The sequence below is a fragment of the Sphingobacterium daejeonense genome, assembly GCF_901472535.1.
GTDB lineage: Bacteria > Bacteroidota > Bacteroidia > Sphingobacteriales > Sphingobacteriaceae > Sphingobacterium > Sphingobacterium daejeonense.
Window position 1 is genome coordinate 920,803 of record NZ_LR590470.1, and the last position, 115,343, is coordinate 1,036,145.

At 39.4% G+C, this 115,343-nt stretch carries 117 protein-coding genes and 6 pseudogenes (2 of these 123 only partly in view); 57 read left to right on the top strand and 66 right to left on the bottom strand.

Annotation, left to right across the window (positions count from 1 at the left end; translation table 11 throughout):
• The 8 genes from FGL31_RS04415 to FGL31_RS04455 form a co-directional block, all read left to right on the top strand.
• Positions 1–200: the final stretch of a TIGR01777 family oxidoreductase gene (locus FGL31_RS04415; protein WP_138089829.1), read on the top strand. 700 nt of this gene lie to the left of the window's left edge; the window shows 200 of its 900 coding nt (coding positions 701–900); its start codon lies off the left edge, out of view; its stop codon occupies positions 198–200.
• Between the two features lie 12 nt (positions 201–212).
• Positions 213–491 carry a DUF3817 domain-containing protein gene (locus FGL31_RS29600; protein ID WP_138089830.1) on the top strand — a complete coding sequence of 93 codons (279 nt, stop codon included), beginning with the start codon at positions 213–215 and terminating at the stop codon, positions 489–491.
• 15 nt (positions 492–506) lie between these two features.
• Positions 507–893 (top strand): DoxX family protein, encoded by a 387-nt coding sequence (locus FGL31_RS04425; RefSeq protein WP_232046264.1) that lies wholly within the window; start codon positions 507–509, stop codon positions 891–893.
• 90 nt (positions 894–983) lie between these two features.
• Positions 984–1,334, top strand: coding sequence for a pirin family protein (locus FGL31_RS04435; RefSeq protein WP_138089832.1), 351 nt, complete (start codon positions 984–986; stop codon positions 1,332–1,334).
• A gap of 136 nt (positions 1,335–1,470) precedes the next feature.
• On the top strand, positions 1,471–1,815 hold the full coding sequence (locus tag FGL31_RS04440) for a pirin-like C-terminal cupin domain-containing protein (RefSeq protein ID WP_138089833.1): 345 nt from the start codon (positions 1,471–1,473) through the stop codon (positions 1,813–1,815).
• Between the two features lie 33 nt (positions 1,816–1,848).
• A complete protein-coding gene (locus tag FGL31_RS04445; RefSeq protein ID WP_138089834.1) occupies positions 1,849–2,856 on the top strand; it encodes an NAD(P)/FAD-dependent oxidoreductase in 1,008 nt (335 codons plus the stop codon).
• Between the two features lie 22 nt (positions 2,857–2,878).
• A complete protein-coding gene (locus tag FGL31_RS04450) occupies positions 2,879–3,199 on the top strand; it encodes a 2Fe-2S iron-sulfur cluster-binding protein (RefSeq protein ID WP_138089835.1) in 321 nt (106 codons plus the stop codon).
• A gap of 28 nt (positions 3,200–3,227) precedes the next feature.
• On the top strand, positions 3,228–3,578 hold the full coding sequence (locus tag FGL31_RS04455) for a 4Fe-4S dicluster domain-containing protein (RefSeq protein WP_138089836.1): 351 nt from the start codon (positions 3,228–3,230) through the stop codon (positions 3,576–3,578).
• Between the two features lie 26 nt (positions 3,579–3,604).
• On the opposite strand, the gene FGL31_RS04460 is transcribed toward FGL31_RS04455, so the two are convergent.
• The 15 genes and pseudogenes from FGL31_RS04460 to FGL31_RS04525 form a co-directional block, all read right to left on the bottom strand.
• On the bottom strand, positions 3,605–4,486 hold the full coding sequence (locus FGL31_RS04460) for an ORF6N domain-containing protein (protein ID WP_138094660.1): 882 nt from the start codon (positions 4,484–4,486) through the stop codon (positions 3,605–3,607).
• Positions 4,476–6,570: pseudogene (locus FGL31_RS28770) on the bottom strand (type IA DNA topoisomerase). The gene FGL31_RS04460 and the pseudogene FGL31_RS28770 overlap by 11 nt, the downstream one beginning before the upstream one ends.
• 6 nt (positions 6,571–6,576) lie before the next feature.
• Positions 6,577–8,055 (bottom strand): DUF3945 domain-containing protein, encoded by a 1,479-nt coding sequence (locus tag FGL31_RS04470; RefSeq protein ID WP_138089837.1) that lies wholly within the window; start codon positions 8,053–8,055, stop codon positions 6,577–6,579.
• Between the two features lie 85 nt (positions 8,056–8,140).
• A complete protein-coding gene (locus tag FGL31_RS04475) occupies positions 8,141–8,449 on the bottom strand; it encodes a helix-turn-helix domain-containing protein (RefSeq protein ID WP_138089838.1) in 309 nt (102 codons plus the stop codon).
• Positions 8,450–8,476: 27 nt separating this feature from the next.
• On the bottom strand, positions 8,477–8,830 hold the full coding sequence (locus FGL31_RS04480) for a helix-turn-helix domain-containing protein (RefSeq protein ID WP_138089839.1): 354 nt from the start codon (positions 8,828–8,830) through the stop codon (positions 8,477–8,479).
• A 251-nt stretch (positions 8,831–9,081) separates the two neighbouring features.
• Positions 9,082–9,327, bottom strand: a complete 246-nt coding sequence (locus FGL31_RS30245; RefSeq protein ID WP_446677061.1) for an RteC domain-containing protein — start codon at positions 9,325–9,327, stop codon at positions 9,082–9,084.
• Between the two features lie 20 nt (positions 9,328–9,347).
• Positions 9,348–9,929 (bottom strand): RteC domain-containing protein, encoded by a 582-nt coding sequence (locus tag FGL31_RS04485; protein ID WP_446677062.1) that lies wholly within the window; start codon positions 9,927–9,929, stop codon positions 9,348–9,350.
• Positions 9,930–10,254: 325 nt separating this feature from the next.
• The gene (locus FGL31_RS04490) at positions 10,255–11,202 is read right to left on the bottom strand and encodes a helix-turn-helix transcriptional regulator (protein ID WP_138089840.1); all 948 of its coding nucleotides are present in this window, start codon (positions 11,200–11,202) and stop codon (positions 10,255–10,257) included.
• Positions 11,203–11,207: 5 nt separating this feature from the next.
• Positions 11,208–12,140, bottom strand: coding sequence for a hypothetical protein (locus FGL31_RS04495; protein ID WP_138089842.1), 933 nt, complete (start codon positions 12,138–12,140; stop codon positions 11,208–11,210).
• Between the two features lie 53 nt (positions 12,141–12,193).
• A complete protein-coding gene (locus tag FGL31_RS04500) occupies positions 12,194–12,379 on the bottom strand; it encodes a hypothetical protein (RefSeq protein WP_138089844.1) in 186 nt (61 codons plus the stop codon).
• A 132-nt stretch (positions 12,380–12,511) separates the two neighbouring features.
• Entirely contained in the window at positions 12,512–13,420 is a 909-nt protein-coding gene (locus FGL31_RS04505; RefSeq protein WP_138089845.1) for a hypothetical protein, read from the bottom strand.
• Positions 13,421–13,516: 96 nt separating this feature from the next.
• Positions 13,517–14,245: a YggS family pyridoxal phosphate-dependent enzyme gene (locus FGL31_RS04510; protein ID WP_138089846.1), complete on the bottom strand. Its 729-nt coding sequence runs from the start codon at positions 14,243–14,245 to the stop codon at positions 13,517–13,519.
• 21 nt (positions 14,246–14,266) lie between these two features.
• On the bottom strand, positions 14,267–14,722 hold the full coding sequence (locus tag FGL31_RS04515; RefSeq protein ID WP_171017546.1) for a GNAT family N-acetyltransferase: 456 nt from the start codon (positions 14,720–14,722) through the stop codon (positions 14,267–14,269).
• Between the two features lie 58 nt (positions 14,723–14,780).
• On the bottom strand, positions 14,781–15,326 hold the full coding sequence (locus tag FGL31_RS04520) for a GNAT family N-acetyltransferase (protein ID WP_138089848.1): 546 nt from the start codon (positions 15,324–15,326) through the stop codon (positions 14,781–14,783).
• Between the two features lie 55 nt (positions 15,327–15,381).
• Complete coding sequence (locus tag FGL31_RS04525) at positions 15,382–15,828, bottom strand: GNAT family N-acetyltransferase (RefSeq protein ID WP_138089849.1); 447 nt, start codon at positions 15,826–15,828, stop codon at positions 15,382–15,384.
• 89 nt (positions 15,829–15,917) lie between these two features.
• Here FGL31_RS04525 and FGL31_RS24530 point away from each other — a divergent pair, with 89 nt between their 5' ends.
• Genes FGL31_RS24530 through FGL31_RS27515 form a run of 3 tightly spaced genes read left to right on the top strand, consistent with a single transcriptional unit; the run spans position 15,918 to position 17,370 of the window.
• Positions 15,918–16,214 carry a GntR family transcriptional regulator gene (locus FGL31_RS24530; protein WP_232046265.1) on the top strand — a complete coding sequence of 99 codons (297 nt, stop codon included), beginning with the start codon at positions 15,918–15,920 and terminating at the stop codon, positions 16,212–16,214.
• Positions 16,193–16,750 (top strand): aminotransferase class I/II-fold pyridoxal phosphate-dependent enzyme, encoded by a 558-nt coding sequence (locus tag FGL31_RS27510; RefSeq protein ID WP_262709040.1) that lies wholly within the window; start codon positions 16,193–16,195, stop codon positions 16,748–16,750. The genes FGL31_RS24530 and FGL31_RS27510 overlap by 22 nt, the downstream gene beginning before the upstream one ends.
• Positions 16,747–17,370: an aminotransferase-like domain-containing protein gene (locus tag FGL31_RS27515; RefSeq protein ID WP_262709041.1), complete on the top strand. Its 624-nt coding sequence runs from the start codon at positions 16,747–16,749 to the stop codon at positions 17,368–17,370. The genes FGL31_RS27510 and FGL31_RS27515 overlap by 4 nt, the downstream gene beginning before the upstream one ends.
• Before the next feature lie 334 nt (positions 17,371–17,704).
• Here the strand turns inward: FGL31_RS27515 and FGL31_RS04535 are convergent, their stop codons facing one another.
• From FGL31_RS04535 to FGL31_RS04610, 20 genes are all read right to left on the bottom strand, one after another.
• Entirely contained in the window at positions 17,705–18,040 is a 336-nt protein-coding gene (locus FGL31_RS04535; protein ID WP_138089851.1) for an antibiotic biosynthesis monooxygenase family protein, read from the bottom strand.
• A 14-nt stretch (positions 18,041–18,054) separates the two neighbouring features.
• Positions 18,055–18,666 (bottom strand): GNAT family N-acetyltransferase, encoded by a 612-nt coding sequence (locus FGL31_RS04540; protein ID WP_197734090.1) that lies wholly within the window; start codon positions 18,664–18,666, stop codon positions 18,055–18,057.
• A 764-nt stretch (positions 18,667–19,430) separates the two neighbouring features.
• On the bottom strand, positions 19,431–19,745 hold the full coding sequence (locus tag FGL31_RS04545) for a hypothetical protein (protein WP_138089852.1): 315 nt from the start codon (positions 19,743–19,745) through the stop codon (positions 19,431–19,433).
• A gap of 55 nt (positions 19,746–19,800) precedes the next feature.
• Positions 19,801–20,022 carry a hypothetical protein gene (locus FGL31_RS04550; RefSeq protein ID WP_138089853.1) on the bottom strand — a complete coding sequence of 74 codons (222 nt, stop codon included), beginning with the start codon at positions 20,020–20,022 and terminating at the stop codon, positions 19,801–19,803.
• Complete coding sequence (locus FGL31_RS29605) at positions 20,000–20,188, bottom strand: hypothetical protein (protein WP_394366177.1); 189 nt, start codon at positions 20,186–20,188, stop codon at positions 20,000–20,002. Before FGL31_RS29605 ends, FGL31_RS04550 begins: the two co-directional genes overlap by 23 nt.
• Positions 20,189–20,440: 252 nt before the next feature.
• Positions 20,441–20,914, bottom strand: coding sequence for a TolC family protein (locus FGL31_RS23100; RefSeq protein ID WP_197734091.1), 474 nt, complete (start codon positions 20,912–20,914; stop codon positions 20,441–20,443).
• A gap of 389 nt (positions 20,915–21,303) precedes the next feature.
• Complete coding sequence (locus FGL31_RS23110; RefSeq protein ID WP_197734092.1) at positions 21,304–21,873, bottom strand: outer membrane factor lipoprotein domain-containing protein; 570 nt, start codon at positions 21,871–21,873, stop codon at positions 21,304–21,306.
• Positions 21,874–21,891: 18 nt separating this feature from the next.
• Positions 21,892–22,110 (bottom strand): efflux RND transporter permease subunit, encoded by a 219-nt coding sequence (locus FGL31_RS28775; RefSeq protein ID WP_317130960.1) that lies wholly within the window; start codon positions 22,108–22,110, stop codon positions 21,892–21,894.
• 91 nt (positions 22,111–22,201) lie between these two features.
• Positions 22,202–23,239, bottom strand: a complete 1,038-nt coding sequence (locus FGL31_RS28780) for an efflux RND transporter permease subunit (protein ID WP_394366122.1) — start codon at positions 23,237–23,239, stop codon at positions 22,202–22,204.
• Positions 23,240–23,267: 28 nt separating this feature from the next.
• Complete coding sequence (locus FGL31_RS28785; RefSeq protein ID WP_232046266.1) at positions 23,268–25,040, bottom strand: efflux RND transporter permease subunit; 1,773 nt, start codon at positions 25,038–25,040, stop codon at positions 23,268–23,270.
• Between the two features lie 18 nt (positions 25,041–25,058).
• Entirely contained in the window at positions 25,059–26,204 is a 1,146-nt protein-coding gene (locus FGL31_RS04570; protein WP_138089855.1) for an efflux RND transporter periplasmic adaptor subunit, read from the bottom strand.
• 199 nt (positions 26,205–26,403) lie between these two features.
• The gene (locus FGL31_RS04575; RefSeq protein ID WP_138089856.1) at positions 26,404–26,889 is read right to left on the bottom strand and encodes a biliverdin-producing heme oxygenase; all 486 of its coding nucleotides are present in this window, start codon (positions 26,887–26,889) and stop codon (positions 26,404–26,406) included.
• Between the two features lie 138 nt (positions 26,890–27,027).
• Complete coding sequence (locus FGL31_RS04580) at positions 27,028–27,378, bottom strand: 4Fe-4S dicluster domain-containing protein (RefSeq protein ID WP_138089857.1); 351 nt, start codon at positions 27,376–27,378, stop codon at positions 27,028–27,030.
• Positions 27,379–27,419: 41 nt separating this feature from the next.
• Entirely contained in the window at positions 27,420–28,241 is an 822-nt protein-coding gene (locus FGL31_RS04585; RefSeq protein ID WP_138089858.1) for a universal stress protein, read from the bottom strand.
• Between the two features lie 156 nt (positions 28,242–28,397).
• Positions 28,398–28,727 (bottom strand): 2Fe-2S iron-sulfur cluster-binding protein, encoded by a 330-nt coding sequence (locus tag FGL31_RS04590; protein ID WP_138089859.1) that lies wholly within the window; start codon positions 28,725–28,727, stop codon positions 28,398–28,400.
• 3 nt (positions 28,728–28,730) lie between these two features.
• Positions 28,731–29,354, bottom strand: coding sequence for an NAD(P)/FAD-dependent oxidoreductase (locus FGL31_RS24545; protein ID WP_232046267.1), 624 nt, complete (start codon positions 29,352–29,354; stop codon positions 28,731–28,733).
• Positions 29,355–29,362: 8 nt separating this feature from the next.
• Positions 29,363–29,779, bottom strand: a complete 417-nt coding sequence (locus FGL31_RS24550; protein WP_232046268.1) for an NAD(P)/FAD-dependent oxidoreductase — start codon at positions 29,777–29,779, stop codon at positions 29,363–29,365.
• The gene (locus tag FGL31_RS04600) at positions 29,776–30,351 is read right to left on the bottom strand and encodes an NADPH-dependent FMN reductase (protein WP_138089860.1); all 576 of its coding nucleotides are present in this window, start codon (positions 30,349–30,351) and stop codon (positions 29,776–29,778) included. The genes FGL31_RS24550 and FGL31_RS04600 overlap by 4 nt, the downstream gene beginning before the upstream one ends.
• 12 nt (positions 30,352–30,363) lie before the next feature.
• Positions 30,364–30,861 carry a DUF2480 family protein gene (locus FGL31_RS04605; RefSeq protein WP_138089861.1) on the bottom strand — a complete coding sequence of 166 codons (498 nt, stop codon included), beginning with the start codon at positions 30,859–30,861 and terminating at the stop codon, positions 30,364–30,366.
• A gap of 52 nt (positions 30,862–30,913) precedes the next feature.
• Positions 30,914–31,537, bottom strand: coding sequence for a superoxide dismutase (locus FGL31_RS04610; protein ID WP_232046269.1), 624 nt, complete (start codon positions 31,535–31,537; stop codon positions 30,914–30,916).
• Positions 31,538–31,763: 226 nt separating this feature from the next.
• Between FGL31_RS04610 and FGL31_RS04615 the strand changes: the two genes are divergently transcribed.
• The 6 genes from FGL31_RS04615 (at position 31,764) to FGL31_RS04640 (ending at position 36,299) form a co-directional block, all read left to right on the top strand.
• A complete protein-coding gene (locus tag FGL31_RS04615) occupies positions 31,764–32,390 on the top strand; it encodes a helix-turn-helix transcriptional regulator (protein ID WP_138089863.1) in 627 nt (208 codons plus the stop codon).
• Between the two features lie 12 nt (positions 32,391–32,402).
• Positions 32,403–33,287: a helix-turn-helix domain-containing protein gene (locus FGL31_RS04620; RefSeq protein ID WP_138089864.1), complete on the top strand. Its 885-nt coding sequence runs from the start codon at positions 32,403–32,405 to the stop codon at positions 33,285–33,287.
• A gap of 71 nt (positions 33,288–33,358) precedes the next feature.
• Entirely contained in the window at positions 33,359–34,015 is a 657-nt protein-coding gene (locus tag FGL31_RS04625; RefSeq protein WP_138089865.1) for a hypothetical protein, read from the top strand.
• Positions 34,016–34,051: 36 nt separating this feature from the next.
• A complete protein-coding gene (locus FGL31_RS04630) occupies positions 34,052–34,573 on the top strand; it encodes an azurin (RefSeq protein ID WP_232046270.1) in 522 nt (173 codons plus the stop codon).
• A gap of 97 nt (positions 34,574–34,670) precedes the next feature.
• Entirely contained in the window at positions 34,671–35,150 is a 480-nt protein-coding gene (locus FGL31_RS04635) for a hypothetical protein (RefSeq protein ID WP_138089866.1), read from the top strand.
• Positions 35,151–35,651: 501 nt separating this feature from the next.
• Entirely contained in the window at positions 35,652–36,299 is a 648-nt protein-coding gene (locus FGL31_RS04640) for a hypothetical protein (protein ID WP_138089867.1), read from the top strand.
• Positions 36,300–37,204: 905 nt separating this feature from the next.
• On the opposite strand, the gene FGL31_RS04650 is transcribed toward FGL31_RS04640, so the two are convergent.
• From FGL31_RS04650 to FGL31_RS04660, 3 genes are all read right to left on the bottom strand, one after another.
• Positions 37,205–37,807 carry a hypothetical protein gene (locus FGL31_RS04650; RefSeq protein WP_138089868.1) on the bottom strand — a complete coding sequence of 201 codons (603 nt, stop codon included), beginning with the start codon at positions 37,805–37,807 and terminating at the stop codon, positions 37,205–37,207.
• A gap of 5 nt (positions 37,808–37,812) precedes the next feature.
• Positions 37,813–40,104 carry an N-6 DNA methylase gene (locus FGL31_RS04655; RefSeq protein WP_232046271.1) on the bottom strand — a complete coding sequence of 764 codons (2,292 nt, stop codon included), beginning with the start codon at positions 40,102–40,104 and terminating at the stop codon, positions 37,813–37,815.
• A 1,093-nt stretch (positions 40,105–41,197) separates the two neighbouring features.
• The gene (locus FGL31_RS04660) at positions 41,198–42,187 is read right to left on the bottom strand and encodes a DUF6602 domain-containing protein (protein ID WP_138089870.1); all 990 of its coding nucleotides are present in this window, start codon (positions 42,185–42,187) and stop codon (positions 41,198–41,200) included.
• Positions 42,188–42,448: 261 nt separating this feature from the next.
• Between FGL31_RS04660 and FGL31_RS04665 the strand changes: the two genes are divergently transcribed.
• From FGL31_RS04665 to FGL31_RS04725, 13 genes are all read left to right on the top strand, one after another.
• The gene (locus FGL31_RS04665; RefSeq protein ID WP_138089871.1) at positions 42,449–42,853 is read left to right on the top strand and encodes a hypothetical protein; all 405 of its coding nucleotides are present in this window, start codon (positions 42,449–42,451) and stop codon (positions 42,851–42,853) included.
• A gap of 122 nt (positions 42,854–42,975) precedes the next feature.
• Positions 42,976–43,416, top strand: a complete 441-nt coding sequence (locus FGL31_RS04670; protein ID WP_138089872.1) for a HEPN domain-containing protein — start codon at positions 42,976–42,978, stop codon at positions 43,414–43,416.
• Positions 43,417–43,605: 189 nt separating this feature from the next.
• Positions 43,606–44,346: a hypothetical protein gene (locus FGL31_RS04675; protein WP_138089873.1), complete on the top strand. Its 741-nt coding sequence runs from the start codon at positions 43,606–43,608 to the stop codon at positions 44,344–44,346.
• A 14-nt stretch (positions 44,347–44,360) separates the two neighbouring features.
• Positions 44,361–44,558 (top strand): hypothetical protein, encoded by a 198-nt coding sequence (locus FGL31_RS04680; protein ID WP_138089874.1) that lies wholly within the window; start codon positions 44,361–44,363, stop codon positions 44,556–44,558.
• Between the two features lie 19 nt (positions 44,559–44,577).
• Positions 44,578–44,811 carry an AAA family ATPase gene (locus tag FGL31_RS29610; RefSeq protein ID WP_394366178.1) on the top strand — a complete coding sequence of 78 codons (234 nt, stop codon included), beginning with the start codon at positions 44,578–44,580 and terminating at the stop codon, positions 44,809–44,811.
• Positions 44,771–45,538, top strand: coding sequence for a hypothetical protein (locus FGL31_RS04690; RefSeq protein ID WP_138089875.1), 768 nt, complete (start codon positions 44,771–44,773; stop codon positions 45,536–45,538). The genes FGL31_RS29610 and FGL31_RS04690 overlap by 41 nt, the downstream gene beginning before the upstream one ends.
• A gap of 92 nt (positions 45,539–45,630) precedes the next feature.
• On the top strand, positions 45,631–45,888 hold the full coding sequence (locus FGL31_RS04695) for a hypothetical protein (RefSeq protein WP_138089876.1): 258 nt from the start codon (positions 45,631–45,633) through the stop codon (positions 45,886–45,888).
• 17 nt (positions 45,889–45,905) lie between these two features.
• Positions 45,906–46,409 carry an AAA family ATPase gene (locus FGL31_RS04700; protein WP_138089877.1) on the top strand — a complete coding sequence of 168 codons (504 nt, stop codon included), beginning with the start codon at positions 45,906–45,908 and terminating at the stop codon, positions 46,407–46,409.
• The gene (locus FGL31_RS04705) at positions 46,375–46,572 is read left to right on the top strand and encodes a hypothetical protein (RefSeq protein ID WP_138089878.1); all 198 of its coding nucleotides are present in this window, start codon (positions 46,375–46,377) and stop codon (positions 46,570–46,572) included. Before FGL31_RS04700 ends, FGL31_RS04705 begins: the two co-directional genes overlap by 35 nt.
• A 479-nt stretch (positions 46,573–47,051) precedes the next feature.
• Positions 47,052–47,732, top strand: a complete 681-nt coding sequence (locus FGL31_RS04710; RefSeq protein WP_138089879.1) for a hypothetical protein — start codon at positions 47,052–47,054, stop codon at positions 47,730–47,732.
• 253 nt (positions 47,733–47,985) lie between these two features.
• Positions 47,986–51,831, top strand: coding sequence for a hypothetical protein (locus FGL31_RS04715; RefSeq protein WP_138089880.1), 3,846 nt, complete (start codon positions 47,986–47,988; stop codon positions 51,829–51,831).
• Positions 51,832–52,728: 897 nt separating this feature from the next.
• On the top strand, positions 52,729–53,082 hold the full coding sequence (locus FGL31_RS04720) for a lipocalin-like domain-containing protein (protein WP_138089881.1): 354 nt from the start codon (positions 52,729–52,731) through the stop codon (positions 53,080–53,082).
• Between the two features lie 896 nt (positions 53,083–53,978).
• Positions 53,979–54,200, top strand: coding sequence for a hypothetical protein (locus tag FGL31_RS04725; protein ID WP_138089882.1), 222 nt, complete (start codon positions 53,979–53,981; stop codon positions 54,198–54,200).
• Between the two features lie 945 nt (positions 54,201–55,145).
• Here the strand turns inward: FGL31_RS04725 and FGL31_RS04730 are convergent.
• The gene (locus tag FGL31_RS04730) at positions 55,146–55,664 is read right to left on the bottom strand and encodes a CbrC family protein (RefSeq protein WP_138089883.1); all 519 of its coding nucleotides are present in this window, start codon (positions 55,662–55,664) and stop codon (positions 55,146–55,148) included.
• 505 nt (positions 55,665–56,169) lie between these two features.
• On the opposite strand from FGL31_RS04730, the gene FGL31_RS04735 reads away from it, so the two are divergent.
• The 15 genes from FGL31_RS04735 to FGL31_RS04800 all read left to right on the top strand — a co-directional run bounded on the left by FGL31_RS04735 (position 56,170) and on the right by FGL31_RS04800 (position 70,739).
• Entirely contained in the window at positions 56,170–56,343 is a 174-nt protein-coding gene (locus FGL31_RS04735; RefSeq protein WP_232046272.1) for a hypothetical protein, read from the top strand.
• Positions 56,344–56,347: 4 nt separating this feature from the next.
• Positions 56,348–57,004: a flavodoxin gene (locus tag FGL31_RS04740; protein ID WP_138089884.1), complete on the top strand. Its 657-nt coding sequence runs from the start codon at positions 56,348–56,350 to the stop codon at positions 57,002–57,004.
• Positions 57,005–57,024: 20 nt separating this feature from the next.
• The gene (locus FGL31_RS04745; RefSeq protein WP_138089885.1) at positions 57,025–57,471 is read left to right on the top strand and encodes a nuclear transport factor 2 family protein; all 447 of its coding nucleotides are present in this window, start codon (positions 57,025–57,027) and stop codon (positions 57,469–57,471) included.
• Positions 57,472–57,579: 108 nt separating this feature from the next.
• Complete coding sequence (locus tag FGL31_RS04750; RefSeq protein WP_099369631.1) at positions 57,580–57,870, top strand: GNAT family N-acetyltransferase; 291 nt, start codon at positions 57,580–57,582, stop codon at positions 57,868–57,870.
• A gap of 12 nt (positions 57,871–57,882) precedes the next feature.
• Positions 57,883–58,434 carry a GNAT family N-acetyltransferase gene (locus FGL31_RS04755; protein ID WP_138089886.1) on the top strand — a complete coding sequence of 184 codons (552 nt, stop codon included), beginning with the start codon at positions 57,883–57,885 and terminating at the stop codon, positions 58,432–58,434.
• A 285-nt stretch (positions 58,435–58,719) separates the two neighbouring features.
• Positions 58,720–59,979: a family 16 glycosylhydrolase gene (locus FGL31_RS04760; protein ID WP_138089887.1), complete on the top strand. Its 1,260-nt coding sequence runs from the start codon at positions 58,720–58,722 to the stop codon at positions 59,977–59,979.
• 114 nt (positions 59,980–60,093) lie between these two features.
• Positions 60,094–60,957: a hypothetical protein gene (locus FGL31_RS04765; protein WP_138089888.1), complete on the top strand. Its 864-nt coding sequence runs from the start codon at positions 60,094–60,096 to the stop codon at positions 60,955–60,957.
• A gap of 95 nt (positions 60,958–61,052) precedes the next feature.
• Entirely contained in the window at positions 61,053–61,619 is a 567-nt protein-coding gene (locus FGL31_RS04770) for a hypothetical protein (RefSeq protein WP_138089889.1), read from the top strand.
• Positions 61,588–62,181: a two-component regulator propeller domain-containing protein gene (locus FGL31_RS04775; RefSeq protein ID WP_138089890.1), complete on the top strand. Its 594-nt coding sequence runs from the start codon at positions 61,588–61,590 to the stop codon at positions 62,179–62,181. Before FGL31_RS04770 ends, FGL31_RS04775 begins: the two co-directional genes overlap by 32 nt.
• A complete protein-coding gene (locus FGL31_RS04780) occupies positions 62,162–63,964 on the top strand; it encodes a triple tyrosine motif-containing protein (protein WP_171017549.1) in 1,803 nt (600 codons plus the stop codon). Before FGL31_RS04775 ends, FGL31_RS04780 begins: the two co-directional genes overlap by 20 nt.
• Positions 63,965–64,248: 284 nt before the next feature.
• Entirely contained in the window at positions 64,249–64,629 is a 381-nt protein-coding gene (locus FGL31_RS23115) for a carboxypeptidase-like regulatory domain-containing protein (protein WP_197734093.1), read from the top strand.
• Positions 64,607–67,369, top strand: a complete 2,763-nt coding sequence (locus FGL31_RS04785; protein ID WP_197734094.1) for a SusC/RagA family TonB-linked outer membrane protein — start codon at positions 64,607–64,609, stop codon at positions 67,367–67,369. Before FGL31_RS23115 ends, FGL31_RS04785 begins: the two co-directional genes overlap by 23 nt.
• 12 nt (positions 67,370–67,381) lie before the next feature.
• Positions 67,382–68,902: a RagB/SusD family nutrient uptake outer membrane protein gene (locus FGL31_RS04790; protein WP_138089892.1), complete on the top strand. Its 1,521-nt coding sequence runs from the start codon at positions 67,382–67,384 to the stop codon at positions 68,900–68,902.
• 11 nt (positions 68,903–68,913) lie between these two features.
• Positions 68,914–69,840: a hypothetical protein gene (locus FGL31_RS04795; protein ID WP_138089893.1), complete on the top strand. Its 927-nt coding sequence runs from the start codon at positions 68,914–68,916 to the stop codon at positions 69,838–69,840.
• Between the two features lie 47 nt (positions 69,841–69,887).
• On the top strand, positions 69,888–70,739 hold the full coding sequence (locus FGL31_RS04800; RefSeq protein WP_099369638.1) for a glycoside hydrolase family 16 protein: 852 nt from the start codon (positions 69,888–69,890) through the stop codon (positions 70,737–70,739).
• An 81-nt stretch (positions 70,740–70,820) separates the two neighbouring features.
• On the opposite strand, the gene FGL31_RS04805 is transcribed toward FGL31_RS04800, so the two are convergent.
• Complete coding sequence (locus tag FGL31_RS04805; protein ID WP_138089894.1) at positions 70,821–71,354, bottom strand: YcxB family protein; 534 nt, start codon at positions 71,352–71,354, stop codon at positions 70,821–70,823.
• A gap of 378 nt (positions 71,355–71,732) precedes the next feature.
• On the opposite strand from FGL31_RS04805, the gene FGL31_RS04810 reads away from it, so the two are divergent.
• Complete coding sequence (locus FGL31_RS04810) at positions 71,733–74,900, top strand: TonB-dependent receptor (RefSeq protein ID WP_138089895.1); 3,168 nt, start codon at positions 71,733–71,735, stop codon at positions 74,898–74,900.
• Between the two features lie 84 nt (positions 74,901–74,984).
• On the opposite strand, the gene FGL31_RS04815 is transcribed toward FGL31_RS04810, so the two are convergent.
• From FGL31_RS04815 to rplM, 10 genes and pseudogenes are all read right to left on the bottom strand, one after another.
• The gene (locus FGL31_RS04815; protein ID WP_138089896.1) at positions 74,985–75,503 is read right to left on the bottom strand and encodes a hypothetical protein; all 519 of its coding nucleotides are present in this window, start codon (positions 75,501–75,503) and stop codon (positions 74,985–74,987) included.
• 1,309 nt (positions 75,504–76,812) lie between these two features.
• Positions 76,813–78,402: an ABC-F family ATP-binding cassette domain-containing protein gene (locus tag FGL31_RS04820; RefSeq protein WP_138089897.1), complete on the bottom strand. Its 1,590-nt coding sequence runs from the start codon at positions 78,400–78,402 to the stop codon at positions 76,813–76,815.
• Positions 78,403–78,555: 153 nt separating this feature from the next.
• A complete protein-coding gene (locus tag FGL31_RS04825) occupies positions 78,556–79,158 on the bottom strand; it encodes an alpha-ketoglutarate-dependent dioxygenase AlkB family protein (protein ID WP_138089898.1) in 603 nt (200 codons plus the stop codon).
• On the bottom strand, positions 79,145–80,011 hold the full coding sequence (locus tag FGL31_RS04830; RefSeq protein WP_138089899.1) for a bifunctional transcriptional activator/DNA repair enzyme AdaA: 867 nt from the start codon (positions 80,009–80,011) through the stop codon (positions 79,145–79,147). The genes FGL31_RS04825 and FGL31_RS04830 overlap by 14 nt, the downstream gene beginning before the upstream one ends.
• Before the next feature lie 123 nt (positions 80,012–80,134).
• Complete coding sequence (locus FGL31_RS04835) at positions 80,135–80,878, bottom strand: SDR family NAD(P)-dependent oxidoreductase (RefSeq protein ID WP_138089900.1); 744 nt, start codon at positions 80,876–80,878, stop codon at positions 80,135–80,137.
• Positions 80,879–81,012: 134 nt separating this feature from the next.
• Positions 81,013–82,077: an AI-2E family transporter gene (locus tag FGL31_RS04840; RefSeq protein WP_138089901.1), complete on the bottom strand. Its 1,065-nt coding sequence runs from the start codon at positions 82,075–82,077 to the stop codon at positions 81,013–81,015.
• Between the two features lie 176 nt (positions 82,078–82,253).
• Positions 82,254–83,091: pseudogene (tsf, locus tag FGL31_RS04845) on the bottom strand (translation elongation factor Ts).
• Positions 83,092–83,282: 191 nt separating this feature from the next.
• Positions 83,283–84,089, bottom strand: coding sequence for a 30S ribosomal protein S2 (rpsB, locus tag FGL31_RS04850; RefSeq protein ID WP_099369648.1), 807 nt, complete (start codon positions 84,087–84,089; stop codon positions 83,283–83,285).
• 18 nt (positions 84,090–84,107) lie between these two features.
• On the bottom strand, positions 84,108–84,494 hold the full coding sequence (gene rpsI / locus FGL31_RS04855) for a 30S ribosomal protein S9 (protein WP_093098740.1): 387 nt from the start codon (positions 84,492–84,494) through the stop codon (positions 84,108–84,110).
• A gap of 11 nt (positions 84,495–84,505) precedes the next feature.
• Positions 84,506–84,949: a 50S ribosomal protein L13 gene (gene rplM / locus FGL31_RS04860; RefSeq protein WP_093098741.1), complete on the bottom strand. Its 444-nt coding sequence runs from the start codon at positions 84,947–84,949 to the stop codon at positions 84,506–84,508.
• Positions 84,950–85,331: 382 nt separating this feature from the next.
• Here rplM and FGL31_RS04865 point away from each other — a divergent pair, with 382 nt between their 5' ends.
• The 5 genes and pseudogenes from FGL31_RS04865 to FGL31_RS04885 all read left to right on the top strand — a co-directional run bounded on the left by FGL31_RS04865 (position 85,332) and on the right by FGL31_RS04885 (position 90,940).
• On the top strand, positions 85,332–87,038 hold the full coding sequence (locus tag FGL31_RS04865) for a tetratricopeptide repeat protein (protein WP_232046273.1): 1,707 nt from the start codon (positions 85,332–85,334) through the stop codon (positions 87,036–87,038).
• Complete coding sequence (gene lolB1 / locus FGL31_RS04870) at positions 87,016–87,801, top strand: lipoprotein insertase outer membrane protein LolB1 (RefSeq protein WP_232046274.1); 786 nt, start codon at positions 87,016–87,018, stop codon at positions 87,799–87,801. Before FGL31_RS04865 ends, lolB1 begins: the two co-directional genes overlap by 23 nt.
• Positions 87,802–87,905: 104 nt before the next feature.
• Positions 87,906–89,138, top strand: a complete 1,233-nt coding sequence (locus FGL31_RS04875; RefSeq protein ID WP_232046275.1) for a murein hydrolase activator EnvC family protein — start codon at positions 87,906–87,908, stop codon at positions 89,136–89,138.
• Positions 89,139–89,260: 122 nt separating this feature from the next.
• Positions 89,261–89,475 (top strand): annotated as a pseudogene (locus FGL31_RS04880) (Sec-independent protein translocase subunit TatA/TatB).
• A gap of 280 nt (positions 89,476–89,755) precedes the next feature.
• Positions 89,756–90,940 (top strand): lytic transglycosylase domain-containing protein, encoded by a 1,185-nt coding sequence (locus FGL31_RS04885; protein ID WP_138089902.1) that lies wholly within the window; start codon positions 89,756–89,758, stop codon positions 90,938–90,940.
• Between the two features lie 42 nt (positions 90,941–90,982).
• Here FGL31_RS04885 and FGL31_RS28790 read toward each other — a convergent pair whose 3' ends face one another.
• From FGL31_RS28790 to FGL31_RS04895, 3 genes are all read right to left on the bottom strand, one after another.
• Positions 90,983–91,222, bottom strand: a complete 240-nt coding sequence (locus FGL31_RS28790) for a phosphoribosyltransferase family protein (RefSeq protein ID WP_317130962.1) — start codon at positions 91,220–91,222, stop codon at positions 90,983–90,985.
• Between the two features lie 52 nt (positions 91,223–91,274).
• On the bottom strand, positions 91,275–91,499 hold the full coding sequence (locus tag FGL31_RS28795) for a phosphoribosyltransferase family protein (protein WP_317130963.1): 225 nt from the start codon (positions 91,497–91,499) through the stop codon (positions 91,275–91,277).
• A 102-nt stretch (positions 91,500–91,601) separates the two neighbouring features.
• Positions 91,602–92,054, bottom strand: coding sequence for a C40 family peptidase (locus FGL31_RS04895; protein WP_317130964.1), 453 nt, complete (start codon positions 92,052–92,054; stop codon positions 91,602–91,604).
• 607 nt (positions 92,055–92,661) lie between these two features.
• Here FGL31_RS04895 and thrA point away from each other — a divergent pair.
• The 4 genes and pseudogenes from thrA (at position 92,662) to FGL31_RS28800 (ending at position 98,742) form a co-directional block, all read left to right on the top strand.
• On the top strand, positions 92,662–95,109 hold the full coding sequence (gene thrA, locus FGL31_RS04900; RefSeq protein WP_138089903.1) for a bifunctional aspartate kinase/homoserine dehydrogenase I: 2,448 nt from the start codon (positions 92,662–92,664) through the stop codon (positions 95,107–95,109).
• A gap of 22 nt (positions 95,110–95,131) precedes the next feature.
• Positions 95,132–96,124 carry a homoserine kinase gene (locus tag FGL31_RS04905; protein ID WP_099369655.1) on the top strand — a complete coding sequence of 331 codons (993 nt, stop codon included), beginning with the start codon at positions 95,132–95,134 and terminating at the stop codon, positions 96,122–96,124.
• A gap of 15 nt (positions 96,125–96,139) precedes the next feature.
• Positions 96,140–97,447, top strand: coding sequence for a threonine synthase (gene thrC, locus FGL31_RS04910; protein ID WP_138089904.1), 1,308 nt, complete (start codon positions 96,140–96,142; stop codon positions 97,445–97,447).
• A 109-nt stretch (positions 97,448–97,556) separates the two neighbouring features.
• Positions 97,557–98,742 (top strand): annotated as a pseudogene (locus FGL31_RS28800) (class I SAM-dependent rRNA methyltransferase).
• A 108-nt stretch (positions 98,743–98,850) separates the two neighbouring features.
• Here FGL31_RS28800 and FGL31_RS04920 read toward each other — a convergent pair.
• The 10 genes and pseudogenes from FGL31_RS04920 to FGL31_RS04965 all read right to left on the bottom strand — a co-directional run bounded on the left by FGL31_RS04920 (position 98,851) and on the right by FGL31_RS04965 (position 107,559).
• The gene (locus FGL31_RS04920) at positions 98,851–99,606 is read right to left on the bottom strand and encodes an SGNH/GDSL hydrolase family protein (RefSeq protein ID WP_138089905.1); all 756 of its coding nucleotides are present in this window, start codon (positions 99,604–99,606) and stop codon (positions 98,851–98,853) included.
• Positions 99,607–99,649: 43 nt separating this feature from the next.
• Entirely contained in the window at positions 99,650–100,837 is a 1,188-nt protein-coding gene (locus tag FGL31_RS04925; protein ID WP_138089906.1) for an aspartate aminotransferase family protein, read from the bottom strand.
• 55 nt (positions 100,838–100,892) lie between these two features.
• A complete protein-coding gene (locus tag FGL31_RS04930) occupies positions 100,893–101,327 on the bottom strand; it encodes a hypothetical protein (protein ID WP_232046278.1) in 435 nt (144 codons plus the stop codon).
• Positions 101,327–102,313 (bottom strand): hypothetical protein, encoded by a 987-nt coding sequence (locus tag FGL31_RS04935; RefSeq protein WP_232046279.1) that lies wholly within the window; start codon positions 102,311–102,313, stop codon positions 101,327–101,329. The genes FGL31_RS04930 and FGL31_RS04935 overlap by 1 nt, the downstream gene beginning before the upstream one ends.
• Positions 102,297–102,842 carry an RNA polymerase sigma factor gene (locus tag FGL31_RS04940; RefSeq protein ID WP_138089908.1) on the bottom strand — a complete coding sequence of 182 codons (546 nt, stop codon included), beginning with the start codon at positions 102,840–102,842 and terminating at the stop codon, positions 102,297–102,299. The genes FGL31_RS04935 and FGL31_RS04940 overlap by 17 nt, the downstream gene beginning before the upstream one ends.
• Positions 102,843–102,855: 13 nt before the next feature.
• Positions 102,856–103,809, bottom strand: coding sequence for a transketolase family protein (locus FGL31_RS04945; protein ID WP_138089909.1), 954 nt, complete (start codon positions 103,807–103,809; stop codon positions 102,856–102,858).
• 25 nt (positions 103,810–103,834) lie between these two features.
• A complete protein-coding gene (locus FGL31_RS04950; protein WP_099369664.1) occupies positions 103,835–104,683 on the bottom strand; it encodes a transketolase in 849 nt (282 codons plus the stop codon).
• A gap of 309 nt (positions 104,684–104,992) precedes the next feature.
• Positions 104,993–105,547 (bottom strand): NifU family protein, encoded by a 555-nt coding sequence (locus FGL31_RS04955; RefSeq protein WP_099369665.1) that lies wholly within the window; start codon positions 105,545–105,547, stop codon positions 104,993–104,995.
• Positions 105,548–105,622: 75 nt separating this feature from the next.
• A pseudogene (gene purB / locus FGL31_RS04960) lies at positions 105,623–106,973 on the bottom strand (adenylosuccinate lyase).
• A 367-nt stretch (positions 106,974–107,340) separates the two neighbouring features.
• A complete protein-coding gene (locus FGL31_RS04965; protein ID WP_138089910.1) occupies positions 107,341–107,559 on the bottom strand; it encodes a hypothetical protein in 219 nt (72 codons plus the stop codon).
• 226 nt (positions 107,560–107,785) lie between these two features.
• Between FGL31_RS04965 and FGL31_RS04970 the strand changes: the two genes are divergently transcribed.
• A complete protein-coding gene (locus tag FGL31_RS04970; protein WP_138089911.1) occupies positions 107,786–109,135 on the top strand; it encodes an acyl-CoA dehydrogenase family protein in 1,350 nt (449 codons plus the stop codon).
• Positions 109,136–109,500: 365 nt separating this feature from the next.
• On the opposite strand, the pseudogene FGL31_RS04975 reads toward FGL31_RS04970, so the two are convergent.
• The 3 genes and pseudogenes from FGL31_RS04975 to pyrG form a co-directional block, all read right to left on the bottom strand.
• Positions 109,501–111,021: pseudogene (locus FGL31_RS04975) on the bottom strand (IS1182 family transposase); the annotation flags it as partial.
• Positions 111,022–111,146: 125 nt separating this feature from the next.
• Entirely contained in the window at positions 111,147–112,970 is a 1,824-nt protein-coding gene (gene yidC, locus FGL31_RS04980) for a membrane protein insertase YidC (RefSeq protein ID WP_138089912.1), read from the bottom strand.
• A gap of 36 nt (positions 112,971–113,006) precedes the next feature.
• Positions 113,007–114,617, bottom strand: coding sequence for a CTP synthase (gene pyrG / locus FGL31_RS04985; RefSeq protein ID WP_099369670.1), 1,611 nt, complete (start codon positions 114,615–114,617; stop codon positions 113,007–113,009).
• A 260-nt stretch (positions 114,618–114,877) separates the two neighbouring features.
• On the opposite strand from pyrG, the gene FGL31_RS04990 reads away from it, so the two are divergent.
• Positions 114,878–115,343: the start of a potassium channel beta subunit family protein gene (locus FGL31_RS04990; protein WP_138089913.1), read on the top strand. 524 nt of this gene lie beyond the right edge of the window; only the first 466 of its 990 coding nucleotides appear in the window; its start codon is at positions 114,878–114,880; its stop codon lies off the right edge, out of view.

Genomic DNA, 115,343 nt, shown 5'->3' on the forward strand with positions numbered 1-115,343 from the left:
TTTCGGAAGTCATAGGTGTACCTGTTTCGACACCTGCGCCTCCTGAATCTGTTTTGAAAGAAGCATTGGGTGAAATGAGCACTCTGGTGTTAAACGGTTCTCGTGTTTCTTCCGAAAAAATTCGCCAGGCAGGATTTGTGTTTCAATTCCCAAATTTGAAAGAGGCATTGGAAAATCTTGTAAAATCTGAAATAATCTAAGCTAAAGATGAAATGAATTTATTGCAAACATTGCGATATACCGCCATTGCAGAGGGTATTTCATATTTGACTTTTGCTCTTACAATGCCACTAAAATACGTTTGGGAAATCAGGTTGCCTAATTATATAGTAGGACAAATACACGGTGTTTTATTTCTTGTGTTTTGTTCGCTTGTTATTCTTGCTGCATTCAGATTCAAATGGAAGGCAGGAAAAACTCTTATTCTGCTGTTATCATCAATAATTCCTTTCGGAACATTTTGGTCAGAGCGGAAATATCTGCGTGTATAACAAAATTTAATTTTTATGAAAAGAAGAATGAAAAAGAACAAAATCATTTATTGGACGGCAACCGTTTTAATGTTGCTTACCGGAGTTTCAACAGCCCCAATGTATTTTACTAACCCAATGTTTGCCGAAGCATTTCGCCATTTGGGTTATCCTGACTATTTCAGAATAGAGTTAGGCATATTCAAAATAATTGGTGCAATTGTTTTGGTGTTACCAATGATACCGACAAAATTCAAAGAATGGGCTTATGTAGGTTTTGGTATCATATTTATTTCTGCATTTATAGCACATTTAACAGTGGACAAAAACGCAGGAGCAATTTTCCCTCTCGTACCATTGACATTTTTGGTAGTGTCTTACGTCTATTTTCATAAGAACAGCAAAATAGATTATGCAAAATAATTCACGAAGAAGTTTTTTAGGTATGCTGTCATTGACTGCAATATCAGCATTGGGCTTACCTAAATTCAGTTTCGCAAACATTTACTTTCAATGAACAAAAAAGTTGTCAAAAAAACGGACGCAACATTTAATCCAATTGCAAAAGGACTTAAAGGCACAGGCTTCTTTGCAAGGGATTTTCCTATTGAACCTTTTTTACTCTTTTCGGAATTTCGTATGTCGCAACAGGTTTTTGGGCCTCACCCACACGCAGGCGTTTCGGTAATGACCTATATGCGACCTGACAGTAAGGAAAGTTTTATAAATAGAGATAATTTAAGTGGTATGAGTTTTATTGAACCCGGTGGCTTACAAATTATGCAGGCAGGAAGCGGAATGCACCACGATGAGTTTCCCAAAATTGAACACGTAGAAACAAGCGGTTTTTCAAATTTGGTTTAATCATTCTGACAAAAATCGTTTTATAACACCCAAATCCATTCACGTAGATGCGAAAGACGTTCCAGAAATTGAAACTGAAAATGCGTTGGTAAGAATAGTACACGGGACTTATGGCGGCAAAAGCACCGCATATAAAATGGTAACAGACATTAACCTTTTACATATTTTCCTAAAACCACACAAAAGCATTACGATACCTACTAAACCAATGGCTTTTGTATATGGTATGGAAGGTAGTGGAACGACAGAAAACGAAAAAATATTGCCAAAAACAATGGTTAATTATTCATTAGAAGGCGATAATATTACTGTAAAAGCAAGTGAAGAAGGATTTCAATTTATGCTTGGAAGTGGCAACCCTCACAATGAACCAATAGTTTATGGTGGGCCATTCGTAGCGACCACATTTGAACAAATGCAAGAAATACAGCGTAGATATTCACAAGGCGAAATGGGGACATTAGAACCTTATTCTTATTAACTTAACTCCCACAAACTATAAAAACAAAACAGAATGATAAGTACAGATATATGTATCATCGGTGCGGGACCGGTTGGGCTTTTTGCCGTTTTTGAAGCTGGGCTACTGAAAATGCGATGCCATCTTATAGATGCATTGCCACAGATAGGCGGGCAGTTGTCCGAAATATACCCGCAAAAACCGATTTACGATATTCCGGGAAGTCCGGGAATAAAAGCACAAGAACTGATAGACAATCTGCTGGTGCAGATAGAGCCGTTTAAGCCAACGTTTACACTTGGTGAACGTGTTGAAGCCATAGACAAATTGGAAGACGGCAGCTTTATATTAACCACCAATGAGCAAACACAGGTAGCGGCAAAAGTAATCGTTATCGCTGGCGGTTTAGGTTCTTTTGAACCCCGAAAACCGAAAGTGGAAAATCTGGAAGCGTTTGAGAATGGAAAAGGTGTGGCTTATATGGTCAAAAATCCTGAACTGTACCGGGATAAGAAACTGATAATTGCAGGTGGTGGGGACAGTGCATTGGACTGGACTATTTTTTTAGCGGATATTGCCCAATCGGTAACGCTTGTACACAGAAGCGAAACATTCAGGGGTGTACCCGACAGCGTTGAAAAGGTATTCCATTTGTCACAGGAACGAAAAATCAACCTCATATTAAAATCCAATGTTGTGAAAATAAACGGGAACGGTCATTTAGATGAAGTTGTGATTGCTGACCACGACCAAACCGAAACTGTACACAAAGCCGACTATCTTATTCCGTTGTTCGGGCTTAGCCCCAAACTTGGCGTAATTGCAGAATGGGGCTTGGATATTCACAGGTCATCACTCGATGTAAACACGGTTGATTACTCCACCAACATACAGGGCATTTTTGCCATAGGCGATATCAACACTTATGAGGGTAAATTAAAACTTATTCTTTGCGGTTTTCACGAAGCAGCTTTAATGGCACAGAGCGCATTCAGGTATGTATATCCCGACAAGAAAGTGCCTTTTAATTATACTACGGTTAATGGTATTCAAACCTTTTAATAATTATTGAGAACGTGATGCTATGGTCAATTTTACGATAGAGGACAGGACAGGCGAACGACAGGAACTTACCGTTCCTGTTGATATGGGGTTAAGTTTAATGGAAGTGCTGAAAGGTAGTGAGTATGATATACTTGCCACTTGTGGTGGTATGGCACTATGCGCCACCTGTCACGTTGAGGTATTGGCAGGCGGGAAAGAACTGCCCCCTATATCTGATGCGGAAATTGATATGCTTGATACGCTGCCAAATGCTACCGATAGAAGCCGTCTTGCCTGTCAGCTACGCATAGCAAAGGAAATGGAGGGTACAATATTCAAAATACCTGAAGAAGTAGAATAATCTTCCAATAAATCTAATTAATAAAAAAATGGCGATTAAGATAACAGATGAGTGTATAAACTGTGGTGCTTGTGAGCCTGAATGCCCGAATAATGCAATTTACGAAGGTTCAGACGATTGGCGTTTTGCTGACGGAACTCGACTGTCGGGCAAAGTCATTTTGCCTGATGGAACTGAAATAGATGCTAACGAAGCGCAAGAGCCTCTTTCTGATGATATTTACTTCATAGTTCCTAATAAATGTACCGAATGTCAAGGCTTTCACGATGAGCCTCAATGCCAGGCGGTATGTCCTGTTGACTGTTGTGTGGATGACCCAGACCACCGAGAAAGTGAGGATGTTTTGCTTATTAGGCAGGCTTTTTTGCATAATGAATAAAACCTCTGAATGTTCAGAGGTTCTTGCTATGGATGGTTCAGGATTTGGAGCATCCTGCCCACCTCAATATCCATCCGTGAAAAGGCAAACCATTTTTTGCCCACGTCTTTGAGTGATGCCCCGATATGGTAAAGTTCTGAACTATCGATAATCAAAAATCGGTCGTGGGCATCGGAGAAAGTTTGAATATCAATAGTTGGGTATTGGCTGTTGTACCGTTGTACATCCAACCGTAGCTGATTGCTGATGTTTTTGGTGTAGATGGTTGCGGTTACAATTGGATTTCGTTTGCCCAATAAAGTTAGTACGGTATCGTCCACATAATTATCGAGCAGGATAATCGAGCTTTTGGCACTTCTGATAATATCAGAAACAAAGGCATAGGCATCAAAAATCTGTCCATTGTAAAAGATGCCTTTTTCGCTGTGGAGCTTATCGCTTTCCAGCGCCTTAAAAAGTTCTTCAAACTTTTGGTCGGCTTCCAGTTGTTTCAGTTCAATTTTATCCAAACGATGAAACAAAGAGGCATTGCTGATAAGCATACGCCGCATTTCTACAAAGGCTTCCATAATTTCAACACTTACTTTTACGGCAATATCCGAACGGAGTATCGCAGAAGCCATTGCAATCCCCTGTTCGGTAAAAGCATAGGGCAAATAACGCCTGCCGCCGTAGCTTAAACTTGAGGTTCCAAATTGGAACCTCAAGTTTTCAACTTCTGCTTCGGTCAGTTGAAAGCAGAACGAAGCAGGGAACCTTTCGATATTTCTTTTTACGGCTTTGTTTAGGTTCTTTGTTTCTACCTGATGTAAAGCGGCAAGGTCGCTATCCAGCATCACTTGTTTATCCCGAATGGTATAAATCAGGTTTTTAATTTCAATTGGATTAATGGCAGGTTTATTTTCCATTACGCTTGCTACTTTTATTTTTATCAAACTCAAAAGAGGTTGTACCATCGTCTTTCAATACGATGTACGCATCGAATTTTTTGCCTGCCTTGCTTTTCATCCCTTTGATAAGCGAGGTCTTCCTTTTATTGACCAGGCTTTCAATATCGGCAATGCCGATTTGTACGCCACACACGTTGCGGAACTGTACCCAATTGCAAGCCTCATCAGGGCATTTCACAATCTTATCACGGATAATCAACTGATGGCTTTTGCATTTGGGGCAAGCCAGCTTAGGCAGGTTGTTTTGGGCAATGGACGTTTGCAGAAGTTCATTGGTAATGGAAGAAGCATACGCTTCCATTTCTGTTTGGAATGCTCCGACATCCGCTTCGTTGTTTTCGATTTTCTGCAATGCCAATTCCCATTCGGCGGTCATTGCCACGTCCGCAATTTTCCTTTCTTTCACCAGCCCGTACACCTGCAATCCCTTTTCGGTAGGGATTAAGGATTTCTTTTCCCTTTGGATATAATTGCGGGTAAACAGCGTTTCGATAATGGCGGCTCTGGTAGCCGGAGTGCCGATGCCGATATTTTGCAGGGCTTTCCGTTCTTCTTCGTTTTCGATTTCCTTTCCTGCGGTTTCCATTGCCGACAATAGCCCTGCTTCGGTATAAAGAACAGGCGGTTTGGTCTTTTTCTCCAAAACGGCGGCTTCCTTTATTTTCAGTTCGTCGCCCTTTTTCAGTTCGGGCAAATCCTGTACAGGCTCGGTATCATCATCGGAAAAACTGCCTTTGACGGAACGCCAACCCGGTTCTAAAATCTTACAGCCTTTCGTGATAAAATCGTAGTGCAATACCTGTATTCCCACATCGGTCAGCTCTTTGACACAGGCTTGTGAAATGGCTTCCAGCAATCGAAAGGCAATCATATCATACACTTCATTTTCCTTTGCGTTCAGGGCTGACGGTATTTTATCCGTAATCAGTAATCCGTGGTGGTCGGTAACACGCAGGTCGTTTACAATACGCTTGTTGAAACGCCCCCCATTTTATTTTGCTTACGGCTTGCTTGCAGGTTTCCCTGTCCTGCAATGCCCTTACGAGGTTGGGTATTTCAGCCCACATATCTTCGGGTATGTATTTGCTTCCGGTGCGTGGATATGTGATAAACTTTTTTTCATACAGGCTTTGGGCAATGTTGAGCGTTTCTTCAGCAGAAAGGTTCAGCTTTTTGTTGGCTTCCTTTTGCAGTCCTGTCAGGTCGAACAATAAAGGCGGCTGTTCCGTAACGCTTTTGGTTTCTACCGATGTAACCATTCCCGTATCGCTTCGCTGGATGGCTTTCAGCGCATCATCGGCAAGCTGCTTTTCATCCCATTTGGTTTTGGAAAGGCTTTTAAAGTCTATGCCCTCTTTGTGGTGCGATAACTGTATCTGCCAGTAGCTTTTTACCGTGAAATTTTTGTTCTCCAGGTAGCGTTTGCAAATCAGGGCGAGTGTAGGTGTCTGCACCCTGCCGAGCGAATAGATGCCATTGCCTGCGGCAATGGAGAGAGCCTGTGTAGCGTTGATGCCCACAAGCCAATCGGCACGGCTTCTGCCTTGTGCCGCCTTGTATAAGCCGTCAAATGCTGCCCCGTCTTTCAGGTTATCGAAACCCTGCTTAATGGCTTTTTCCGTCAGCGAGCTAATCCAAAGCCTTTCAAATGGCTTGTTGCATTTGAGGTATTCGTAGATATAGCGAAATATCAGTTCGCCCTCACGCCCGGCATCGGTAGCAACAATGATGCTGTTGCTTTTCGTAAAAAGCTGCTCAATGACTTTCAGTTGCTTTAATGCGCCAGTATTGGCGGTATAGCCTTTGTCTTTTTTGACTTTGCGAACGGTCAGCAAAAAGGGCTTGGGCAATATCGGCAAGGCGGCTTTGTCAAATCCCGAAATGCCGTAGTCTTCGGGCATTCCCAATCCTATCAGATGTCCGAATGCCCACGTAACAAAATAGCCGTTACCTGTAAGGTAGCCGTCCTTTTTGTCGGATGCTCCCACAAGTGCGGCTATTTCTCTTGCTACGCTTGGTTTTTCTGCAATAATTGTTTTCATACTTGATTATCTTTTTACGCCTTTGGACTTTGCAGGAGCTTTGGGTTTTTCCTGCTGTTCCTGCTGCTGTTTGTTTTTCGGAGTTTGCTGACCGGACTTCAAAGGCTCGTTGATGTTTTTGGTCGCTTCGTTGGTCTTGCCCTCCGAATTGACGGCAGTTTGCGTTTTGTGGGCTTCGGTAGGTTTTGCCTGCGCCTTAACCTGGCTTGGGAACTGGAAGTTCGTTTTTCCGGTTTCCGCATTGAAAGTGATGTAGCCCTGGTACGGCTGTCCTTTCTTATCCTTTAGACCGTCAATGTAAACGGTTTGCCCGGCTTTGAAATCCTTATACTGCTCATCGGACAGTTCTTTGCCACGGAATGTTTTTGGAGCTTCCTGCGGCTGGCTTTGCTGATTGCTTTGTCCGTTGCTTTGCTGGTTGTTTTGCCCGTTGCTTTGCGTTTGCCTGTTGGCGTTGTTGCGGTCAAACAGGAACTCTACATAACGCTTGTCCGCATTAAACTGTACCGTAGCCGAGAACTCGGTTCCTTTGGTGGAAATCATACCGTCTAACTTTAGGGATTTACCCTCCATTAATGCCTGCTTTTGAGCATCGTCGAGTTTTACACCCTTAATTTCATCGGGGATTTTTATAAATTCGGTTCGCAGGGCAACCAATTCATTGGTAAGCCTGTCCACACTGATAATGGACGGCATCATTTCGCCTGTTTTAGAATTTTTTAAATCCACTACACGCCCCATATTGCCTGTTTCGAGCAGGTTTTTCTTATCCTCGTCGGTAAACTTGTGTCCGAAAAACTCAAAGTTGAGGTTCGGTTCCTTACGGATGCCGTGCAGCGCAGGGACTACCAATCCATCTACCAACTGTAACGATATTCGGGCATCTGTACGAAGACTGGCTGTACCGAGGTTAAGGCTGATAGGTACAAGCTCATTGGTTTTGTAACCTTTCAATAAAGGTTCAAGGAGGTTCATTTTTTCAAGGCGTTCCTTGCCTAATCCGAGATTGTTCATTGTGTCCCAATCAATCTGCTCCGGCTTGTAACGGTATTCGCTTACGTCCGGCGTTGCTTGCGTTGTTTCCATATTTTTTTGATTTTCTTGTTTTTTATCCGGTTGAGGTTCGATTTTCACCTCGTGTTCTTTCATCACTTTTTCGCCTTCAGGAGTTGGCTTATCTACCTGCTTTTGGAACTCCTGTGCTTTTTCAACAGCATTGGCGGCAGGTACTTTGAAGAATGCGAAATTGGTCGGGTTCTTTAGTTGGCTGAAAAAATTGGAAAAGAAGTTGGAAAAGAAATCGCCGCTTTTGTCCACACGCATAAACTGATTTTGGTTTTTCTTTGTGGGGTCAACAGTTTCCATTTTTCCGTTTTCGTCAATGCTCTTTACTGCTTGGATTTTCATTTTTTCTTTATCCAGCACGAGCAATATGTCCGATAGCTGTTCGGGCATTTCCTGCTTATTGGTTGTTTCTTCGCTCATATTCTGAAAATTTTAAAAGTTCACTGCCGAATGTAAAGGAAGCGTTCACTGCATTGCCCTAAGTGGCACTCAAAGGCAGTGTTTGTCACTGATTGGCGTTCAGTTTGGTAGTAGGCGGGTTAAAACTTTCCCTGATGAATTGATGTACATCAGACAGCTTGTAATACAGCTTACCGCTTATGGTGTAGTAAGGCAGCTTGCCGATAGAGCGATACCGTTGCAGTGAACGGTTGCTTATTTTGAGCATCTGAAGCAAGTCCTGGTTATCCAGTAGTTCCTCACCGTCTATACTGTTACGTTTCCTTTGTAATTCGTCTATATTGTCGCCCAGCATATCGAGGCGGCTCATCAGGCGTTCCATCCACGCCAAAAATTCCATTCTGTCAATATTCATAGGAACATACTTTTTGAGGGTTCATACCTATTTTTTAGCAGCATTAAGTTTCCTGCCTTTTTCAATGTAGCTTTTGCCTTTTGCCATAAGCTCCTGTACAAATTCATCGCTGCTTTGTACGGCATTGGCGTTGAGCATATCCTTGATTGCCCCAATGGTGTAGAAATACTGACCATACAATTTTGAGTAGGCTATTTCGCCTTTGGTACGCATACGCCACAGAGTTTTCTCACTGATGTGCAGGTATTGGCATACCTCGTGGTTGTTGAGCCACAGCTCATCATAGCTTTTATCTTCCTGTCTTTTCAGGTAATCGGCAATGGCATTGATACGGCTGTTCAACTGTTGCCACGCTTCTTCTTCAATGGTTATAATTTTCATTGCACAGCTTTTAAATATTCACTATGCAAAATTGTTAAAGGTGGCAGTGTTTGTCTGCCAAGCCTTGCCAATTGGTTTGGCGTTTTTTTGAAAATTTTTACAATTAGCGAAAACCCTTATTTAATAGGGATTTTGAGGGATTGAGAATATTTTGCAGCAGGATTTACCCCCATTTGCCAATTGGCAGATATGGGCAAAGAAAAAAGCAGTACGTTTTGGGTACTGCTTTTAAATCTCGGTGCTGCAATCTGCTAAAGGTCTTTATCCATATACTCTTCGAGGGATATTTTGAGTTGGTCTAAAAATACCGTTCGGGAACCCGTTCTTGTTTTCATTCTGTGGAAAGCGTGATGTAAGTCATTTAATGGTATTCTGAATATCACTTGAAAAATCAAAGCTAATTTTCGGATACTGATTTTTCCGTATGCAACAGAAGCCGAAGCGTATAAAGCATATATCAATTCAATAAGTGCATTTTGAGTATTTGTCCATAACATATCTTTGGAAGCATCCCCCATTAATAAAAAATGGTATCAGGGTTTTCTTCGGGATTTATTTTGGTAAGTAAATAAGTATAAAGTAATTCATTGGCAACAATGTGAGCTATTTTGTTATCGTAGTAAGTAGAGAAACTTAGGTCAATTTCAAATACGCCACTCTTTAAACCATCGTGATAATTAATTTGTCCGAGCCGGAAGTAGGTTTGGTCACGGTCTGTTCTTTGAGCACGGTAGTATCTGTAAAAATCCTCGTTACAAAGGCTTTCTCTGTATTCTGATTTGAGAACTTTTAAATGGTTTTCGTAATAGCTTTGATGTATTCTGCCTGTGCTAACAGGGCAGGTAGTTTCAATACGGAATACTTTATTATAGTAAATGAGCTTCCCTAAAATTTGAGGTTTGATATTCTTGAAAAAATCAATCTCTTGCCGGTCGTCCTTAAATCCGGATTGTACGACTTCGGCTTTAATGTCAAAAAGCATTTCCTTTAAGAATAAGGTCATTTCGTAAGCCTCATCCGCAGTTCTCATCATCTTGGCAGATAACTTATCTTCCTGATGCTTGATTTTCGATAAAATTTTGTTCAACACGATTTCCATAGCATAGTCTTTTAAAAGTTGTTACTATTATTTGGAGCTACAACTGTTGTTGATATGCCAAAATTTGGGAATAATATTGAAAACAATATCACAGATTAACCCCTATGGGGGAATTTTTTTATAGATAGTTTACAAAAAAAGGGCAAAGTATATCGCACTTCGCCCAGTTATTTAGTAAATTTGTACCAATGATTTACAAGGTAATCAGATGAAAGCAAGTGCAGTAAGCACCATTACTAAATCGTTACCGCTTATGTTTTCCATTCTTGTAAACTACTCTTTATTAACCGTTTTGGGTTAAATTAATCTTTTATGAGAAAAACTGTTATTTGTTGCGTTTTCTATAACGTTCTAACGCATAGCGGAAGGTTCTTTCGTCTGTATATCCCACCTCCATATAAATATCTTTAATGGTGACACCTTCTTGATCCAATAAACTACTAGCCTTCTCCATCCGCAAGTCAGTATAATATTGTTGAATACTGACGTGATATTGCTTTTTGAATATATTTAATAAGGTTCGTCCTGTCATATGAAAGTGATCCGCCAAATACTTAACATTCAATCTAACATCACAATAATTCCCGTCTAAAAAAGTCTTGACCTTAAAAGCGATGTCGCTCTCTTGGTCTTCCAACATGCTGTCGTAATATTCCAACAGAAGGCTGACGTATTTGCGAAGATTGCCATCCAATGCACCCTTGTTATCCTGAGAATAGCTGTAGATCTGAAACAGCCAGCGTTGGACTTTTCTATCCATTCGGCACTGATTCATTGTTTCGTATGGTCGTTTGCCACTGATAAACCGATTCAGAATACGTTGGATATTACGGTACTCCTGATGAATACTTCCGATCCATTCGGGGTCTATGCTTAGCACGAGTGCAATATGCTCGCCTTCTTCTGCATAGGCAAAATATTCGCTCTTATCGTAATAAGACATTAGGAACGTATTCGGGTAAGTTTTGATAATGGGCTTTTTCGCTGCATTCATATAAAGCAAACTTCCCTTTAACATAAAGTACATATAAATCTGTTTGTCGTGGATGGTAAACGGAATATATGTAGAAGCATCGACGTCAATCTCAACAAGATCAATAAAAAAAGGATTATAACTTGATTGCTGGCTTACCAGTTCCACCTCCCGAAGTTTGTAGTGGTATCTTTTCTGGGCGAAGGGTAATGGGTACCGGCACTGCTTCGCCAGATTTTCGGGATATGTGTTAGGTTTTACGCCCTCTTGATTTGTGTACAACGTATAGGGTGCCTTCATAGGATTTAATTTTGCCCAGGTTGGGTATTGCAGTTTTCATTCAGCCAGTTTACCATACCGATTAAATGTCCCTTTAATTTGTGTGCCGTCGCATATTCTATATTAGTGGATTTCTTCTGCAAGCTTTCAGCTGAAATAAACGGTGTTTTGGGCGTGCGAAAATGCTGGGCGTAATAGGCAAAGGTTTTGCCTACATCTTCTTTGGGTATAATCCCTTTTTCCATGAACAATCTTATGAAAAGTCCCAACTGGGTCACGGGGAGATTTACCAGCTGGCGGTCGACTTCCTCCAAAAGCTTTTGATCTTCGACTTCTGTCCTTCGTAATTCGATCCGTTGCTGGAGATATCCTTTCTTCTCTTTAAGGAATGTTCGCAATTGTTCCCGGATGGATTCATCTTTGCTAATCCATCTGGCTTTGGTTCTCGGAGGCAAGCCATTCATCCGATCTTCCAAACCGATCAGTATTTCAAATTGTGCGTGTAAACTCGGCGTATCGATCAGTAAGTTATCACATCCTTTTGCACAATAATTGAAAAATTCAGGAGTATTAAAGTCATATTGATATAGGACGTTCTCAACCTCAAAAGTTGAAAAACAGGATAGTTTTCCCAATTTGTCAATAATCAAATTTGCATATTCCGCCTCCGATTTTTTTAGCTCCTGTCTTGTGATCAGCTGCTTTAGACCACTCAATATCAAGTCTCCCAATTGCACCTCTATCTCGGATTTCAAGATTTTATCCCTTAGTGCGTTTAACTTGTATCTTAGTTGTATACGAGTATCTGAAATAGAATAAGTGGTCAGAGGCAAGGTCGATGCCACAAGGTCATCGAATTTTCCGCAGAATTCGAGCAAAATTTCGAGCTGCACCAATGTTTGGCAGTAAAGCTGACGCATCTGGCTGGAAAAAAGGTGTTCATTCCATGAGCCGTTCATTCCTACCAAGTAATGATGGATAGCATTGCTAACGTTTATTAATTGTATCAGTATTATTTTGGCTTCGTGGCTGGAGCGACCGACAAGATTGACAAAATAGGGCGGAATGTTTGTGTGTGATTTTTAAGATTGATGGAATAGTCAGAAGATTCCGAAAATTGTTTTACATTTGCAGTCAATACATTTGGATGTAAATCATCTTCCAATACATAAAGCCAGTTTACCGAATTATTGCTCATAAAGCGCTGATTTTTGATGAATATTTACACGGAAATCAACTTCAGCATCAGTCGATACCATGCCTTTTCGTGCAAAAATCGCGAATCACAAAAAGTCAGAAAGTCCTGAAATGGTCTTTAAGGACAATATTTTTAGTTTTTATTATCTATATCAATTTTTTTATGGTCTTTTGGTCGTTTATCCGTTTTAGAGGGAGTAAGAACGGTTTTTACGGTATCGAGGCTTAAGTCTCTACCGTCTTTATCTACAAAGGAGTTTACAATGACCGCTGCTAAATCATTGATACTACCTTCTATGGTAGGTCTACCATTGGTCTGCATTTCCCTACTCAATCGGTAATATATATCCACCAGTTGGTTGATATTACAATTTATTTTCAATTTGTTAAAGGGCAGAGCGGCACTTCTTGTCTGTACCTGTTCACCGGAAAATTCGTTGGTCAGGTAATTTAGATGTTGTATGTGGTCGATTTCCTTTTGACATTGCAGAGCAAAATCAGGTAATTTGGGACTGATAAAATCAATAGTTGCTTGCTCGTAATCGTATTTTTCTTTTGTCAGAAAAATAATTTTATCGGTGTAATTTGATAGCTCACTTACTTTACTCTTGGTTTCTCTGAAAGAGAAACACCTTGTTTCACATCCGGCGTTGATATATTGCAATGATAGTTTAGCACTCTTATGTTTGCTGGCGTAGTATTCAATCTCCTTGCGTTTGCTCTCAATAATGGTATAACATTTTATCATTCGACCTCTGTTCGCAGTATTCATAAACAGGTCTTCATTTTCGGCGATTAGCTTTTCGAATTTATTGAGCCACTTTAAGGGGTTTAAAGCGATCTGGCAATGATGTGAAAAAAAGTCGGGTAACTTTGCATAGGATACGGAGAGCAACTTGTTCATTAACAACTGACAGTATTCTGCATTGTTTGTAATATCTTCTTTTAGGATATCAAATTCAGGTGCATTGCTTTGCTCTTTTGGAACCGCTGTTTGTTCGGGGAATTGAACAGTATTTCTTATTTGATATTTCAATGGCATATACATTTTTTTTTAAATAGGTGCACTCGTATTCATCTATAAGTTAGCAAGAAACTGAACAGTTTATTGTTCATTTCTGTATATCGTTTTGAGTTTTTATTTTTCGTTCCAATAATAGCTGTCGGGATAAATCCTTTGTCCGAAAATAGCCGTACCCACTCTTACAATAGTTGCTCCCTCTGCAATAGCTGTTTCCATATCGCCACTCATTCCCATTGATAACTCCTGCATTTCTACATTAGGAATGTTTAAAGTAATAATTTGCTGTTGAATATCTTTGAGCAATCGGAAGCATTTACGCACTTTCTTCGTTTCAGCACTAAATAGTGCAATGGTCATCAAGCCTTTTATTTTCAAGGTTTCCAATTGTGCAACCTGTTTTACCAATTCAACGGCAGTATTCGGGCTTACACCAAATTTGCTTTCCTCAAAGGAAGTGTTTACCTGTATCAATATTTCCATGTTCTTGTTTTCAAACTTTAGCCGTTGATGTAACTTTTCTGCCAAATCCAAGCGGTCAAGCGACTGGATGCAAGACACACCGTATTTTAAAAGGTCTTTGATTTTGTTGGTCTGCAAATGCCCTATAAAATGGTTGGCATGCGGAATTTCTTTCAACGCTTCGTATTTTTCTTTTAGTTCCTGTACTTTGTTTTCGGCTATCAATGTATGCCCCGCCTGCAACGCAATTTTGATACGTTCGGCAGGTACGGTTTTGGTTGCTAACAATAATTTTACTTCATTGGGATTTCTGCCGCTTTCTTTGCAGGCATTGTTTATCCGCTCTTGTATGAGGGTAATGTTCCTTAAAATTTCTTCGTTCATACTTTCAATAATTAAATGCTATTAGTCTGCCAATACAACCATTTTTTCTGGTGTAATTGTCCAACGTATCCATTTATCATCGGGCTTTGCTCCCAAGCTGCTATAAAATTTTTGGGCATCAATGTTATTGCCAAGTACAAACCAATTGAATTTTTTATATCCATTGGTTAAGGCATATTGTGCAAGACCTTTCAGCAGTCTTCTACCAATGTTTTTCCCTCTTTGGTCGGCATCAACATACAGCCATTTGAGCATGAGCGAGGGCGTTAGATTGTGCATAAAAGGAATGATGTAGTGAACGGCTATCCCTACAAGTTTGTTACTGCCTGCATCTGCAACGATAGCACCAAATTGGGGATTTTCCCCAAACCCCCTCCTTAACAGATCGCTTTCCGAAAGACTAAAATCCGTATCGCCCTCAAACAGAACAATCGCTTCCATTAACCGCAAGAGCTCGGGAATATCCTGCTCTTTCATTTCTCTGATTATTATATCGTTTTCCATCCGTCATTTTCAATAAGATCAAATACATCCATTATTGTTCGGTCTTTTTACACTGTTCTTTACTGATTTCGTACTCAAAATTCAACCTGGGAACCGGATCACCAAAATAGGCGACTTCCAGCTCAGCAATTTTGTTTGCACCCAATCGCTCTATTGCAATTTGGGAACGGATGTTATCTGACCCGACATGGAATTTGACTTTTGAGACAAAGCGAAACAGATAATCCAACATGGTTTTCTTTGCGGCCAGATTGAAACCCTTTCCCCAACTTGACACCCCGTAGAAAGTATACCCAATGAAGATACAGTCTTCTGCATCATTGTAGTCGTATATTCTTGTGCTACCTATCACTTTACCACTTTCTTTGTCAACAACCTTGAAAGCGCCCTTGCTTTTCAGTGCCCCTTCGAAGAAGACCGTGAATACCTCTTTTTTCCACCTATCCCTATTGGGATGCTGTTCCCATACCTTTGGATCGGAGGCGACGGAATACAGATCGTCAAAGTCGTTCTCGCGTAATGGGTACATGACAACCTTTTCGTTCTGTAAAATAGGTTGCATATTAAATCCATTCATTATATCATCGAATTAAAACGGAATGACGGACTTTACCCGTCACCCCTAATATTTCTTATTTCCACCAATAATAATAATTGTGGTTACCATCGTACTCAAACGCACAGCGCGGATAGAGCTTATTGCCTATGTCGTTCGTCTTTTCGGTTTCAAGCATCAACCCGCAAGCTCCTGTTTCCTCGCACCACTGTTTGGCTCTGTCTATCAATGCTACCGAAAGTCCTTTGCCCCTGTAATCGGGATGGACAAACAGATCGCTCAGCAGCCATTGCTTTTGGAGTTTGATGTAGTGATACAGTTTGTACAGCTGTACAAAGCCAACCGCTCTCTCGCCTACATATACAAGGAAGATATGGGACTCCTCATTGTCCAGCCGTCCCTGTATAAATTTTTTACACTTTTCATAGTCGTCTGCCTGACGGTAAAATACCCTGTACATATTAAACAGTTCCACCGCAGTGTCCAGATCTCGTAGATCCACTTTCTTGATTCTGTAATCCATTTTTCTGAAAATTTTACAATTATAATCACAAAATTACCTGTTATAAGGACTATATTTGTACTCCAGTTTTGACATAAAAGGTAGTCCAGATGTTCCCGTACAAAAATGTCATCAACATAGACAAGGACAGTAAAATGGCCGTCTACATACAGATTGCAAATGCCATAGTCAATGGCATCAGAAACGGCACCCTGAAAGCAGGCACCCACCTGCCGGGCAGCCGTGAGCTCGCCAGAATTTTAAGTGTACATCGTAAAACTGTGATCGCGGCATATGACGAGCTCGATGCACAGGGTTGGATCAATATCTTCCCAAGGAGATATGTCGCAGTTTCCGAGCGCATCCCATCGCTCAATCCGCGCAAATGGAATCCGCAAACAGCGTAAGCTATGGCAGCGACCTTGCTCTCCCTTTCAATATTATTGATAAAGAGGCTACCGGCCACCCTACCATTTCCCCGACGATCACCATCGATGACGGATGTCCCGATGTGCGGCTATGTCCGATAGATACCCTGCTGAAAACATACCGTTCTCTTACGTCAAGGAACTATGGTATTACAAATGCAAATACAAGTACCGGACAGGGAACCATCAAATTCAGGGAAGAACTGGCCAATTACCTCTCGCTGACGAGGGGTCTGAACATTTCCGCCGAGAACCTGCTTGTCACACATGGTGCACAGATGAGCATCTACCTTTCTGCTCAATTGCTTCTTGGTCTTTCCAAAAAGGTCATCGTCGGTAAACCAAATTATCCGATTGCAAACAAGACCTTTGGGCAGACAGGCGCTGAGATCATCGAAGTAAATGTAGACCAGAACGGCATAGATACAGACGCTATCGAGCGGATATGCAAAAATAGCAAAGTAGATGCGGTATATGTTATACCCATCACCATTATCCGACCACTGTTACATTGAGTATAGAAAGGAGGATGCAGTTATTAGAACTTTCGAAGCGGTATTCCTTCGTTATAATCGAAGATGATTATGATTACGATTTCCATTATCTGTCCTCGCCTTATCTACCATTGGCAAGTGCAGACCATGCCGGGAATGTGATATATATCGGTTCCTTTTCTAAAATATTAGACCCTTCGCTGCGGGTCGGGTTTATGGTCGCACCAATGAATTTTATCAGGCAGGCGGTAGCATTGAGAAAACTTATAGATGTTGCAGGGGACGGATATATGCAAAATGCAATAGCTGCCCTGATCAACGGGGGAGAGCTAAAAAGACACCTAAAAAAAGCCAAGAAAACCTACCATCAGCGTATGAATTTTCTGGATAAGCTATTCAAAGAGCGTTTGGCCAGTTATGTCTCCTATACGCTGCCTACAGGTGGGATGGCAATTTGGGTCAAGCTTAGGGAGGATCTGTCAGTCACCGAACTTTTCCGAAAAAAAGGGCTCGTCCATATAAGCAGGTACTATGAAGGACAGAACGCTTTTAGGTTTGGCTTTGCCTCGATGGATGAAAGCGAACTCGACCATGCGGTATCAGTCCTTCACGGTGAATTGCGGAAAATTGAAAAACTGTAATCCCATATCATTATAAAGTCTTATGGCCATGTCTGTTCTAAAATTAATCCGTTTACTATTCAAACCGGTAATAAGACTTGATCCGAAATCGGACATTGTTTTGGTACTGTTCTCTCAACAGGAAGACATAAACTATGACACATATTAAAAAAGTTGGATGCATAAACACAATAATAAGGACGTCACGAATCCATCTGGCAGTTAATTTGCGACAGACTTAAATATAAAAGTAGCTGATACCTCTTGGCTTTATGAGGACAAATCCGACTTAGAATAGGACTATTCATGCTAATGCTATTCTTATCGATAAAAACGAGCATGTTGCTATTCGATATTAAAAAGGTGTATCCTCTGGTGCCTGCTCCCGTTCATCCATACCGTAGTCGCGGAGTACCGAGGCAACACGTAACCTGTAGTCCTTAAAGACCGTTTCCCGCCCTGCTTTCTGCGCCCCGCGGTGCATGACCTGGTTTCTCCATTTCATTACGCTTTTTTCATCCTTCCAGAACGAGAGGGATAATATTTTATCCGGATTGATAAGGCTTTGAAAACGCTCTATCGATATAAATCCTTCTATATGATCCAGCTCCGGCCTCAGCATCTTTGCGATATCCAGGTACTCGTCCAGCTTTCCATCATTTGGATACACTTCAAATATTACGGCTATCATATCTCCTGTTAAACTTATTTTATATCAGTGTCCTTTTCTGTGCTTTGGGCAAACCGGCTGAATATACCCTTTTTCAATCCTTCCCACTCTCGCTTGAGAATACTGTAACAAACAGTGTTCCGTCTAAAGCCATCATGCATCAGGGTATGGCTCCTTAATATTCCCTCAAGTTGCCCGCCTATTTTTTCAATTGCCGTTCTGGAAGCCTGATTTCGCTCATCCGTCCTGAACTCGACCCTCTCCGCACCCAACGTATCAAAAGCATATTCCAATAAAAGGTACTTGCAGTTTCTGTTTAGTCCCGTCTGTTGAAATTGTTTACCGTACCACGTGCCACCGATTTCCAGCCTATCATCCAAATTCGAAATATTCAACAGGCTTGTACAACCTGCATAGGCGCATTTGGTCTTATCGAAGACAGAGAACGTATAACGGATGCCGGAGGATCTATTTTCCATTGCTTTCTTCACATATTTTTCCAGTAGTTCCCTGTTATAGATAGGGCTTGGCGAATACTGAAGAAGGTCTACATCTGCTGTTGCAACCTGCAATAGATGGTCTATGTCCTGTTCTGCAAGTGGGCCGTAAGTGCACAGCATTGTTTTCGAGTATGATGTCGTTGTCAAATAAAAAGTTCATATCTACAGCATGGTTGATATAATCAATACATTGCCTCACGGCAAAGTAAGATCTGCTTGCTAACAAATTTAATGAAAATGTGCTTAAATACCGTCGGCCGAAACCACGTATTGAATTGCCCTGATAAATTTTACCGTGAACCCAAGTGATAAGAGTATATCCAGGATTGTATTTTCCGTTCTCTCCCGCGTTTTTAGCACCATCGTAAACGATCGGTCATCCAAATTAAAGGCTACATGTTGCAGACCTGCTATTTTTTTGTTCAAGAAGGCGGATTACCTCACTTCTCTCTGCAATTAGCTTCTTACATACAGAGAATAATAAAATAAAATGATCTGTATCCATCATTATAAAATAGATAAAAATTCTTAAAGAATTACCATCAATAGTCCGGTACACCAGCGATTATTGGTAAAACAATTCATAAAACTATCGACCTGGGCCTATAAAGAATTATCTGTAGGGGCGGACAGGATTTCCCTGACAATAGACCTGCACCTGGAAGTAGATATTTTTTTTTCAGACAGTGTATCGATTAAACCGAAAGGATTTCAGTTTCTATTTTTTCTACGGCTATCAGAAGAGAACAAATCTCGATGTAAAGTAGCGACTGTCATTAAAATAAAGAGTCAGTACATTATTCGCGGAGATCGTCCTCTGCCTGAGCTGGACAACTTTCTCCTTGATATCAACACTATCAACACATTGTGGCCATACCATTGCCTCTTGATATATAGCATTGTAACAAAGGCTAAACTCGTGGTGCAGAAGGATTTTCGTAAAATCCCATTACATTACCAAAATAATTAAAGAATTTGGATTTCGAAAATCCGGTACAGGTCAGGATATTTCTTAACTTTAAGCCTTTAAATCCCTTTTCCAATAAAACAGGCCTAACTTTGTCCAGGGCCTTACGTATAAAATTAGGCCCGTGTTCATTATCCTTCCCGGAAAAGCCCATCCGCCCACTTTCAATGAAATGAGAGTTAACTGGTGTTGGTTCCACTTTCGGGATTGTTGGCGAGCTATCAGAAGAGCCGGCAACCGATATTTTCTTCATGTTCATGTCCTCAGTTTTAGGAATAGTAACGCTCAAAGCACTACGTTGGATTATTTGTGGGTTATACATCCTGATGATAGATTATACCGACTCCCGGTAGGGGAGTCTTTACATCGGACAGGTTATATTCTCTGTCTTCAGCGGCTTCCAAGAAAGAATCACTGAAAAAGATAAAGGACGAACGCCTAGCAAGCCCACTTTCCAGCATTTGATGTATTTCTACGACGGCCTTTCCGTCGGGCTTTTTAATTTTATTGACGTTATGGACAGAAAAAGTCTCCATAATGGACAATGAACCTCAATGACATTTCGATATTGATTCCCATACATTCGTTCAGCTCCGACAATTTTTCGGCAAACGCCTCTTGCATCTGTACAATAATCTCTGTCGTCTCCCTATAACGGGGGTACTTTCTATATTTGTAAAACAGTAGGACTTCGCCTTCCATTTCCGATATGCGGAAATATCCGCCGTTTGCTTTAATGAGGACAGCTAACAGTTCCCTGATGATGTATTCCCCCCATGTAGATTTTCGTATTGAAAACAAACTCAGGCACCCCACTGAAATCCGTTATTAAAATGACCCCCTGTCTGATATTAGTCCGTATCATGACCGATGTCTTTTAGTGTAGATGTCCGGAAAATGCTGACAGATCCCTAAGCCAATAAGATTCTCCGGACATCACAGTTCATATTTCGTTTATTGCCAACCGCCCCCAAGCGATCGGTATAGGGCGGTAATTGCCCCGAGCTTCTGCGTCTTCAGCGATGCAAGTTCAAGTTCTGCCTGAAGCTTATTGGACTGTGCAAGGATAACTTCGATATAGGTCGCTCCGTCATACCGGTATAGCGTCAGCGAATTCTCGACAGCTTTTGTTGCCGTGGCAACAAGCCCTTCTGCTACTTCCTGCTGCTCGTCGAGTTTTTCAATCTGCACCAGTGCATTTGAAACTTCACCGACGGCACCAAGTATGGCCTGCCTAAAATTTATTTCAGCCTCCTCGGATGCCACCTGTGCCTGTCTGTAACGGGTCTTCAGTTGCTTTCCGTTCAGTATCGGCTGGGCAATAGTTCCTCCGATTATTCCGAAGAGGGAACCCGGTACATTGAACCAGTTGGATTCCTTAAAGGCATTCAGTCCGCCCTGCGCCGTAATATTGATCGCTGGGTACATGGCTCACTTTGGCCACATGGATAGAGGCTATACTTTTTTCGCAGGTTCAGTTCGCTGCTCTTCACATCGGGACGGGTAGGCCAGCATTTCTGCTGGAACTCCCGTCGAGATACCCTGAGGTGTCTGGATGTCGTCCAGTCCTTCTCTTCTCTCAATCCTGTTAGGGAGATTTCCCGTAAGCACGCTGAGTGCATTTTCCTGTACGGATATGGCACTCTCGATAGCGGGGATACTCTTTGATATCTGGTCCCGTGTCATTTCCTGCTGCTGTACGGCAAGCTGTGTTATCATCCCGAGTTCCTGCTGTTTCTTTAGGATAACAAGCGTACTGTCGGCAAACGAGAGGTTTTTCCCGCGTAATCTCCAGCTGCTTGTCCAGCATCAGCAGATTATAATATCCTGAAACGATTTCGGACACCACCCTGGTCTGCACCGCTTTGGCAGCTTCCTGTGTCCGCAGCAGATCCGTCAGCGCTTCTTCCTTTGCGCCCCTTATCTTTCCCCCAGATGTCCGCTTCCCAGCCGATATTTACCGAGGTGGTGAAGTCGCCAATGTGCTTCTGGCCTACAAAATAGCCCAGTGACTGGCCATTCAGGCTATTGTCCGAAGGACGGGTCAACGTTGCCCCGGCAATGGTCGCACTGACGGTGGGCACATTGGCCCATTTGGACTGCGTGTACCCAAGGGAGGCATATTCTATCTGTTTGAGGGCTACCTTCAGGTCGTTGTTGTTGCGGACACCGCTGTCGATCAGGGCAACCAGTACGGGATCCCTGAAGAACTCCCTGTAGCCGATACTGGCGATGTTTACCGTATCGGCAGACTGTTCCGAGTTCCGGTAGGCCTGCGGAAGTTCCACCTCCGGCCGGCTGTACTTCTGTACCGAACAGGAGGCAAGGAACGCCGAAAACAGGATACCGCCAATTACGGCAGGTCTTATATCTTTTATGGTTTTCATTTTATCAGATCTTATAGGTTAATATTCCCAGTCTTCGTCCGTTACCGTCCTGCCACTGATCCTTTCATGGAGATACTGGAACACCACAAAGAGCACTGGCGTAATGAATATCCCCAGAATGGTCCCGAAGAGCATCCCGAAAATGGCAGCATACCCGATGGAGTGGTTACCCAGTGCCGATGGGCCGACAACGAACAATAGCGGGATAAGCCCCGTTATGAACGCAAGGGAGGTCATCAGGATCGGGCGCAGCCTGGCTTTTGCACCCTCAACGGCGAGGCGATGAGGCTCTTTCCGGCGCGGCGCCGCTGTATGGCAAATTCCACGATCAAAAATCCCGTTCTTGGGCCAGCAGCCCGATGAGCATCACCATGGCGATCTGCACATAGATGTTGTTTGCAATATGTACAGCCGAAATCCCAACGAATACACCAGAGAGGCCGATAGGGATCGCGATGAGCACCGCGAGCGGCAGCACATAGCTCTCATACTGAGCCGAGAGAAGGAAAAATACGAAGACGATACAGAGGGCAAAGATAACAGTCGACTGTGAGCTTGATGTACTTTCCTCACGGCTCATGCCCTTGTAGTCATAGGTATATCCCGGCGGCAGCACCTGTTTGCTGACTTCCTGGATGGCAGCCATAGCCTGGCCCGTACTGTATCCCGGTGCGGGAATGACCGTAAGATTGGCGGCATTGAACAGGTTGAATCTGTCCACGACCTCCGGACCTGTTACGGGCTTCAGGGTCACCAGCGTATTGATCGGTACCATCCCACCGGTACTGTTCTTGACGAACACCCCGTTGAGCGATTGGTTGTCCCTACGCGTCTCTGGGGTCGCCTGCACGAGTACGCGATAATATTTTCCGAAGCGGTTGAAATTTGAAGCTTCGATGCTTCCGAAATATCCCTGCATCACACCCATTACATTTGAAACATCTACACCGAGCTGCGCGGCTTTTGCATCGTCCACCAGTACCTCATACTGGGGAAACCTGGCATCGAAGGTGGTATAGGCCACAGCGACCTCCGGGCGTCCCATCAGTGCGCCCATCATCCCGTAGGAAACATTGCCCAGCTGCTGGAGCTCACCATTGTTTCGGTCCTGGAGCACCATCTCCATACCGTTGGTATTGCCGAAGCCTTCAACGGTCGGCATGCTCAGTACAAGGAAATTTGCCCGCTTGTCCTTAGAAAGTTCTGCGGTAAGGTTGCCGATGACCTCCTCGAGTTTTTTTACCGCTCCTCTTTCCTTTATAGGTTTCAGCTTCACGAACAGCGAGGCAGAAGAGGATGACATGGCACTGGTAAACAGGTTGAGCCCGTCGACGGACATGGTCTTGTACACTGCCGGATTTTTCATAAGAATCTCTTCCACACCGGCTACCACTTCACCTGTACGCTCTTTGGAGGCACCGGGGGAAAAGGTCTACCTTGACAAGGATAAAGCTCTGGTCTTCATCGGGTATAAAGCCGGTCGGGGTGGTCATGGAAAGCCAGATAAAAAGTCCCCCGAAAACCGCCATCAGCGAAAAGGCGATCCATTTTCTCTTCAATAATGTAAGTATCGACCTGCCGTAGCGGAAAGTAAGTTTGTTGAAGGCGGCATTAAACCCCGCAAAGAAACGTTGTTTGAATGTTGATTTTGTGTGTCCGCTGCCACCATGGTGCAGCTGTTTGAGGAACAGGGCACAGAGTGCCGGGCTCAGCGTCAGGGCATTTACAGCGGATATGACAATGGCAATGGCAAGGGTCAGGGCGAACTGTTGGTAGAACAGTCCCGTGGAACCTTCCATGAAGGCAACCGGTATGAAAACCGCCGACATGACCAGCGTAATGGAAACGATGGCTCCCGATATCTCGCTCATCGCCGACATCGTGGCCGCCCGCGGATTGAGCCCGCGGTGCTCCATCTTGGCATGGACCGCCTCGACCACCACGATGGCATCATCCACGACGATACCGATGGCCAGCACCAGCGCAAAAAGGGTCAGGATATTGATCGAGAACCCGAAAAGGCTCATAAAAAAGAACGTGCCCACAATGGATACCGGAACCGCAATGGCAGGTATCAGCGTCGAGCGCAGGTCCTGGAGGAAGATGAACACCACGATGAACACGAGTATGAACGCTTCGATCAGGGTCATGATCACCTGGCTGATGGACTGGTCAAGAGCTTCCTTCGTAGTGAAGGGTATCTCGTATTCCATTTTGTCCGGGAAAGACTTGGAAAGTTCCTTCATGCGTTCCTGCAGGGTGATCAGGACTTCATTGGCGTTGGAACCCGACATCTGGAAAACGGCCATGGTAACTGACGGACGTTTGTCGGACTTTGAGGAAATGCTGTAGCTGTAGGCACCGAATTCGACCTTGGAAACATCCTTCAGACGAAGGACGGAGCCGTCATTGAGCGCCTTGATGACGATATTCTCGTATTGGGCCGCTTCGGTGAATTTTCCCCTGTACCGCATGACATATTCCTTGGCCTCTGATGTCCTTTCCCCGAGTTTTCCGGGAGCGGCTTCCAGGTTCTGTGACTGGATGGCACGTGATACCTCGGCGGGGGTCAGGTTATAGGCGTTCAGCTTTGCAGGATCAAGCCAAACCCGCATGGAATAGTCCTTGTTACCATAGGCCATCGCATCGCCCACACCCTTGATCCTCTTGATCTCGGGCAGTACGTTGATCTTGGCATAGTTTTCCAGGAACAGGTCGTCCATGGAGCCGTCCTTGCTCGTCACGGTGATCAGTGCCATCATACTGTTCTGGCGTTTGAGTGTCGTGATGCCCGCCTGTATAACCTCAGCCGGCAACTGGTTGGTGACCTGCGCCACGCGGTTCTGTACGTTGATAGCCGCCTGGTCGGGATCTGTTCCCAATTTGAATATCACGGTGATGACAAGAGAACCGTCATTGCTGGATACCGAACTGATGTAGTCCATGTTCTCCACCCCGTTGATGGCATTTTCCAGCGGCGGGGCGACCGAACGGGCAATGGTCTCCGAGTTTGCACCGGGATAGATGGCCGTAACGGTGACCGTTGGCGGGGCTATATCGGGAAATTTGGTGATGGGAAGGCTGAGCATCCCCACCACGCCCAGTATGACCAGTATCACGGAGATTACCGTGGCAAGTACCGGTCGTTTTATGATCTGTTTTAACATAATGGTCTGTGCATTTGTTTACTGTTGTTTGTTTTCGGGTTCTGTTTTCTGCGCTGTGACAGGTGTGCCGGCCTGGAGCCTGTCAAAACCCGAAACAATATACCTGTCGCCGGATTTGATACCGTCTGAAACGATGTAGTTGTTACCGGCCTTTCCGCTCACCTCGATAGGTAGCTGGACGGCCTTGTCTTCCTTATCAAGTGAAAAAACAAACACTTTGTCCTGTATGGTAATGGTTGAGGCGACAGGGAACAGTACCGCATCGGCATAATGCTGTTCCAGCACGACCTTTCCGGTATTTCCGCTGCGCAGTACCGATTTTGGATTGTCGAAGCGTGCACGCAGGGTGATGGAACCCGTTGCTTTGTTGAACTGTCCATCGATGGCATCGATTTTTCCCGGTACTTCATAGGGCTGTCCGTCTGAAAGCAGCAGGGTGACCGGGGGAATGCCCGCCAGTTTCCCGTCGTTCGCATTTCCTCCATAGAGTTTCTGGAAGGCGACAAAATCATTTTCGCTGAGACTGAAATATACATTGACCCTGTTGATGTCGGAAAGAAAGGTCAGGGGCTCGCCGTTTGCGGGAGCGACCAGGCTTCCCAACCGATAGGGTATCCTGCTGATATAGCCGCTCACCGGCGCTTTGATGGTACAGAATTCAAGGTTGATTTTGGCGGAATTAACCATAGAGGAGGCCTGTTCAACTGCTGCCCTAGCGCCATTGTAGGTCGCCTCCGCTTCCTGTAGCTGGAGTTCCGATACGATTCTGCTCTTGACCAGTTCTTTTTTACGCTCAAGGTCGATCTTTGCGGTCGTCACGGCCGACTGGGCCGTAAGAAGTGATGCCTTGGCCGAATTCAGTTGCTCGGCATAAGGTCTGTCCTCAATCCTGAAAAGGGTCTGACCTGCCTTGACATAATCGCCCTCGTCCACCAGTATCCTGCTGAGGTAACCGGAGACCTGTGGCCTGATCTCAACATTTGTTACACCCTCTATGCTCGCCGAATATTCCCTGGGAACCGTTGCTTTACCCTGTTCTACAATGGCAATGGGAAGTTCCGCGGGGCCCTGGTTCCAGCCCTGTTGCTGGCTGCCCTGACGGCAGCCTACCAGAATGATCAGGAGAAGTAAAAGTCCCGATCCGGTAATTGATTTATGGTTCATTATTATCTGTTTTAATTATTCTTTTTATATGCCGGTTTCTGATAGAGGTGCTGACTCCCCGTCGTTAGCATCAGGGCCGACGCATAACGTCAAAATGACCGATTCGGGATATTTTGGTAAACCGTTATATAAGTTGTATCCGGAAACCTACGGTAATAAGGTAAATTCGATTCTCCATGTTACCTGGCCATTGATCTAATTATATATCCGGCTGCTGTTTTTCCAAGGTCGGGACGTCAAACACCTGTCCGAAGTTTCTGAATGTCGATAACGCGGTTTCAAAAGCGCTCATTTTGTCCATTTTGCCTTCGCCAAAGCGATCCAGGTGATAAAGAAAGGTCTCCCACTTTAGCTGTGCGCTCTCACCATAGCCCGAAAAAAATGAAAATCCCTTTTCTATACCGCCTTTTTTTAGCATCTGCACGATATATGGCCCGCCGACAGTTGAACCTTCCAGAACATATAGTGCCGACATCGCCTGTAGGCTGTTGGTAATAATCGGTGGGACAGCGGCCGGTAGCGACCCAATCGTTCCTCCAAGCTGACCGATATCGGATAGGATGTGGGATGCATTCCTTCTCTCGTTATAATCCGGTAAGACATCTGGGGTTATGTAAGGAGTTGCCTCCTTTTCGACGGCTGAAAAATAGGCGTAAAAATATTTCAGCAACCGGACGTAATCCATATCGGTTTTTATGGCTTTGATATTCAGAACGACTTTTTTTTTCGACTTCCTGATGTATTTTTCTCGTAGATTCTTTTAATAGTTCACTTAGTTTCATTCTTTTTTAGATTAATGTTTACATGCCCTGCTGGACGGTAATTACTCGTTATGGAGCCAGGCCTTTTTGGCAAGCAGTTCTTCTTTGCTTTCCCTAACGTCCTCGTCATCCACACAGCAATCGACGGGACATACTGCCTGGCACTGCGGTTCATCGTGGAAGCCGGTACATTCCGTACATTTATCGGGCACGATATAGTAGACTTCGTCGGAGAGGGCTTCATGTTGCTCATCGGCATTTACCACCTGGCCATTTCCAAAATCTATCAGACCGCTCAGAGCAGTCCCATCTGAAAAGCGCCATTCGTAAGCAGCGTCGTAGATGGCATTATTTGGACATTCAGGCTCACAGGCTCCACAGTTGATACATTCATCGGTAATCTTAATTGCCATCTGTTTTAAAAAATTCGGTTTGTTATGCGCATTTATTATACTTATAAGGGGATGGAAAGCAACGGAATATTATTGCCCGATGCCATTATCCTGGTCTTGCTCCTGTGCACCAGCGAGCCCCAGAAACCGTACCTATAGGGAACCATAATCAGCAGGTCAGCCCCATATTCTTTGATTTCCCTGTTAATGGATCCGATTATTTCATCCGATTCGACGTTCTTGTAATAATATTGGATACCGTTCAATGCATTGTCCACTTCTTGGGCATGCTTTGATACCTTATCATTGGTTGTTAAAGTATTGATAACACTATTAACATGGAAAACTTCAACCTCTGAATTGAGATTGGATGCCAGTTCCTTTACCTGTTCAAGAACTTTGCTATGCACACCCCTGGCAAGGTCACATGCGAATAATACTTTCTTGATTCCATGGTATTTTACGGTTGCCGGAATGGCGATAACAGGAAACTTCAAATGGTGTATCGCAGCAGTTGTAGTATTTCCCATTAGATCCTGTTCAAGGGACTTTTCACGCATACCCATAACGATCAGTTCACCATGATGGATTTCGTAACATTTTTGCAGTTCTGCAATCATTTCCCCGGTCGCGATGTATGTGCTTACCTCGATTCCATAAGCCGATGCCAACTGAGACGCTGTCCGAGCCAGCTTATCTTTTTCATCCCTGTACATTTCATAAAAAGATGCTGCCGGAACCCGCGCGTTCAACGCGTGGATGGATACATGGTAAAGGTTGAACAGGACCAGGTCGAAATTCTGCTCAGCCGCCGCCGCAGCAGCATAGTTCATTGCATTCTTGGCTTCTATGGAATAATCCATAGCAACTATTATTGTCTTCATATTGTGTCTGCTTATAAATATTTTCAGCAAATCTGTGTGTAGCCTACCCGTTTAAGCTCAGCTTCTTATGGCATGCAAGCAGATTCCTATGCTATCACTCCGATAATAGCATACCCCCTTTCCGTTACGGCAAAGAATTTTATTAAACCTCATTGCTTATGGCGCTATTTCTATATGCATCCCATCCATGAATGCAGAGAGGGGCATCTGGCAGGCGAGCCTGCTATTGCTTTTTTCATTGAAGACCTCCGAAAGCAGCGCATATTCCACATCCGATTTTTCGGGTAGTGCCGATGTATCGCTGAGTATGTAGCAATGGCAGGTGGCGCACATGGCCATTCCCCCGCACATCGCTTCCATGGGCAGTTCGTAAGCCTTGCATATATCTTTCAGCGTAAGCCCCATATCCAGCGGGCATTCCAGTATGTGGACCTGGCCGCTCTGGTCGGTCACATTGATCGTTATGTCATTTTTAACCTCACCCATTATTCAATAGCTGTTACAACCTGTTTTTTCCGCCTCTTTCCTTGACCCGTCGAACCCGTCCACACCACTTACCGTAGTGTATTTCAGCACGAATTTTTTGTGGGGGTTCAATCGCTGGTAAATGCTCTGGCAGACTATAGCTGCTTCGTGGAAACCGCACAGGATAAGCTTCATCTTATACGGATAGGTGTTTACATCTCCAACAGCATAAACCCCGGGGATATTGGTACTGTAGTCCAGGGCATTGTTGACCTTAATGGCATTCTTCTCAAGTTCCAGTCCCCAGCCTGCAATCGGGCCAAGTTTTGGAACCAGACCGAACAGCGGTATGAAATAATCCGTTTCAATGGTCTCTGTCACACCTTCCTTCTCAATGGTGATGGCGACTAACTTCCCATTTCCCTGCAAATCGGTCACCTCGGCAGGTGTAATCAGGTGTATCCTCCCTTCGTGTTTTAGTTTCCTGACTTTCTCCACGGAATCCAGCGCTCCGCGGAACTCGTTCCGCCGATGGATCAGTGTCAGCGATGAGGTCAGTTCTGCCAGGTGGATTGTCCAGTCCAGTGCGGAGTCGCCTCCACCGGCGATGATCACCCGTTTCCCGGCGTAATCTTCCGGCCGCTTCACAAAATAGTTTACACCCTGTCCTCAAACCGCGCAAGGTTTTCCAAAGGAGGCTTTTTGGGTTCGAAGCTCCCCAGACCGCCGGCGATGACCACAGCTTTTGCCCGGTGGACCGTTCCTTTGTCCGTGATGACTTCAAAAAGATTTTCATCCAGTTTCTTTAAAGAAACAGCCTGTTCATTGAGCGTGAAGCCGGGTTGGAACTGCCTGATCTGCTCATAAAGATTATCGACGAGTTCGTCTGCCTGCACACTTGGAAATCCGGGAATATCGAAGATCGGCTTTTTGGGATACAGCTCGGAAAGCTGTCCGCCGATCTGCGGCAGCGCATCGATCAGGTGGCATTTCAACTTGAGCAGGCCCGCTTCAAATACCGTGAACAGACCTGTCGGACCAGATCCGATTATTAATATATCCGTTTCTATCATAGCTGTAATTTCGATGTCGGAACTGCTGCAATTATTCTGGTTGTTGCTATTTGGATGAGCAGGTCCAGTTTGTTTTTATATGTGTCCGAAATTTCCATTGGCCGTTCTCTGTCAAAGAGCTCGCTCTTCAAGACAGGTACACTGAACGGCAATGGCCATGCCCTGAGCGATTTAGCAATGGCGTCCATGGCATTGATGCCCTGCATGGCCTGCGCACCATCAGCCCAGCATATCAGTCCCACAGTCTTGTCGGTGAGGTAAGGTCTAATGTTCTTTGCGCTTATTTCGAGCCAGTCCAGACAATTTTTCATCACGCCCGGAATGCTCCCATGGTACAAGGGTGCAAGCCAGAAATGCACATCGGCTTCCAAAAAAAGATTGTTCATCATTTCCACACCTTTCGGGGTTTTGGTAAGGGTGGTATCAAACAGCGGGATACCACTATCTGCAAGGTTGAAAACCTTGCTTTCGACCCCTGCCTGCTCCAGTTTTTCCGTCAGGTATCCGGAAAGCAGTCCTGAGGTGGAAGATGTCCGTCTCTCCAGGGCTCCGTTAAATATTATTGCTTTCATTTATTGATGTTGTTATTTGAATATTACTTTGGGCATCCCGATCTCACCGTACATCAAGGCTTTCACAATGGGTTTGAGAAGATCTGTTGCCAGCATATAAAGTGTGGGCGGGAGTTCCGGCCTTGCTCTCACGACCACTTTCTTATCCCGGAATGGGGAGAGATCCACGGCCTTCACCCGGGATTTCCAGAGGTCAAGTTCGAGCGAAGGGATGTCCTTAAAATCAAAATAAGCGGCATTGCCATGCAATCTGTCGGCCAGCACCATATAGACCCATGATGGCAGGATGGCATCTACCGAACAATGTACGGCTACCGCTTTGCCTTTGAAGGCAGCAAAGTCGATCTCTCGGACTGCGGAACGGAACTCTTTCTCCTTGACGATCATCTCCATAAATAACAGTTGCTTGATGTCAAAATCTACGATCTCGATCGTAGGGCGAAAATCGATCAGGTCAAAGGCAACGATACCGGATGCTTCCACTTTGTTCACGAATGTTTCTGTAACCATGGATAAAATTTAGTCGGATAACATTGACGGCAAAACAATGCCGCATAGATGATTATTTGATTTTTGAAAGCGCCTCCGTATAGTTTTTCTCAACAGCAGCCCAGTCAAGTACTGACCAGAACGCATCAAGGTAATCCGCTCTTTTGTTCTGGTATTTAAGGTAGTAGGCATGTTCCCATACGTCTACGCCCAAAATCGGATATCCCTGGCTTACCAGATTGGTGTCCATGAGCGGGTTGTCCTGGTTGGCGGTTGCCGATACGGCAAGCGTACCGTTGTGTTTGACCAGTAGCCATGCCCAACCTGAACCGAACTGTCCCAGACCTGCGTTTTTGATCTCTACTTTCAGGTTATCAAGGCTACCGAACACCTTGTTGATCTCATCGGCAAGTTCGTTTTCAGGTGCCAGTTTGGCCGCCGGGGAAAGGGTCTTCCAGAACAGGTCGTGGTTATAGTGACCGCCACCGTTGTTCCTTACGGCAGGAGTGTACTTACTGATCTCACGGAGAATTTCTTCAATACTTTTGGTCTCGCCTATAGTGCCGGCAACCGCCTTGTTCAGGTTGTCCACATAGGCCTGGTGGTGGCGGCTATGGTGGATGGTCATCGTCTCTTTGTCAAAGTGTGGCTCCAATGCATCATATGCATAAGGAAGTTCCGGTAATGTGTAACTCATGATATTTATTTTTAATATTTAAACCTTATGCAAAGGTAGGGAAGAAAATTAATAAAACAACAAAAACTTGTTTTATTAATCATTATTTATCGAGACAGAAAATGCTAAATTGACATAATTTATACATTTTCCGCAGTTATATCATCTGATTAATAAAATTCAAGGATTAGGATAAGAGTGTCATATTCACTACCTTTGCAGAAATAAAACAACTTTATTTTGCAAAATGAAAAAATCACTGATTGACAGGACATTGAGGTTTATCAAGCTGAACGGCGAAATTACCGCTGCAATGTTAGCCGGTGAACTGGGCATTACAAAGGAAGGCGCCAGGCTTAAATTATTAAAGCTTGCAGATGACGGACTGATAAAGAGCTTTTTCAGAAGCGAGCGTGTTGGAAGGCCCATAACCTATTATAAACTTGCGGACAGAGGATTTGCAAGGCTTCCAGATGCCCATGCTCAGGTCACCGTAGAACTTTTGCGTTCCGTCAGGGAACTCTTGGGGGAAAATGCCATTGACCTGCTTATCGGTGAGCGGGAAAAGAAAACCTATACCCGTTACGAAGAGATGCTGAAAAATGCAGACACCCTGGAAGAGCGTCTTGAAATCCTTGCCCGTATCCGTACGGAGGAAGGCTATATGGCGGAATGGAAAAAACAGGACGGTGAATACTTCCTGATAGAAAATCATTGCCCGATCTGCGCCGCGGCCACGGAATGTCAGGGATTCTGCCGTGCGGAACTGAAAAATTTTAAGTCATTACTCGGCAAAGAACATAAAGTTGAGCGAGTATCCCATATCCTTTCCGAGGGACAGCGCTGTACCTACAGGATAAAGGAACAGACCTAAAAAGCAACAGATATGGAATTGAACGAACTGGTAACCACCTCAGGCTTTATCAAGAGGTTCCTCTCAGCTGCCCCGAAAAACCACAAATGGCAAACTACCCCCTTACAGGTTTATCCCCTAAACTTCGTGGCGAAGTATCTGGAAACACCGCTACCGGCGCTGCGTGCCAATAACAATACTTTTATCCATCTTACAAAGGGAAAGATAGATGTCCTTATCGGCAGGGATTCCTATGAGATCAGTGCCCCGGCACTGCTATCTGTTTTTAGTGGAACAGTCCACTCGCTGCGCAGTATTTCCGGATGTGCCGAAGGATATCTTGTTCTCCTGGAACAGCTGACCATGTCCGTGATGTTACGGCACCATGCACTGTTAAAGCTATTCATCATTTCTCCGGTACTGAACCTTTGTCATGAGCAGAGTGGCTGGCTTGGCAACATCAATAACCTGCTGCTTCATGAAATCGAGAAGGCACATCCGAACAGGAATATCGTACACGGTCTCTTACAGGCCAAACTCTATCATGTGCTTGACCTGTCATCTGCCCGAAAACCGGTCTGCCGTAGCCAGGCCATTGCCATAGCCTTCAAGACCCTGGTGCATGCCCACCATCTGGAAAATAAGAATGTATCTTTCTACGCGGAACGTCTGCATATCTCTGAAAACTACCTTAACAGATGTATAAAGGAAACATTAAGGATGACGGCCAAGGAAGTCATATTGGAGGTCCTGATGATCCACGCACAGTACCTGCTCTGGAACTTGACCAAAAGTGTAGCGGAAGTCAGCTATGAATGTAATATCGACGATCCGTCCTATTTTGCAAGGCTGTTCAAAAAATTGAGGGGTTACAGCCCGACGCGTTACCGTGAACTTTTTGTGCAGGGTTTGTCCTAATCCCCGTAGGTTTAATCCTCGCCCGCGCATAATCCACCTGCTAATTTTGTCTCAGTAAAAAAAAATGTCTTATGGATACGAGAATAATAATAACATTTTTGATGCTGCTCGTTGCCGGTAGAACGACGGCTCAGGATCACGGCAAGACGAAGAATCCCCCGGTAATGGTGGAAACGGTGGTCGGCAGCAGAGGGGTACAGTCACAGATCATCATGGACAAATCTTTTCAGTCCCTTCCGAAATTTGGCTTTTTTAATGTCAGCAGTATCGTAGGAGAATGGGGCGAACGGGAAGTGAAGGACGGAATGGTACAATCGTACCTTACCTACAACATTTACAAAGGTCTTAAGGTCAATGCCGGTTTTCTCTATGCCTCACCGGTCGGCATATTGCCATCTGGAGGCCTGATGTACACCTATGGCTCTCAGAGATTTACGGCAGTGGTCTTTCAGCGGATAGATCTGGCAGACAAGCCCAACACCGAATCCATTGTGCTGCTTGAATACAAACCAAGGATATCGGAAAAACTGGACTTCTATTCCCGTGTGCAGGGCCAGTATATACACCACATATCGACAGATACCCATACCAAGAGTGCAATCTTCCTTCGTGCAGGACTGAAATACAGGGAATTTACTTTTGGAGCAGCATTTAACGCCGATTATTATGGCCCGGACAAGACTATTATGAACAATATAGGCGGCTTTCTGGGCGTAGCACTCTTTTAACTGGCCTTATAGCATGAATTAATAAAATCAGATAATATGGAACTAAAAAAGAAAATGGCAGTGTTTATGACTGCCTCGGTACTCCTGGTCTCATGCGGAGAAAACAAAAAAACATCGGAAACGACCGAAACGGCTATCGAATCCGGGAATCCTGTAAACACGGGAGCGGAGCAGCGGGACGGAAAAGCAGAGATCGTCCTGTCCTCGGATGACAGGATGAGGTTTGATCTAAGCACCATCGAGGTATTTGAAGGACAGACCGTGCAGTTGACCCTTAAGCACACGGGTACGATGTCAAAACAGTCAATGGGCCATAATTTTGTCCTGCTGGCTCAGGGAGTGGACGTAAATGCATTCGGACAGAAGGCAGCCTCGGCCTCTTCCACCGAATATATTCCACAGGACGAAACGGGTGACATCATAGCCTATACCCGGCTGATCGGTGGTGGGGAAAGCGATACCATCGAGTTTCCGGCGCTGGCAAAAGGAATCTATGATTTTATATGTTCCTTTCCGGGACATTACGGCATTATGAAAGGTAAATTTGTCGTAAAATAAGGATAGCTACCGGTTGTCGGATAAACGGATGGAGCAGGATTAGACAGACAGTTTTTGTTTACCCTGCTTTTGACATACTTAATCAAACTAAACTAAAATGAAAGATCACGAAATAGTCGATCAGATCCTTGAACGTATCAGGACATTATACCCATCGTACGGCATAGCCCCTTACTCGGTATCGGCCGATGCCATCAGCGAGCCGGTTATTGATATACTGCCCGGTATTCAGGAAGATTTTAGCCACATAGTCTCCATATCCGTTTGGAATGACTATGACAAACAGGAGGTCATAGATTACCTCAAACATTCGAAGGAATACCTGAGTCCTTCTTCTGCTGAACGTATGGAACACTTCCTGTCGCAAAACTTGAACAAGATATACAACGAACTGGGCGTTACCAGCTGGAAAATATTACAGTCGGATATGGTTTTTGGATTGGTCATCGGATGCGTGCGTTCTTTGGGGCATGAACCGCTATCTTTCCGCGTGACCGATTTGTTGCCCGAGGTAAAAAAGCAGCTTGATAACCTGTATAGTACGGGTTTGACTTTGCAGTATATCGTCCTTATCTAATTAGCGAATCTTGAAGATAAGCCTGTCAACTTCATTACCACTCCGGACATTGTTATTAAAGTTTTAGTAGTCCTCATCCTTTTAACTTTATAGAATAGGCAAATATGTCTTTCGATGTAAATTGGGTAAAAACCATTGACCATTAGATTATTAAGGTGCTTTTTCCAAAGTTCGATTTCTCATTAGAAATTTGGCTTCTCAACCCTCTTTAGGTTTGTATTAGGTCTGTTGTGACCAACATCTGTTAAAAGAATGCCAAAGACAATTCTAAGTCATGTTAGATGTGACAAAATATCTTCTACTTGCCAAGTTTGTATTTCTAAAACTTTTATCCTATTTTTGAAATAGGAAACGAGCGCCCCAGTTGTGAGTGACTGAAACGCAAGGTAATTTGATTATTGACAGCCTCAAACAGCAAAATTTTAGTTAAATCTGCTGGCATAGATTGTCTTTAAACACTCTCGACAACGATTAAAGCCCAGCATTAACAAAAATATTGCTATGCAACATATCACAAAACTATGCGCCGATTCCCTGCGCTCATTTTCTAACGAAAAATTCGGCATTGATTTAAAATCTTCTCACGCTCACGAACTTGTAGCAGCTTATTTTGGCTATTCGTCACGTGCGGCTCTATTAGCTGACACAAAATACCCGATCAGCAATCTAAGACAGGCCGAACTTATTGTTCTAATACCTACAGCTCAAATCAAAGAACGAAGAAACAAACTCAATGGGCTTTCACAAAACCTGCCTGAAAATATAGCGGAAGGCGTTTATTTGCCTCTTTACGACGAAAAGTTGATTTTGCACAAAATTTGGCCAACTTTGGAAGAATTGGGAAAAGTACTTGCTGATCAACATTTGAAGTCGAAACCTGCTTACTTTAGAGATATGAAAGTTCAACGTCACGGTGTCAAGATAGAACGTCATAACGATGATTTGGCAATAGTAGTCTTTCGTGAATACGTTTCGCCAAACCTTTTATTATCATTTCAAAAAGGAAGGAAAGGGGTTGTCGAGGTTTTTAATCTGAAGCGGGTAGCAGGCCTATATTGGCTATGTCAAGAAAAATCATCATTATACAGAAGCGGATACGTTGGATGCTGCCGTGGAAAAAATGCGGGATACCTACAGCGAGATCATTAGTAGTCCACAACTTTCTAATGAGGATCGACCGATTGTAGAGCCTGAGCCTACCTTCACTGACTGGTTAATGAAGCATAAAAACAGAAATTCACCGCTCGGTGATTTAGCGAGCAAACGTGGATTCTCGGACGGAGACGAACGGTGGCCATTATACAGTATTCTCGAAGACTACCGTGACTATTTAAGAGATAAAAAACCCACCTCTGGGTGCAATGAAGAGCTTTAGAAAGCGCATGGAAATCCTATCAGAATTATTTAAAAAAGAGGAAGTTGCCCAGTTCTGTTAAAATAGTCAAAAGGTCTCGTCAAAGCACGTACGATCCAAGAAAAATTGTGTTTGTCAAAAATATTACTCCACTTCATTATTCAAAACGAACAATTGAAAATTTTGTACTAGGAGATAAGGCATGGGTTTCGTGGGAAGGGAAAAAGGCTATTCCCGTCACTATTGTCGAAGTTGATGAAAGGTACTATACGTTTAGGGTTGAGCGTCCTCTAAAAATAAAGCTGGGGAGGAATACTATGTACGGTTAGACGAAGTGCGAAGTACACCAGAGTTAGCGTGTATAAATCATGTCACTTTTTAGTGTGTATTTGAACATACGTATGCCTTTAATAAACCCTGTGCCTTGTCACAATTCGAGACGCAGGGTTTTCTTTATATTTTCTCAAATCTTCTGTGATTCTTACAATATGAGATCCAGGCCTTGCCATTGCGGCTAAACCGATTCCATTTGACGAACAAGATGTTTTCGGATTTCCTATCCTTTTTTCTCCAGATCGCGGTCAATAGCTTTTTCCATTACGACCGATTGAAACTTTTTGCTGAAAAGTCCTCACGTTAGACGCCTTCAAGCTAACAGAAATGGTTAAGTAGAAGAATTATAATAGAATGAGGAAGTGTATCATTCTAAATATTCCAATTGAATTTTCATATGTGATAAAATGCCCTGAAACCATTTAATAATTCTTTCTTCGCTATTTAAAGAATGAACGTGGGTTTCATCATTTATCCAGTTTCCTATCATTGCGAAATGGAACTTGTTAAGGTCTATGATTTTAGATTTCTCCTCTTGCAAAACACTCACAAAAGTATCTGTATCAGATAATTCGGCTAATTCTTCAAATGTTTTTTCGATAGCCTGATTAGAGGTAATATGCCAATGCGGTTGAGGGTGCTTTTCTTCGATATTATTGTAATCATCCCATTCAGCCCTAAAAAGTTGATGTTTGACATTGTCAGTGGATGAACCTTGAAAAACTGATAATGATATAAAGGTATTCTGATTTTCGAATTTTATATCAACATAAACCCAGAAGTCTTTAAACCATTTTAAAACATTAATTTCTTCTCGATAGCCATTATAGTTATTTATAGCTGTAGATGTATTGTCACCTGATATTTTAAACCTGTTTGTACTACTTGGGTGGAGAAAGAATGAAGATTCAGCAAAAAAAATTTTGCAGGACTTATTTAATCCGGTTATAATTTTAAGCTTATCTAACATGCGACTTATGCTATTGGGTAGAAGTATTTTAACAAAATTTCGTCCAAAAAATTCTTTACATAGATATTTCCTGTTGACAACTCCTTTCCCATTTCTACCAATTTTAAATAGGCGTCCGAACTTTTTACTTCAGTTGAATTTACATCTGGAATTGGAATTTCCTGAGAATACTTTCTCCCTAAATCATACCAGTTTCCACCAGATAATTGCTTTGAATAAATTGATAGTAACTTGTCAAAGAATGGGCTTGAAAAAAAAGCAACATAAAAATAAAAATCCGATTCTTCAAATATCTTTTTCGGTAGCCAAGCATTTCCATTTTCGACAATGAAATCTCCATTGGCATCAAAAGCGAACGAATCTGAATTACCAAACCTTGTCGAAACAAGTCTTGGCTCCTTTCTTAAAAGCCAAGCTCTATGTTCACTCAAGTACCACCAATTAAGGATGCTCTTTCTTGGTCTTGATGCTAAAGCATCTTTTGATTGCAGAAGTTTTTCATAAAAAACAGGAGCGCCTTCCTCAAATTCTGCTTCTGTCCTTAACGTTATTCCATTTCTATTGTAAGGATACCATATATAATTGGTCTTAATTAAAATCCCGTTCTTAATGGCTTTATTATCGACAACTGGTCGGAAATATTTCCTTTCTTTTTCTGGTAAATCCTCGTATTCGGCTTTTGTTATCTTAAATACTGGATTACTACCGGAGTTCACGCCTTGTTGTACGTCAAAGACATCCTTGACTTTAACTAATTTTTTCTCTAAAGTAAACCTTCGAAGTGTTTTTAAAAGCTCATTTTCGGCCAATGATATAGATTTCCAACTATCCTGAATTATTGGAAAGGTAATGGGTTGGAAGATACTATAATCTTTTTGATTTACTGTCAGTTGATTCGAGTAATACATTTTCCTCAAATCTCGCAGAGCATTTTGAGCGATGCTCTTTTCATTGCGAGTCCAAAGAATCGTTGGAATAATATCTACTTTCGGCCTATGTCCGACTATTATACTTACATCCGTTAAAGCATCTTCGAATACAAAATTTCCTAGCTTTCCAACTAACTTTAATGTTATTAATTCAATAGCACTATTCCTTAAATTTTTGTAAGAGTCCAGAGTAAGTAATGATGAAGGTACTACACAGCCAATAACTCCATATTCACTCAAAAACTGAATGGCCTTATAAAAAAAAGCACTTGCTTGATTGGGCTTTCCAGAAAAATTAGCACCTAGCGTTTCTTTGACCGCATCTCTTGCATCTTTATTCCCTAACAATTCCCATGAAACAAATGGCGGATTCATCAAAATTAGATCATATGTTTCAGTCCATTCTTCAACTAATGAATCAAGAACCAGACGGATATCGAATTCTAGTTTGTCTTTCCAGATGGTTCGTTTTTCATAACCGAGTAAAAATTTAGAGGTATTAGTTGCAGTTTCTGAAGTGTCCCATCCCGTAATTTTAATTGTTCCACTGTATTTCAATTCTTTCAATTGTTTAAGCGCTTCAATCAAAAATTCAGAAGATCCACAAGCGGGGTCGAAAATTTTTATAATTGGCTTTTTTAAATCTAAATGCCGAATAGCATTTTCAACTATTGTCCGCGCGAGATAAGGAGGAGTATAATGGATGCTGGAATATAAATTACTTTTTGTTCCAAGTTTCGTAGAAACACCACCAAATAAATCTCTTTGAGGGTTGAAGAATAGCACCTCTTTTTGAGCCTCCTGAAACAATACTCCAGCTGAATGTCTTATGATTAAATCTAGTTCCGGTTTAATATTTACAATTCCTGTGCGAAGTTTTTCAGTAAAAAAATCAAATCCAGCCGGAATGTGAGCTGGCTTTACGTTCCATTTAGCTTCATTGAAATTAGCATAGTCGTCTTCTAAACTGGTTAGTAAAACAAAGAGTAAGTTTAATGCTTCAACAGGGTTGGTTTTTTCCAACGTTATATTTCGAAACTGTCTAAAAATGTCAATAATAAAGGGCACAACATCTCTCTCTGACTTAAAGCTTTTAGATAATAAGTAATCATAAAAGACATTGAAATTCTCAGCCACATGCTGTTGCGACACTATCTCTGGAGTAATCTTGCTTCGTTCCCAATTGAAGATTTTTACTTTGTCATTTTCTAACACAACAAAATTTTTCGTATTGCTAGACCAAGACCTGGAGTAGTAATGTTCAAGATCACTGTCGTCATTTACGGTTTGAAGACAAAAATCTCCGTATCCACCATTCAGCATGAGGAAATTTTCCTTATTTTTTGTTGGCTCAAGCTGTATAGGCAAAAGCCCAAAATTCTGCTTCCAAATTGATATGTCAGAAAGGTCTCTCATTCTAGCAAAAATGCATTTTTTATTTTAAAAATTGAACTTTAAAAAGTATAATCGAGAATTTTTTGCAGAGCATCCTTTCTAATTTATTGAAAGTTTTTGGAAATTCAGTATAACTCCCTTTTTCCGAATTGAACAAAGTAAATTCATTGATTTTAAGTAACTTTGCCATTTATTCTTGAGTTAGGCCTTTTTGTACCTATATTCTTTCAACCTTCCCGCTAGTGTTGTTGGATCAAATTCAAAATGAAGATAACCAAGAAAATTTATGATTAGGGGGAAATAAATAGCCAAGAGTTTATTTCTATTATTTTCCCAGTTTGTAATGGTGTCTTCCGTTATACCAAAAATCTCCACTAAATCCTTTTGACGTTGTCTTAGATGCATTCACTTTTCTCTAAAGCGTTCTCCAATGGAAACGGGGTTTGTAAGATAAGAAAAAGGCATTGACCTTCCAATTCTTCCCTTATAACGCAAACAATGTAACGAATAGTATGTAGTTGCGTGGACATGTTATTTAAACATAAAAAAGCCAGCATCTTAGTCCGAAACGGGTAGGCAAATCTTAATTATTCAACCAAGTTTTTTGCATCTAAGATGGCTTCACAATCTTCTGCAAGGTTAGACTTTCCGCAACTCGACCTACTTAAGGAGATTTCATAAATTTGAAATCTCCTTTTTTTATGCCAATAAGAATCTGTGAGCCAAAACTGTTAGTGTTGGGTCATTTATAGTTCGATATTTATGGGTGAAATCTGTAGGCTTTTGTTGAAGACTACCTTAAAACACACTCTACAATAGCATTAAGACCTTTTTTTTAAAAGTTCGATTTCTCCTGTGGGATGGGGTTGCAAAGCTGAACAATGAGTTTAGTAGCCAGTTTGGAAAGAAATGTGGTGGCTACTTTGGCAGAAATCTACACACTAAGAGCAGGTTATTCTTAGCACTTTGCTATGTCCAAAATTTCGGGCGGCCCTTACGGCAATAATTTTTAGAAAGTGAATTAAACTCCTGTCAAATTCAATCACACAGTATATTTTTAAATGAATTATACATAGCATTTTTTGCTACTTGTCCTCAGGATTCCGGTTAAGAACTCTATCCAGCTCCTTCCCGAATACCTTTTAACATCCTCTGGGTTAGCGTAGGTTGTACTTACAGCGCTTTCATTTTCCCAATCTGTTGTGCCAAAAGCATACGTGCTAGATAAGGCGTACGGCTTGTACGTGCCTTTTAATAGTGCGATGATGTCAAAGGCAAATTCCGAGAAGTAAGTTTCCGAGTGAGTTATTCTTGCTCTTAAATGGTACTTACCGACTTTTTTGCATTTGGAGTGCGCCCAAAAGAGCAGGGAGTTGCGCCATGGTTCTTCATCATCATACAGATACTCGAACAAGATCTTTCCACTGGAATATTTTTCGTGCGATTCTGGACGAAGGATGTAGCCGCCATAAAATCCCCTAAGGTCTGAACCATCTAAATAGGCATCGAGTGCTGCAAAATCCTTTTCATTGCTTTTGTGTAATTCAAAGAAAACAGTTGCACAAAAGAAAGTTTTGGGCAGGTAAAATCTATAGTCATGGACTGAAGGTTTAGGGATCCCCATCAACGGTCTCAATTTCCTCAAATGCTCGACAGCCTGTTTTACACTTTTTTTATTGAATACGGACTTTACCTCGATTACCCCATACACGTATTCGACAGGGATGGCCAGTGATCTACCTGAATCGGAAGAGTCCGGATTTCCTTCGACCCAAAGAATAGGCGACTCCATCTGGTCATAAATGATTACATCATAATGCACCATGTTCTCTGAGTTAGGAATGCCCTGCGAGACAATATAGCCAGAGGTGACGCCATATCGCTTTGGTAGGAAGTTGGTGAGCCACCTGCGAAACTCAGCTTCGGCAACATTACCGTGTTCAGTCTGTACCGCTTTTTTACGACTCATCTCACGCGCCCTATCGTATGCCGATAGCATTTCATCTCTTGCCATCAGGAACTGTTTCCAGCCTTGATTGGGAGTTTGTATATTCATTGGAGGAATGTCTTTTGCCTTGAAATTTAACTTTACACGCTAATTTACAAAATCAGAATACAAAGTGCAGACTCTTGTTGTAGCTAATGGAAATTTTTATAATTACCTCAATCTTAATTCAGCAGATTTATACAGTATATTAGAAGTCTGAAATAAAGAATGGCAGGATATACATGAACTTTGACACCTTTAAAACTTAGGGAGATAATCCGCAAAATGCTTTTGACACCTTTTACCGAGTAGGATTTATTAAAAAAATATATGTCATTTAAAATACTTGCGAGTATTCGCTTTCTGGAATTACAAGATCTCGACCTGATCGAGACACCAACCTTTAAGATTACCACTCATGATGCTGAAAAAGCAAAAGTCCTCGGTAGTGAATTTCAGAAATTCGCGCGGCTACGTGACCTGAGATCTTATGATAAAAATGCAATGGCATATGCTGTTTATGAAAGCATTGATGATAACCCGATATTTCAGCAAGAGATGAATGAAGAATTAACACAACTGTGCTGGCAGATGGAAATATTCCTATTGTTCCTGTGGTTTGTAAAAGATAATAGTATTAGCCTGGAGCAAGCATACGGCCAGTTTACTATTGTCAAATCAATAAACTGGTGGACGGGCAGAAATGTGTTTTCGACTTGTATTGGGGCAATTTGAGAATACTGCGTTCAATAAAGCTGAATTGAAGGACGCCTGTTGATTTGCTATTAAAATATACAGAGCATTGCACAAATAAGAACTCGGAGAGCCAAAAGGAGAAGTCGGTACATAAAAAAACGATGCTGAGTGGTGAATTTCAGTCGGGAGTTGATCCCTACAAAATTGAGAATAGGATTGAAAAGGCGATGTCCTTTTTGAGCAGCGCCAGGTCCACACCTCATTTACCTCAGAAAATAACACACTACATGGCCATACTTGAATGCTTGTTCTCTACAGATGGCAATGAGATCATTCACAAGGTCTCGGAAAGAACCGCCTTTTATTTGGAAGGCACTACAACGGAGCGCATAGCAATTTATATGGCTGTTAAGAATGCATATAACATAAGGTACAAGTTTGTACATGGAGATAAACCTCCCAAAACGCACGAACAATTATGTGTCATTGCAACCGAGGTTGATGCAATAATAAGGCGCGTTCTAAAAAAACTAATTCTCAACGACCATATAACTTTCTTACAAAAAGATCTGAACCAATATTTCAACAAGCTGATTTTCTAATACTTGATGGTTCATTGTGCACCTTGTTGAGCTTTTGGTATCTGTCGCTTAGCACTAAATGTGGTCAAAAGTCGGAAAATGATGTTGATTTATCCACTCATGTTAACGTATGGATAAGAATATATCACTATATTGGATGGTTGCTTAGGCTCTACTGGTCTTTAGGCAATAAACTTAAATTTTGTCAAAATGAATTTCGGAAAAGCTTATTCGATTACGCTTAAATTTTACTTTGCTCATTATAAAAACTTCTTGGATTTTATTGAAGGATATATTAAAAGTAATGTTGAATCCTTTGATACAGCTAATCCCATAGATGAGTCATTGGCAAAAGAAAATCCCGAGTATTACTATTCTCTGGTGGACGATATTTCTGAAAAATGGTGGCAGCACAGCCGTGATTTCCCAAGTGAGTTCAGGACAACTTTTTTAGCACAGGTATTCAGTGGAATCGATGCACATCTAAATATTATTTGCGCAAAATTTCACAGCATACATTTGCCACCTAAAGAGATGAGGTCGATGAAAGGCAGTGAATGGTCTCAGAAGGGAAAGTATCTTAAAAAATTTGCTTCTGTTGATTTCACCACAATTCAAAAAGAATGGGATCTATTGGAGCAAATTAGGCAGATTCGTAACCTAGTCATTCATCACCATTCAAGTGTTTCGGCCAATGATAAGGATTGGTCGTCTGTTAAAACCTTCATAAAAAAGAATTCAAACTATATCATTTTTAAAGATGATATCGAAGAGCTCGATGAGACCGGAAAATTGATTTATGAAGTATATCCCAATCATCGCTTCGACTTTCTGATACCTACTTCAGATCTCAATCATTTATTATTATTAACTGCTGAAAATTTCTTCAATAAACTTCTCCCCTCAGATATCATTCGAAAAGTGAATCTAAGACAATGCAAATATATATAACCTAAATAATTACAATGGAATTCAAGCTATTAGCACTACAGTTAAACAAAGAAAATCAATATACAAAGAGACTAAAGATTGGAGTGTTATATAGATTTACCGAGGAATTCGAGTTTATATACGATCCGAAAGCTAAGAATAAAGGTAAACGGGCTCACGACTATCTGATCGAGATCCGTGATCGAATAACTTATCCCGAACGGTCTTTATGACCTGCATGATCATAAATCCATAAATCATGTAAACATTACGGCGATCCTAGGGAAAAACGGCGCTGGTAAGAGTACATTACTAGAGTTATTATACCTGCTTCTGTATTCCCTATCAGAAAGAAAAGAATTTTTGCAGGATCGAAGCAACAATTCCAGATTCATAGAGAAGAGGCATTTAGCAGACTATTACGAACAACAAAACAAGAAGATAGATGAGATACTTGAGGTTTCGCAAATGGAGCTTTTTTTATAAGTTAAATGATGAGTTCTGTCTCATCTCCAATTCTGGTAAACAGATCAATTTTTATGTATTAAGGTCTGGAAAATGGGAAATAGAAGAATTTAAGCGCAATAAATTCTTTTACACTATTTGCGTGAATTATTCACTTCATGGGCTTAACAGCACAGGTGAGTACTTTTGGTTGAATGGTCTTTTTCATAAAAATGACGGATATAAAACCCCTTTGGTCATTACTCCATGGAGAGACCAAGGTAATATTGATATTAATGTAGAGCTTCATCTTGCACAAACTAGGATATTAGCAAACATCATAGGGGAATCATTTGAATCGGAGAATATTATAGATGACAAAGCTATCGCTGAACTGGAGTTCAAGCTCGTGCCGGATAATGTCGGTAAGATTGACTTTTTTACTTTAGCTTTTATTTACAGGAATACGAAGGAAATCACCAAAGTAGACCTGATCGATCTTTTTGAAAAACTGATAACAACATACGACACGGCGGTAAAACCTGATATAGAAGAGGTATTAAAATATCTAAAAGATGATCTTCGGAAAGAAAATTCTGAAAAGAATGAAAACCGATCACTGCTTTCGCAATTTGCATTTGACAATATGGATTCAGTAGATAATAAACTGATAAGATGCTTACTTGCAAAATATATTGTCTCCAAAGTGGTAAAAATATGCATGAAGTATTCAGATTTCAGTGAGTTTTACGAGTTCTTGGTCGTATGAAGAAAATAATGTCGCCAATATCCTACTTATCAATAGCACATCTAAACTGATCCAGAAGCTCAAAACTGACCGAACCCCACGTCACACTAAAGTTGAAGCAGGCAATCAACGCATTTTTGTTCGACTATATGGGTAATGCCAATTGGATCATAGAACGTAATCCAGCGAATCTGGACAGAGCAATTTTTAAGACTATACTGGATTTTTCGGATTTTAAACAGATAATTCGAGATGCTTATAGTAATTCAAAACAAAAGAAAAAAGTGGTATCTAACTTCATACCGACCGGGCTTTTCTGGCCGACAGTTATGATAGCCAGTGATAAAGGTAACTTCCCTTTGGGCATTTAAGTTCTGGCGAACAGCAAATGGTGCATGCTATTCATTCTATTATCTATCATATCCTTAATCTTGATTCTCTGGACGAATCAAAACAGCCATACAACGCTGTCAACCTCGTATTGGATGAAATAGAGCTATATTATCATCCTGAATACCAGCGGCTTTTTGTTAAAAAGTTACTGGAAAGTTTGGGTAGATTGAAGCTGAAAAGTGTCAGCGGATTCAATATCATATTCTCTACGCACTCGCCATTCATACTCTCCGATATTCCACATCGTAACGTCCTGAAATTACGAGATGGAGTTGCAGCTCCCTTCAATGACGAAGCGAAGACCTTCGGATCTAACATTCATGAAATGCTTACGGACAGTTTCTTTCTTGACCAAAATCTTATAGGGGCGTTCGCAGAATCAAAGATACAGGATTGCATTAAAGATTTGCGTTTGCTTGAGTTGGGAAGGGAAAAGACTCTGTTGGAGAGATCAAATCAAAATAATGAGAACACGACTCTTTATATCCCGCATAAATGAAGATATCAACAAACTGACTGGGAAGAAAAAGGGCTTCGATTACAAAGAAGCATATGATGCTGAGATCAGGAGCCAAAAGTTACTAAAGACAATAAGTATTATAGGGGAGCCTGTCGTAAAATACAAATTATTGGAAATGTATGATGAAAGCCCTGATGATTGAAGACCGGATAAGAGCCAAGGCTAGGCGCGATATTCAGGAGATTATGGAAAGAACCGGAATAAGGAAGGAGGATTTTTAACCATGTTTCACCTTGATCTAAACGCAACTAACATTGCATCTGCAAAAGATATCCATTTCAACATGTTCAAGTGTTATGTGAATCGTCGCATCGGTAATCCGAGATGTACTCCGCCCATAGGTCATAAATGTACCATCTGTGATTCGAGGCTGAAATCTATCAACGTAAACCCAAGGATTACAACCTTTCTTACTAATCCTGTCAATCTCTCCGATATATTGATTGGAGATCCTATCAGTCTATTAGCGGTCGACACTCGTTTCTGGACGACGATTTTTCCGACGTACAATTATCAGAGCTGGCGCCCTATTTTAACAAAAAACATACCCACTCTAGTTATAATGGGCCACATCGTGCACAAGCTTTACAGGTCTTTGCTATTATAAAGGACCTCAACAAAGTGCTTGATTATGGATGGTTCACAGATAAGAAGAATAAGCATTACAATGCCTACAACTTATCAGAATACCTGAATAGGGAAACATGTACCTACTGCAACCGGGCATACACATCGACAGTGGTCATTAAAGCGAATGGACAATGCATAACAAGGCCAACATTGGATCATTGGTATCCGAAATCAGAATTTCCACTTCTTGCAGTTTCGTTCCAGAATCTTATCCCATCCTGCCATTCGTGTAATAGCTCAATTAAAGGGACTGTTCAACTAAACCTAACCGACCATATCCATCCTTATGTGGACAGCACGCAGAATGAGGACTTTCAATTTGGATATTTCTATTCCACGGTCTTAAATAAATATCGGATTTTTGTGAAGGATACTCCTCAAAAAAGTTCAAAGTCTCGAGATACGCTCAAAGCAATGTTTATTGATGAGATTTACAATACGCACCATGCGGAACTCAGCGAAATACTAACCATAGAAAAGAATTACTCAAAATCTTACATCAAAAAGATGCACCTTCTTCTTGGACAAAAAATATCAAAAGAAGAGGTTTATCGTTTGCTTTTTGGTGTGTACTACGAAAACAAAGAATTTTATAAAAGACCGCTAAGTAAGTTTAAATATGACATATTGAAACAGCTCGGTATGCTTTCAGAGATGGAAGAGGGCATCTAATTACTTCGTCAAGGATTCGGTATCTTGGACTTTCTCTGTTTTTTTGTAAGTTCTTTCAACAAGATATAGAAGATCCATTATAATAAATGTTCCTTCGTTCTCAAAGCGTCTTAAAGACTTGTCAATAAGATACAATTAAACAGGTTTGTCAAAATTTAGTATATTTATCAAAGTGAGGGGATGAAATTGAATCAGAGCATTTAATAAAATACTATTATAAAATAGTTGTAACTTAAGTATCAAAAGATAGATAATGAAAATCACGATTTTCTTTTCTTGGCAGTCCACAACGGATCAAAAATATAATAAGCACTTTATTCTGAAGTGTATCGAGGCTGCTGTAAAGAAACTAAAAAAGAAACCTAATCTTTCTGACTTACAATTTGAGATTCAGGAAGGAATAAGGGGCGAGTCAGGGTCAGTAAAGGTTGCCGACACGATTGTAGATGAAAGGATACCTAATTCTGACATTTTTATCGCGGACTTGTCCGTAATAAACAGCATTCCTAAACCAATGAAGTACTTTCACAGGCTTTTTGGACTTCGGCATATTGTAAACATAAATAATAATGTAATGTACGAATATGGAATAGCAAAAAATGAGCTAGGCGAAAGAAGAATAATAGGTGTCTTGAACAATCACTACGGCTCCCCTCTTGATGATGCTACTAACATTCCTTTTGATATTCGACATAATCGATTTCCCATCGAGTATCAGTACTCGTCAAAAACAAAAAATATAGATGAAATTAAGGAAAATCTTATAAACGATCTTTACGGTGCTATAAAAATAGCGACAGACCATGTGATTGCGAATCAGAAAATTAAATACATACCCCTTATTCCATGGAAGGAATGGGCAAAATATATACAGACAAAACATAGCTTTATTGTCAACAATAAAATTGAGCAATTAAGGAGTGAATTAATAGGTCTTGCCACTGCGCCTCGAAACAATTTCAGAGTTATCGGACAACCTGGAATCGGCAAAACCAGAACCCTTTTCGAGATTTTTAGGGAAAGGGATGGCGATGACCAATCAAAACTTCTCTCCGCAAGGGTACTATATGTCAACTGTAACGATCATTCTAATTATGATTTCCACTTGTTATTACAAAAAATAGTTAATGATAAAGACGATAAAATCATTGTTTTAGACAATTGCTCTAAAGATCTGCATCGAAGCCTTAAAACACTGGTAGAAAGTGTAGACAGTAAAATATCGTTAATAACAGTTGATTCTAATCCAGAGGAAGCCCATGACATCATATCTAACATCAGGTATTTTTTCATAAAGAGAGGTGATTTACACGATGTAGCAGAAAGAATTATTGATGAGGAGGCGAATCTAATAGGTGACGAAAATCTCAAAAGAATAAAAGATTTTGCTCAAGGGAATTCGCTAATGGCAACTCTATTGGTGGATAGTATAAAATCAGGAGGTAAAATAGTTGGGAAATTGGAGGACAAGGATTTGCTGGATAGGTTATTAGGTGAGAAGGGTAGAGATCCAAGAAATCGAACAATGCTCAGATCGTGTTCGTTATTTAATTACATAGGTTTTGAAGCTGATAAAAGGGAGCAGATCGACTTTATAGCGACGAACAAGAATATAACCAGCATAGACGGGGCGGAAGAGGTACTGAAGCATGATTTTGTTGCTATATGCAATTATTATATAAAAAGGGAGATTGTTGAAAAAAGAGGTAGGTACATTGGTGTCCGGCCATTGCCATTAGCTATGTATTTGGCACAAGAGTGGATGGATACTTGTGACGACAATAAATTCCTAAGTGTAATCACAGATATAGCGAGACTTGAATCGCAACATAGGACACGACTTTCAGAGGCCTTTGCCGAGCAAATGAAATATCTTGGCTATGATGATAAAGCAAACCAAATAATTGGGAAGATTGTGGGGGAAAACGGCCCTTTCGATAATGCGGAAGTTTTAAATACAGAGTTGGGTTCACGCCTCTTCCGCTCGTTTGTTGAAGTGAATCCAGTAGCTGTCTCTGAAAATCTCTATCGCAACTTTTTTAATAAAACAACTGCCCAGTTGTCCAGTATAAAGGAAGGTAGAAGAAACCTTATATGGGTTCTTGAAAAACTTTGTTTCGATCGTCGGACATTTGGAAAAAGTATCAAAGTACTGTTAAAGTTTGCTGTTGCTGAAAACGAAAACATATCAAATAATGCTACCGGTCAATTTTTACAGCTATTCAACATTCAACTTGCCGGAACAGAGGCAAACCTGACTGAGAGGTTGGATGCCATTAAATGGGGGCTTCAGCAAAATGACGAAAGATTTAAGCGGTTAATTCTTAGTGCACTTAGTGTAGGCTTAAAAGGGAGGGGTTTTAGAAGAGATGTCGGTGCAGAATATCAAGGGACTTATGTTCTAAAAGACTATGAACCTGACTATTCCGAAATCGTTCATTACTTTGATGAGATCATAAGAATTCTTAGAGACTTATATGATAATGATGAAGGAAGCAAGGAAACTATAGAAAATATTGTTATTGAAAGACTAAGAGGATTGTGCAGGGCAAGACTGGGACTGCTAATTCTCTATTTCTTGGAAGAAATTATGTCGAAAAAGAACTTCTTTTGGCAGGAGGCTCTTAACTCTTTGAGGTTGGTTAGGGATTATGATTTCAATGTTATGGATGAAGAATCGAAATCGAAGATCCAGCAGTTAATCGACGTACTTACAAAAGACGACTTTTTAAGTAAATACCTCGATTCACAGAGATATATTGTTGAAAGAAGGAATTTTGAAGAAACCAATAAGAGACTGATAAGGGCATCTGAAGATTTGGCCGATGAATTTTTTGACCAAGATGTGAAATGGGATGAAGTCTTCCCGGCAATATTTTCAAAGAACAATGGGGTTCCTGGCTTTTACTTTGGCAAGCGCTTATATGAAAATTATGGTGATGACGTTGAACTGAAATGGAAATTTTTATCCATAGTTTTTGACACTATGTCCGCGATCGCAAAGGATCAAAGAAACCCATCGATTATTATAGGTTTCCTATCTAAAGCTACCAGTGAGATAATGGATAAAGTAAAAGGAGCACTGATTGAAAACGATAAATTGGATTCTTTGTTGTTTGAAATTATTGGTAGTAGAGAAATAAGCATAGAGGATCTCGATCCTTTATTCTCTTTGATAGATGGTAAACAAAATAAAGTCTTTGATTTTGAACGTGTCCGAAGTATTGGATCCCTTTCACTTGAAGAGATGGAAATATTTTCAAACAGATTATTCTCATTTGGAAAAGAGGGTTATCAGGTCGCTTTTAATATACTTTTTGATTATTCATTTGATGATGCATTGAAAAAGAAAGAGCTTACTGAACTATTTAAAAAGTGTTACCTAGAGTTAGGGGTAACCGTAGAAGGACAAACTACCATAGATAATTACAAATGGTTCAAAACACTAACTGACATATTGGAGAATGTAGAAGAGTCAGAATTTGCGAAGAAAATAAATAAAGAGTTTATAGACTCAATTGACAGATATAGATCGTTTACATGGGATCATGACATATTGAATTTATATTACACACTTATCAAATACCATTTCGATGTAGTTTGGCCTTACATTTCTGAAGTACTTATCTCAAGTGAAAAAGATTATGATAGGTTTCATGCGCTTACATCTATTTTTCAATCAAATATTAGTACGACAAATAATATGTCCAACGTGGGTGTCTTGTTTAGTGGAAATATTGATAGAATTTTTGAATGGTGCCATGACAATTCTCCCGAAGCTCCAACAATTATAGCAGATTTAGCACCCATTTTTGATGGAAACAACGATGACTTCAAAAACTGGCATCCAGTCGCTACTAGGCTAATTGACGAGTTTGGAACTATCCGATCAGTTTTAAGTAATATTAGTGCAAATATTGGGAGTTTTTCTTCGATAGGTTCGGTGGTTCCGTACCTGGATGTTCAGAGAGAATTGTTCAATAAACTAATAAGCCATCCTACTCTTGAAGTTTCTGAATGGGCAAAAGAGAATATTGGTTATATTGAGAAAGATATAAAACGAGAAAGAACGAGGGATGAAGAGGAATATCTTAGATAGAGTATTATCTGTGGTCCCCAAAAAAATGAATTTATATGATCTACATTCGATATCACTATTAAGGTAAATTGAATTGTTTAGTATTTCCTATGGTAGTCTTGTTTTACCGAAGTTGTAGGCTCTTAACGTAAGGTCTGTTCAATGCTTTTTTGTTGTATCATGATAATGAAAAGCCTGGTTCAGAGATTGAAACAGGCGATTAAATCTTATCAGGTTGTAGCCTATTTAAGATGCTTGCTTGCGTTTAGAATAGCTTCATAATCTTCTATAAGGTTAGACTTTCCGCAACTCGACTCTACTGGAAAAAAGCTCGACTTGCGTCGGGCTTTTTTAGTATAAAGTAGTAAGTATTTAGTGTTTAGACGGCAGCCGTGCCGGAAAGAATTTTATTAATAATATTATAGTCTCATAGTTTAAGTAATAACTTTCAACTTTTGACAAGCCGATTTATTTTAGGAGAACGATAGGTTTAATTTATTTTGCAAATAGTTTTTTCTAAAAATGTATAGGAGACCTAAATATAGAAATGCCTTTTTGCCAATCTTTCATTCTATTTTAATATATCCTTCGAGTAATATAAATGAATTCATATATTAGTATGTTATTAACAGGTTGTTTACCAGTTTATTGATACCTAAAATTATAATTTTTCCAGGAAGCAAAAGGGACTAACCTTAAAATAGAATTCCAATGTACATACTGTATTGTGATACTTTATTGAGTGTTTTTTTATGTAATTTTTGGTTCAGATTGGAGAGTCATTCAACTGCTACTGATCAGGAAATTAAAATTATAATTCTTAAGGAATGTCTTTAAACGTAATAATGACCTAGATGATGACAACAACACGACATGAGTATTGGAAATTATTAATAAGCAATTTTAAACGGATGAGCTATGAAAAGATTTATTTTTTTGATTTCAATTATCATAACATTATGTTCCTGTGAGCGTAATGAAATTGAAATTAACAATAATAGCATTATTGGAGAATGGAAATTAGTTCAAATAGATCAATACGTTATGAACCCTTCAGGAGCTAAACTATCTACAACTGATTACAGTTCAAAAAATGTGATTTATAATTTTCAAAAAAACAATTTGTTAAAAGTTAGCGGCGGTGAAAATTTTGGATATAGTAATGGAGAATACCCGTATGAATTCAAAAAAGATTATTTAAGTGGTTTTCCTTCGCCTGAAGAAACTAAAATTAATCTTGTAATTATTAATGATTCAAAATGGGTTTTTTAATTATTCAGGTTCTCAAATAACTTTGAGTAAAGCTTACGTTGATGGTCCAACGTTAATATTGGAAAAGAAATAAAAGTAATTCTTTAGTACGTAATGGTTGAAAGCCATATTTATGGCGTGCCTCACCAGGACTGCAATATCATTAAGTTTAGAGAAAAATAAGGCCATTGGCATATTTTCAGTGGCAGGTGGGGACACCTGCCACGGCGAGAAAACCCCATCGGGGTTAAATGCCGTAGGCATGAAATATCTCTTAAATGCCATCGGCATGAAATATCTATAGAAGTGAAAATCGCCTCAAAAACCAACGCCGTAGGTGTGGCATATTTGTTAATTACCCTGCTATAATAGTTTCATCGCGATGGGATTGTGTTACTATGACCACAAAATAGTTTCCAGAGCTAAAGCTCTGGAATGACAGTTTCTTTTTTTTAAAAGGGCGATTTTTGGGGAAATTTAGGGGCGGCTCGCCGCCCCTAAATTTCCCCAAAAATCGCCCCCTTTCCCTCGATATGCGTGTCATCGTAATCGCAAGATTAGCAAACTATTTTTATTATTTAGAAACAACAGTGTCCGGTGAAAACACCGACCGACCTTAACTTAATGACATTGCTCGATTGTACAGGTTCGCCATAGCACGTTTCCCCAACTGCCGCTGAAAAAACAAACATACCATTTTACCCTATGTGGGAAATTGTTTTAGAATATTTATTTATCACGCCATGCAACCCTGTAGGGGTGACACTATGAATTGCTGATTATTTTATTAGACAATAGACATAAGACAATAGACATTAGAATTGGTATGATGTGTTATTTAACACCGATGAAGTCGGTTAGTCGTGGTAAGTTGAGGCAGCTGCCACTGAAGGAAAACGTAAATATTCTCCAAAACTGTGGGTGAATTTGAAGTTATTTTTAATTTTGATGTTGAATCTCTTTTGCAGAACTACAAGGGAGTTTTAACGAATTCAGGCTTTGAAAAGCTTACTGGTATCAATCAAAGGTTGATGTACCAATATGCGACAGGACTTAAAAAACCTCGGGAGGCACAGAGAAGGAAGATAACCGAAGGCCTCCATAATCTAGCAAAAGAACTACTTGCCATAGAACTATAGACTTTCACCAATTTTAGAAATGTTTGTGTTTTGTTCATTTATTTAAGGGAACCCTATCATTTGTTCAATGTAATTTTAGTACAGTACTAATATTAAACAAACACTAAAAATAATCCAATAAAATTTCAATGTCTGCTTGATTTAATTCAGGGTTATAATGTAAGTTTGAGGATAACTGGGAGAAATCTAGTGAGTTAATAATTTAAATTGTCTCTGGCAGAAATATTCTTAAATATATGATTGGGTTTGAAATCACAAAATATGAAATACATTCAATAAAAATTTCAAGTTATTCCACACAAATATTCTTGTATAATTATAATGATGGAATGAAATTAATACCAAGCGGAATAAATGAAAGAGAAGATCGATTGAAGTGGGAGCATATCGAATTTCATATTGGGGACAAATTAAGTATAGAAATTAAAGATATTAAGGAAATCAGTTCCCCATGCTATATTGATAAACACTTTTAATTGCTGATTTTTTAGATAAAAGAATCACGCTGTGAAAACAAAACGCTTGCACAGCGCCTATATAGTTTCTCTCGCTAAAGCGAGAGAATGACAAGCATTCTTGGGGGGCTTGGGGTGAATTGGAAGGGAAAGAGGTCGCTGCGGCGACCTCTTTCCCTTCCAATTCACCCCCCTATTAAACGAGGGATCCTGTCATTCTCTCTCGTAAGAGAGAAAAACTATTTAGTGAACTATGTAAGAAGTTTAAACCTCAAAAGCAAAGTCATTTATTTAAAGGAATTTAACAAACATGCCACACCTACGGCGTTGGTTTCTGGGGAGATTTCAATGCTATAGATATTACATACCTACAGCATTTAAGACGAATTTCATGCCTATGGCGTTTAATTCCTATGGTTTCGGTTCGCCATAGCAGGCTTGCTCAAATGCCACTGAATAGAGAAGTTTTTGGAGAAATGTTTTCTTTTATTTAATCAGAGTCTATATGAAGTCTATGTTTATTACATATCAAACATTGAAACAGATAGCCTACTAACCTTCCGTCTTTCGACAGGTTCTGCAACACAAATTCCTTTTTGTATCTAATATTATTAATATCATCCTGTAACTCTTCCATGAAGGGTTCAATAGTTTTGGTGTCGGCATAACCTATAAATGCACAAGGTTGGTTACAGTGTGTCAGCCATACCTCTTGTTGCCAACCGTTGTAGCTTGGTGTTCTTTCACATAGTTCAGATTTTAGGTCTTCATTTATGTTTTTGGGATTTTCAATACTTTCATAATCAATAAAATAGCCATCCAAAGTTAAAGCCGCATTACCATTTTCAATGCACCAAGGGCAAATATATTCTTGTTCTTCATAACTATAAAAAGAGCTATTATAACGAATAGTCCTTTCTTCATCGCAGGCGGAGCAAATGCCTTCTTCTTCTACAAAAATATTCAGACTAAAAGCATTTGGGCTGTATTTAAAGTGTGGTAGTTCCATGGTCGTGCTTAATTAAAAAAACGAAAGTGTAGATAATATTAACAAGAATATTCCAAAAATCCGAATATTATTAACTTGTTTAATAGTTGTTTAAAGAAAATGATTCGTTGTTCACTAACAAAAATGCCTTAACCCCCAATCAGTAATATTGGTATTTTAATCCGTAATCTGGATACAGTTATATCCATTGATAAACCTGAACTTTGAGTAAGATAATTTTAAAAGATCTATGGTTATAAATGCAAAGTTTAATAATATCATCATATATAAATTGTTTAGTATGAAAAGATTTTATTTATTTCTTGCCCTAGCTACATGTTTCTCCTCATGTAACACCTTACCAGATTCCAGAGAATGCCGATAGATTGCCTTTGACGGATGCTGTTTCGAGTTTTTTTGATAAAATTGGTGATGGTATCTTGGTAACGTTATCTACTATGGAGATAATATTGTAGACTCTCCCACGGATATCTGGAATAGTGATCATTGGCGTTCAGGCCTTGAAATGGCTAGGTTATGGGCGAAAACCATAAATAAGCATGGCGGGGATGCTACAGTGATTCATCTCCCTGAAGTTGGTATCAAAGGGAACACGCATTTTCCTTTTTCAGACTTAAATAATATTGAAGTAGCCGATGCATTGTCAAAGTGGTTGACAGAAAAGAATTTAAATAATTAATCTTATGAAGATATTCCCAAAATTTGGACTAGTGCTGATCATCTTTAACCTACTTTACAGTTCATGTAAGGCAGAAATAACCAATGCTAAAGATGATAATCCAGTAAAGGTTGAAAAATTAAATGATTATAAAATTTTGATTGTTTACCTCTCCAGAACTAAAAACACTCAGGCATTAGCAGAAATAATCCATGAGAATTTAGGAGGAGACCTGCATGCACTTGAACTGGTGACCCCTTACCCAGAGGACTATCAAACTATGGTGGACCAAGTAGCTGAAGAAAATTCTAGTGGTTACTTGCCACCTTTAAAAACAAAAATTAAAAATATAAAAGACTATGATGTGGTATTTGTTGGATTTCCTACATGGGGAATGCAGTTACCTCCACCAGTTAAGAGCTTTTTAAAGGAATATGATCTTACTGGAAAGATTGTAGTTCCATTTAATTCCAATGCTGGTTATGGAATAGGGAACAGTTTTGAAACAGTTAAACAATTATGTCCCAATAGTCGGATTCTGGAGGGTTATTCAACTCAAGGAGGAAAAGAAAAAGATGGGGTTTTCTTTGTAATGGAAGGGGATAAAGAAAAACAAGTTCAAAATGAAATAAAAAATTGGTTAAATAAAATAAAATCAGAGATAGAAAAGATTAAAGTATAAACCCTTAAAAAATCAAGTTTATGAAAAAAGTAATTATTACAATTCTTTGTATGGTTGTAGGCGCGACCATCACCCTTGCACAGGAATCAACAGATCTGAAAATGATTGAAAAACTTTCGAAAGATAAATGGCAGTGGATGGCGGAAAAAAATGTGGAAGAGCTTGACAAGTTGTTTGATGAGAAGTCTATGTTCGTTCATATGGGTGGATCTTGGGGTAAACAACAAGAATTAGATGTTATTAAATCAGGCAATATTTGGTATAAAAATGCTGAGGTTTATTCAGTAACAGTAAATTTCATAGGCAACACAGCTATTCTCTTAAATGATATCGATTTAGAAGCTGTAGTTGGAGGTAATACTGTTGTCAATCCATTTATGGTTACGGAAGTTTATGTCAAAGAAAATGGAGTATGGAAGATGGGTTCATTGTCTTTCTCCAGATTGTTGAGGGCCAGTCAAAATTAAGAGTGACACTGAAAACATACCTACACCATAAAGTCTTTTAAGTGTAGTAAAATTCGATTTTATTAAATTGATTTTCCGTAACTTTCATTAAGATCATATTTTTATACTATGGATATCATCAATAATGAGGACAACCTGCAATTTGAGTTTCACCAGGATGGTGAAATTGCTAGGTTGGAGTATCGTTTTTATAAAAAAGATATTGCCATGATGCATACGGTCGTGCCAGAAAGTATGCAGGGGCAGGGGGTTGCTTCAGCTTTAGCTGAAGAGGCATTTGCCTTCGCAAAAGCCAAGAATAAGAGAGTAATGGTTTACTGCCCTTTTGTAGCTAAATACGTTAAAAAACATCCTGAACTCAGCGATCAAATCGATCGTGATTACCATCCTAATTTATAGCCCTAAAGATTTATGTCTTCCTTTTTCCCAAAATCACTTGTATTAAAGAACGGTAAACATGTTTTGATCCGAGAAGCCCAGGTTTTGGATGCTGAAAAATTATTGAAATGTATCAAGACTTATATTCCCCAAAGTGAATACGTCCCCAAATTGGAAGAAGAGATCAAAGTTACCATTGAACAGGAGCAGGATTGGATTCAATCTTTTTTGGATAGCCCTAATTCTATCTTATTATTGGCAGAATACGAAGGAGAGGTTATTGGTAATATTGACCTAACTGGAAGCAGAAGGAAAATAATGGAACATACCGCTGTTATCGGGATGGGGATGATTTTGGAATGGAGAAATTCTGGTCTTGGATCATCGTTATTAGCCGCTGTTATAGAATGGGCAAGGAAAAATCCGATACTCGAACTCCTTTGGTTACAAGTCTATACCGATAATCAATTGGGACTTGCTCTATATGAAAAAATGGGCTTTATGGACAATGGGACCATTAAAAACTTTTTTAAGAAAGATGGTCAATATTCTCATGTTAAAACGATGTCATTGAGCTTGAAGTAATAAAATTTTTACAATTATCAATTCATTAAAAATCAGGTTGTTATCATGGTTCTGTAGTGTATTTGTGGTGGCAAATTTAGATTTTTATTCCCTTCGAATAAGATTCTGTAGTGACTAAGTAGGGCTTAGAATTTCCTTTAGCTTGAAAGTTTTATTGGAACTTTAATATCGGTTTTCCTGTCTGGAAATTAATATCCTTTTGGAGGAATTAAATGTTTGGATTTGGGAATTCTCAATAACCTATGTTAAAGAAAAACACAATTAAACTATAAACCAAATTTTATTATGAGAATCTTTCAAATTAAATGGGCGAAGAGCGTCCCTTGGGCTATGTCCCTATTGGCAATGCTCGGTACTGTTTCTTGTAAAAAAGAGACAACAATTGCTGAGAACCAGATTGATGAGTGGAAAACTGCTGCTAGAGCTGTTACTTACAACTTGGTATGGTCAGATGAGTTCAATTATTCAGGTCTTCCTAACAGTCAAAAATGGAGTCATGAAATCTGGGATCCTGGGCGTGTCAATAATGAGAAGCAAGCCTATACGAATCGTCTTGAAAACACACGTGTAGAGAACGGGCACCTTGTTATCGAGGCCAGGAGGGATTGGCACAATGGTCATGAGTACACATCTGGTAGGTTAAATTCCAAAGTGGGATGGACCTACGGCAGGATGGAGGCAAGAGTGAAAGTCCCTGCGGGATGGGGAACATGGCCGGCATTCTGGCTTTATCCAAATGATGAATCAAAATATGGCTGGAACAATACTACCAATTATTGGTGGCCCAATTGTGGTGAAATTGATATTTTGGAACACGTTGGCAAGGATCAAAACCAAGTCCATGGATCGGTACACAGTAGGGATTATTACTTTAGGATTGGGAATCAACGGACTGGTAAAACTTATGTAGGCGATGCGACAACTGCTTATCATGTCTATGCGGTTGAATGGTCACCTGACCGCATTGATTTCTTTGTGGACAACAATAAATATTATACTGTTTATAATGATTATTCTGGATGGGGATCTTGGCCGTTTAACCATGATTTTCATATTATTCTAAATCTAGCAGTAGGAGGAGACTGGGGAGGAGATCCTGATCCAAATATTTGGCCACGTAGAATGGAAGTTGATTATGTACGTGTTTATAAAATGGAGAATAACCAATCCATTATCGGTCGTACCATTACATTGAAAGGAAATAACAATCAATTTGTAAGTGGCCAAAACGGTGAGAATCCTGTGATTTGTAACCGTCCGAATGCTCAAGCATGGGAACAATTTACGGTAGTTGATGCTGGCAATGGGAAGGTATCTTTGCGCAGTATGAACAAGTATTTGTCTTCTGAAAACGGAAATGGTCCAATGACCTGTAATCGTCCAAGTATCGGTGATTGGGAAAAATTCACTTGGGAAGTTATGCCGGATGGTAAAGTCGCATTAAGAGGTAATAATGGAAAATATGTTTCCTCAGAAAATGGGGTCAATCCTATGACTTGCCAACGGGATAATCCACAAGCCTGGGAAACTTTTACATTTAATTAGTATTAATAAATTCCCAAAGTTAACCAGTGATCCATCGGGTCACTGGTGTTTTTGTTATTATGTTTTATGCTTTATAGAATATTATCTTTTGTTTTTTGTTTGTTGGAAATTTTCATGCTATCCATGATCCATGGTCAGACTGACGATAAACTTGTTGTAAAAGGGACTGCCGGGTTTAGGTTGGAAAACATGGATTGGTCCATAGCCGGAAATTTACAAGGATCGAACCCCAATATCAAATCAGAGTTAAAATGGACAGATTTGGTGATTGCCGATTTTTCAGTCTCTGGCCATTATCAATTTGTGAATCGTTTTTCTGTTGAGGCTGGGGGAAGTTTTGGGAAAACGATCCGTGGAAATGTCTCTGACATAGATTATCTGGAAGATAATAGAACGAACCCTTCTTACCAGTTACATGTCAAAAATAAAAAAGGTTCAGACTACTCGGTCTTTACGCATGCAGGGTACCATTTTTATCCAAGCGAATCTTTATCGCTTGTTCCTATTTTGGGTTATAGGTTTTCCTCTCATACTTATTGGTTGTCTGATGACGGAATAGAACAAGGTGGAATCACTTTGAATAGTTCTTATAGATCTAGCTGGAAAGGTCCATATGCTGGATTTGATTTATTTTATAAACCCAATGAGAAATTAACAATACAGACCAATTTTCAATATCATCAGATCAATTATTCTGCAGATGCGAACTGGAATTTAATGACTCAATTTGCACATCCAAAAAGTTTTGAGCATTCTGCCAAGGGGTTTCAGATTCTAGGTTCATTAACGCCAATGCTGAGAATCAATCACAAAATAAAGCTGCTCCTGGACTTAGGCTATCTTTATGCCAATACTGGAGACGGGAATGATCTATCTTTTATGGCAGATGGATCTCAAGGATATACTAGACTCAACGAAGTGTCAAGAAGTTATTGGCAAGCCCGTTTAGGCATTGTATTTAGACTGTTGAGCGATTGACATCTCTAAAGAAAGCTAATTCAATATTTTAAAAATTTATTTTGTAATATTACACATCGAATATTAACCTATAGGTTATCCCCAATTATATTTTTATGAACTATTGCTTTAGATTTTTGTTTCTGATTTTATCGATTATTTCAGTAGATAGTTTTGCTCAGGGCACAATTTCTAAACCACAGATCTTTAATTATTCAAGTAGCATATATAAGGGTGGCTTGCAGAATTGGGGAGTTGCGCAGGATTCCAAGGGAGTGATGTATTTTGGCAATAACGAGGGTTTACTTTCCTTTGACGGCAGGAATTGGCGAATTTATCCGCTTCCGAATGCCACGGTTGTCCGTTCTGTTGCTATTGATAAGAATGATAGGATTTATGTTGGAGGACAAGATGAGCTCGGATATTTTGAAGGGGATGAAAAGGGGATGCTTATTTTCCATTCTTTAAAAGATAAAATTCAAGAAGGAGAACGTTTTTTTTCTGATGTGTGGCATACCGAGATTTTGGGAGATGATATTTTCTTCCACACATCCCTCTACATCTTTAGGCTTAGTCATAATAAAATAATTGTCGACCGGGCAAAGAGCAGCTGGCAGTTTTTGGGTCAGGTGAACGGAAAGATGTTCGCTCATGAAGCGGGAAATGGGTTTGATGCAATATGAAAATGGTATTTGGAAATCTATTCTTCAGTCTTCAGAAATCTCTTATGACGTCATCACTGATATAGCTAATTTCAATACAGATACTTTATTAATTTCAACACTTAGGAATGGTCTTTTTATCTATGCCCAAGGTACTGTTGTTCCCAAAGCGGTGAAGGGATACCCTAATTTAAATTCCCTTCGAATTTCTGGCCTTCAGGATTTGTCCAACAATCGATATGCTATTGGCACCAATTCAGGTGGCTTGTTTATTATCAACGGTGCTGGTGAGGTCATGCAGCACTATGTCTATAAAGGCGGATTACAAACGAACCATATCCGATCTATATTCACCGACAAAAATTCCAACTTATGGTTGGCAACAGATGACGGTATTGATTACATCACTATTAACAGCAGTATAGGATATATTCAACCGGATAAAAATACTACGGTAAGTGCTTATTCGCATCTTATATTTGGCAACAGTCTATATATCGGTACTTCAAGCGGTCTTTATGCTACTGTTTTGCCCAATGGGTCACTGGGACAAGATATTGGGGATGGCGCGGGCGGATTTTAAGAAGATTGCGCATAGTGATGGTCAAGTTTGGTCGCTCAATGAATTTAATGGCAGGCTATTAATGGCGCATGAGGACGGTAGCTTTGAGATTAAGGATGGAAATGCAAATGCCATTTACAGATCCATTGGTACATGGATGCATAAAGCTACAACCCGAGTATTGCCCTTTGAGAGATTGATTTCAGGAACCTATGGTGGACTTTGGTTAATGGAGTTTGATGGGACAGATTTTAAGGATTTAGGTCATATTAACAAGTCGAATGAATCGTTGCGATTTATTCATTATGATGATAATGCAAACGCTGTATGGGTTTCACATCCTTATAGGGGAGTATCCAAGTTGTGGTTATCAAAAGATTTTAAGAATGTAATCAAAGAAAAGAGGTATACATTTCCAGAAGCAGAGTCGTCTATTCTACATAATTATTTGTTTTTTATAAAGAATAAGGTTGTTGTCTGCAATCCCAATTTTATTTATGAGTATGATGATAGCAGCGATCAATTTGTAAAATCTGCAAGTTTGTCTGTCCTCCATGGATTGCCAATTCAATATATGAAAGAAGATAAATATGGCAATATATGGTTTGTAAGCAATAAACGTTTGAGTGTATTGGATTACTCAAATACGAGTAAAGACAGACAATTTTTTATGAATCATTTCCCTATGCTCAATGGGAAGATTTTGGGTGGTTTTGAATCTGTGTATGTTCATGACCTAGAGAACGTGTTTATCAATGGGCAGAAAGGTGGTATTTTACTAAACTATAAAGACTATCTCGAGAAAGCTGTAAAGCCGAATGTCTTACTCAGATTAATTAAAACTTCCAATCGCGCCAAAGAAGAACAGGTTATTTTTGGTGGAAATGGTCATAAGGAGTCTAAAGAACGAAAAATACCTTATGCCTTCAATACTATACATTTTGAATTCAGTTCCACAAATTATGAACAGCAGGAGCAAGTGGAATATAGTTATTTGCTTGAGGGCTTAGAGACTCAATGGTCTTCTTGGAGCAACAAAGGCGAAAAAGAATATACGAATTTGAGGCCTGGGGATTATGTCTTCAAGATTAAATCTCGGAACGGGGTAGGGAACGAGTCTATTGAGGAATTTATTTCTTTTACTATCTCTCCGCCATGGTATTTGCATCCCTTGATGTTTGTGTTATATGCTATTTTCTTTATATCCTTCCCATTTTGGATATTAGCAATGCAGCGAAAAAAACTGAGGAGATTGCATCAACAGGAGTTGCAAGTTCGGCAGCTTGAGATTGAGAAGAAGGAAAAAGAAGTAATCAAGTTACGCAACCAGAACTTGGAGGCAGAAATAGGGTATATGGATAAGGAACTTGCTAATTTGACGATGAATATTATTCAACGTGGCGAGGCACTTGGTAAGATCAAGGATGGCATCAATAAATCTATGGAGGGGTTAAAAGATCATGAGCTCAAAACTAATTTCAAGCAATTAACACGGATTATTCGTTCTGCAGAACAGACGAATGAAGATTGGGAGAAATTTAATATCCATTTTAATCATGCCAATGAAAATTTCTTCCTTCGACTGAAAAAAGAACATCCTGAATTGACTCAAAAGGAATTGCAGTTATGTGCCTTTATTAGGATGAATCTATCCTCCAAAGAAATCGCCCAACTGATGCATGTCACAGCAAAAGCTGTTGAAGTAAGTCGATATAGGCTTCGGAAAAAACTAAAGATTGATCCTGAAATCAACCTTTACGATTATCTTTTGGAGTTTGCTAAACCAGAAAAGTCCAATTTGTAAACCGATTATTTTGTAATAATCCTTAAAAATACGCTAAAATTTAAAAAACGTAGTGAGTGATTTTATTGCGTTGATAATCAGTGTTTAACCATCTTGATGTAGTGTATTTGTAGGATGGTAAAATATTCGAATGAGTCAATTTTTTCTCTTCTGTAGTGGTGATTGTTTGGGCTAAAAAGTACATCATGTTTTTCTCTCAGATAACTTTGGAATATCATCTCAGGTCATAACCAAGCCTTTGATGTTTTTTCAAATTTATAACCATGTTTAATTATTTTCCATTTATGAGATTTAAAATTTTGCATGCATTTCTATTGATTTGTATGTGTATTTCTGCGACGGATTTGATGGCTCAGACTTTATCAATCCGCGGGCAGGTTACGTCTTCAACCACTGGGGAGCCCATCTCTGGGGTAACTGTAACCGTTGAAGGAAAGAGGCAGGCAACGAGTACCAATGCAACCGGCCAATATACCCTTGAATTTCCTGGTGAAAGTGCAGTAGTGAGATTTTCACAGATAGGCAAGATCTCCCAACAAATTGAGGTGAACCAATCTGGAGTGTACAACATTCAATTGGAAGACGGTTTGGATGAGCTAGAAGAAATTGTAGTCGTAGGTTTATGGTACTCAGAAAAAGAGTGTGGTAACTGGGGCTATAAGTAGTGTTAAGGGCAGCGATCTCGAAACTATGCCGGTAACTCGTTTGGAGCAATCACTTCAAGGTCGAGCTTCAGGATTGACGATTGCATCTAATTCAGGTGAACCTGGAGCATCATCAACCATTCGGATTCGTGGATTTACAACCTTTGGAAATAATAACCCTTTGTGGGTCGTAGATGGCGTTGTCGTGGATGCTGGTGGTATAGGTTACTTAAACCAATCAGATATCGAGTCTATTGAGGTTTTAAAGGATGCATCCTCACAAGCAATTTATGGAGCTAGAGCTGCTGCGGGAGTTATCTTAGTAACAACAAAGAAAGGTGCTCAAGGAGCTATCCGCATTAATTATAATACATTTTTGGGAAGTTCGGCACCGGCAAGAAAACTAAGTTTGTTGAATGCTACGGAATATGCTACCCTTAGAAATGAAGCTGCCCTTGCTGCAGGAAATGCATTACCTTTTAGCGATCCTGCGTCATTAGGAGAAGGTACTGATTGGCAGGAGCATATTTTCAACAGAAATGCATTCCGCCAAAACCATGAATTAAGTATCAGTGGTGGTAACGAGGTTTCTACCTTCTATACATCATTTGGTTTGTTGACTCAGGAAGGAATTGTTGCTTCTGAAATATCCAATTATAAAAGAAATAATATCCGTTTGAATTCGGAGCATAAGGTTGCAAAATGGCTAAAATTTGGTCAGAACCTAGGTTATTCGCATGAAAGGGGACAAGGTGTGGGAAATACAAACAGTGAGTTTGGAGGGCCATTATCTTCAGCAATCAACCTCGATCCTACAACTCCATTAATTATTACCGATCCTACGATTATCAACAATCCTAGTCTACCATATTCAACTCAAGCTGTACCACGTGATCCAAACGGAAATCCATATGGTATTTCTCAATATGTTGCTCAAGAAATGTCAAATCCTCTTGCTTACATCCAAACAAGATTGGGCAATTATGGATGGTCTGATAATATTGTTGGTAATGTATATGGTGAAATTGAACCTATCAAAGGCTTGAAAATCCGTTCGACACTAGGTTCAAAATTATCATTTTGGGGGCATGAGAGTTTCACGCCAGTATATTACCTGAATGCTGTAATGCAAAGAGCTCAAAATGATTTTACACGTGGAACAAATAGAGGTTTTGATTGGAACTTAGAAAATACAATCTCCTATCAATATAGCTTGCAGGATCATAATTTCATGGCTTTAATTGGACAGGGTGCATATTATGACAATCGTGCCAGAGGAATAAATGTGACTTATTTTGATATTCCTGTTAATAATTTTGATGATGCATCATTGAACTATACTATTCCTGCAGATCAGAAGAATTCTTCAGGTTATGAGAATGTTGGTCATACTGTTTCTTCCCTTTTTGCCAGGTTGAATTACAACTATAAAGAAAAATACTTGGTTGAAGGATTGATCAGGAGAGATGGATCTTCACGTTTTGGTTCTAACAACAAATACGGGGTTTTTCCATCATTTTCATTGGGTTGGGTCGTTAGTAAGGAGGATTTCTTGATGGACAATCCCAATATCAGCATGTTAAAAATTCGTGGTGGTTATGGAGTTGTGGGTAATGATAATATCGGCGACTTTGCTTATTTATCAACCATTGGGGGTGGCCGTAATTATACGATTGGGTTAACAGACATTTATACGGTGGGTAATAGCCCCAATGCACCTTCCAATCCGGATTTGAGATGGGAGCAGACCAGCCAGGCCAATATTGGACTGGAGATGAGTTTTTTAACGAATTTCACGTTGACGTTTGATTGGTTTAACAAAGTAACGACTGGCATCCTTCAGAATCCACGCATACCAGGTTATGTTGGAGCAATTGGAAACCCTGCGGCCAATGTTGCAGATATGAAGAATACAGGGGTTGAATTAGAACTTGGCTATAAAAACAGATTAGGTGCAGTTAATTTCTCGGTTAATGGTAATGCTTCGTATTTAAGGAATGAGGTTACAGACATTGGTGCTGGGGTTAGTTTCTTGAATGGTGCTGGATTCCAAGCTTCCACCTACAATATTACGCGTACAATGGTAGGGCAGCCTTTCAATTCTTTTTATGGATTTAGAACGATGGGTATATTTCAAAACCAAGCAGAAATTGAAGCTTATAAGAACTCGGAAGGAGGGTTGATACAGCCGAATGCTCGCCCGGGTGATTTCAAGTGGGCAGATTTGGATGAAAATGGGGTCATTGATGCCAATGATAGAACATTCATTGGTGATCCAACTCCGAATTGGACCTTCGGATTTACCGTAAACTTGGAATGGAATAATTTTGATGCTTTGATTTTTGGGCAAGGAGTTGCTGGCAATAAGGTTTTTCAAGGCTTGCGCAGGTTAGATATCAATAATGCGAATTATTCGACTCGTGCATTAGGAAGATGGACAGGTGAAGGTAGTTCGAATGATTTTCCACGCTTAACAGATGCTGATGCGAACAATAATTTCACAAATCCTTCTGAATTCTACTTGGAGGATGGCAGCTATTTTCGATTGAAAACTGTTCAGATTGGTTATTCACTTCCAAGAAGCTTGTCAAATAGAATTGGCCTTCAAAAGATCAGGCTATATGCCATGGCTGAGAACCTAATGACGTTCACGAAATATACGGGATTTGATCCAGAGATTGGTGGTGGAATCATGAGTATAGACCGCGGTATCTATCCGCAAGCAAGGTCTTATATGTTCGGACTTAATGTTGCATTTTAATCTAGAATTGTAATGAAATTATATAATAAATTATTCTTAGTACTTATCGCATTTTCGACACTTGGTCAATCTTGTTCGGACAGCTTTTTGGAACTAAAACCTAGGGGTACTGATTTAGAAGAGAATTACTACCGGAATCGCCAAGAGGCATACAATGGTCTTGTTGCGGTGTACGATGTTGTGGGATTCCAGAGTTCAAGTTATGTTACTAAAATATTGGCTGCATCAGCGGCATCGGATGATCATTCAGCTGGTGGTGGTGGGTCATCAGACTTACCAAATATCCAAGCATGGTCCAACTATACGGTTAGTCCGGCAGTAGGTCCTCAGGAAGACCTTTGGCGAAGAGGGTATATGGGAATCATGAGAGCCAACGTATTACTTCAGAAGTTGCCAGATATTCCTATGGGAGATGATGAGAAGGCTAGATTTACTGCTGAAGCCAAGTTCTTGAGAGCCTATTTCTATTTTGACCTGATTCGTTATTTCCGGAATATTCCTTTGATTTTATCTCCTTTGGTGGGCGATGCTATTTATCAGACTACGCAAGCGGCACCACAAGAGGTTTATAACGCCATGGAAAAAGATTTGACGGAAGCGATTCCTGTTTTGCCTATCAATCTAAACTTAAGTACGGAAGCTGGTAGAGCGTCACAGGGTACTGCTAGAGCATTATTGGGCAAGGTTTATTTACAACAGGAAAAATTTACGCAAGCGGCGGATCAGTTTAAGGAAGTTAATGGTGAGCCTGGGCAAACCAGCAAATATGGTTATAAGTTATTGTCAAATTATGCAGACCTGTTTAAGGTAAGCAATAAATTCAATTCGGAGTCTATCCTGGAAATTTCATTCACCAATACCTCTGTTGGGGATTGGGGTTGTATTGACTGTACAGAGGGTAACATCTTAAACATCATGATCGGGCCCCGTGGATATGCAGCAGGTGCGGGGGCACCCGATTATGTAGCAGGATGGGGATTTTTACCTTTGACGAATGGTCTTGTAGACTTGATCAAAGGAGATCCTAGATATCCATATACAGTGGCAGATATGCATCAATTGCAAGCAAATGGTTCGGCATCATATACACCAGGTTATATGGATACGGGTTATTTCTTAGAGAAATATGCTGGTCGAGAATCCAATCGATGGACTGGTGCAGGTTCTTTTGAGTTAAATTTCCCACAGAATATATATGATATACGTCTTGCAGATACTTATTTATTGGAAGCTGAGGCCTTGGTTCGTGGAAGTGGAAATACAGCTAGAGCTGCAGCTTTATTGAATGCTGTTCGTTCTCGAGTAGGTTTAGGCGCAGTAGCGGCAACCTTTGAAAATATAAAAAGAGAGCGTAGGCTAGAATTAGCTGGTGAAGGTCATCGTTGGTTTGACTTGGTCCGTTGGGGAGATGCAGCAGCAGCGTTATCTAGCAAAGGTTTTGTGGCAGGTAAGCACGAAGTATTGCCGATTCCATTGTTAGAGCTGGATAATACACAGTTGGAGCAGAATAAAGAGTATGGGGGTACTAAATAATTGACTGAATTATGAAAACGATATATAACAAAATATTAAATAAGAACCTATGGAAGGTTATGCTTTTTTCGTTGGTCATCATTGCCTGCCGACCTGAGGGTGATAACCTTACTTTGAGCGCATTGCCAAATCCAGAGTTTGAAGCAGTTGAAGTTGCGCCAGGACGTATACAACTGAAAAACATTACGAGTACCCCAACTATTGCTAGTTGGACGATCGTGTCCAGCGGCCAGAAGTTGACTGGAGATGTTGTAGAGGTTTCTTTGATTTTTGCTGGCAACTATGATGTGAAACTAGATGTTGTGGGTCAGGGCGGAATGGCAAGTGTGACGAAGGCGATCACCGTAAAACAAAGCGACCCGAATGCCTGTGATGATAAAACAGCACTTGGTTTTATTGCCAGTTGCACGCAAAAGAAATGGAAACTGAATCCGCAGGCAGGAGCATTTAAAGTTGGTCCTGGAGCTGATAATGGTGATTGGTGGAGTAGTGGTGAAGGCGAAGTAACAGGTAGAGCTTGCGAGTTCAATGATGAATTTACTTTTTCTTTTAACGCAGAGGGCACATTTGGATATGATAACAAAGGTGATTTCTTTGCGGACGGATATCTAGGAAACAAAACTACAGGATGCGAGCCTGCCTCCAACCTGACGGGTGATCAAGCTTTGTGGAATTCGGGGACTTTTAAGTTTTCAGTAACTGAAGGTGCTGGGGTCAAAAAATTGGGACAACTGAGATTAGTTGGAAAAGGAGCACATATCGGTGTGAAAAAAGCACATAATGGTGGCGAAACTGCCACTGGTCCTGCAAATGATTTTGTTCTATATGATATTTTAGAAATGACTAAGAATAAAGATGGTGCTGGTTATGATATTATGAAGATCGGAGTGAATATTGGTGGTGATGCATGGTGGACAATAACGTTACGTTCATTTTAATTGGCTGTCAATTTTATTTTATAAATTAATAAAAAATGAGAAGAAATATGAGTTTTTGGATCTTACCTATACTTGTTCTATTGTCATGTTCAGATAAATCTAATGTGAACAATATTATTGTGCCGGAACCACCTACTGCTCCAAAGCCAAAGGAATATAAGTTTTCGGAGACTCCAGTTTGGTTTGATGAGTTTGATGTTGATGGGTTGCCAAATACGGAGAGATGGGGTTATGATGTTGGAATCGGAGACAGTGGTTGGGGGAACAATGAATTGCAATACTATACTGATGCACGACCTGAGAATGTCAATATCGCAGATGGGATTTTAAGTATTACTGCGCGGAAGGAAAAATATGAAGGTTCAGAATATACGTCTACGAGATTGATCAGTAAGGGGAAAGGAGATTTCCTGTATGGAAGATTTGTGGTTAGGGCAAAGGTTCCTCAAGGGAGGGGAACTTGGCCGGCAGCATGGATGTTGCCAACTGACTGGGCTTATGGCGGTTGGCCAGCTTCTGGGGAAATCGACATTTTAGAACATGTAGGTTATGAACCTGATGTCGTGCATATCACGATGCATACAAATGATTACAATCATATTAAGGGCACCCAAAAAGAAGCCATCAAGAAGATTCAAAATGCGACCACTGAATTTCACGAATATCGTGTTGACTGGACGCCAGAATACATTCGAGGTTTTGTTGATGGGGAGCAGATCCTACATTTTCCTAATGAAGGCAAGGGCAGTGGTGTATGGCCTTTTGACAAAAGGTTTCATTGGTTGCTGAACTTGGCTGTTGGTGGCAATTGGGGCGGTTTAAAAGGTATTGATGATACCGCCTTCCCAGCAGTTTATCAAGTGGATTTTGTAAGGGTTTATGAATTATTGAATCCATAAATTGGGTAAATAGATAAGTTTAGTTATTGGTGATGGGCCTTGCATCAAATCTTTGATGCAGGCCCTTTTTTATTCATGCTCTTACCATTTCCATCCCTTAAAATCCTCAATCGGGATTCCGTGAGATAGAATTTCATCCCGAAATTCATCAATATTTTTTAAATCTCTTTTAGGGATTATTATTCCAATACCAGAAGTTTGGGTAATAAAAAAATGATTATCTGTTTCAGGAGCAGAAATTAATTGACTATAATAATATTTTCCTTCACCAGTGAAGTCACTTGTGTGTAATGCTTTTTCGGTAAATTCTACAATTGCGGGTTGATCGAACTTCTTTGAATAAACCTCTTGTCCATGTTTTTTATAATGTCTTTTATAAATCCAAAGCGCATATCGTTTGTAAAACACAATACAAGCTAAACTGAAGGCAATAAAATAGATCGTTAAGAATATATTTTCTCCGTCCAAGTAATAGAAAAGAGCAAACATTAAAAAGAATCCACTTATGATCCATTTAGAATTTCTAATTCTTTTTTGTATCCTTTCTGACTGTGAAGCTGCAAATAATTGAAATGCTAGATAATCTTCTTCAGTTGGTTTGATTTCGAATCTCATGGAATTTCTGATTTGAATCAAATATAATTTAATTGAAAAGAAATGGCAAATCAACAACTTATCTATTGATGGCAATTGGATCGGATTCTCAATCAAGTTACAATCAATTGTCGCTTTTACACTTTTTTATATTGAATCCTTGATTTTTTATTTCCTTAAATTAAGTATTTATTAACATTATAAATCCTTGTTTTTGAAATGGTTTTACACTTTTTTTTCTTAAGAAAAGGTAATATTAAAAATGATAATTCAATAAAATTTAAACATTAATTAATGTCAAGGTAACGTTTTCAAAACATCTCAGCAATACTTTCGTGACCAAATTAAGAGGTACCAAAAATTACGTATCGCTAATCAACTAAACGAAAAAACTACACTATGCTGAAAAACTTGAGTTCCCAGACTATTTTCTGTCTATTACTTCTATTTTGTTTACCAATTGCAGGTTTCTCTCAAAGTACTGAGGCTACCATTACGGGAAGAATCACTGATTCTGATGGAGCATTAAATGGGACAACAATTACAGTGCGAAATGAATCCACTGGTTTTAGCCAGAAAACCGTAACCAATCAAAATGGTATTTTTACCTTTCAACAATTGCCTCTTGGCGGTCCTTACACTGTTACTGCAAACCACCTAGGTTATCATGAACAGAAACAAACAGATTATAAATTAAATTATGGTGATGAGATCACCGTCAACTTGGAATTGACCAATGAGTCAAACAACATTGACGAAGTTGTCATCCAAGGTCAAGGATTGCAGAATAAGATTAGGTCATTAGGGTCCTCAACTGCGATTACTGCCAATGAGCTAAAGAAAATGCCAGTTAATGGTCGGAATTTCTCCTCATTGATAGACCTGTCTCCAATTAGTACAGGTTCTAACTTAGCTGGTCAGCGAGCTTCTTCAACAAACTTTACAGTCGATGGTATGAACTCCAGAAGTACTGTAGCTGGTGGAAACAGTGGTGGTGCGTACTCTATTTCTATGGAAGCTATTCGAGAATTTAAAGTTGTGACCAATGACTATGATGTTACTTATGGTCGCAGTGGTGGTGGAAGTGTTACAACCGTCACAAAATCTGGTACAAATACCTTAACAGGAAGTGCTTTCACATTCGGTAGGACGGACTGGTTATCTAGTCAATATAATCTGAATGGTACTCCAAGGCAGCAAGAATTTTCTACCTACCAATATGGTTTCTCGCTTGGGGGACCGATTATTAAAGATAAAGCACATTTCTTTGTTGCTTGGGATCATCAAACTGATACAAGGCCATTGTATATTGCGGATATTCAAAATGCTGAGGATATAGCCAGGTATAAGGTAACTCAAGAAACGTTGGACAAATTTTCTGCGATCGCTGAACAGAAGTATGGAACTGATCCTAGTCAATTATTTGGTGCATTCGATAAAAAGAAAATTACAGATGCCGCGTTTGCCCGGATAGACTGGCAATTGAACGATAAAAATCTATTAACCATAAGGAATAACTTTGTTTATGATAAGGATAATCAGCAAGAAGGTGACAATTCTAATATAAATGCCTACGAATCCCATATGAACAGGAAGTATATCAATAATAGTTTGATGGCATCCTTGAGGACTTCGATCAGTCCTAGATTGACCAATGATTTTAAGGTTCAGCATTTTTATGAAAGCTCAGATGCGCTCCATAATGTAAAGGGTATTGGGCAGGATCAAAGTATTCCGAGAGCTATTGTTGAAAAGGTAACTTCGACGGATGGCACGAACAATTATAGCAGAAGTATACAGATCGGAGGTCAACGTTTTTCACCAGAGTGGTTTCATGGAAATATGTTTCAAGCTGTAAACAACTTGTATTTTAATACTGAAAAAATAAAATACATCTTCGGGGCAGATATCATGTACACCAACATGGATTTCCGTTACGGCAGTGAGATGAACGGTAGATTTTATTTCACCGGCATGGAAAATTTTGAGAATCTGACGCCGTACCGTTATGCCAGGGATGTATATATTACAGATAAGGAAAATACACAAGTCAATAATCTTGCTGTTGGATTATATGGTCAGATGGAGGCAAAGATTGCAAAAGGATTAGATGTGGTAGCAGGACTTCGGTTGGACAACACACAATACCTAAAGAAGGCTAATTTTAATCAAATTGTCTATGATGAGTTAGGTCTTTCTACAGATAATGGGATCAATACATTCCAAGTTCAGCCAAGGGTTCAGTTTACGTGGGATGTGAACGAAGAAAGAAAGAATATTATCCGTTTCGGAGGAGGTATTTATGGATCTGCACTTAATCCATACTCGATGTTGAACAATATGTTGTTTGATGGAACCCGTATTGCTGGAGTTGATATTATTGACCCTCGATTGATGCCTAAGCCAAATTTTGCTGGCTATAGACAAGATCCCAATACTGCGCCTGGGAAAGACTTGTTAAACCAACCTGGAGTGGAGAAATTGGTAACGATCAATATGAACAATAAAGATGTGAAAGTACCAACTGTCTATAAAGCAAACCTTTCCCTTAATCACTTCTTTACACCATCGTTACGTGTTGGTATTACCGCATTTGGTACTTGGGCAAGAAATAACTACATGTATGTAGATCGTAACATGGTCGATGACCCATATTTCAGATTAAAGAATGAAGGGGATAGGGGAGTTTTTGTTCCTGCAAACACTATTAATGAGAAAAATGGTGCTGCAAACTGGGTTAATGGAAGAAAAACAAAGGCTATAGGTCGTGTTTTGGAAATGAATTCAGAGGGTAAGAACAATACCTATACAGTCGTTATTGATGGTACTTACCGTTACTATAAAGACGGTCAGGTAACGATGTCATATACTTGGAACGATTCAAGGGACAATACTTCCTACAATGGGAATGTGGCTAACTCGGCAACCTTATCATTAATGGTAAAGGATGACCCACGTAATTTGAGTACGATGACCTATTCTGATAATCAGTACCGTCATAAAGTTGTGTTTTATGGTACAATGCCATCAATTTGGGGTGTATCTATGGGATTACGATTCAGTGGAGTTGCTGGAACAAGGTATTCATTGGCTGTTGATGGCAACGTGAATGGGGATTTTGTAAATTCAAATGATTTGGCATTTATATTCGATCCTAATAATCCATCTACTCCTGAAAATATTAGAAAAGGCATCACCGAAATTCTGGAAGATCCAGATGCTGAACAGAGTATTAAAGATTATATCAATAGCAATATTGGAAGAGTGGCGGAAAGAAATGGTGGTGTAAATGGGTTTTATGGAGTATTTGATTTACACTTGGCCAAAGAATTCAAATTCTATAAAACTCATGGTATTGAAGCTTCTATAGATATTTTCAATGTGGCAAACCTATTGAACAAAGAATGGGGTGTAGGGCATAATTTAGGAAAGCAAAATCTATATACAATCAACAGTTTTGATGCTGCTAAACAAGAGTATAATTATAAAATTACTTCAAAAACTGGAGTTTCGAATTTAAATGGAAATCCATTCCAGATTCAATTGGGACTTCGATACGCGTTTTAATTAATTCAAATAAATTGGAAAAGGAAAGGCAAGGAAATTGTCTTTCCTTTTTGTATTTATACCTAGTTTAAAATTTTGATGAAATTACTTGACTGGTTTAAAGGTCATCGGTGTATTATAAATATAAGAGGTTGAATCATTCCTCATCTGAACGGTTAGTTCATTTTCGGAAAGTTTGAGGATTTTATATTTTGTAGATATAACCAATGAATCAGAAGGTATATTCATTGTAGACTGAATTTTCTCATTAACCCTATAGGATAGGGTCAATGTTGAGTCTATTGGGTCAATGGTATAATCTCCCCAGAATTCTCTTAATCTTCCTGATGTGGGATCAGCTTTTGAATTATTTAAGAAGTTCTCTTTTATCGAGTCTTGTATTGAATGTGAATATTGAGTACCAGTAAAACTTAAAGTAGTAAATCTAGAATAACGTTCGGGAGTTGTATTATCTGTAAAAACTTCATCTATTAATATTTCATTTTTCCAGATATGTTTCTCCAGGATAGCTTGATTTAACCCTCCATCAACTAGAGACATGTCCTCCTCTTTACAACCTATGAGAAAGGCAATGATCAGTAAGAATAGCAATTTATCTTTCATGCTTTAGTTCTAATTGAGGACTTTTTAATAATTGTTAAAAGGTTAAATGATATTTGAATAATCAAATTTAAGTTAAACTCTGTTATAATCAAACACTTATGTGTTAATATTTGTTTGTGTTTTGATCAAGTTTTTATCAAATCGATAAATCTGTTTCTTAATACGGGTGAAATTTACTATTTTCTTACGGAGAAATAAAATTTATATTTAAATAATCTGTAGAAATTGGATAAGGAGATTAGTTGGAGGAAAGGTAGAGGATTTTTAAAACAGGAAGTTATAGTGACACCCCTACAGGTTTGCATTGGGGTTGTGTAATCATTTCTAGAATAGTTGCACCCCTCTGGGGTTGGATGGCTGTACCACCTTGAATAAGAAAATGGTATAATCCCATCGGGATGACACTATTATAGCAGGGAATTAACAAACATGCCACACCTACGGCGTTGGTGTTTGATGCGATTTTCGTTTCTATAGATATTACATGCCGATGGCATTTAAGAGATATTTCATGCCTCCGGCATTTTACCTCGATGGGGTTTTTTGGGGATATGGCCTTATTTTTTCTATAATAGTTACACCTACAGGGTTGCATACCTTCTTTTATGTACCATTTCTATAATAGTTCCGCCCCGCTGGGGCGGTATGGGTGATTATATTTTTTTAATAAGTAATCTTCGATCAATCAAAACAGTCATGGACAGTTCACTAAATAGTTTCTCTCTCTTACGAGAGAGAATGACACGTTCGCTCGTTTAGTGAGGGGATAATTGGGAGGTTAAGTGGTCGCCGCAGCGACCACTTAACCTCCCAATTATCCCCTGTTTCCTCACGGAATTAGTGCATTCTCTCGCTTTAGCGAGAGAAACTATTTTGGCGCATTATAAGAATTTTGATCGTCAAGGAGTTTATAATATTTAATTGAACAGCAATGTATAGTGACACCCCTACAGGGTTGTATTGGGATGCTAAATTCATTCTATAATAGTTCCGCCCCGATGGGGTTGTCTAGCCGTGCCACAGTGTCACCTTGCATAAAAAAATAGTAAAATCCCATCGGGATGACACTATTATAACAGGGAATTTAACAAACATGCCACACCTACGGCGTTAGTGTTTGATGCGATTTTCGTTTCTATAGATATTACATGCCGATGGCATTTAAGAGATATTTCATGCCTCCGGCATTTCACCCCGATGGGGTTTTTGGGGGTATGGTCTTATTTTTTCTATAATAGTGACACCCCTACAGGGTTGCATGGCGGTGTGCATTTTCTAATGTCTATTGTCTTATGTCTATTGTCTATTATCAACCAAGCTCTATTGTTTCCTGAATATTTATTTCATTCATGAAATATTGATCATGTGAAACAACGACAAGACAGCCATGGTAAGATTGAATTGCTGCGGTCAAGATCTGAATGTTTTGAATATCGATATTGTTGGTAGGTTCATCTAAAATTATCATGTCAGGAGCTTGACTTTGAATATTTAAACAACATAACAATAGCCTCATTCTTTCGCCACCACTAAGAAACAGACAACTTTTGTCCCAAGTATCCTTGGAGAACAAAAACCTATTCAACCTAATTTTTATTTCATGTTCTTGGAGTCCTGAATGGTTGAAAGATTGTGCCATATCGTAAACTTTCATTTCCGTTTTGATCAAGGAATAGTCTTGGTCAACATATACGTAATTAAAGTTTGCTCTAGAGATTTCTCCGGAAGTGGGTTGTCTATTTCCAATGATTAAATTTATTAAACTTGTCTTTCCAGATCCATTGGTTCCTTTTAATGCAATTCTATCTCCCGATTTGATCTTGAAATTTAGATTTTGGTGCCATAAATTTCTTCCGTTAATTTTCAAGTTGACCTCTTTTGCTTCAGCTAGAGTTTTGCCAATATGTAAGCTAGATTCTTCAAAGCCAAATTTCATTTGATCAATTTCGGGCAAATTGGTTCTAAGATCCTGGAGGGTCATTCTGATTCCAGATATCTTTTCTTCATGTACAGTTTTCAGTTTTCCACTACTCCCTTCTGCTTTGTTTTTCAATCCGCCCATCAATATCTTAGGTATTCCAGCTTTTTCTTGTTTTTTCTTTCCTCTGGCATTGAGTTTATTCTGCCTTTCCAAGGCTTCTTTTTCCTTTTCCCGAGCTTTGCGTAGTTCTTTTTCTTTAGATTTGACGTCATGGTCCAATGCATTCATTGCCTGTTCTTTTTGTTCGGCAAAGAATTCGTAATTCCCACCATATTTCACGATGCCTTGTTTGGTCATTTCAGCGATTTCAGGAATTAGGTTAAGCAAAGTCCGGTCATGGCTAACGACTAAAAGGGTCTTCCGACAGTCCTTGATGAATTGATAAAGTAATTCCCGAGATTCGTGGTCTAGATGGTTGCTGGGTTCATCCATTAAAATTATTTGAGGTTCCTGAATGGTAATACCTGCTAAAAATACCTTTGTTTTCTGGCCACCACTCAGTTCCCCGATTTTATAATCAAGAAAAATATCTGTCAATTTCCATTCTGAAAGTGTATTTTGGCAACGATCTTCAATGCTCCAATCATCATTTAGGAGATCGAGATTATGTTCAGTCATATTTCCTAATAAAATCTCCTTGAAGGCGCTTAATTTGTCTGCTATACCTAATGCTGCTGCGATGGTCAGATTATTATATTCGTCGAGCAATTGTGGAATATAATAGGGAATGGAATCACAGCTGACTGTACCATTGTTGAGTTGTAACTGACCTGCTATAACTTTTAAAAGAGTAGACTTTCCAGAACCGTTGTTACCTATCAAAGCAATTTTCTCTTGCTCCGCGATAGTCAAGTTGATGTCCTGAAATAATATGTCCTTGTTGGGATGAATATATGTTGCGTTCTGTATAATAATCATAAATTCTTTCTTTTTGGGATAAAACCATTAAAAGCTGTAACAGCCTTATTGAATTGTTTTTCTGAAAGAATTTTTGGTATTACATATATTCTGTTTTGTATTAATATTTATGCAAATATAGCTTTTTTTTGTAATAGCATAAAAATTTCGCTTTTAAGCATTTTCTATGGTTCTGAAAGTTAGGTTTATCCTTGGGCCGTAGACGACTTTAGTTGGAGGGAGTCTATGTAGCCAGTGGTCTTGAGTACTTCCTTTCATCACCAATAAGCTTCCATTTTCCAATATTATATCAATTTTTTCTTTGGTGGTTTTGTGTTTAAATGAGAATTTGCGTTCTGCCCCAAAAGTCAGTGAGGCGATGGCACCATGTTTTTTTAGATCTTTTTCACCATCGCTGTGCCAGGCCATTCCCTCAGATCCATCATGGTATAAGTTTAATAGGCAGGAGTTAAATGTTTCTCCAGATTCTTTTTCTACGAGGGATTTCAGCTCCAACAGTTCATTTGTCCAGGGGAGGGCGACTTTTTGTATATTGGAATAGCTGTATTCAAATCGTTTGTCACCATACCAAGCGACTTTGCGTTTAGTTTCGATATGTTTCCCAAAGATAATGGCTTGATCATTTTTCCATTCTATTCCATTTAGAAGTTGGTCATAATAATATTTGGGATTATCACAGATTACACCGTAATAATTTACAATTCCATCCTGAGGTATTAGGTTTTTTGAAGGTTCTGCCGTATTAAATAGCTTCATGTGTGATGTCTTTGTCTTTGTGTGCGAATTCCCAACCTAAAATAACGGTTTTACGGATTGGTTTCCAACGGTATCCACCTGTTTGTCCTGTTGTTTGAATTACTCTGTGGCATGGTATCAAGAAGGCAATTGGATTCTGTCCAATAGCAGTTCCCACTGCTCTAGAAGCCGAGGGTTGCTCGATCGCAATGGCAATATCTTTATAGCTGCTGACCTTGCCTAGAGGAATCTGAAGCAGTGCTTGCCATACCTTTAATTGGAAGGCCGTTCCCTTCAGATGTAATTTTATCTTTTTTAAGGATTGATCTTCTGGGTTGAAGATTTTGATCGCTTCGAGATGAATAGGTAATTCATGCTCAATAAATTCAGCATTTTCAAAATTTTCTTTCAATTCTTTTCGTCCTCCTTCTAGATTGTCTACAAATGCCATATAGCAGATTCCTTTTTCGGTAGATCCTACTAAACAGATTCCAAAAGGGGTTTCCTGAAAACTATAGGATATGGTCAGTCCTTCGCCAGCTTGTTTGAATTCGGCAGGTGTCATCCCTTCAATCTGTACAAACATATCGTGCAACCTGCTGGTGCTGCCCACGCCTGTCAACAGATGCGTTTCAAATAAAGTCCTTTGTTCTTCTTTCAGAAGTTTCTTGGCATAATTGACTTGCGTGTACTGCAAGAATTTCTTCGGACTTGTTCCTGCCCAATCACTGAACAATCTTTGAAAATGAAATGGACTTAAGTGAACATGTTCAGCGATTTCTTCCAAGCTTGGTTTTTCTTGGAAATGATCCTGGATATATTGAATTGCTTTTGCAATTCTTTCGTAATTCAATTCTTTTTGTGTCTTTTCCATATTCAAATTTCCCTACTCTTGGCAGAAATTAAAATCCGATTCTTGCTAAGTTACGAAACTGCAAAATAGAAAGGCATCTGAAAAAATCAAATGCCTCTCAGAATAAACTAAATATTAGGGAATTTATTTTGCTAAATAACCACCGTCTACAGGGTAATAAGATCCTGTGACAAATGAGGCTTTATCTGATGCCAACCAAAGTGTTAACTCAGCAACTTCTTCTGGTTTTCCTAATCTTTGGAAAGCATGTTGTGTTTCGAGATATTTTAAGGTATCAGCATCTAAGTTATCATCAACCAATGGGGTTGATATAAATCCAGGGCCGATCGCATTTATACGTACACCTTTAGTTGCATATTCCCAACCTGCAGATTTTGTCAATCCAACAACGCCATGTTTTGCTGCTACATAAGCTGATGATTGAGCAAATCCGACAGCTCCCAAGATTGAAGCCATATTGATAATACTGCCACCCACTTTTTCAATTTCAGGGATTTGGTAATGCATACCGTAGAACACACCATTTAAGTTGATGTCAATTACTTTTTTCCATCCCTCAATAGAAAGATCAGCAACTGGATTTGCTTCACCGCCAATCCCAGCATTGTTGACAGCAATATGTAAAGCTCCGAAATTTTCTATAGCTGCCTCAACAATTTTCTTGTTGTCTTCTGCTGAGGATGCATCTGCTTTGATAAAGATTACATCTGCATCCCCAAGGCTATTGATAAGATCATTGCCAAGTTTTTCATTCAAATCTGCTACAACTACCTTTGCGCCTTCTTTTACAAAAAGTTCAACGATAGCCTTTCCAATTCCTGAAGCTCCTCCAGTTACAATAGCCACTTTGTCGTTTAGTTGTTTCATTTTATACCTTGTATTAAGTTTTAACATAAGATACGAAGAATACTAAAGTCAAAGTGTGACTTAAGTCATACAAAATACTGATTATGACTTTAAGGGGAAAGATGATAAGAAAGGTTACAAATCTTTGATAAAAGTTATTCTCTTTTTTCTGGGAATTCACTGCTGAGGATTATGGAATCGCCTTTTCCATATTCATTTGAATATACTTTTATTAAAACACCTACTGAGGAAAGGATCAATGGTCCAAATATAAGACCCAACATCCCGAACATTTTCAGTCCCAATAATACACCGAAGACTGTAATCAATGGAGGTACATTTCCCAATGTTTTAAGGATCGTGAATCTTAAAATATTATCTATACTGCCAATTAATACCAATCCATACAATAGTATACCGATACCATTGCCTGTTTCACCTCCTGCAAGTGTAATTATTCCAAGCGGAACATAAATGGTCATAGTTCCTAACACCGGAACTATTGAAGCAATACCGGTAAGCATTCCTAAAAGGATAAAATTTTCAACTCCAAATATCCAGTAGCCTAACACAGCCACTAATCCTTGGAAAAACCCTAAGATTGGAATACCAATGGCATTTGATCTCACCATGGAATCAAATTCCTTCCACAGCTCCTGTTTGCTTTTCGGAGAGAAAGGAATCCCACGAGCAATATATCCTTCCATTTGTCTTCCATATACCTGCATAAAATAGAGTACAAATAATGTTACAAGTATATTGACCATCACCTCTGCTACTGAATTAAGGACTGTAGGTACATATTTTGTAAATCCTTGCAGCGTAGACAGCAGGGCCTGGTCTGACATATCAATATCTTTAAGGAAAGGCTTGTCTGCCATATATTCCTTTAACAAGTTGAATTGAGAGACTATTTTATCTGTATTGTTCAAGAAACTTGTTATTTGCGGAACAAGGTAGTCTACCAATGCCCAAATGGGAAGGACGATAAAAACTATGGAAATCAATATAAAGAGCAGACTAGTTAGCGGTTTATTCCATCTTCTTTTTTCTGTCAATTTGAAATAGCTGTTTCTATAGAGAACATAAAGCGTAATTGCACCTAAAAAGCCTGGAAGATAATAGTATAGATTCTTAAAAATAAGGATACAGATCAAGATGATGATCAGTATCAGCATGATCTGATTGATGGAGTTGTTATTAATTTGCTTAATTCTCATATGTGGTTTAATCTGCAAACAATTTAAGGAATAGTAGTGAGATATGTGATATGAGATTTGAGAAATCCCATTTCTTGATATCTTACAATGGAAAGACAAAAAAGGGGATCTTATTGTTTGAGGCAAAAAAAATCCCATCCTTTTTGGGGATGGGATCTTATTTTGTTTTAATATGGTTATGCTCCTAATTGAACACGTTTGAAAGCTGTCACTGTTAATCCTTTAGCAACTGAGTCTAAGAATTGAGCGATAGTTTTAGAAGAATCTTTAACGAATTCTTGGTTCAACAAAGTGCTTTCTTTGTAGAATTTGTTCAATTTACCTGCAGCGATTTTTTCGACCATTTCTTCAGGTTTACCTTCCGCACGGATTTGTTCTTTAGCGATTTCTAATTCGCGTTCGATAGTTTTAGAGTCTACACCATCTTTATCGATAGCTACTGGGTTCATTGCAGCGATTTGCATAGCTACGTCTTTACCAGCTTCTTCAGCTCCTTCAGCATCAGCAGAAAGTCCTACTAATACTCCTAGGCGGTAGTTACCGTGGATATATGCAACCACTTTATCAGCAGATACGGCTTCGAATTTAGAAACGTCGATTTTTTCTCCGATTTTACCAGTTTGTTCGATTAATAAGTCAGCGATTTTAGTACCACCGATTTCTAATGCTTTTAAGTCTTCAAGAGAAGCAGGGCTGTTTGCCAATGCAGCGTCAGCTACTGATTCAGCAAATGCTACGAAGTCAGCGTTTTTTAGCTACGAAGTCAGTTTCACAGTTTACTTCTACTACGATACCTGATTTGCCATCCGCAGAAGCTTTAGCAATGATTACTCCTTCGTTTGAGTCGCGGTCTTGACGGCTAGCAGCAACTTTAGCACCTTTTTTACGTAGGTAGTCAACAGCAGCTTCGAAATCACCATTAGCTTCCACTAATGCTTTTTTACAGTCCATCATACCAGCGCCAGTTTGTTGACGCAATTTGTTTACATCTGATGCAGAAATTTGTACTGACATAGTATATTTTTTGTTAAAATTACAATTGATGTGTTAAGGATTCTTTGTTTTAATAACAAGAGAATGTTAACTTTTTATTTGTTCAATAGGTTTTGCTTATTAGCAAAAAACCGGGTAGACAGTTGCGGTAAAAGGAAGCAGATCTTCCAGAAACCAACACTAGTCTATCCGGCTTATATAATAGAATAATATTATTCTACGTCTTTCGCTTTACGAGTGCGTTTTCCTGGAGCAGCTTCAGTAGCTTCACCATTATCTACTGCAGCTTTAGCAGCAGCAGCTTCTTTTTCCGCGTCCTCTTCTTTATCGCGTTTGCGTTCTTCTAATCCTTCGATGATTGCTTTACCAATTACGCTAGCGATTAAGCTGATTGATTTAGTAGCGTCATCATTTGCTGGGATTGGGAAATCGATGTTCGTAGGGTCAGAGTTAGTATCTACCATTGCAAAAGTAGGGATGTTTAATTTCATCGCCTCAGCAACCGCAATGTGCTCTTTTTTCACGTCGATAATGAACAATGCAGCTGGCAAACGGTTTAAGTCTGCGATACCTCCAAGAAGGTTTTCTAACTTAATACGCTCACGTTGAATCATCAATTTTTCTTTTTTAGACAATACATCGTAAGTGCCATCTTTTTGCATTTTATCGATGTTTGACATTTTTTTGATTGATTTACGCACAGTTGCGAAGTTAGTAAGCATACCACCTAACCAACGTTCCGTTACGAAAGGCATATTAACTGCTTTCGCTTGTTCAGCTACGATTTCTTTAGCTTGTTTTTTAGTAGCTACAAATAATACTTTACGACCTGATTTTACGATTTGTTTGATCGCTGAAGCAGCCTCTTCTAATTTTGTAAGAGTCTTGTTCAAGTCGATAATGTGGATACCATTGCGTTCCATGAAAATGTACTTAGCCATTTTCGGATCCCACTTACGAGTAAGGTGACCAAAGTGAACACCTGCATCCAATAATTCTTGATATGTTGTTCTTGCCATTTTTTGATCCTCCTTATATTAACGTTTACTGAATTGGAATCTTCTACGAGCTTTACGACGTCCTGGTTTTTTACGCTCAACCATACGGTCATCACGCGTCATTAACCCTTTAGCACGCAAAGCAGGTTTTACTTCTGGGTTAAGCTCTACTAAAGCTTTAGCGATCGCTAGGCGAACTGCTTCTGCTTGACCTTTAACCCCACCACCCTGAACGTTAACGTTGATGTCAAAATTTGCAAGAGAATCAGCTACCAATAAAGATTGAGTAACGATGTATTGCAAAGGTAATGTAGGAAAATATTCCTTGTAATCTTTACCATTAACGGTAATATTTCCATTGCCAGCAGTTAAGTAGATGCGGGCAACAGCAGTTTTTCTTCTTCCTGAAGTGTTAGTTGTTGACATAGTCGTTCTCCTTAAAATTTAACTGGTTTTGGATTCTGCGCTTCATGTTTGTGCTCTGTACCTGCATAAACATAAAGGTTTTTAAATAATTGACGTCCTAGACGGTTTTTAGGTAACATCCCGCGAACAGCTTTCTCGATGATGCGCTCTGGGTGTTTTGCCATTAACTCTTTTGGAGAAACGAAACGCTGACCACCTGGGTAGCCTGTGTAGCGAACATATACTTTGTCGCCCAATTTGTTTCCAGTCAATCTAACTTTGTCTGCATTGATAACAATCACGTTATCTCCACAGTCTACGTGTGGGGTGAATGAAGGCTTGTGTTTTCCACGAATCACTTTCGCGATTTCGCTTGCCAAGCGCCCCAAAATCTCGCCTTCAGCGTCAACAACGATCCATTCTTTGTTAACGGTGTTCTTGTTAGCAGAGACAGTTTTGTAACTTAACGTATTCACTTGCTTTTATTTAATTAATTAATAATGTTTTAAATCCTTTTGTAATCACTACAAAGAGGTCTGCAAAGGTACAATAATTTAATTCAATTATCAAAGCCAATTTTATTTTTTAAAGCAAGTTTTCATAACAAACCTAATTCTTTCATTTCCAAGGAGCTCCAAGCTCAAAATTTTACCTTCGTATAACCTAGCTGATAATCTTGTTAAGCTAGTGTTATAGGAGGATATGGAACAGATCCTATTGAACCTCTTATTTAACATTTATTAAACTTTATCCTTTAAACTTTTCTGCATTTTTGTGCTCTTAAAATTAATTTGTTACCTTGAATTGCCTTAGACTGTGCAATAGGCAAGATGATAGGAGAAAATTAAAGAGATTTAGATGAGAAAATCACAATGGTGCAAACCTCTCGTGTTGGGGGTAATGTTGATGGCGGGACAGGTGTTGTTTGCGCAAGAATTGAAAGATGATAAGGGATATAAGGAGAAATTAGCTTCGATAGAGTCAAAACTGAAGAGTGGCGATTTGGCAAATGCTTTACAAAGTATCGAAGAAACACTTGAAAGATATCCCAAAGGCGCTGAGGTATACTATGCTAAATCTTTATTATATGCTCAAGCAAGAAATTTTGAAGTCGCTCTACCTGCTGCTGAAGAGGCTGTAAAGATCGCCCCGGAAAACATTCTGTATAATAATCACCTCCTTGAACTGTATAAAAGTAAGGGTGATTTTGATTCTGCTGTTCAGCTGTTGGATGATTTTATAAAAACCCAACCCGACAACCCACAGGTTTACCGTGAAAAAATAATGATGCAGCATGCAGGTAAAAAATCTGAAGATGCATTAAAAACCTACGACGAAACTAAAGCCAAGTTTGGTGAAACTGATACTTTAGATGTGTTGAAGGCGGAAATTTTAATGGACCTCGACCGTACAAAAGAAGCAAATGATCTATTGCAGACTTGGCGCAAGAAGAAATCACCTATTCGACAAGTCTATAGTACCTTAAGCTATATCATGATGGATCAAAACAAACCGAAAGAGGCACTGGATGTCTTGGAAGAAGGTTTGGTAACGACGAAGGATGATCTACTGTATATGGATATGGCGGATGCTAATATGGCATTAAAGAAAAGTCCTCAAGCATTTGAAAACATAAAGAAATCATTTCAGTCGAATACTGTCAATTTTATTGATAAGCATCGCGTCATGATGAGCTTGGTGAACAATAACAAGGATTTCAGCAAGGACCAATTACAGGATCTGGCAAATGTTCTAGTTTTAAAACATCCTCGTATGCCGGATAGCCATATGTTTAAAGGGGACATTTTATGGATGCGCGGTGAATTGGATCAGGCGAAGTCATTATACCTGACTACGGTAACGATGAATCCTCAACATGTTGAAGCATGGCGTAAATTGATCAATGTTGAGTTGGCTGCCAATCAGTTGGATGAAGCCATTGTCGATGGCAATGAAGCTCTGAGGAACAATCCTAACAATGTTATCATTACTTATTTTGTAGGTGTCGCCTATATGATGAAAAAGGATACCGAGAATGCTAGGTTATATCTTGAGCGAGCATTGGACCAAAGTGCGAATGAGAACGATTTTGTGAAATCGATGGTGTATGGTGGATTGGGAGATCTATACCATGAGATCAAAATGGAATCGGCATCTGAAGTTGCTTATGACGAAGCCATCAAATTGGACAGTAATAATGTTACTGTATTGAATAATGCGGCTTATTACCTAGCATTACAGAAGAAGGACCTTGAAAAAGCGGCTGAGTATTCCAGACGATCTAATGAGCTTGAGCCTAGCTCCGGCACTTTCCAAGACACTTATGCTTGGGTATTGTTTCAACAAGGGAAATATCAAGAGGCACTCCCTTGGATAGAAAAAGCAATCAAAAATTCAGAGCCATCAGGTGTTCTGTTTGAGCATTATGGAGATATCCTTTTTAAAGTTGGGAAGAATAGAGAAGCAGTGAAGCAATGGGAAAAGGCATTGACCATGGCAGATGGAAGTTCTATTGATAAAGAGAAATTAAAAAAGAAAATAAGTGAGAAGAAATATATTGAGTAAACTAAGTTTGGTGCTTGCTGTTTTGGTCTTGACATATTCATGTGCAAGTAAAAAGGCTGCAGTGAAAAAGGATGATTCCGGCGTAACAGCAAAGGGTAAGGATCTATTGAGCACCTATGAATTGAATAACTTAAATTTTATTACCTTTTCAGGGAGGGCAAAAGCTAAGGTTCAATTTGGTGAAGAAACCCAAAATGTGACTTTGAACATCAGGATGGAACGGAGTAAGGCGATCTGGATTTCAGTTACTGCATTATTGGGGATTGAGGCTGCTCGAGTTTTGATCACTCCAGACAGTGTCAAAATCATGAATAGGTTGCAGAGTGAATATGTGGCGAAACCATTTTCTTACATTTATAAATACACCAACCCAGGCATCACTTTTAAAATGCTTGAGGATATTTTAATTGGAAATATATCAACTGAAATGTTGCGTACGGACCAACTACAGATTGCGACAAGTGAGGATGATGTTCAAGTAATAGGGGTGAAGGAGGGGTTAACCTTTCATTATGGTGTAAATAAAAGCAACAGGCCATTTGCATTTAATTTAATGGAGCTTGGAAAGACCAATAAATTGGAAGCACATTACAGTGATTTTGCAGTTATTGATGGACATAATTTTCCGCAAAGATTCACGTTAAACATTGAAGGAAGTGGCGCGAAAGTGTCTTCTGATATGCTATATAACAAGTCAGAGTTAACAAAACAGTTGAAATGCCATTTAATATCCCTTCGAGATATAAGGCAATCAATTAATTAGGAGTGATCGAATTTAAAGAAATTGTGTTTTTTTTATTTTCGTATTAACTATATCCTTATTTTTGGAAATTCTACAAAAACTAGATATAAAGAATTTAGCAGTTCATGGATTTTAAAAAGATTGTACTCAGTATATTTTCCCTTTTACTTTTTGTTGGCCTAAGCTATGGTCAGAGTAGTTTGGAATTAAAGAAACAAAGAGAAAGAATAGATAGGGAGATTGCTGAACTTCAAAAAATATTAAGCGCAAAGACTCAAGAGAAGATTTTATCCCAACAGGAAGTTGCTGCTTTGAGCAAGCAATTGGATCTGAGGGAGAATAAAATCAGTACAATCAATTCTGAATTGCGTATCATCAATAAAAATATTTCATCAAACAACGCTATTGTTGACAAGCTGAAGGCTGAGCTCGAGAAGATGAGACAGGATTATGAGAAAATGATCCTTTTCGCATTCAGGAATAAGAACTCGTACAACAAGATGATGTTTATTTTTGCTTCGAAGGATTTTAATCAGGCATTTAAACGTGTTAAATATTTACAGCAGTTTACTGATGCACGTAAAATCAAGGTTGCGGAAATAGAAGGTACAAAAAAACAGATTGAGTTGAAGATTGCTCAATTGGAAAGAGATAAGAAAACTCAGCAGTCCTTGTTAAAAGAACAGGAAGCTGAACGTAATACAATTGCTAAGGATAAAGCTGCTCACTCGCAGGAGTTGAATCAATTGGCAAGGGAGGAGCGTACTTTCCGTGGACAGTTGACCAAGAAGCAACAAGAGAAGAAACGTTTGGATGCTGCTATCAAGTCAGCTATTGCTCGAGAAGTCGAAGCGGCACGAAGGGCAGAAGAAGAACGCAGAAGAAGACTCGCTGAAGCTGAGGCTAAGAAAACAGGTACTACTGTTACAGAGGCTGAGAAGAAAATTGAAAAGAAAACAGGTTCTTCGGTGTTGAACAACTCGCCAGAAGCGACTAAGTTGTCAGCAGGATTTTCGTCGAATAGAGGTAGGCTGCCATGGCCAGTAGGACAGGGTAATATTGTCCGTAATTATGGTAGTGTTACGGTTGAACGTGGTGTTCGTGATTTCTATGATTATATCAGGATCCGTACTTCAGATGGCGCGCCAGTAAAAACCGTATTTGAAGGTACTGTACTGCAGGTTATCAATATTGGTTCTTATGCTGTAGTTGTGCAGCACGGTGAGTACCTTACTGCTTATTCTAACTTGAAATCGGTATCAGTTAGAAAGGGTCAGAAGATCTCGACAGGAACCGTTATCGGTGCGGCAGATTCAGATCCAGAAGTGGGTTATTCATACATTGATTTAAGTGTATAACCGTGGTACAACATCTATGAATCCATCGATCTGGATAGCAAGATAGTTACATGGTTTTTAAATAATTTATCTATATATTTGTTAGATATACCAACTGAAACGAATTAGTAAATAAGTAGAATATGTATACATCAGGATTATTATTTATCGGTACCAATGAGATTATTATAATTGTGGTATTGGCGTTGTTGTTATTTGGGGGTAAAAAATTCCTGAATTGATGCGTGGTTTGGGTCGTGGCGTGAAAGAATTCAAAGAAGGCCAAAAAGATGATCAAAATGCGGAAAGCAATACAAATACAACAACTAATAATGATACAGTTAACAACCAACGTTAATACAGGTCATTAAAGATTTTTAAAAGTTTCACTAGATATACTGATATGTCTGGTGAAACTTTTTTTTTTATAACTAACCATTAGATTTGGCACAAATTGCCAACGATAAGCGAAGAACTAACACAGATAGTTTAACAGTACCTAACAATACTCATGAACAAAAAAATTAGTTTCCTAGTTACAATAGGCTTGTGTGCCTTTAAGATCAGCGACGCACAGGAACAAAACTTAGAGCCATCAATTTATGCCGAGACATTTCAGGCTACCATAATTGATCAGATTGAGAAAGATAAGGAGAGGACATTTTCCATGCCTCGACTCCATCAAACAAGTAAGTGGTGGATCCATCGTATTCAGTGATGAGGACGTTAATATTGCTCAAAGAATCCTTAGAATTCAAAAAACTGTTCCTTTAGAGTACAATCATCGCGTAAAAGCTTACTTGGATAAATATATTTCCAGAAATTATAAGCCTTATATGGAAAAGTTACTCGGTCTGAGTGAGTATTATTTTCCTATTTATAATCAGATATTTGCGGAACAAGGCATCCCTGAAGAGGTTAGATACCTATCAGTAATAGAATCATCTTTGAATCCACATACTGTTTCTACATCCGGCGCAGTAGGACCATGGCAATTTATCTATGGTACAGCCAAAGGATATAATATGACGATGGATTCAAACTTTGATGAACGAAAGGATGTGTACTCGACTACTTATGCTGTTTCAACTTACCTGAAGGATGCTTATGACGAGTTCAATGATTGGCTGTTGGCTTTAGCTTCCTATAACTGCGGTAGAGGCTGTGTGAGAAGAGCAATAATACGTTCAGGGTTGAATAGTCCAAACTATTGGCAATTGTCCCCTTATTTGCCAAAAGAGACTCAGAATTACATTCCTAAATTCATTGCTATGACTTATGTGCTGAATCATGCTGAATTATATGGATTAACTCCGCAGGTTAATGATCTTCAATCTGAACATAAAGTTTTAATGCTTGACAAATCTGTGAATTTGACGAAGGTTGCTTCGGCACTAACTTGCTCACCAGATGTCCTTAGGCAACTAAATCCTGGTTACAAGCGAGATGTTGTAATTGCAAGTCCAGAAAAGCAAAGACGATTAGTAATTCCAGTCAATGCATCTATGAGCGATTCGTTGATCTATGCTGCTTTAAATAGCCCGCAAGATGAGGTTATACAACAAGCAATTGCAGCAGTAGATGTCAAAGAGGATAAGGAATATAAAGAATTTACCAAGAAGGTGGCTGCAGTAACGAAATCAACTGCCAAAAAGAAAAGCCCAACGTTTGTAACCTATGTAGTCAGAAAAGGGGATACTTTATCAGACATTGCAAATAAGCATCGAGGAGCTACAGTTACGAAGATAAAATCTGATAATAATATTAGAGGTTCACATCTTAAGATTGGTCAGAAACTTAAGATTTATAAGGGAAAAAGTTAGTGAGGTTTTTGCCTAAACAAATAGAATAAAAAAAAGTTGCGGCTATGATAAATATGCCGCATCTTCTTTTTTATCGTATTCTTCCAATACTACCTCCACATGTTCTTTAAGGATAGTTGAAAGCTTCAAGCCATAATAATCGCTGAATACAGGGAATTGATGGTGGCTACGGTCTATTAGGACAGCTGTACGCATTCTTTTCAACGGTACGTCAAGGAAAACTCCAAGTCCGTATGCCAAGGTCCTTCCGCTGTTTAAAACATCATCTATTAATATTACCACTTTGTTCTTCGCAGACTCTACAGGTACGTCTGTTGTGGCTTCCAGATTGCGCTTAGTTTTTTTGAACTGTTACTTTGATCAATTCAAATGTTTTGTCTGGAGCTATCTCCTTTAATATTTTCTGTAATCTTTCGGCAAAAACATATCCTCTGTCTGCCAAACCTACCAACACAATAGTGGGTTCATCAAAGTTGTCTTCGATGATTTGATATGCGATTCTTTTGGACTTCTGTAAAATTTGCTCCTTATTTAATATAAGTGTTTTCTTAGATGACATTGTAGCTATTTTAATAGGGGTAAATTTAGCAAAAATTTAAAAAATAAAGTCCGAAAGTATGACTCTCGGACTTTATTTTATATTTAATATTTTTTGATCGATCTAGTGTAGGTTGGATTTATTAGTTGGGTTTGCATCTGCCGTCATGATACGTTCTGATTCATCCACTTTAGGGCGTCCACCATTATAATAATATCTTTTCCAGTATGCTTCATTTAAATTGCTAACCATGACACCTTTGCTAGATGATGCATGTGCGAATTTATCGTCACCTAAATAAACACCAACATGTGTAATGCTTCTGCTTCTGATTTTGAAGAATACTAAGTCTCCAGGTTGTAAATCGTTCTTACGAATAGGAGTTACATTGGAATATTGATTGCGACTATTGTAGCCAATAGTAGTATTAAATACATTTTCGTAAACTGCTAAAGAGAATTTAGAACAGTCGATACCTCTTTTAGAATCTCCACCTAAACGGTAAGGAGTTCCTAGCCATTCGTATACAAATTGATAAAGTTTGGTGTTTGTAGTAGCGTTTGAAGCAACGCCCATGATTTGTGAGAAGTACTCTTTTGCTAGGTTATCAGGGTCTGAGGATTTTTTGGCTGGTTTGAGCCTGCGAGAATAGACATAAGCCTATGAATAGCATCACTGCCACTAGTTTCTTTGTTTTCATTAATTCGCTAAATTTATACAACCATACGCTCCCTGAAATCCTTCATTTTATTGTAATTTTTCAAACGAGCTGAAGCAAATCTAATACATACTGTATAGAATTCAAAACAATTCTTTATAAATTTAACAAAGTTTTAACACTTTTAACATTTAACCAAAATCGATAATCATCTACATTTTTGAAAAAAAATCCCCGAAAATAGGTTCTATTGCCTTGTATCTCTCTTTTTTATGTTTTTTAATAATTTTTTAATAAAACTTATCAGTTATATGAAATTTTATAATATATTTGGGAAATCAAAAACAAATTTAATGTTAAACTCATCTATTATTATTACAATTATCATTACCACCGGGGGTGAAACCAGGAGGAAGTGACTCTATTGTATAGTAAATAGTACAGATATTAGAAGCCTTCCTCTCACGAGGAGGGCTTTTTTATTTTGAAAAAACAAAACTAACAGTATATAAACAGCTTTAAAGCATGAAAATTTTAAAATTTGGCGGAACATCCGTAGGTTCCGTAGAAAGTATCAAAGCAGTTCTATCCATCGTCAAAGAATCTTATGATGCTGGTGAAAAGCCTTTAGTCGTTCTGTCAGCCATGTCTGGAATCACCAACCTATTGACAAAAATGGCTGAAGATGCAGCGGAAGGCAAACCTTTCGCTGAGGACCTCAAGGTAATGGAAGAAAAACATTTCGAAGTAGTCAAGAAATTGATTGCTGTGAAATTTCAAAATCCTGTTCTTACACGACTTAAATTGTTAATCAATGAACTGGAAGATCTTCTGCAAGGTGTAACAGCACTAAAGGAGCTAAGCAACCAAAGTAAAGATCTGATTATTTCATATGGTGAACGTTGTAGCAATTATCTTGTTTCAAAAGTAATGGAACAAGAAATTCCCGAATCAGAGTATATCAACGCTTCTTATTATATAAAGACAGATTCAAATTTTGGGAATGCCCATCTAAATGAACCATTGACTAATCAGCTTATTCAAGCACTCTCTCAAACACATGCTGATAAACTCCTCTTTGTAACAGGATTTATTGGTTCTAATGAGAAAGGACGTATTACCACTCTTGGTCGTGGAGGTTCTGATTATACGGCTGCTATTTTTGGTTCTGTATTGAATGCTACAGCGATTGAAATTTGGACAGACGTGAATGGAATGCTTACTGCTGATCCTAGAATCGTGAAAAAGGCATTTTCATTGCCTTTGCTTTCCTATACTGAAGCTATGGAGCTTTCATATTTCGGTGCAAAAGTCATTTATCCACCGACCATGGTTCCGGCTTTTATGAAAAAAATCCCTATTGTTATCCGCAATACTTTTCAGCCGAAATTTTCAGGAACGGTTATTCAATTTGAGAGTGGCAAATCAGCTTATCCAATCAAAGGTATATCTTCAATCTCAGAAGTATCTGTGATCAATCTGACTGGTTCTGGAATGGTTGGTAAATCAGGTTTCAGCGGAAGGCTCTTCACGCTGCTTGCCCGCGAGCAGATCAACGTCATTCTAATTACCCAATCGTCCTCTGAACACAGTATTACATTTGCTGTAAATCCAAATGATTCTCAAAAAGCTGTTGAGTTGATTCAAAATGAGTTTGAGCTTGAATTATTGGCGAATAAATTGTCCATGCCAGTAGTTGAAGGAGACCTATCTATCTTGGCCATTGTTGGGGAGAACATGAAACGTACTCCAGGTATGTCTGGAAAGCTATTCCATGCCTTAGGTCGGAATGGTATCAATGTTCGAGCTATTGCGCAAGGATCTTCAGAATTCAATATATCTGTTATCATCAACAAGGAGGACTTATCAAAAGCCCTCAATGCTGTGCATGATGCCTTTTTTGCTGAGTTGAAGAAAACTCTTCATGTGTTCAATATAGGAACTGGTAATATAGGGTCAACATTATTTAGTCAGCTAAATAAACAGCATGACTTTCTGGAAGAGCAGAATGATATCGAAATCAAAGTCGTTGGGATTTCTAATTCCCGCAGGATGTATTTCAATGAGAATGGAATTGACCTAAACAGCTGGAAAGAAGAATTGGAAAATGATGGTGAGGTTGCCGATTTAGCGACCTTTATTTCCAAAATGCAGGAGATGAATCTTCCGAATTGTGTGTTCATAGATAATACAGCCAGCAAATTGCCTTCAACCTATTATGAAAATATTTTTCAGTCTAATATTTCCATAGTGACTTGTAATAAGATTGCCAATTCTGGTGAATATTCCCAATATAAATTGTTACACGAGACTGCTCGCAAGCATGGCGTGGATTTCTTTTATGAAACGAATGTCGGTGCAGGCTTGCCAATTGTGAGGGTATTAAAAGACCTGATGATGAGCGGCGATAGATTATTAAAGATTGAGGCCATTCTTTCAGGTACAATCTCTTATATCTTTAATAACTTTAAAGGAGATGCTTCTTTCTATGATGTAGTGAAGAAGGCTCAGGAACTTGGTTTTACTGAGCCCGATCCTAGAGATGATTTGGGAGGAATAGATTTTATGCGCAAGATGTTGATTCTTGGAAGGGATGCGGGTTATCCTATTGAATCTTCAGACGTTGAATTGGGGAATATTTTGCCTGAGAGTTGTTTGCAAGCAAATTCTGTAGATGAATTCTACGCAGAACTTTTGAAAGCAGATGATTATTTCAACAATCTAAAGAGAGAGGCGGAGGAGCAAGGGAAAGTAATTCGATATATTGGATCTCTTGAAAATGGGAAAGTATCTATCAGCCTTCAAATGGTTGATGAAAGTCATCCATTCTATGCGCTATCTGGAAGTGATAATATTATCTCCTTCACAACGGAGCGTTATAAGGAACGTCCATTAGTTGTGAAAGGACCTGGTGCAGGCGCTGAAGTTACCGCTGCTGGCGTATTTGCAGATTTAGTAAACGTAGGCGCTTAATTCAAATATAAATAAAGAAAAAATGTCAAATCCTGAACAAGTATTAAATAAGCAAAGCAAAATAAATCAAGATCACTGGCTAGATGAAGTTAGGGTATTTGCCCCAGCAACCGTAGCTAATATGATCTGTGGATTTGATATTCTTGGTTTTGCCGTTGACAAGCCTGGCGACGAGGTGTATATGCAAAGGGTTGGTAATCCTGGTGTAAGGATCCGTTCAATAAAAGGAGATGATGGCCGTTTGCCTCTAGATCCGGATAAAAATACAGTAAGTGCTTGTGTAATGATGCTCTTGGCCCATCTTGGTCTAGAAACTGAAATTGGAGTTGAGATAGAATTAACAAAGCATATGCCCATTGGAAGTGGTTTGGGGTCGAGTTCTGCAAGTACCGTAGCTGGCTTATTTGCCATCAATACCTTACTAGGTAATCCATTAACAAAGGATGAATTAATGCCATTCTGTGTTGAAGGTGAAAGACTTGCTTGTGGACATGGTCATGCAGACAATGTTGCTCCTGCCCTAATGGGGGGGATAACATTGATCCGTGGTTCCCAACCATTGGATATAATAAATTTGCCTGTACCTGACCAATTGGTTGCTGGGATAGTGTTTCCACAGGTTGATGTGCCAACGAGAGATGCCAGACAATTGATCAAGGAAAAGGTCTCCCTAAAGGATGCAGTAGTTCAATGGGGAAACATTGCTGGCCTTGTATCTGGCTTGTACCGCAATGATTATGAGTTGATCAGCAGAAGCATGCATGATGTACTGATTGAACCAACTCGCGCTATCCTTATCCCGGAATTCTATGAAATGAAACGAATTGCGATGGATTCAGGTGTTTTGAGCTTTGGTATATCAGGTTCAGGACCTTCTGTCGTTGCTATTAGTAAAGGTTTTGAAGCAGCCCAACTAGCAGTCGACCGGATTCAAGAACACTTGACCGCAAATGGCATCGAGAGTTTACAATTTGTTTCTGCGGTTAATGCAGAAGGCCCAAAAGTTTTATCTTAATCTAAACCTAACAAAATGCAATTTTACAGTACTAACAATAAAGACTTAAGAGTTTCCTTTCAAGAGGCTGTATTCAACTCATTGCCTCAGGATAAAGGGTTATATATGCCCGAGGCAATTCCTCAATTGGATCCTTATTTTATAAAAAACATACAACAATATTCTTTTCAGGAGATTGCTTTTCAAATTGCCAATGCCATCATAGGCAAGGATATTCCTGCGGATGACCTCAAGAAGATTATCAATGAAGCGATTAATTTTGATGCTCCATTGGTTTTTTTAAATTCGGAAACGGCAGTCTTGGAATTGTTTCACGGTCCTTCTTATGCCTTCAAAGATTTTGGAGCACGATTTATGAGCCGAGTAATGGGTTATTTTTCCAATAAAGGTGACCAATTATTAGATGTGTTGGTGGCTACCTCTGGTGATACCGGGGGAGCCGTAGCATTGGGGTTTCTTGGAGTAGAGGGTACTCGTGTAACCATATTGTATCCAAAAGGAAAAGTATCAAAGGTGCAAGAAGAGCAGTTGACAACGAATGGACAAAATATAAGAGCATTGGAAGTTGATGGAACCTTTGATGATTGCCAGGCATTAGTCAAGCAAGCGTTCAATGATCCTGAGCTTAACCAGAAACTGAGATTGACTTCAGCTAACTCAATTAATATTGCGAGATTAATCCCTCAAACATTCTACTATTTCTGGGCTTACGCTCAATTAAAATCCCAAGGATTGAATGAGGTTGTTTTTACAGTGCCAAGTGGAAATTTTGGAAATATTGGGGCTGGCCTATTAGCGTATAAAATGGGCTTGCCTGTTTCTCATTTTGTTGCAGGAACGAATGTTAATGATACTGTTCCGAGGTTTTTGAATTCAGGAGCTTATGAACCAAAAGCTTCGATACAAACTTTAGCAAATGCTATGGATGTTGGGAATCCTAGTAATTGGGTTCGTATTCAGGATTTATTTGAAAATAATTTTGAAGAATTGAAAGGTATGGTCAGCTCATATACTTATACGGATGAAGAAACAAAAGTGGGTATGGGCGAATTATTTAATAAATACAAATATGTTGCTTGTCCACATACAGCCATAGCTTATCTAGCATCTGAGGCTTATCGAAAGGAGTATCCAGGTGAGTACGCTTCTGTTTTTCTTTCGACTGCGCATCCATGCAAATTCCCTGAGGCAATAGATTCTGATGTTTACAAACAAGTAAAATTGCCTGTTGGAGCAGAAAACCTACATGGCAAACCGAAACTAGCTGAAGACCTGGAAGTGGATTACGCTGCTTTCAAGGACTATTTAATAAGAAACAATTAAACCAATCCTCTATTAATCTAAGTAGAAAAGGAAGGCGGAATAAATTTTATTCTGCCTTTTTTATTTGCGGATTAAATATTTTCTTCCAATTCTATTTATTTTTGCATTCATGAATAAAATAATCCTGAACAAAGGAAAGGATAAAGCCGCTTGGCAATTGCACCCATGGGTTTTTTCTGGAGCTATTTCAAAGGCTCTTGGCAAACCACAAAATGGAGATATCGTTTCTGTTTACAATATAGAAGATGAGTTTATTGCCTATGGTATGTACAATGGAAATTCCAGGGTTGCAGTCCGTTTATTGGAATGGGATCCTCGAAATGAGATTGACGAGCAATGGTGGCGGAATCGTGTCAAGAAGTCTGTAAATAATCGTTTAAGTCTATTGACCGACCAAAACAATACAGTGCGGTTAATCTTTGCAGAGGCAGATTTCCTTCCAGGATTAATAGCTGATAAATATGCAGATTATATTTCAGTCCAAATCCACTCTGCGGGTATTGAGCGGGTCAAGGATATCATCATAGACGAATTGGCTCAATTGCTTGAACCCAAAGGAATATATGAGCGCAGCGACATGAAATCGAGAGAATATGAAGGGCTTCCCGATACCAATGGGAAATTATTTGGAGATGTACCTCCAGAATTCGTCGATATTATTGAAAATGGGATTCATTATCAAGTCAATATCGTTGAAGGACAGAAATCTGGTTTCTACTGTGATCAACGTGAGAACCGTGCCATCACTGCAAAGTATGTACATGGCAAAAAAAGTGTTGGATTGTTTTAGCTATTCAGGAGGATTTACCTTAAATGCATTTCGCGAGGGAGCAAGTTCTGTAACCTCAGTTGACAGCTCGGCATTGGCCATCGAAACATTAAACAATAATATAAAAATCAATGGATTCGACAGTAAAAATCATGTTGCTGTTCAATCAGATGTTAATAAATACCTGCGAGAATTAGGGGAACAGGGAGAGAAATTTGACCTTATTGTTTTAGACCCTCCCAAATATGCGCCATCAAGGGCCGCTCTTGAAAAAGCTTCCCGAGCTTACAAGGATTTGAACAGACGGGGCTTAATGCTATTGAACAGTGGCGGGTTGTTAGCTACTTTTTCATGTTCTGGTGCTATGGATGTTGAAACCTTCAAGCAGGTTATTGCATGGGCAGCATTGGATGCAGGTAAGGAAATACAATTTATCTACCAGTATTGCCAGCCTGAAGATCATCCCGTAAGAGCATCTTTTCCAGAAGGAGAATATCTGAAAGGATTGTTGGTAAGGGTTGTCTAAACATCCGCTTTCATCTAAAATATTTTGATAAAGAAAAACAGGTTGGATAATGTTCCAACCTGTTTTTCTTTATATAAGATTTATATTTTATGATGCTCTCTTCGTATATTACTTGATTAGGTTCAACCATGCCTCAGCCATCAGATTTGCTCCAGCCATTGTTGTATGAACTCCGTCGGTTGTCCAATAACCACCGTCGCTATTTCTTTTCAATCCTTGGTCAAAAATTTGTTGGTATGGAAGGAAGATCGCGCCATATTCTTGGGCTATCTCTTTTGCGACATTTTGATATTTTGGGAATTCAGGGAACCAAGCATCAGTTACATGTTTTACATTTTTCACTCCAAATGGTTCGATGATAATCAATTTTACATTTGGCAATGCTGATTTTGTTGAGTCCAGTAATTGTTTATATTGGGCTTTATACTCGGCGGGTGTGTTTTTAGCGCCGCTATCCATTGTTCTCCAAAAATCATTGACGCCGATCATAATGCTCAAAATATTAGGTTTAATATCTAGGGCATCCTCTTGCCAACGATTAATTAGGTCTGGAACGCGGTTACCGCTAATCCCCCTGTTATAAACTTTAATGTCTTTATCTGCATACTTATTAAGAAGAGTGCTCGCAGCCATAAAGGCATATCCATTGCCGAAGGCATTGCCATCATTAGGTTTTAAATTTTGCTTGTTCCGTCCAGCATCGGTTATGGAATCACCTTGAAATAAAATGACATCCCCTTTGTTAATGCTTAATTTTGCTTTGGCCCCTGTTGAAAAGTCAATGGCACTAGCCAATGATGTTCCTAAGCCAGCTGCTCCAAGTGTCAACAAGCTCTTCTTTAAAAAATCTCTTCTATTATCCATTTTTGCTTATATAGGTTGATATTGTATAAGCAATTTAATTATTCTAACAGAATTTGGCAATTCCTGCCTTAATTATTTTACAAGATTCAATGATCTGCTGATTAGAAATTGTCAATGGTGGTGCTATTCGCAAGGCTGTTTCACAATGTAAATACCAATCGATGATCAATCCTTGGTTTGCACAATAATTGCTGACCTGATATACTTGGTCAAAGTTTTCCAGCTGTAGGCACATCATAAGCCCCAAACCGCGGATTTCTTTGATTTGAGGGATATTCAATTCAGACCTGAACAAGTTTGCTTTCCTTTCAACATCCTGAATTAGGTTCTCTTCTTGAATAACTTGTAGGGAGGCTCTTGCTGCAGCACAACTTACGGGATGTCCACCGAAAGTCGTGATGTGTCCAAGCATAGGGTTATCTTTTATAACATCCATGATTTCTTTTGGTGCGACAAAAGCTCCGAGAGGCATTCCACCGCCGATTCCTTTTGCTAGCATCAAAATATCTGGAATAATCTCGAAGTGTTCGAAGGCAAATAGTTTTCCTGTTCTACCGAATCCAGTTTGAATTTCGTCGAAAATTAAAAGAGTCCCTGTTTCTGTACATTTTTGCCTTAAAGCTTGCATATATTCCTTTGAAGGAACTCTTACACCTGCTTCACCTTGAACCGCTTCAACAATTACTGCTGCGGTATTTTCGGTAATGTTGGCTAGGTCATCGATATTGTTGAACTCAATAAATGATATCTCTGGAAGTAGGGGAGCATAGGATGCTCTATATTCATCATTGCCAATTAAGCTAAGTGCACCTTGGGTACTGCCATGATAAGCATGTTTTGCTGCAATTATCTGACGTCTGCCGGTATATTTTTTAGCAATTTTCATCGAACCTTCCACAGCTTCAGCTCCGGAATTGGTGAAATATACGGATTGAAATGAATTTGGAAGTACTTCCAATAATTCTGTTGCCAGCTGGACTTGTGGAGCTTGAACAAACTCTCCATAGACCGTGACATGCATAAATCGATCCAGTTGATCTTGAATGGCTTCTAAAACCTTTGGATGTCTATGCCCAATGTTGCTTACATTAAATCCTGAAACCAAGTCCATATATTTCTCACCGTTTGGACCATAAAGATAAACGCCTTCGGCGCGTTCAATTTCTAATAATCGTGGTGAGTTGGAAGTCTGAGCGGTGTTTTTTAGGAAAAGTTCTCTATTGCTAATCATGATTGGGCAAAGATAGGGATAAAAAAAAGAAGCTCTAATATTTGAGCTTCTTTCTTTAATGTTGTCTTCTGCTATTAAGTTCTTTATATAGCAGTTCTATAAATTCTTGTTCTACAGAGAAGAATTGTGATGCTCGGGACTGGCCTACAACATCTGCGAACTTGGCTCTGTATTTTTTCTTGATATCTACTTCTTGAGCGTCGAATTCGATTGCATCATTTCCTGGTCTGAACGAATTACCTCTTGTGCGATCAATTTGATTGCCTCTTGATTTTTTTGATTTGACACTTCTAATTTCTTTCGTATACTGATTGTATAATGGAAAGAATTTTTGCGCTTCAGTAGGAGTCAGTCTCAATTGTTTGGTAATATATGCCGTTTTTTGGTTCTCAATTTGTTCAAACCTTTCTTGGCGAGACTGTCCATTCGCAACAAAACAAGCTATCCAAATCAAAAAAAGCGTTGAAATAATATGTTTTAAACGAATCATTATAAAGTATAATTTAAGTAATCTTCTAAAACGTCTTTATCAATTCCCGACCCTACGCCTTTAGATTCTTCTGGTTGATAGATGTACTCTGCATAGTACTCTAGATCCGAAGCATCGCTGTAGTTTGACAGGTAGTTGATGATTTCTTCTTCAGGAATTTCATTCAACGACAACTGTTCCGCTTCCATGGGTTGGTTATTATCTGCATTGTACACAGACACTCCGATTACAGCTGCCACACAAGCTGCTGCTGCTGAAGTTAACCAAGCATAGACTTTCCCTTTCTTCCTAGAATCTGAAGTTTTAGACTCATCACGTGAAGGCAATTGTATAACCTTCTTGTCCTGAACTTTGTCAAGGATTGCAGCAGACATTTGGTCGAAATATCCCGCAGGTACTTCAAATCCTTCAGTCTGAACTTGAGTTTTCAGTTCTTCGGTATAAATTGAAGCCATGATTTGATCATCGGCTTGTTCAAAATAACCTTCTGGAACTGTAAATCCTGGTTCTGCAATTTCTAGTGTTAACTCTTCTTCTTCAATTCTATTCAGAATTCGAGCAGTTAAGTCATCAAAGTAACCCGTAGGAACTTCTTCATTTTCCAATTCTTTGATCCCCTCGATTTTCACTTGGGCAAGGATTTGGTCGCTCATTTGGTCAAAATATTGATCAGGTACGGAGAATGTTTCGGCATCCTTGAATTGCTCGATCTTAATCTGACCTAACAATTGGGATTCTTGTTGTTCGAAGAATCCTTTTGGTGTGCTCAATCCTATTTTTCCTGTGTCTGAAATTTGATCCAATTTAGCAAAGAATAAACTTCTTTCGGCTAGCTTTTCAAAGTAATTTTCAGGTACAATGAAAGGGTTGACACGCAACGAGTTAGGTAGTTGATTGTCTCCTAAGTTTTCGTAATATGTGTTATTTTCTTTCATAGTACCATAATAGATAGATTTTGCGTCAAAAGGTTTAATCGTTTGAGGCAAAAAAGTTCTCTATTTTTTTAACTGCTAAATGGTATGAAGCTTTTAATGCTCCTACACTTGTTCCCAACACTTCTGATATTTCTTCATACTTCATATCTTCAAAATATTTCATGTTAAATACCAATCGTTGTTTATCAGGCAAGGTTAATAATGCCTGTTGTAATTTCATTTGCGCTTTGTCACCATTGAAATAAGCACCGTCTGCCAAGGAATCAGATAAATAAGCAGAGTTTTCATCATCCAATGAAACACTCTGCTTTTGTTTTTTCTTGTTCAAGAAGGTGATACACTCATTGGTTGCAATGCGGTATAACCAAGTATACAACTGAGAATCTTCCCTGAATTTCTCAAGATTACGCCATACTTTGATAAATATATCTTGTACAACATCATCAGCATCATCGTGGTCAATGACCATTCTTCTGACATGCCAATAAATCTTTTGCTGATATTTATTTAGCAGTAAACGGAAAGCCTCCTCACGAGTTTTCTCATCCGCAAACTTTGCTATTATCAGGGAATCTTCCATAGATAGTTGTTTGTTATTTTCTTGTAATTACTTTACGTACTGCATTAACAATATTTGCAGCATTTAGACCGTATTTCTCCATCAATTGTGCTGGAGTACCCGATTCACCAAAGCTATCGTCTACTGCCACGTACTCTTGCGGAGTTGGTAATTTCTTAGCCAAAAATTGAGCCACACTGTCACCAAGACCACCTAAGCGGTTATGTTCTTCAGCAGTAACTACACATCCTGTTTTTGTAACCGACTTAAGTATAGCTTCTTCATCCAAAGGTTTAATGGTGTGGATATTGATGATTTCAGCATTGATGCCTAATTTTTCTAATTCCTCACCAGCTTGGATTGCTTCCCATACTAAGTGACCTGTAGCGATGATAGTAACATCAGTTCCTTCATTCAACATGATTGCCTTGCCAATTTCGAATTTTTGATCAGCAGGAGTGAAGTTAGGAACTACAGGGCGGCCAAAACGCAAATAAGCAGGTCCTTCATGGTCTACTAACGCAATTGTTGCTGCTTTTGTTTGGTTGAAGTCGCAAGGGTTAATAACTGTCATGCCTGGCAACATTTTCATCAAACCGATATCCTCAAGGATTTGGTGAGTTGCACCATCTTCTCCAAGCGTCAAACCAGCGTGCGAAGCACAGATTTTCACATTTTTGTCTGAATACGCAATTGATTGACGGATTTGGTCGTAAACACGACCAGTAGAGAAGTTTGCGAATGTACCAGTGAAAGGAATCTTACCACCGATAGTAAGACCTGCAGCGATACCCATCATGTTTGCTTCCGCAATACCGATTTGGAAGAAGCGCTCAGGGAATGCTTTTATAAAGTCGTTCATTTTTAATGAACCGATTAAGTCAGCACATAAGGCTACTACGTTCTCATTTTGTTGACCAGCTTCTAATAAACCGGCTCCGAAACCTGAACGTGTATCTTTTGATTCTGTGTATGTATATTTTTTCATTACAAAAACTAACGTCTAAAGAATATTAATAATCACCTATGGTTCTAGGGATTTGGTTTAAAGCTGATTCTAATTGCTCATCATTTGGAGCAACACCATGCCATTTGTGAGATCCCATCATGAAATCTACACCTGAGCCCATTTCAGTGTGCAATAGGATAATAACTGGTTTTCCTTTGCCAGTACGAGATTTAGCCTCGTCCAAGCCAGCAATTACTGCTGCCATGTTGTTACCATTGTCCACCTCTAGAACATCCCATCCGAAAGCTTCCCACTTAGCACGTAGGTTTCCTAATGAAAGTACTTGGTCCGTAGAACCATCGATTTGTGCACGGTTGTAGTCAACAGCAGCAATAATATTGTCTACTTTATTGTGAGGAGCATACATCGCTGCTTCCCAAACTTGACCTTCTTGCAATTCGCCGTCACCCATCAATACATAAACTAAATTGTTGTCTTTGTTCAACTTTTTAGCTTGCGCTGCACCTAAAGCAACAGATAACCCTTGTCCTAAAGAACCTGAAGCTACACGGATACCTGGAAGGTGCTCATGTGTAGTAGGGTGGCCTTGAAGACGTGAATCAATCTTTCTGAAAGTTGACAATTCGCTCACTGGAAAATATCCAGCTCTTGCCAATGTACTGTAGAAAACAGGTGAAATGTGACCGTTTGATAAGAAGAATATATCTTCCCCAATACCATCCATGTTAAATGATGGATCATGCTTCATCGCATGAAAATACAATGCAACGAAATAATCAGTACAGCCCAAAGAACCTCCTGGGTGACCTGATTGACATGCATGTACCATACGAACGATGTCTCTTCTTACTTGTGAAGCGATTTGTTCAAGTTTGTTTATGTCTGCACTCATTTTAAAGTATAATATTTCGATAATTTGCGGATAAAGTTAATGATTTTTAATGGACTACAGGGGCTTAAACTGAATTATTTAATTAAGGAGCTGGATGTGTGATTTGAGATTTGGGTTTTGAGATAGAAAATGCTGAAACATTTGAGTTCAGATAATTTGCACTTATGGATAATGACTAGACATAAGTTAAAAAATAAGGAAGGTTTTGGATTTTGGAATGGATTGTAGAAGAATTAAATCCATAAAAAAAGAGCCTGGGTAATTATTCCCAAGCTCTTTAATTCTTTATCTATGTTTTAGCAAATATAATTACATTGCTTCTGCTACCACTTCTTCTACTTCTGGCACCATACGCTTCAACAAACCTTCGATACCTGCTTTAAGGGTAATTGTTGAAGAAGGACATCCTGAACATGAACCTCTAAGTTCAACGGTTACTTTGCCATCTTCGAAAGATTTGTATGCAATCGCACCACCATCTTGTTCTACCGCTGGGCGTACATAATCATGCAATACTTGTTGAATCTTAACTTCAACATCAGATCCTTCGAAAACCACATCTTCTGAATGTTCGATAGGTTTTACAGCAAGTTCTGACTCAACAGCACCTTTCACAAACTCCTTCAATAAGGCTTCGATATCAGACCATTCTGCATCATCAGTCTTGGTAATGGTAACGAAATTGCTGGCAAAGAATACGCCGTTCACAAAATTGAACTTGAATAATTCCTTTGCGAAAGCAGACTCTTGAGCCTTTTCTCTATCAGGATAATCCAAACTGCCATTGATCAATAATTTATTAACCAAAAACTTCATTGTAGCAGGATTTGGAGTGCTCTCTGTATATACGTTAATAGTTGCCATGTTCTAAAATTCTAATTTGAAAAAACAAATATACTGTAAATACCCGTTCGGATACGTCATTGCATGGTAAAAGCTTTACAGCTTAACTCCAGTGTAATTGCTAGGAGAGATTGATTTAATCTCTTCCTTAACCTCATCGCTCACATTTAATTGGTCAACGAAGGCAGCAATAGTATCTTTTGTCACATGCGTATTTGTACGTGTTAAATCTTTCAAAGCCTCATAAGGTTTTGGATAACCTTCACGGCGTAGGATAGTTTGAATCGCCTCCGCTACTACTGCCCAGTTGTTTTCAAGGTCTTCTTGGAAAGCCGACTCATTCAAAATCAATTTTCTCAATCCCCTTAAAGTTGATTTTATAGCGATCAAGGTGTAAGCAAATGGAACCCCGATATTTCTCAAGACAGTAGAGTCGGTTAAATCTCTTTGCAATCTTGAAATCGGAAGTTTAGCAGCTAGGTGTTCGAACACCGCATTTGCCAATCCCAAGTTTCCTTCAGCATTTTCAAAGTCAATTGGGTTTACTTTATGAGGCATTGCAGATGATCCAATTTGACCTGCCGTAATTTTTTTGCTTGAAGTAATCCATGGAGATATAAGTCCATATATCACGACAAAGATCGATCATTATATTATTGATGCGTTTTAGGCCATCGCAACTAGCTGCAAAATTATCGTAGTGTTCTATTTGTGTCGTTGTTTGTGATCTATCTAATCCTAAGACCTCATTGACGAATTTATTTCCAAACTCAACCCAATTGTTCTCTGGGTAAGCAACGTGATGTGCATTGAAGTTTCCGGTTGCACCTCCGAATTTTGCTGAAAATGGAACTTGGTTCAATAGGTTCAATTGTTTTTCAATTCTTTCGATGAAAACTTTGATTTCTTTGCCTAAGCGAGTAGGTGAAGCCGGTTGACCGTGAGTACGAGCCAACATAGATACATTTTCCCATTCTGCACTTAATTTTTTGAGCTCGTCAACCAATTCATTAATTGCTGGTTGATAAACGTCTTTCAATGCCGCTTTCCACGAATAAGGTATTGCAGTATTGTTAATGTCCTGAGAAGTTAACCCGAAATGGATAAACTCCAATGAATCATTGAGACCTAATTTTTCGAATTCATTTTTCAAAAAATATTCTACTGCTTTGACATCATGGTTGGTTACTTTCTCGGTATCCTTAATCCATTGAGCGTCTTCTAAGCTGAAATTGCGATAGATATCGCGTAACTTATCATTTAAGCTGCCATCAAAATGAGCTAATTGTTGAATGCCAGATTCCGAAAGGGAAATGAAATATTCAACCTCCACTAAAACGCGGTATTTTATTAATGCGAATTCAGAAAAGTAATTCGATAGATCTTTTGTGGTATTGTAATATCTGCCATCAATGGGAGTGATTGCAGTCAATGCTGATAAAGTCATTCTGTATTTTTTAGTTTGAAGGCAAAAATAAGAAATAGATATGAGATATGGGATATGAGATTTGCGACAGGAGGGGTGATAAGGGAGATCAGATTTGAGATATGGGATTTGTGACAGTAGGGGTGAAAGGGGAACTAGATATGGATATGGTTGGATTTGCGATGTGAGATATGAGACAGTAGGGGTGAAAGGGGAAGGTTAAATATGCGAGGTTAGATATGCGATTTGCGACAGGAGGAAAGTTAGAGTTAGATAGTTTTGACGTTTTCTATCTCACATCTCACATCTCATATCCCACATCTATCCTTAAACAACAAAAGCCCGTTTCTAAAACGGGCTTTTGAAGTATTTTTTTAATCTGTTCGGATTATTGAACGTTTTTCAATGAATCAGAGATTGAATCACCAGTAGCACGAACTGAATCAGCTACGTTTTCTAATGAATCAGCTACGTTTTCAGTAGTTGAATCAACAACGTTTGACAAAGAGTCAGCTGTTTCTTCAGTTTTAGTTTCAGCGTTGTTACAAGAAGCAACAGCGATAGTTAATGCTAAACCTAAGAATCCGAATTTGAATAAATTTTTCATTTTTAATTTTCTATTTAGTTGAAACAAATTTGTTTATTTAATCTTAATACCCAATACCTAAAAAGGTAACCCAAGAAATAATATTTTTTTATTAAACCCGCTGAGATTCAGCGTGTTGTTTTTAATTATTTTTCTAAAGGCAGGGCAAATATACTACTGTTTTGTTGATTTGCAACATTAAAACACAAAAATTGTTATATTTCTGTTAAATATTTAAAAAAATAATATGTTAGATAAGGTAAAAAATATCCTAAAGCTCATTAAATCAGTGGATTTGGAGCAATTAGAAAAAATATCAAAAAAAGTAGATTTAGCAAAAGTTTTGGGCGCAGTATCTAAAATGGACGAAAATCAGCTGAAAATGGCCATGAAAATGTTGACAGGAAGTAAAAAGAAAAAAGATCCACCTCCTATCAATGCCGACTTTTATGATATTTCAGCCAAATTATCGGAGGAAGACAGAGCCCTGCAGATGAAAGTCCGTTCCTTTCTTGAAACTGAAATCAAACCATTAGTAAATAAATACTGGTTGCGTGATGAATTCCCGTTCGAAATTATTCCTAAGCTTAGGGAATTGAATGTATGTGGATATGTATATGAGGGATATGGCTGCGCTGGGGGAAGTTCCTTAATGGACGGTATTATCGCTGCAGAATTTGGCAGGGTAGACCCCTCGATCGCTACCTTCCTAGGTGTTCAAAGCGGATTAGCTATGGGATCCATATATATGTGTGGTTCTGAAGAACAGAAAAACGAATGGCTCCCTCAAATGCAACAACTTAACAAGATTGGTGCCTTTGGCCTTACAGAACCTTTAGTGGGCTCTGCAACGGCAGGTGGATTAACGACAACTTGTAAACGAGATGGTGACAAATGGTTACTGAATGGGCAGAAAAAATGGATCGGAAACTCCACATTTTCTGATATCACGATTATCTGGGCAAGAGATTTAGATGATCAACAAGTGAAAGGTTTTATTGTCCGCAAAGAGAATCCAGGCTTTGCTGTAGAGAAAATAAAGGATAAGATGGCTCTGCGTATCGTTCAGAATGGTTTGATTACGTTGACAGATTGCGTAGTGCCCGAATCTGACCGTCTTCCATACGCCAATTCCTTTAAAGACACCGCAAAGGTACTACAAATGACAAGGGCAGGTGTAGCTTGGATGGCAGTAGGATGTGCTCGAGGAGCCTACGAAAACGCATTAGATTATACAATAAAAAGAGAACAGTTTGGAAAACCTATTGCATCTTTCCAATTAATTCAAAACCATCTTGTAGAAATGCTTTCCAATCTTACAGCAATGCAAACATTGGTTTTCCGCTTATCAGAATTACAAGATGACGATAAACTAAAAGATGAACACGCATCCTTAGCGAAAGTATTCTGTACGCTCCGAATGCGAGATATAGTATCGAAAGCAAGAGAAGTAATGGGAGGTAATGGTATTCTATTAGAATATAATGTTGCCCGTTTCTTGGCCGATGCCGAAGCAATCTATTCCTACGAAGGAACCAAAGAAATAAACTCTTTGATCGTTGGAAGAAGCATTACTGGGTTTAGCGCGTTTGTATAAGGTAATTAAGACAATAGACACGAGACACAAGACACTAGACTTATATAATTTTTAAATCTAAATATTCAGCAATTCAAAATTTTAAGGTAATTGCTCTGCATTATAAGTAACGAACTATATAAGTAACGAGCTATCTAAATTCTGATGTCTAATGTCTTTTGTCTAATGTCTAGTCCAAAAAAAATGAAGGTGTCTAAAAAGGCACCTTCTTCTGTTTTATAGCTTTCTGGAGCTCCATTATAATTTCATGAGCAATATTAGGCTGCAAGTCGATGTTTTGTACTTTTCAGCATGTTGATGGCTTGATTTATCGCAAACAGGGAGTTTTTGCCACCTGGTTTACCGATAAAAGCTTTGTCTTTCCACTTTTTTGCCCATTTTCTGAGGTTATGGGCAATGGCCATCAAACCGAATTCCACAGCGACCTTCTCCAGACCTTTCATTGTGAACCGGGTAAACCTGTTGTTGCTTTTCATCTGACCGAAAACGGCTTCCACTTCTATGGGTCGCTTGCTCCGATGGTACATTCCCTCTTCCGACAGCAGTCTTTCCCGGGCTTTAGCCTTGAGCTTATTGAGCCTGTGGTTCACTTCAATGAGCCGATCGCCTGTAGCTTTATGGCACCCACTCCGCATCGGGCAGCCTTCGCATCGCCGAGCCTGGTAAGAGCTGACCCGGGCAGTGTATCCGTTGGCACTGACTCTGGTTGCATGACCGATAAAGCTGAGCTTCTGTCCGGCCGGACATACATAATAGTCATCCTGCTGGTTGTAATATAGGTTCTGTACCGAGAAAGGATACTGTTTATGCTTGCGCTTCTGTTCCATATGGAAGTAATTGTACTTCACAAAAGCGGTTATACCCTGTCCTTCCATCAGCTCGTAGTTCTGCTCGCTACCATATCCGGCATCTGCGACGATGGATTCACTCTGTTTTCCGTAATGGGACTCAAAGCCTTCCAGGTGTTCGGGCAGGGTTGTGGTATCTGCGGCCGTTTGATGGATGCTATAATGGGTGATGAACTGGTCTTCGGTGCTGATCTGGGTATTGTAGGCCGGTTTAAGCTGGCCATTTTTCATGTGGTCCTCTTTCATCCGCATAAACACGGCATCGGTATCGGTCTTGCTATAACTGTTGCGATCTCCCAGTACTTCCAGTTGCTCCTCATATTTCTGCAATCGGGGCAGATAGTCGTCTTCAAGCTTCCTCAGCTGCCTATCGGTGGATCTATCCACTCCTTTGAGCTTGGCATTGATCGCTCTGATCTTTTCCTTCAGCTGGGCACTATCGATGGCCTTGCTGACTTGCTGATCCCCTAATGAAGATTGGTCCTGGCTGATCTGTGCATCGATATCCGAAAGGACCGAAGCGATGTTCGCCTCCAGCTTTACCTTGTTCTTCTCGATCGATCTCTTCCAAACGAAGGTATAGCGACCGGCGGCCGATTCGATCTTGGTACCATCTACATACTGGACTTTCAGGCTGACATACTCCATTTCATGCAGCATCCGAACGATACTGGCAAACAGCTCCTGTATCTGTCCCTTAAGACGCTTTCCCCTGAAATAATTGATCGTACGGTAATCCGGCGTACTGTTGCCCGAAAGCCACATGAAATGGATGTTCTCGTGCAGGGCGCGCTCGATCTTGCGGCAAGAATAGATATTGCTCAGATACGCGTAGAACAGTACCTTGATGAGCATCCTGGGATGGAAACTGGTCGTGCCTCCGCCTTTATACTGACGGATGATATGTTCCAGATCCAACTGGTCAACAACCTGACTCACCAAACGAACCGGATGGTTCAAGGGGATACGGTCTAAAATATTCTCAGGAAAAAGACTCGGACTATTGGATGGAAGCGCTTTGAATTGTATGTTTGCCATATTGTTTTTTGGGTGCACCTTAAGATACAAAATCTTGAGGACAAAAAACAGAAAAACCCCGCCATTTTTTAATGACGGGGTTATTTTTTTAAGAGACCTTTTTAGACAGCCCCTTTTTTTTGGACTTATTTTTTCTTATTCTGCTGTGAAGCTTGTTGTTGTCTCATCATTTCTTCCATTTTCTTTTGGAAAGAAGATTGTTTCTTTTCGCCTTGAGGTTTCTTTTTGTTAGCCTCGATGCTTGCAAGGATTTTGTCATCATTTACGAATTGACGGATAATCACTTGAGTTAAGAAGGTAAGAACCGCTGAAAGGAAGTAGTAGTAGTTCAGACCTGCAGGGAAGCTATTCAACACGAAGAAGAAAATCAATGGCATGATATAACCAATATATTTCATTTGGTTGTTCACCGCTCCTGAAGTTGAATTGTTATACCATGTAGTTAACAAGGTAGTCAATGTCATCAGGATACACATAAATGAAATGTGATCCACTCCAAAAATAGGAGCAAATGTTATTGGAGCATCATAAGTTGATAAATCTTTTACCCATAAGAAGCTCTCTCCACGTAATTCAAATAAGTTCGGGAAGAAGAAGAAGAATGCTAAGGTAAATGGCATTTGAAGTAATAATGGCAAACATCCACCAAGAGGATTTACACCAGCTTGTTTGTATAACTTCATTTGCTCTTGTTGCAATAACATAGGGTTGTCATCACCAACCTTTGCTTTGATTTCATCCAATTGAGGTTTTAACACACGCATTTTACCCATTGATTGGTAAGACTTGTATGTTAATGGGAACATCAATAATTTCAGGAATAAAGTAAGGATCAGGATAACGATACCATAGTTCATGTTGAATCCATCCAGGAAGTCAAAGATTGGAACAGTTATAAACTTGTTGATCCAGCCCATTGGTCCCCATCCCATGTTGATGATTTTGTCGAATCCGTTGCCTTCAGCTTTTAAGGTCTTATATTTATTAGGACCGAAGAAGAAACTAAAGCCATATTGTGCATCATTTTGCTGGTTGAAGGTCAATTCAGCATTTGCTCTGTAATTCTTTACAACACTGTCTTGTGTGATAAAAGTCACAGCCAATTCAGGATTGTTGAATCCTTCTTTGCTTGTTAATACTGTTGAGAAGAAGTGTTGCTTGAAAGCAATCCAAGAAACTTTTTCTTCAATAATTTCTTTTTCATCGCTAGATTCTGATAAGTGATCTACAGAACCATCTGCTTCTTTATAGAATATGGTTGATTTTTCGCGTTCTGATTTAGCATTGCGTTCTTTTTGTTTCAATGTTGTTTCCCAATTCAACAACATCTTTTTGGAACTAACATCAACTAAGTTACCAATACCCACAGTCTTGATATCAAACTGTACGTTGTAATTGTTGCCTGCTAAGGTATAGATATAGTCGATGTATTTATCAGGAGCGTATGAAAGACGCATAGTCAATGATTTTGCATCTTGTCCAGCCACTGTGAATCCTGCTCCCTGAGCTTGGAAGAACAAGTCATTGGTTTTTACAGCTTTTCCTGGGATATTGAATTCAAGTCCGAATTTATTGTCATCACCATCAAAAAGGACAAGTTTGGAACCGTCAAAATTCGTTTCACCTTTAAGTTCGACAGATTTTACGCGACCACCTTTAGAACTAACATTAACTTTTAATAATTCGTTCTCGATTGTAACGATTTGCTCAGTACCTACTGAAGCCGCTCCAAATGGTTGAGCCAATAATACCGAGTCAGCAACTTTTGGAGTTTCTTTGACAGCTTTAAGAGAATCGCTGATTGGAGCTAATCCATCTTTCGCTCTTTTAATAGAATCTTGTAATTGTTGTTCTTTTTTAATCTCATCTTGCGAGGGCTTCATCAACCAGAAGGATCCCGCCAAGATGGCAAAGATGAATACAAAACCTAGAATGTTATTTCTATCCATTGTTTATTTATTACTATATATTATATGGTCTTAAACCTACTTTGATTTTTTATGAGCCAAAGCAGCGGCTACAAAGCTAACAAAAAGTGGGTGAGGATTCACAACTGTTGATTTTAATTCTGGGTGAAATTGTCCTGCCACAAAGAAAGGATGGTCTTTTAACTCCACAATTTCAACCAATCCAGTGGTCGGATTGATACCTGAAGCTATCATTCCTGCTTTTTCGTAATCTTTTAGATACTCGTTGTTAAATTCATAACGGTGGCGGTGTCTTTCAGAAATTTTGCTCTTTCCATAGATAGAAAATGCTTTAGTGCCTTTCTTGATTTCACAATCATAAGCTCCTAAACGCATGGTACCACCCATGTTCTTGATCGTTTTTTGTTCTTCCATCAAATTAATAACAGGATGAGGAGTTTTGTCGTCCATCTCGAAACTGTTTGCACCTTTCAGACCCAATACATTACGTCCAAATTCAATCACAGAACATTGCATACCTAAACAGATACCAAAGAACGGAACCTTATTTTCGCGAACGAAACGAATTGTTTCTAATTTTCCTTCTAATCCGCGCTCACCAAATCCAGGTGCTACCAAAACGCCGTCCAATCCTTTTAATTTCTCTGCAACATTCTCTTGGTTCACACTTTCAGCAGCGATATATTTTACCTTTACTTTAGTTTCATTGGTTGCACCAGCATGAATAAATGCTTCTGCAATCGATTTATAAGCATCAGGCAATTCTACATATTTTCCTACTAATCCGATATTAACCTCGTCAGTAGGGTTTTTCAATTTCCCTAAGAATGATTTCCAGTTTTCTAAATCAGGTTCATTCTTAGTAGATAATTTAAGTTTTGCCAAAACAGTTTTGTCCAACTGCTCCCTTAACATATTCAAAGGAACATCATAGATCGTAGGCGCATCGATAGATTCTACTACTGCGTTGATGTTGACATTACAGAATAAAGCTAATTTTTTGCGGATATCATTGTTTAATTTGTGTTCTGTTCTACACACAAGGATATCTGGTTGTACACCATATTCCAATAAAGTTTTTACGGAGTGTTGAGTAGGTTTAGTTTTTAATTCACCGGCAGCGGCAAGATAAGGCACAAGTGTCAAGTGAATCACCAACGAGTCGTTATTGCCCAACTCCCAGCGTAACTGACGAACTGCTTCGATAAAAGGTAAAGATTCAATATCTCCTACAGTTCCACCCAATTCTGTGATGACGATATCGTATTCTCCTGATTGGCCCAGCAACAACATACGACGTTTGATTTCGTCCGTTATATGTGGAACAACTTGTACGGTTTTACCTAAGTACGCTCCTGCACGTTCTTGTTCAATTACATGGCTGTAGATACGGCCTGTTGTAACATTGTTTGCTTGGGAAGTCGGAACATTTAAGAAACGCTCATAATGACCTAAGTCAAGGTCAGTTTCAGCGCCATCTTCTGTAACATAACATTCGCCATGTTCATATGGATTTAATGTTCCTGGATCAATATTGATGTACGGGTCAAATTTCTGGATGGTTACTTTTAAACCACGCGCTTGGAGAAGCTTGGCAAGGGAAGCTGCAATAATTCCTTTCCCTAACGACGAAGTTACGCCGCCCGTAACAAAGATATATTTAGTCATAACAATAATGGATTTCTAACTTAGATGCTCCTGAAAAAAGCATCGTTCATCTGCTCTATGTACGGGATACAAAGGTACGAAATTTTCTGAAATAAGGTTAAAAAAAATAGTTCTAGGGCATTTTGTAGCTTAAAGGAACTATAGTCAATTACTTGAGACTTTTTTTAGCAATTATTTTACTTTATACAGATGTCCTTGAACCTAGAATTCTCTTAACTTTATCATAAAAATGAATATACTTTATTTTTAAAATTGAATATATGGAATATAGAAGAATGGGGAAAAGTGGTCTCCAATTAAGTGCTCTGTCTTTTGGATCTTGGGTTACTTTTGCTAGGCAAACTGATGATAATACCAACGAACGGTTAATGGCACAGGCGTATGATGCTGGAGTGAATTTCTTTGATAATGCTGAGGTTTATTCTGCTGGACTATCAGAAGAAATGATGGGACGGGTGCTGAAGAAATTAAATTGGGATAGATCATCTTTTGTATTGTCGAGCAAGGCCTTTTTTGGGTGGAAAGGTGAGGGGAAGAAGCCAAATCAACATGGCTTGAGCAGAAAGCACTTAATGGAAGCATGCCATGAAGCATTAGAAAGGTTACAGGTAGAGTATTTGGATTTGTATTATTGCCATCGTCCCGATAAAAATGTTCCAATCGAAGAAGTTGTCCGGACAATGAACACCTTGATTCAACAAGGAAAGATATTTTATTGGGGAACTT

Excerpts from the sequence above, each read along its gene's own strand:
- FGL31_RS29600 (WP_138089830.1), top strand. The coding sequence starts at position 213 with ATGAATTTATTGCAAACATTGCGATATACCGCCATTGCAGAGGGTATT.
- FGL31_RS04425 (WP_232046264.1), top strand. The coding sequence starts at position 507 with ATGAAAAGAAGAATGAAAAAGAACAAAATCATTTATTGGACGGCAACC.
- FGL31_RS04435 (WP_138089832.1), top strand. The coding sequence starts at position 984 with ATGAACAAAAAAGTTGTCAAAAAAACGGACGCAACATTTAATCCAATT.
- FGL31_RS04440 (WP_138089833.1), top strand. The coding sequence starts at position 1,471 with ATGGTAACAGACATTAACCTTTTACATATTTTCCTAAAACCACACAAA.
- FGL31_RS04445 (WP_138089834.1), top strand. The coding sequence starts at position 1,849 with ATGATAAGTACAGATATATGTATCATCGGTGCGGGACCGGTTGGGCTT.
- FGL31_RS04450 (WP_138089835.1), top strand. The coding sequence starts at position 2,879 with ATGGTCAATTTTACGATAGAGGACAGGACAGGCGAACGACAGGAACTT.
- FGL31_RS04455 (WP_138089836.1), top strand. The coding sequence starts at position 3,228 with ATGGCGATTAAGATAACAGATGAGTGTATAAACTGTGGTGCTTGTGAG.
- FGL31_RS04460 (WP_138094660.1), bottom strand. The coding sequence starts at position 4,486 with ATGGAAAATAAACCTGCCATTAATCCAATTGAAATTAAAAACCTGATT.
- FGL31_RS04470 (WP_138089837.1), bottom strand. The coding sequence starts at position 8,055 with ATGAGCGAAGAAACAACCAATAAGCAGGAAATGCCCGAACAGCTATCG.
- FGL31_RS04475 (WP_138089838.1), bottom strand. The coding sequence starts at position 8,449 with ATGAATATTGACAGAATGGAATTTTTGGCGTGGATGGAACGCCTGATG.
- FGL31_RS04480 (WP_138089839.1), bottom strand. The coding sequence starts at position 8,830 with ATGAAAATTATAACCATTGAAGAAGAAGCGTGGCAACAGTTGAACAGC.
- FGL31_RS30245 (WP_446677061.1), bottom strand. The coding sequence starts at position 9,327 with ATGTTATGGACAAATACTCAAAATGCACTTATTGAATTGATATATGCT.
- FGL31_RS04485 (WP_446677062.1), bottom strand. The coding sequence starts at position 9,929 with ATGGAAATCGTGTTGAACAAAATTTTATCGAAAATCAAGCATCAGGAA.
- FGL31_RS04490 (WP_138089840.1), bottom strand. The coding sequence starts at position 11,202 with ATGAAGGCACCCTATACGTTGTACACAAATCAAGAGGGCGTAAAACCT.
- FGL31_RS04495 (WP_138089842.1), bottom strand. The coding sequence starts at position 12,140 with ATGAACGGCTCATGGAATGAACACCTTTTTTCCAGCCAGATGCGTCAG.
- FGL31_RS04500 (WP_138089844.1), bottom strand. The coding sequence starts at position 12,379 with ATGAGCAATAATTCGGTAAACTGGCTTTATGTATTGGAAGATGATTTA.
- FGL31_RS04505 (WP_138089845.1), bottom strand. The coding sequence starts at position 13,420 with ATGCCATTGAAATATCAAATAAGAAATACTGTTCAATTCCCCGAACAA.
- FGL31_RS04510 (WP_138089846.1), bottom strand. The coding sequence starts at position 14,245 with ATGAACGAAGAAATTTTAAGGAACATTACCCTCATACAAGAGCGGATA.
- FGL31_RS04515 (WP_171017546.1), bottom strand. The coding sequence starts at position 14,722 with ATGAAAGAGCAGGATATTCCCGAGCTCTTGCGGTTAATGGAAGCGATT.
- FGL31_RS04520 (WP_138089848.1), bottom strand. The coding sequence starts at position 15,326 with ATGAATGGATTTAATATGCAACCTATTTTACAGAACGAAAAGGTTGTC.
- FGL31_RS04525 (WP_138089849.1), bottom strand. The coding sequence starts at position 15,828 with ATGGATTACAGAATCAAGAAAGTGGATCTACGAGATCTGGACACTGCG.
- FGL31_RS24530 (WP_232046265.1), top strand. The coding sequence starts at position 15,918 with ATGTTCCCGTACAAAAATGTCATCAACATAGACAAGGACAGTAAAATG.
- FGL31_RS27510 (WP_262709040.1), top strand. The coding sequence starts at position 16,193 with ATGGAATCCGCAAACAGCGTAAGCTATGGCAGCGACCTTGCTCTCCCT.
- FGL31_RS04535 (WP_138089851.1), bottom strand. The coding sequence starts at position 18,040 with ATGATAGCCGTAATATTTGAAGTGTATCCAAATGATGGAAAGCTGGAC.
- FGL31_RS04545 (WP_138089852.1), bottom strand. The coding sequence starts at position 19,745 with ATGAACATGAAGAAAATATCGGTTGCCGGCTCTTCTGATAGCTCGCCA.
- FGL31_RS04550 (WP_138089853.1), bottom strand. The coding sequence starts at position 20,022 with ATGGAGACTTTTTCTGTCCATAACGTCAATAAAATTAAAAAGCCCGAC.
- FGL31_RS29605 (WP_394366177.1), bottom strand. The coding sequence starts at position 20,188 with ATGGAAGGCGAAGTCCTACTGTTTTACAAATATAGAAAGTACCCCCGT.
- FGL31_RS23100 (WP_197734091.1), bottom strand. The coding sequence starts at position 20,914 with ATGTACCCAGCGATCAATATTACGGCGCAGGGCGGACTGAATGCCTTT.
- FGL31_RS23110 (WP_197734092.1), bottom strand. The coding sequence starts at position 21,873 with ATGAAAACCATAAAAGATATAAGACCTGCCGTAATTGGCGGTATCCTG.
- FGL31_RS28775 (WP_317130960.1), bottom strand. The coding sequence starts at position 22,110 with ATGACCTCCCTTGCGTTCATAACGGGGCTTATCCCGCTATTGTTCGTT.
- FGL31_RS28780 (WP_394366122.1), bottom strand. The coding sequence starts at position 23,239 with ATGAAAAATCCGGCAGTGTACAAGACCATGTCCGTCGACGGGCTCAAC.
- FGL31_RS28785 (WP_232046266.1), bottom strand. The coding sequence starts at position 25,040 with ATGTTAAAACAGATCATAAAACGACCGGTACTTGCCACGGTAATCTCC.
- FGL31_RS04570 (WP_138089855.1), bottom strand. The coding sequence starts at position 26,204 with ATGAACCATAAATCAATTACCGGATCGGGACTTTTACTTCTCCTGATC.
- FGL31_RS04575 (WP_138089856.1), bottom strand. The coding sequence starts at position 26,889 with ATGGATTACGTCCGGTTGCTGAAATATTTTTACGCCTATTTTTCAGCC.
- FGL31_RS04580 (WP_138089857.1), bottom strand. The coding sequence starts at position 27,378 with ATGGCAATTAAGATTACCGATGAATGTATCAACTGTGGAGCCTGTGAG.
- FGL31_RS04585 (WP_138089858.1), bottom strand. The coding sequence starts at position 28,241 with ATGAAGACAATAATAGTTGCTATGGATTATTCCATAGAAGCCAAGAAT.
- FGL31_RS04590 (WP_138089859.1), bottom strand. The coding sequence starts at position 28,727 with ATGGGTGAGGTTAAAAATGACATAACGATCAATGTGACCGACCAGAGC.
- FGL31_RS24550 (WP_232046268.1), bottom strand. The coding sequence starts at position 29,779 with ATGATAGAAACGGATATATTAATAATCGGATCTGGTCCGACAGGTCTG.
- FGL31_RS04600 (WP_138089860.1), bottom strand. The coding sequence starts at position 30,351 with ATGAAAGCAATAATATTTAACGGAGCCCTGGAGAGACGGACATCTTCC.
- FGL31_RS04605 (WP_138089861.1), bottom strand. The coding sequence starts at position 30,861 with ATGGTTACAGAAACATTCGTGAACAAAGTGGAAGCATCCGGTATCGTT.
- FGL31_RS04610 (WP_232046269.1), bottom strand. The coding sequence starts at position 31,537 with ATGAGTTACACATTACCGGAACTTCCTTATGCATATGATGCATTGGAG.
- FGL31_RS04615 (WP_138089863.1), top strand. The coding sequence starts at position 31,764 with ATGAAAAAATCACTGATTGACAGGACATTGAGGTTTATCAAGCTGAAC.
- FGL31_RS04620 (WP_138089864.1), top strand. The coding sequence starts at position 32,403 with ATGGAATTGAACGAACTGGTAACCACCTCAGGCTTTATCAAGAGGTTC.
- FGL31_RS04625 (WP_138089865.1), top strand. The coding sequence starts at position 33,359 with ATGGATACGAGAATAATAATAACATTTTTGATGCTGCTCGTTGCCGGT.
- FGL31_RS04630 (WP_232046270.1), top strand. The coding sequence starts at position 34,052 with ATGGAACTAAAAAAGAAAATGGCAGTGTTTATGACTGCCTCGGTACTC.
- FGL31_RS04635 (WP_138089866.1), top strand. The coding sequence starts at position 34,671 with ATGAAAGATCACGAAATAGTCGATCAGATCCTTGAACGTATCAGGACA.
- FGL31_RS04640 (WP_138089867.1), top strand. The coding sequence starts at position 35,652 with ATGCAACATATCACAAAACTATGCGCCGATTCCCTGCGCTCATTTTCT.
- FGL31_RS04650 (WP_138089868.1), bottom strand. The coding sequence starts at position 37,807 with ATGTTAGATAAGCTTAAAATTATAACCGGATTAAATAAGTCCTGCAAA.
- FGL31_RS04660 (WP_138089870.1), bottom strand. The coding sequence starts at position 42,187 with ATGAATATACAAACTCCCAATCAAGGCTGGAAACAGTTCCTGATGGCA.
- FGL31_RS04665 (WP_138089871.1), top strand. The coding sequence starts at position 42,449 with ATGTCATTTAAAATACTTGCGAGTATTCGCTTTCTGGAATTACAAGAT.
- FGL31_RS04670 (WP_138089872.1), top strand. The coding sequence starts at position 42,976 with ATGCTGAGTGGTGAATTTCAGTCGGGAGTTGATCCCTACAAAATTGAG.
- FGL31_RS04675 (WP_138089873.1), top strand. The coding sequence starts at position 43,606 with ATGAATTTCGGAAAAGCTTATTCGATTACGCTTAAATTTTACTTTGCT.
- FGL31_RS04680 (WP_138089874.1), top strand. The coding sequence starts at position 44,361 with ATGGAATTCAAGCTATTAGCACTACAGTTAAACAAAGAAAATCAATAT.
- FGL31_RS04690 (WP_138089875.1), top strand. The coding sequence starts at position 44,771 with ATGAGATACTTGAGGTTTCGCAAATGGAGCTTTTTTTATAAGTTAAAT.
- FGL31_RS04700 (WP_138089877.1), top strand. The coding sequence starts at position 45,906 with ATGGTGCATGCTATTCATTCTATTATCTATCATATCCTTAATCTTGAT.
- FGL31_RS04705 (WP_138089878.1), top strand. The coding sequence starts at position 46,375 with ATGAGAACACGACTCTTTATATCCCGCATAAATGAAGATATCAACAAA.
- FGL31_RS04715 (WP_138089880.1), top strand. The coding sequence starts at position 47,986 with ATGAAAATCACGATTTTCTTTTCTTGGCAGTCCACAACGGATCAAAAA.
- FGL31_RS04720 (WP_138089881.1), top strand. The coding sequence starts at position 52,729 with ATGAAAAGATTTATTTTTTTGATTTCAATTATCATAACATTATGTTCC.
- FGL31_RS04730 (WP_138089883.1), bottom strand. The coding sequence starts at position 55,664 with ATGGAACTACCACACTTTAAATACAGCCCAAATGCTTTTAGTCTGAAT.
- FGL31_RS04735 (WP_232046272.1), top strand. The coding sequence starts at position 56,170 with ATGGCTAGGTTATGGGCGAAAACCATAAATAAGCATGGCGGGGATGCT.
- FGL31_RS04740 (WP_138089884.1), top strand. The coding sequence starts at position 56,348 with ATGAAGATATTCCCAAAATTTGGACTAGTGCTGATCATCTTTAACCTA.
- FGL31_RS04745 (WP_138089885.1), top strand. The coding sequence starts at position 57,025 with ATGAAAAAAGTAATTATTACAATTCTTTGTATGGTTGTAGGCGCGACC.
- FGL31_RS04750 (WP_099369631.1), top strand. The coding sequence starts at position 57,580 with ATGGATATCATCAATAATGAGGACAACCTGCAATTTGAGTTTCACCAG.
- FGL31_RS04755 (WP_138089886.1), top strand. The coding sequence starts at position 57,883 with ATGTCTTCCTTTTTCCCAAAATCACTTGTATTAAAGAACGGTAAACAT.
- FGL31_RS04760 (WP_138089887.1), top strand. The coding sequence starts at position 58,720 with ATGAGAATCTTTCAAATTAAATGGGCGAAGAGCGTCCCTTGGGCTATG.
- FGL31_RS04765 (WP_138089888.1), top strand. The coding sequence starts at position 60,094 with ATGCTATCCATGATCCATGGTCAGACTGACGATAAACTTGTTGTAAAA.
- FGL31_RS04770 (WP_138089889.1), top strand. The coding sequence starts at position 61,053 with ATGAACTATTGCTTTAGATTTTTGTTTCTGATTTTATCGATTATTTCA.
- FGL31_RS04775 (WP_138089890.1), top strand. The coding sequence starts at position 61,588 with ATGAAGCGGGAAATGGGTTTGATGCAATATGAAAATGGTATTTGGAAA.
- FGL31_RS04780 (WP_171017549.1), top strand. The coding sequence starts at position 62,162 with ATGGCGCGGGCGGATTTTAAGAAGATTGCGCATAGTGATGGTCAAGTT.
- FGL31_RS23115 (WP_197734093.1), top strand. The coding sequence starts at position 64,249 with ATGAGATTTAAAATTTTGCATGCATTTCTATTGATTTGTATGTGTATT.
- FGL31_RS04790 (WP_138089892.1), top strand. The coding sequence starts at position 67,382 with ATGAAATTATATAATAAATTATTCTTAGTACTTATCGCATTTTCGACA.
- FGL31_RS04795 (WP_138089893.1), top strand. The coding sequence starts at position 68,914 with ATGAAAACGATATATAACAAAATATTAAATAAGAACCTATGGAAGGTT.
- FGL31_RS04800 (WP_099369638.1), top strand. The coding sequence starts at position 69,888 with ATGAGTTTTTGGATCTTACCTATACTTGTTCTATTGTCATGTTCAGAT.
- FGL31_RS04805 (WP_138089894.1), bottom strand. The coding sequence starts at position 71,354 with ATGAGATTCGAAATCAAACCAACTGAAGAAGATTATCTAGCATTTCAA.
- FGL31_RS04810 (WP_138089895.1), top strand. The coding sequence starts at position 71,733 with ATGCTGAAAAACTTGAGTTCCCAGACTATTTTCTGTCTATTACTTCTA.
- FGL31_RS04815 (WP_138089896.1), bottom strand. The coding sequence starts at position 75,503 with ATGAAAGATAAATTGCTATTCTTACTGATCATTGCCTTTCTCATAGGT.
- FGL31_RS04820 (WP_138089897.1), bottom strand. The coding sequence starts at position 78,402 with ATGATTATTATACAGAACGCAACATATATTCATCCCAACAAGGACATA.
- FGL31_RS04825 (WP_138089898.1), bottom strand. The coding sequence starts at position 79,158 with ATGAAGCTATTTAATACGGCAGAACCTTCAAAAAACCTAATACCTCAG.
- FGL31_RS04830 (WP_138089899.1), bottom strand. The coding sequence starts at position 80,011 with ATGGAAAAGACACAAAAAGAATTGAATTACGAAAGAATTGCAAAAGCA.
- FGL31_RS04835 (WP_138089900.1), bottom strand. The coding sequence starts at position 80,878 with ATGAAACAACTAAACGACAAAGTGGCTATTGTAACTGGAGGAGCTTCA.
- FGL31_RS04840 (WP_138089901.1), bottom strand. The coding sequence starts at position 82,077 with ATGAGAATTAAGCAAATTAATAACAACTCCATCAATCAGATCATGCTG.
- rpsB (WP_099369648.1), bottom strand. The coding sequence starts at position 84,089 with ATGGCAAGAACAACATATCAAGAATTATTGGATGCAGGTGTTCACTTT.
- rpsI (WP_093098740.1), bottom strand. The coding sequence starts at position 84,494 with ATGTCAACAACTAACACTTCAGGAAGAAGAAAAACTGCTGTTGCCCGC.
- FGL31_RS04865 (WP_232046273.1), top strand. The coding sequence starts at position 85,332 with ATGAGAAAATCACAATGGTGCAAACCTCTCGTGTTGGGGGTAATGTTG.
- FGL31_RS04875 (WP_232046275.1), top strand. The coding sequence starts at position 87,906 with ATGGATTTTAAAAAGATTGTACTCAGTATATTTTCCCTTTTACTTTTT.
- FGL31_RS28795 (WP_317130963.1), bottom strand. The coding sequence starts at position 91,499 with ATGTCATCTAAGAAAACACTTATATTAAATAAGGAGCAAATTTTACAG.
- FGL31_RS04895 (WP_317130964.1), bottom strand. The coding sequence starts at position 92,054 with ATGGGCGTTGCTTCAAACGCTACTACAAACACCAAACTTTATCAATTT.
- thrA (WP_138089903.1), top strand. The coding sequence starts at position 92,662 with ATGAAAATTTTAAAATTTGGCGGAACATCCGTAGGTTCCGTAGAAAGT.
- FGL31_RS04905 (WP_099369655.1), top strand. The coding sequence starts at position 95,132 with ATGTCAAATCCTGAACAAGTATTAAATAAGCAAAGCAAAATAAATCAA.
- thrC (WP_138089904.1), top strand. The coding sequence starts at position 96,140 with ATGCAATTTTACAGTACTAACAATAAAGACTTAAGAGTTTCCTTTCAA.
- FGL31_RS04920 (WP_138089905.1), bottom strand. The coding sequence starts at position 99,606 with ATGGATAATAGAAGAGATTTTTTAAAGAAGAGCTTGTTGACACTTGGA.
- FGL31_RS04925 (WP_138089906.1), bottom strand. The coding sequence starts at position 100,837 with ATGATTAGCAATAGAGAACTTTTCCTAAAAAACACCGCTCAGACTTCC.
- FGL31_RS04930 (WP_232046278.1), bottom strand. The coding sequence starts at position 101,327 with ATGATTCGTTTAAAACATATTATTTCAACGCTTTTTTTGATTTGGATA.
- FGL31_RS04940 (WP_138089908.1), bottom strand. The coding sequence starts at position 102,842 with ATGGAAGATTCCCTGATAATAGCAAAGTTTGCGGATGAGAAAACTCGT.
- FGL31_RS04945 (WP_138089909.1), bottom strand. The coding sequence starts at position 103,809 with ATGAAAAAATATACATACACAGAATCAAAAGATACACGTTCAGGTTTC.
- FGL31_RS04950 (WP_099369664.1), bottom strand. The coding sequence starts at position 104,683 with ATGAGTGCAGACATAAACAAACTTGAACAAATCGCTTCACAAGTAAGA.
- FGL31_RS04955 (WP_099369665.1), bottom strand. The coding sequence starts at position 105,547 with ATGGCAACTATTAACGTATATACAGAGAGCACTCCAAATCCTGCTACA.
- FGL31_RS04965 (WP_138089910.1), bottom strand. The coding sequence starts at position 107,559 with ATGAAAAATTTATTCAAATTCGGATTCTTAGGTTTAGCATTAACTATC.
- FGL31_RS04970 (WP_138089911.1), top strand. The coding sequence starts at position 107,786 with ATGTTAGATAAGGTAAAAAATATCCTAAAGCTCATTAAATCAGTGGAT.
- yidC (WP_138089912.1), bottom strand. The coding sequence starts at position 112,970 with ATGGATAGAAATAACATTCTAGGTTTTGTATTCATCTTTGCCATCTTG.
- pyrG (WP_099369670.1), bottom strand. The coding sequence starts at position 114,617 with ATGACTAAATATATCTTTGTTACGGGCGGCGTAACTTCGTCGTTAGGG.